At 42.6% G+C, this 115,343-nt stretch carries 99 protein-coding genes, 1 pseudogene and 1 riboswitch (1 of these 101 running past the window's edge); of the genes and pseudogenes, 75 read left to right on the top strand and 25 right to left on the bottom strand.

All coding sequences use genetic code 11. From position 1 onward, the window contains the following. Positions 1-484 carry the beginning of a multidrug effflux MFS transporter gene (locus ASG46_RS03235; RefSeq protein WP_056703097.1) on the bottom strand. Its footprint begins 734 nt before the window's first position, so 484 of the gene's 1,218 nt are visible here — the first part of the coding sequence; its start codon is at positions 482-484; its stop codon lies off the left edge, out of view. Positions 485-695: 211 nt separating this feature from the next. On the opposite strand from ASG46_RS03235, the gene ASG46_RS03230 reads away from it, so the two are divergent. Further along, entirely contained in the window at positions 696-1,232 is a 537-nt protein-coding gene (locus tag ASG46_RS03230; RefSeq protein ID WP_041508179.1) for a GNAT family N-acetyltransferase, read from the top strand. 57 nt (positions 1,233-1,289) lie between these two features. On the opposite strand, the gene ASG46_RS03225 is transcribed toward ASG46_RS03230, so the two are convergent. Further along, complete coding sequence (locus ASG46_RS03225) at positions 1,290-1,496, bottom strand: hypothetical protein (protein WP_008342164.1); 207 nt, start codon at positions 1,494-1,496, stop codon at positions 1,290-1,292. A 114-nt stretch (positions 1,497-1,610) separates the two neighbouring features. Between ASG46_RS03225 and ASG46_RS03220 the strand changes: the two genes are divergently transcribed. Further along, positions 1,611-2,147, top strand: coding sequence for a DUF402 domain-containing protein (locus ASG46_RS03220; protein WP_041508180.1), 537 nt, complete (start codon positions 1,611-1,613; stop codon positions 2,145-2,147). A 37-nt stretch (positions 2,148-2,184) separates the two neighbouring features. On the opposite strand, the gene ASG46_RS03215 is transcribed toward ASG46_RS03220, so the two are convergent. Beyond that, positions 2,185-3,816: a S8 family peptidase gene (locus ASG46_RS03215; RefSeq protein WP_056703094.1), complete on the bottom strand. Its 1,632-nt coding sequence runs from the start codon at positions 3,814-3,816 to the stop codon at positions 2,185-2,187. Positions 3,817-3,986: 170 nt separating this feature from the next. Between ASG46_RS03215 and ASG46_RS03210 the strand changes: the two genes are divergently transcribed. The 4 genes from ASG46_RS03210 to ASG46_RS03195 all read left to right on the top strand — a co-directional run bounded on the left by ASG46_RS03210 (position 3,987) and on the right by ASG46_RS03195 (position 8,476). Then, positions 3,987-5,471: an amidase gene (locus tag ASG46_RS03210; protein ID WP_045034636.1), complete on the top strand. Its 1,485-nt coding sequence runs from the start codon at positions 3,987-3,989 to the stop codon at positions 5,469-5,471. Between the two features lie 43 nt (positions 5,472-5,514). Continuing rightward, positions 5,515-6,078: a TetR/AcrR family transcriptional regulator gene (locus ASG46_RS03205; RefSeq protein WP_056703092.1), complete on the top strand. Its 564-nt coding sequence runs from the start codon at positions 5,515-5,517 to the stop codon at positions 6,076-6,078. Between the two features lie 80 nt (positions 6,079-6,158). Beyond that, complete coding sequence (locus tag ASG46_RS03200; protein WP_056703089.1) at positions 6,159-7,181, top strand: quercetin 2,3-dioxygenase; 1,023 nt, start codon at positions 6,159-6,161, stop codon at positions 7,179-7,181. A 161-nt stretch (positions 7,182-7,342) separates the two neighbouring features. Continuing rightward, complete coding sequence (locus ASG46_RS03195; RefSeq protein ID WP_056703086.1) at positions 7,343-8,476, top strand: zinc-dependent alcohol dehydrogenase; 1,134 nt, start codon at positions 7,343-7,345, stop codon at positions 8,474-8,476. Between the two features lie 21 nt (positions 8,477-8,497). Here the strand turns inward: ASG46_RS03195 and ASG46_RS03190 are convergent, their stop codons facing one another. After that, positions 8,498-8,935, bottom strand: a complete 438-nt coding sequence (locus ASG46_RS03190; protein WP_007498406.1) for a MarR family winged helix-turn-helix transcriptional regulator — start codon at positions 8,933-8,935, stop codon at positions 8,498-8,500. Positions 8,936-9,197: 262 nt separating this feature from the next. On the opposite strand from ASG46_RS03190, the gene ASG46_RS03185 reads away from it, so the two are divergent. The 4 genes from ASG46_RS03185 (at position 9,198) to ASG46_RS03170 (ending at position 13,595) form a co-directional block, all read left to right on the top strand. Continuing rightward, positions 9,198-10,706, top strand: a complete 1,509-nt coding sequence (locus ASG46_RS03185) for a class I adenylate-forming enzyme family protein (protein ID WP_056703083.1) — start codon at positions 9,198-9,200, stop codon at positions 10,704-10,706. Positions 10,707-10,772: 66 nt separating this feature from the next. Then, the gene (locus ASG46_RS03180; RefSeq protein ID WP_019743569.1) at positions 10,773-12,155 is read left to right on the top strand and encodes an amino acid permease; all 1,383 of its coding nucleotides are present in this window, start codon (positions 10,773-10,775) and stop codon (positions 12,153-12,155) included. A gap of 100 nt (positions 12,156-12,255) precedes the next feature. Beyond that, positions 12,256-12,621 (top strand): VOC family protein, encoded by a 366-nt coding sequence (locus tag ASG46_RS03175; protein WP_041508186.1) that lies wholly within the window; start codon positions 12,256-12,258, stop codon positions 12,619-12,621. Positions 12,622-12,734: 113 nt separating this feature from the next. Continuing rightward, on the top strand, positions 12,735-13,595 hold the full coding sequence (locus ASG46_RS03170; protein ID WP_041508187.1) for an alpha/beta fold hydrolase: 861 nt from the start codon (positions 12,735-12,737) through the stop codon (positions 13,593-13,595). 39 nt (positions 13,596-13,634) lie between these two features. Here the strand turns inward: ASG46_RS03170 and ASG46_RS03165 are convergent, their stop codons facing one another. Continuing rightward, positions 13,635-15,062: an alanine/glycine:cation symporter family protein gene (locus ASG46_RS03165; protein WP_017358609.1), complete on the bottom strand. Its 1,428-nt coding sequence runs from the start codon at positions 15,060-15,062 to the stop codon at positions 13,635-13,637. Between the two features lie 33 nt (positions 15,063-15,095). Continuing rightward, a complete protein-coding gene (locus ASG46_RS03160; protein ID WP_008342152.1) occupies positions 15,096-16,076 on the bottom strand; it encodes a glutaminase in 981 nt (326 codons plus the stop codon). Positions 16,077-16,593: 517 nt separating this feature from the next. Here ASG46_RS03160 and ASG46_RS03155 point away from each other — a divergent pair. From ASG46_RS03155 to ASG46_RS03145, 3 genes are all read left to right on the top strand, one after another. Next, positions 16,594-17,880 carry an ATP-binding protein gene (locus ASG46_RS03155; protein ID WP_017358607.1) on the top strand — a complete coding sequence of 429 codons (1,287 nt, stop codon included), beginning with the start codon at positions 16,594-16,596 and terminating at the stop codon, positions 17,878-17,880. Positions 17,881-17,884: 4 nt separating this feature from the next. Continuing rightward, positions 17,885-18,823 (top strand): response regulator, encoded by a 939-nt coding sequence (locus ASG46_RS03150; RefSeq protein WP_024719015.1) that lies wholly within the window; start codon positions 17,885-17,887, stop codon positions 18,821-18,823. A gap of 193 nt (positions 18,824-19,016) precedes the next feature. Then, complete coding sequence (locus ASG46_RS03145) at positions 19,017-20,108, top strand: SEC-C metal-binding domain-containing protein (protein WP_056703080.1); 1,092 nt, start codon at positions 19,017-19,019, stop codon at positions 20,106-20,108. Positions 20,109-20,156: 48 nt separating this feature from the next. On the opposite strand, the gene ASG46_RS03140 is transcribed toward ASG46_RS03145, so the two are convergent. Beyond that, positions 20,157-21,197 (bottom strand): DUF4352 domain-containing protein, encoded by a 1,041-nt coding sequence (locus tag ASG46_RS03140; RefSeq protein WP_056703077.1) that lies wholly within the window; start codon positions 21,195-21,197, stop codon positions 20,157-20,159. Between the two features lie 498 nt (positions 21,198-21,695). Here ASG46_RS03140 and ASG46_RS03135 point away from each other — a divergent pair, with 498 nt between their 5' ends. Beyond that, on the top strand, positions 21,696-22,625 hold the full coding sequence (locus ASG46_RS03135) for an aldo/keto reductase (protein WP_056703074.1): 930 nt from the start codon (positions 21,696-21,698) through the stop codon (positions 22,623-22,625). Positions 22,626-22,660: 35 nt separating this feature from the next. On the opposite strand, the gene ASG46_RS03130 is transcribed toward ASG46_RS03135, so the two are convergent. Further along, positions 22,661-23,626, bottom strand: a complete 966-nt coding sequence (locus ASG46_RS03130; RefSeq protein ID WP_056703071.1) for a sensor histidine kinase — start codon at positions 23,624-23,626, stop codon at positions 22,661-22,663. 11 nt (positions 23,627-23,637) lie between these two features. Beyond that, positions 23,638-24,339 (bottom strand): LytR/AlgR family response regulator transcription factor, encoded by a 702-nt coding sequence (locus ASG46_RS03125; protein ID WP_024719011.1) that lies wholly within the window; start codon positions 24,337-24,339, stop codon positions 23,638-23,640. A 160-nt stretch (positions 24,340-24,499) separates the two neighbouring features. Here ASG46_RS03125 and ASG46_RS03120 point away from each other — a divergent pair, with 160 nt between their 5' ends. From ASG46_RS03120 to ASG46_RS03110, 3 genes are all read left to right on the top strand, one after another. Next, positions 24,500-25,240 (top strand): ATP-binding cassette domain-containing protein, encoded by a 741-nt coding sequence (locus ASG46_RS03120; protein WP_041508193.1) that lies wholly within the window; start codon positions 24,500-24,502, stop codon positions 25,238-25,240. Continuing rightward, the gene (locus ASG46_RS03115; RefSeq protein WP_017358600.1) at positions 25,240-26,421 is read left to right on the top strand and encodes an ABC transporter permease; all 1,182 of its coding nucleotides are present in this window, start codon (positions 25,240-25,242) and stop codon (positions 26,419-26,421) included. Before ASG46_RS03120 ends, ASG46_RS03115 begins: the two co-directional genes overlap by 1 nt. A gap of 99 nt (positions 26,422-26,520) precedes the next feature. Beyond that, positions 26,521-26,739, top strand: coding sequence for a hypothetical protein (locus ASG46_RS03110; protein ID WP_235562203.1), 219 nt, complete (start codon positions 26,521-26,523; stop codon positions 26,737-26,739). Positions 26,740-27,044: 305 nt separating this feature from the next. On the opposite strand, the gene ASG46_RS03100 is transcribed toward ASG46_RS03110, so the two are convergent. Next, a complete protein-coding gene (locus ASG46_RS03100) occupies positions 27,045-28,106 on the bottom strand; it encodes a DUF4352 domain-containing protein (RefSeq protein ID WP_007498351.1) in 1,062 nt (353 codons plus the stop codon). Between the two features lie 539 nt (positions 28,107-28,645). Between ASG46_RS03100 and ASG46_RS03095 the strand changes: the two genes are divergently transcribed. Both ASG46_RS03095 and ASG46_RS03090 read left to right on the top strand, forming a co-directional pair. Further along, the gene (locus ASG46_RS03095) at positions 28,646-29,074 is read left to right on the top strand and encodes a cell wall hydrolase (protein ID WP_008342138.1); all 429 of its coding nucleotides are present in this window, start codon (positions 28,646-28,648) and stop codon (positions 29,072-29,074) included. A 112-nt stretch (positions 29,075-29,186) separates the two neighbouring features. Further along, the gene (locus ASG46_RS03090; protein ID WP_008342137.1) at positions 29,187-29,966 is read left to right on the top strand and encodes a glucose 1-dehydrogenase; all 780 of its coding nucleotides are present in this window, start codon (positions 29,187-29,189) and stop codon (positions 29,964-29,966) included. 19 nt (positions 29,967-29,985) lie between these two features. Here the strand turns inward: ASG46_RS03090 and ASG46_RS03085 are convergent, their stop codons facing one another. Beyond that, complete coding sequence (locus tag ASG46_RS03085; RefSeq protein ID WP_056703065.1) at positions 29,986-31,026, bottom strand: acyltransferase family protein; 1,041 nt, start codon at positions 31,024-31,026, stop codon at positions 29,986-29,988. Positions 31,027-31,239: 213 nt separating this feature from the next. Beyond that, a complete protein-coding gene (locus ASG46_RS03080) occupies positions 31,240-32,232 on the bottom strand; it encodes an LLM class flavin-dependent oxidoreductase (protein ID WP_039963220.1) in 993 nt (330 codons plus the stop codon). A gap of 417 nt (positions 32,233-32,649) precedes the next feature. Here ASG46_RS03080 and ASG46_RS03075 point away from each other — a divergent pair, with 417 nt between their 5' ends. The 15 genes from ASG46_RS03075 (at position 32,650) to ASG46_RS03005 (ending at position 47,822) form a co-directional block, all read left to right on the top strand. Next, positions 32,650-33,252, top strand: coding sequence for a TerD family protein (locus ASG46_RS03075; RefSeq protein WP_017358594.1), 603 nt, complete (start codon positions 32,650-32,652; stop codon positions 33,250-33,252). A 21-nt stretch (positions 33,253-33,273) separates the two neighbouring features. After that, on the top strand, positions 33,274-33,855 hold the full coding sequence (locus ASG46_RS03070) for a TerD family protein (protein WP_008342133.1): 582 nt from the start codon (positions 33,274-33,276) through the stop codon (positions 33,853-33,855). 41 nt (positions 33,856-33,896) lie between these two features. Then, positions 33,897-34,475, top strand: a complete 579-nt coding sequence (locus ASG46_RS03065) for a TerD family protein (protein WP_007498343.1) — start codon at positions 33,897-33,899, stop codon at positions 34,473-34,475. Between the two features lie 140 nt (positions 34,476-34,615). Then, entirely contained in the window at positions 34,616-35,395 is a 780-nt protein-coding gene (locus ASG46_RS03060) for a TerC family protein (protein WP_008342130.1), read from the top strand. Between the two features lie 82 nt (positions 35,396-35,477). Further along, a complete protein-coding gene (locus ASG46_RS03055; RefSeq protein WP_056703062.1) occupies positions 35,478-36,671 on the top strand; it encodes an HpcH/HpaI aldolase/citrate lyase family protein in 1,194 nt (397 codons plus the stop codon). Further along, positions 36,655-37,986, top strand: a complete 1,332-nt coding sequence (locus tag ASG46_RS03050; RefSeq protein ID WP_056703059.1) for a phosphoribosyltransferase family protein — start codon at positions 36,655-36,657, stop codon at positions 37,984-37,986. Before ASG46_RS03055 ends, ASG46_RS03050 begins: the two co-directional genes overlap by 17 nt. Beyond that, positions 37,979-39,088 (top strand): cysteine protease StiP family protein, encoded by a 1,110-nt coding sequence (locus tag ASG46_RS03045; RefSeq protein ID WP_056703056.1) that lies wholly within the window; start codon positions 37,979-37,981, stop codon positions 39,086-39,088. The genes ASG46_RS03050 and ASG46_RS03045 overlap by 8 nt, the downstream gene beginning before the upstream one ends. Then, positions 39,085-39,900, top strand: coding sequence for an HAD family hydrolase (locus ASG46_RS03040; protein WP_019743831.1), 816 nt, complete (start codon positions 39,085-39,087; stop codon positions 39,898-39,900). Before ASG46_RS03045 ends, ASG46_RS03040 begins: the two co-directional genes overlap by 4 nt. Before the next feature lie 70 nt (positions 39,901-39,970). Next, positions 39,971-41,587, top strand: coding sequence for a YceG family protein (locus ASG46_RS03035; protein ID WP_035703101.1), 1,617 nt, complete (start codon positions 39,971-39,973; stop codon positions 41,585-41,587). Positions 41,588-41,601: 14 nt separating this feature from the next. After that, entirely contained in the window at positions 41,602-42,696 is a 1,095-nt protein-coding gene (locus ASG46_RS03030; RefSeq protein ID WP_056703053.1) for a toxic anion resistance protein, read from the top strand. A 400-nt stretch (positions 42,697-43,096) separates the two neighbouring features. Beyond that, a complete protein-coding gene (gene opuAA, locus ASG46_RS03025) occupies positions 43,097-44,362 on the top strand; it encodes a glycine/proline betaine ABC transporter ATP-binding protein OpuAA (RefSeq protein ID WP_041091219.1) in 1,266 nt (421 codons plus the stop codon). A gap of 10 nt (positions 44,363-44,372) precedes the next feature. Then, positions 44,373-45,218 carry a glycine/proline betaine ABC transporter permease subunit OpuAB gene (opuAB, locus tag ASG46_RS03020; RefSeq protein ID WP_024718999.1) on the top strand — a complete coding sequence of 282 codons (846 nt, stop codon included), beginning with the start codon at positions 44,373-44,375 and terminating at the stop codon, positions 45,216-45,218. After that, positions 45,218-46,099, top strand: coding sequence for a glycine betaine ABC transporter substrate-binding protein (locus ASG46_RS03015; RefSeq protein ID WP_008342122.1), 882 nt, complete (start codon positions 45,218-45,220; stop codon positions 46,097-46,099). Before opuAB ends, ASG46_RS03015 begins: the two co-directional genes overlap by 1 nt. Positions 46,100-46,138: 39 nt before the next feature. Then, positions 46,139-47,014, top strand: coding sequence for an alpha/beta fold hydrolase (locus ASG46_RS03010; RefSeq protein ID WP_056703051.1), 876 nt, complete (start codon positions 46,139-46,141; stop codon positions 47,012-47,014). 85 nt (positions 47,015-47,099) lie between these two features. Continuing rightward, positions 47,100-47,822: an SDR family NAD(P)-dependent oxidoreductase gene (locus tag ASG46_RS03005; RefSeq protein WP_007498314.1), complete on the top strand. Its 723-nt coding sequence runs from the start codon at positions 47,100-47,102 to the stop codon at positions 47,820-47,822. 47 nt (positions 47,823-47,869) lie between these two features. Here the strand turns inward: ASG46_RS03005 and ASG46_RS03000 are convergent, their stop codons facing one another. Beyond that, entirely contained in the window at positions 47,870-48,997 is a 1,128-nt protein-coding gene (locus ASG46_RS03000; protein WP_008342120.1) for a M20 peptidase aminoacylase family protein, read from the bottom strand. 153 nt (positions 48,998-49,150) lie between these two features. Between ASG46_RS03000 and ASG46_RS02995 the strand changes: the two genes are divergently transcribed. From ASG46_RS02995 to ASG46_RS02985, 3 genes are all read left to right on the top strand, one after another. Next, positions 49,151-50,581 (top strand): YfcC family protein, encoded by a 1,431-nt coding sequence (locus tag ASG46_RS02995; protein WP_007498311.1) that lies wholly within the window; start codon positions 49,151-49,153, stop codon positions 50,579-50,581. Positions 50,582-50,798: 217 nt separating this feature from the next. Then, complete coding sequence (locus tag ASG46_RS02990) at positions 50,799-51,746, top strand: L-lactate dehydrogenase (protein ID WP_007498309.1); 948 nt, start codon at positions 50,799-50,801, stop codon at positions 51,744-51,746. Positions 51,747-51,789: 43 nt separating this feature from the next. After that, a complete protein-coding gene (locus ASG46_RS02985; RefSeq protein ID WP_056703048.1) occupies positions 51,790-53,412 on the top strand; it encodes an L-lactate permease in 1,623 nt (540 codons plus the stop codon). 41 nt (positions 53,413-53,453) lie between these two features. Here the strand turns inward: ASG46_RS02985 and ASG46_RS02980 are convergent, their stop codons facing one another. After that, positions 53,454-54,443, bottom strand: coding sequence for a LacI family DNA-binding transcriptional regulator (locus ASG46_RS02980; RefSeq protein WP_017366563.1), 990 nt, complete (start codon positions 54,441-54,443; stop codon positions 53,454-53,456). Between the two features lie 109 nt (positions 54,444-54,552). Here ASG46_RS02980 and ASG46_RS02975 point away from each other — a divergent pair, with 109 nt between their 5' ends. The 7 genes from ASG46_RS02975 to ASG46_RS02940 all read left to right on the top strand — a co-directional run bounded on the left by ASG46_RS02975 (position 54,553) and on the right by ASG46_RS02940 (position 61,529). Then, positions 54,553-55,878: a DegT/DnrJ/EryC1/StrS family aminotransferase gene (locus tag ASG46_RS02975; RefSeq protein WP_056703045.1), complete on the top strand. Its 1,326-nt coding sequence runs from the start codon at positions 54,553-54,555 to the stop codon at positions 55,876-55,878. Further along, positions 55,853-56,719: an HAD-IIB family hydrolase gene (locus ASG46_RS02970; RefSeq protein WP_024718989.1), complete on the top strand. Its 867-nt coding sequence runs from the start codon at positions 55,853-55,855 to the stop codon at positions 56,717-56,719. Before ASG46_RS02975 ends, ASG46_RS02970 begins: the two co-directional genes overlap by 26 nt. Beyond that, positions 56,716-57,762, top strand: coding sequence for a Gfo/Idh/MocA family protein (locus ASG46_RS02965; RefSeq protein WP_056703041.1), 1,047 nt, complete (start codon positions 56,716-56,718; stop codon positions 57,760-57,762). Before ASG46_RS02970 ends, ASG46_RS02965 begins: the two co-directional genes overlap by 4 nt. A 57-nt stretch (positions 57,763-57,819) precedes the next feature. Further along, on the top strand, positions 57,820-59,007 hold the full coding sequence (locus ASG46_RS02960) for an MFS transporter (RefSeq protein WP_056703037.1): 1,188 nt from the start codon (positions 57,820-57,822) through the stop codon (positions 59,005-59,007). Positions 59,008-59,132: 125 nt separating this feature from the next. After that, on the top strand, positions 59,133-59,762 hold the full coding sequence (locus ASG46_RS02955; protein WP_039166356.1) for a LysE family translocator: 630 nt from the start codon (positions 59,133-59,135) through the stop codon (positions 59,760-59,762). A 119-nt stretch (positions 59,763-59,881) separates the two neighbouring features. Beyond that, positions 59,882-60,265 carry a UPF0715 family protein gene (locus tag ASG46_RS02950; protein WP_045034612.1) on the top strand — a complete coding sequence of 128 codons (384 nt, stop codon included), beginning with the start codon at positions 59,882-59,884 and terminating at the stop codon, positions 60,263-60,265. A gap of 505 nt (positions 60,266-60,770) precedes the next feature. Then, on the top strand, positions 60,771-61,529 hold the full coding sequence (locus ASG46_RS02940; protein ID WP_039166353.1) for a YqcI/YcgG family protein: 759 nt from the start codon (positions 60,771-60,773) through the stop codon (positions 61,527-61,529). Here ASG46_RS02940 and ASG46_RS02935 read toward each other — a convergent pair. Further along, positions 61,524-62,873 carry an amino acid permease gene (locus ASG46_RS02935; RefSeq protein ID WP_007498290.1) on the bottom strand — a complete coding sequence of 450 codons (1,350 nt, stop codon included), beginning with the start codon at positions 62,871-62,873 and terminating at the stop codon, positions 61,524-61,526. The genes ASG46_RS02940 and ASG46_RS02935 overlap by 6 nt on opposite strands. 82 nt (positions 62,874-62,955) lie before the next feature. On the opposite strand from ASG46_RS02935, the gene ASG46_RS02930 reads away from it, so the two are divergent. The 9 genes from ASG46_RS02930 (at position 62,956) to ASG46_RS02890 (ending at position 72,813) form a co-directional block, all read left to right on the top strand. After that, positions 62,956-63,552: a DUF1989 domain-containing protein gene (locus ASG46_RS02930; RefSeq protein ID WP_008342104.1), complete on the top strand. Its 597-nt coding sequence runs from the start codon at positions 62,956-62,958 to the stop codon at positions 63,550-63,552. 195 nt (positions 63,553-63,747) lie between these two features. Next, entirely contained in the window at positions 63,748-64,569 is an 822-nt protein-coding gene (nadE, locus tag ASG46_RS02925; protein WP_056703034.1) for an ammonia-dependent NAD(+) synthetase, read from the top strand. A gap of 324 nt (positions 64,570-64,893) precedes the next feature. After that, entirely contained in the window at positions 64,894-65,751 is an 858-nt protein-coding gene (locus ASG46_RS02920; protein ID WP_082515452.1) for a citryl-CoA lyase, read from the top strand. Beyond that, on the top strand, positions 65,748-67,181 hold the full coding sequence (locus ASG46_RS02915; protein ID WP_056703032.1) for an aldehyde dehydrogenase family protein: 1,434 nt from the start codon (positions 65,748-65,750) through the stop codon (positions 67,179-67,181). Before ASG46_RS02920 ends, ASG46_RS02915 begins: the two co-directional genes overlap by 4 nt. A 9-nt stretch (positions 67,182-67,190) precedes the next feature. Next, positions 67,191-67,964 (top strand): type I 3-dehydroquinate dehydratase, encoded by a 774-nt coding sequence (gene aroD / locus ASG46_RS02910; RefSeq protein WP_056703031.1) that lies wholly within the window; start codon positions 67,191-67,193, stop codon positions 67,962-67,964. A 38-nt stretch (positions 67,965-68,002) separates the two neighbouring features. Beyond that, positions 68,003-69,763 (top strand): thiamine pyrophosphate-binding protein, encoded by a 1,761-nt coding sequence (locus ASG46_RS02905; RefSeq protein WP_056703027.1) that lies wholly within the window; start codon positions 68,003-68,005, stop codon positions 69,761-69,763. Positions 69,764-69,786: 23 nt separating this feature from the next. Then, a complete protein-coding gene (locus ASG46_RS02900; protein ID WP_024718975.1) occupies positions 69,787-70,167 on the top strand; it encodes a cupin domain-containing protein in 381 nt (126 codons plus the stop codon). 87 nt (positions 70,168-70,254) lie between these two features. After that, positions 70,255-71,457 (top strand): CaiB/BaiF CoA transferase family protein, encoded by a 1,203-nt coding sequence (locus tag ASG46_RS02895; protein ID WP_017366576.1) that lies wholly within the window; start codon positions 70,255-70,257, stop codon positions 71,455-71,457. Positions 71,458-71,502: 45 nt separating this feature from the next. Then, on the top strand, positions 71,503-72,813 hold the full coding sequence (locus ASG46_RS02890; RefSeq protein ID WP_025206713.1) for an MFS transporter: 1,311 nt from the start codon (positions 71,503-71,505) through the stop codon (positions 72,811-72,813). A 238-nt stretch (positions 72,814-73,051) separates the two neighbouring features. On the opposite strand, the gene ASG46_RS02885 is transcribed toward ASG46_RS02890, so the two are convergent. Beyond that, positions 73,052-74,413 carry a hypothetical protein gene (locus tag ASG46_RS02885; protein WP_056703025.1) on the bottom strand — a complete coding sequence of 454 codons (1,362 nt, stop codon included), beginning with the start codon at positions 74,411-74,413 and terminating at the stop codon, positions 73,052-73,054. A 143-nt stretch (positions 74,414-74,556) separates the two neighbouring features. Between ASG46_RS02885 and ASG46_RS02880 the strand changes: the two genes are divergently transcribed. From ASG46_RS02880 to ASG46_RS02860, 5 genes are all read left to right on the top strand, one after another. Continuing rightward, entirely contained in the window at positions 74,557-75,330 is a 774-nt protein-coding gene (locus tag ASG46_RS02880) for an IclR family transcriptional regulator (RefSeq protein WP_017366579.1), read from the top strand. An 85-nt stretch (positions 75,331-75,415) separates the two neighbouring features. Then, the gene (locus ASG46_RS02875) at positions 75,416-75,973 is read left to right on the top strand and encodes a shikimate kinase (protein ID WP_025206715.1); all 558 of its coding nucleotides are present in this window, start codon (positions 75,416-75,418) and stop codon (positions 75,971-75,973) included. 411 nt (positions 75,974-76,384) lie between these two features. Beyond that, entirely contained in the window at positions 76,385-77,332 is a 948-nt protein-coding gene (locus ASG46_RS02870) for a dihydrodipicolinate synthase family protein (protein WP_056703022.1), read from the top strand. Between the two features lie 77 nt (positions 77,333-77,409). After that, on the top strand, positions 77,410-78,417 hold the full coding sequence (locus ASG46_RS02865; RefSeq protein ID WP_039166332.1) for a LacI family DNA-binding transcriptional regulator: 1,008 nt from the start codon (positions 77,410-77,412) through the stop codon (positions 78,415-78,417). 120 nt (positions 78,418-78,537) lie between these two features. Further along, a complete protein-coding gene (locus tag ASG46_RS02860; RefSeq protein WP_056703019.1) occupies positions 78,538-79,914 on the top strand; it encodes an MFS transporter in 1,377 nt (458 codons plus the stop codon). Positions 79,915-80,144: 230 nt separating this feature from the next. Here ASG46_RS02860 and ASG46_RS02855 read toward each other — a convergent pair whose 3' ends face one another. Then, positions 80,145-80,822, bottom strand: coding sequence for a class I SAM-dependent methyltransferase (locus ASG46_RS02855; RefSeq protein WP_156376645.1), 678 nt, complete (start codon positions 80,820-80,822; stop codon positions 80,145-80,147). Positions 80,823-81,036: 214 nt separating this feature from the next. On the opposite strand from ASG46_RS02855, the gene ASG46_RS02850 reads away from it, so the two are divergent. Beyond that, complete coding sequence (locus ASG46_RS02850; RefSeq protein ID WP_056703014.1) at positions 81,037-81,942, top strand: LysR family transcriptional regulator; 906 nt, start codon at positions 81,037-81,039, stop codon at positions 81,940-81,942. 45 nt (positions 81,943-81,987) lie between these two features. Here ASG46_RS02850 and ASG46_RS02845 read toward each other — a convergent pair whose 3' ends face one another. Beyond that, positions 81,988-82,773, bottom strand: coding sequence for a carbon-nitrogen family hydrolase (locus ASG46_RS02845; protein WP_017366582.1), 786 nt, complete (start codon positions 82,771-82,773; stop codon positions 81,988-81,990). A gap of 210 nt (positions 82,774-82,983) precedes the next feature. On the opposite strand from ASG46_RS02845, the gene ASG46_RS02840 reads away from it, so the two are divergent. Beyond that, positions 82,984-83,946, top strand: coding sequence for an acetylxylan esterase (locus ASG46_RS02840; protein ID WP_050826924.1), 963 nt, complete (start codon positions 82,984-82,986; stop codon positions 83,944-83,946). A gap of 70 nt (positions 83,947-84,016) precedes the next feature. Here ASG46_RS02840 and ASG46_RS02835 read toward each other — a convergent pair whose 3' ends face one another. Next, positions 84,017-84,331 (bottom strand): hypothetical protein, encoded by a 315-nt coding sequence (locus ASG46_RS02835; protein WP_008342068.1) that lies wholly within the window; start codon positions 84,329-84,331, stop codon positions 84,017-84,019. Between the two features lie 60 nt (positions 84,332-84,391). Here ASG46_RS02835 and ASG46_RS02830 point away from each other — a divergent pair, with 60 nt between their 5' ends. From ASG46_RS02830 to ASG46_RS02810, 5 genes are all read left to right on the top strand, one after another. Continuing rightward, positions 84,392-85,195: a nucleotidyltransferase domain-containing protein gene (locus ASG46_RS02830; RefSeq protein ID WP_056703011.1), complete on the top strand. Its 804-nt coding sequence runs from the start codon at positions 84,392-84,394 to the stop codon at positions 85,193-85,195. A 161-nt stretch (positions 85,196-85,356) separates the two neighbouring features. Beyond that, a complete protein-coding gene (locus tag ASG46_RS02825; RefSeq protein WP_056703008.1) occupies positions 85,357-86,274 on the top strand; it encodes a proline dehydrogenase family protein in 918 nt (305 codons plus the stop codon). A gap of 23 nt (positions 86,275-86,297) precedes the next feature. Next, complete coding sequence (pruA, locus tag ASG46_RS02820) at positions 86,298-87,845, top strand: L-glutamate gamma-semialdehyde dehydrogenase (RefSeq protein WP_007498254.1); 1,548 nt, start codon at positions 86,298-86,300, stop codon at positions 87,843-87,845. 125 nt (positions 87,846-87,970) lie between these two features. Continuing rightward, a complete protein-coding gene (locus tag ASG46_RS02815) occupies positions 87,971-89,203 on the top strand; it encodes a PucR family transcriptional regulator (protein ID WP_017358555.1) in 1,233 nt (410 codons plus the stop codon). A gap of 129 nt (positions 89,204-89,332) precedes the next feature. Further along, on the top strand, positions 89,333-90,631 hold the full coding sequence (locus tag ASG46_RS02810) for an arsenic transporter (RefSeq protein WP_008342056.1): 1,299 nt from the start codon (positions 89,333-89,335) through the stop codon (positions 90,629-90,631). Positions 90,632-90,662: 31 nt separating this feature from the next. Here ASG46_RS02810 and ASG46_RS02805 read toward each other — a convergent pair whose 3' ends face one another. Both ASG46_RS02805 and ASG46_RS02800 read right to left on the bottom strand, forming a co-directional pair. Further along, positions 90,663-91,340: an amino acid ABC transporter permease gene (locus ASG46_RS02805; protein WP_008347854.1), complete on the bottom strand. Its 678-nt coding sequence runs from the start codon at positions 91,338-91,340 to the stop codon at positions 90,663-90,665. A 12-nt stretch (positions 91,341-91,352) separates the two neighbouring features. Beyond that, a complete protein-coding gene (locus tag ASG46_RS02800; protein WP_370529221.1) occupies positions 91,353-92,168 on the bottom strand; it encodes a transporter substrate-binding domain-containing protein in 816 nt (271 codons plus the stop codon). Positions 92,169-92,406: 238 nt separating this feature from the next. Here ASG46_RS02800 and ASG46_RS02795 point away from each other — a divergent pair, with 238 nt between their 5' ends. Continuing rightward, a complete protein-coding gene (locus tag ASG46_RS02795; RefSeq protein ID WP_024718960.1) occupies positions 92,407-92,736 on the top strand; it encodes a YckD family protein in 330 nt (109 codons plus the stop codon). 46 nt (positions 92,737-92,782) lie between these two features. Here the strand turns inward: ASG46_RS02795 and ASG46_RS02790 are convergent, their stop codons facing one another. Beyond that, positions 92,783-93,547 carry an MBL fold metallo-hydrolase gene (locus ASG46_RS02790; protein ID WP_056703006.1) on the bottom strand — a complete coding sequence of 255 codons (765 nt, stop codon included), beginning with the start codon at positions 93,545-93,547 and terminating at the stop codon, positions 92,783-92,785. Positions 93,548-93,662: 115 nt separating this feature from the next. Between ASG46_RS02790 and ASG46_RS02785 the strand changes: the two genes are divergently transcribed. Together ASG46_RS02785 and ASG46_RS02780 are read left to right on the top strand one after the other, a co-directional pair. Beyond that, the gene (locus tag ASG46_RS02785) at positions 93,663-94,082 is read left to right on the top strand and encodes an Lrp/AsnC family transcriptional regulator (RefSeq protein ID WP_024718958.1); all 420 of its coding nucleotides are present in this window, start codon (positions 93,663-93,665) and stop codon (positions 94,080-94,082) included. Between the two features lie 24 nt (positions 94,083-94,106). After that, a complete protein-coding gene (locus tag ASG46_RS02780; protein WP_056703004.1) occupies positions 94,107-94,913 on the top strand; it encodes an aminoglycoside N(3)-acetyltransferase in 807 nt (268 codons plus the stop codon). Position 94,914: 1 nt separating this feature from the next. Here ASG46_RS02780 and comJ read toward each other — a convergent pair whose 3' ends face one another. The 3 genes from comJ to ASG46_RS02765 all read right to left on the bottom strand — a co-directional run bounded on the left by comJ (position 94,915) and on the right by ASG46_RS02765 (position 97,691). Beyond that, positions 94,915-95,301, bottom strand: coding sequence for a competence protein ComJ (gene comJ, locus ASG46_RS02775; protein WP_039166300.1), 387 nt, complete (start codon positions 95,299-95,301; stop codon positions 94,915-94,917). 137 nt (positions 95,302-95,438) lie between these two features. Then, positions 95,439-97,136: a methyl-accepting chemotaxis protein gene (locus tag ASG46_RS02770; protein WP_056703001.1), complete on the bottom strand. Its 1,698-nt coding sequence runs from the start codon at positions 97,134-97,136 to the stop codon at positions 95,439-95,441. A gap of 126 nt (positions 97,137-97,262) precedes the next feature. Beyond that, on the bottom strand, positions 97,263-97,691 hold the full coding sequence (locus tag ASG46_RS02765; RefSeq protein WP_056702998.1) for a NucA/NucB deoxyribonuclease domain-containing protein: 429 nt from the start codon (positions 97,689-97,691) through the stop codon (positions 97,263-97,265). Between the two features lie 368 nt (positions 97,692-98,059). Between ASG46_RS02765 and ASG46_RS02760 the strand changes: the two genes are divergently transcribed. From ASG46_RS02760 to ASG46_RS02730, 7 genes and pseudogenes are all read left to right on the top strand, one after another. After that, positions 98,060-100,129: a hydantoinase/oxoprolinase family protein gene (locus ASG46_RS02760; protein WP_056702995.1), complete on the top strand. Its 2,070-nt coding sequence runs from the start codon at positions 98,060-98,062 to the stop codon at positions 100,127-100,129. Next, positions 100,119-102,104, top strand: coding sequence for a hydantoinase B/oxoprolinase family protein (locus tag ASG46_RS02755; RefSeq protein WP_056702990.1), 1,986 nt, complete (start codon positions 100,119-100,121; stop codon positions 102,102-102,104). The genes ASG46_RS02760 and ASG46_RS02755 overlap by 11 nt, the downstream gene beginning before the upstream one ends. Next, positions 102,101-103,186 (top strand): ABC transporter substrate-binding protein, encoded by a 1,086-nt coding sequence (locus ASG46_RS02750; RefSeq protein WP_017358546.1) that lies wholly within the window; start codon positions 102,101-102,103, stop codon positions 103,184-103,186. The genes ASG46_RS02755 and ASG46_RS02750 overlap by 4 nt, the downstream gene beginning before the upstream one ends. An 8-nt stretch (positions 103,187-103,194) precedes the next feature. After that, positions 103,195-104,286, top strand: coding sequence for an ABC transporter ATP-binding protein (locus tag ASG46_RS02745; RefSeq protein WP_056702987.1), 1,092 nt, complete (start codon positions 103,195-103,197; stop codon positions 104,284-104,286). After that, positions 104,286-105,155 carry an ABC transporter permease gene (locus ASG46_RS02740; RefSeq protein WP_008347830.1) on the top strand — a complete coding sequence of 290 codons (870 nt, stop codon included), beginning with the start codon at positions 104,286-104,288 and terminating at the stop codon, positions 105,153-105,155. The genes ASG46_RS02745 and ASG46_RS02740 overlap by 1 nt, the downstream gene beginning before the upstream one ends. Then, positions 105,148-105,951 (top strand): ABC transporter permease, encoded by an 804-nt coding sequence (locus ASG46_RS02735; RefSeq protein WP_008347828.1) that lies wholly within the window; start codon positions 105,148-105,150, stop codon positions 105,949-105,951. The genes ASG46_RS02740 and ASG46_RS02735 overlap by 8 nt, the downstream gene beginning before the upstream one ends. A 368-nt stretch (positions 105,952-106,319) precedes the next feature. After that, positions 106,320-106,413, top strand: a riboswitch (cyclic di-GMP riboswitch). Between the two features lie 147 nt (positions 106,414-106,560). Next, positions 106,561-115,343 (top strand): annotated as a pseudogene (locus ASG46_RS02730) (amino acid adenylation domain-containing protein); the annotation flags it as partial.

The raw sequence follows: 115,343 nt of genomic DNA, 5'->3' as shown, positions 1-115,343 counted from the left end.
GTCCGCCCACGATCGGTGCCGCTGCTGGAGCCACTCCGTTGACTAACATGAGCAAAGCAAAGAATTTCGTCATTTCTGAGCCTTCATAATGATCTCGTACGATGGCTCGTGCAATGACAATGCCTGCTGATCCAGCAAGTCCTTGAATCAGCCTTAAAAGAATGAATGTCCAAATTGATGTGACCACTGTGCATAAAAGAGAGGCCGCAATAAAAATGATTAATCCAATCATGAGCGGCTTTCTTCTGCCGACTGTATCACTGATTGGACCTGCAATCAGCTGTCCAAGCGCAAGTCCAATCAAACAAGCCATGAGACTTAACTGAGACAGCGCCGTGCTTGCTCCAAAGTCACGGGCGATATTAGGTAAAGCAGGTAAATACATATCCATTGCCAGCGGTGCAAGGGCTGTTAAAGAGCCAAGAAGCGCGGCAAGGAGGAATCGATTTTTTTTCGATTCTTGGGGATAAGATAAAGAATTCATATGATGACACTCCTCGTATACGTCCTCAAATCAGCATAATGAATCAAGCTTTCCATTTCAATCAAAATTTTCAAAGAAAATTTCGTGCAAAATAATTGATCTTTAAAAGAAGACTCTTTACATTGAATGAGTAGAGAAAAGAATCAGATCATCGGCATGCAGTGATTGCATGATACGTATATCCATTCATAGACAAACAGGAGGTGCTGGCATGGAGCAGCAAGAGTTGATCATTCGTCAAGCGGTGAGTGAAGATCATGAGGCGATCACACATGTGCTGATCAAATCATACGCACAGTATGAGCCTCAATTTACAGAGGAAGGCTGGCAAAACTATTCTGCAGCCCTGCGAGCGGCTGTAGATAACCCAAACATGGAGTTGATGCTTGTGGCCGAGCTTGAGGGCAAGGTCGTGGGGACCCTTCAAATGTTCCGATCATCAGAACAGGCATATGACAAGCCGGAGATGGGCATTACTTCAGCGATTGTCCGGTTTTTAGGGGTAGATCCTGATGTGAGAGGAAAAGGTATTGCAGAGTCCTTGTTGCGTAAAAGTATAGAACTGACGCAATCGTGGGGCGAGAACGTCCTGTACCTTCATACGTCGGATAAAATGCAGGCCGCCATTCGTTTATATGAAAAAATGGGCTTTGAACGGGCACTTGATAAAGAATTTGTGAATCAAAATGGGACGCATGTGAAGAGCTATCAGTATGTGATCAAAAAAGAACAGCCGGCTGGCTCATAACACGCTGTATAAGAAGAGGAAGAGCATGTCCTGCATGGACGGGGCTCTTCCTCTTTCTCATGATACCCATACGTTCAGTGCCATATATGAAAAGCACCATGAGATTAATCCGAACATGACAAAGAATTTCAACACATGTTCATAAGGGGTCAGCTTTCGATCTCTTTTCGTTTTCACAAGCCGCCAGTAAAGGGCATAGCCACAAAAAACCAAGATGATTTGTCCGAGTTCTGCTACGGTTTCGATGATTGTGATTCCGTTCATTTGTTTTCACCTCACCATATGTCTTCCATAGGCAGCAGCAGTGAACCTTTATTTCTTCAAAAGAAAGCAGTGTATACTAGAATAAGAAGTAGATGCAGAAGGGGTTGTGACCGATTGTTTCCGCTATATGCAAATTCTTGGGATGACGTCATTGAGAGAAAAATCAAATACGATGATCAGGTTGTGGAACATACGTGTCAGCTGTTAGACGCACAGGAGCAGCAAGTCGTGTTGTTTCATAAAATTCAAGAACCATTTACAATGGTTGCTGGTAATGGCACTGTCACGATTCCAAAAGGGAGTTATACGACCGCCTATTATTGGACGGATCGGCCTTACAATGTATATTTTTGGCGGGATGATCAAGGCAATGAACTTGGCTCTTATTTGAATATCGTCAGACATACATGGTTTGAAGAACGGACGGTTGTTTTTGAAGATTTATTGATTGATCTACTCGTTCTTCCGAATGGTGATTTCTTTGTTTTGGATGAAGATGAACTGCCGGAGAGTTTAGCTTCCTTTGAACACGGCTCGGTTCATCGAGCACTCCGTGATGTCATCCATTCGTTAGCGCACATCCTCGATCAAGTGAGGATGGATGCGAAAGGGAAATATCATCACACTCTGTTTCAGAAGATGTTGAAATAGAAAAAACGATTCCTTGCTGAAAGGAATCGTTTTTTTATCAAACCTTGATCCGGTTTAGTCGTTTTTGTAAATCAGTTTTTGTTTTAGATGCTTTTAGTTGTTTGACCGCACTTTGAGCGGTTGCTTTTGTTTTCTTTGTTCGTTTGGCTTCGGCTTTTTTGACTTTTTGTTTGGCATCTGTCACTTTCTTTTGATAGGCGACTTGTTTTTTGACTTTGTCGAGCCGGTTTTGCAGGCTTGTTTTTTCTTTGCCTTTGGATAGCTTTTTAATGGCCGTTTGGGCACTTTTAATCGAGCCTTGGGTTTTAATTTTTTCAGCTGATTCGACCTTCGCTCGTGCGTCACGAATATCAATGGCTGTTTGGACTTTTTTGACTCGGTCAGTGAGTGCGGTTTTTTGCTTGCTGGCAGAGAGTCTGCCAATTTTCGTTTTGGCTTGATCAACATCTGTCTGTTTTTTAGATGTTTCGGCTGTCTTGACTGCGCTTGTCGCAGCCTTTAAAAAGGTTGACTGCGGCACATATTGCACGCGGCCATAGCCGAATTGTGGATCTTTTCCTTTTGCGCCAAGATCCACTGTATAGCTGCGCAATAAAGTGCGGAGCTGAACATTTGTTTTCTTAGGATGTAGCTGTTTTAACAGCGCCAGCATCCCTGTGACATGTGGTGCCGCTTGTGATGTACCCGTGGCATACCAATATTCATTTTTCAAATAGGTACTGATGACGTTCTCGCCGGGAGCGGAAAATTCAATTCCTTTCCCCGTATTAGAGATGGAGGCGAGTTTGTCTTTGTCAGTCGTTGCGGAAACAGCAATGACGCTATTGTATGCGGCAGGATAACTAATCCCATTCTTCTTTCCATCATTTCCACTTGCAGCAACGACCAGCAGTCCTTTTTTGTATGCTTCATCAACTGCTGAACGTAAAATCGGAATGTTATCTTCAAAAGCTAGACTTAGGTTGATAATGTCCATCTTATTGCTAATCGCCCAATCAATGCCTCGGAGCAGACTGTATAAGTCGCCTTCTCCCTTTTTATCTAAAACTTTTACAGCATACAGCTTTACACCAGAAGCGACGCCGACCGTACCGTAATCATTATTGAGCGCCCCAATTGTACCGGCGACATGTGTTCCATGTCCTTCATCATCTTTGTAAGAAGACGTGTAATCGACGAATGATTTACCACCGGCTACCTTTAAATCTTCATGTGGGAAAATACCAGTATCGAGAACGGCTACTTTCACATTTTTCCCTGTCACGCCTTCTTTGATTGCTTGCTTTACATTGAGCTTCTGCAAGTTATAAGATTTTTGTACCAAAGCATCCTGACCAGTAGTAGCAGCCGTTTTTTTTACGGTAGCAGCAGCGAGTTTGACCTTAACGTTTTTTGAAACATAAGCGATGTTTGGGTCTTTTTTAAGTGAGGTGACAGCTTGCTCATCTGCTGTCACTGCTACAGCTGGAAGATGTATGTATTGAGCGTTCACTTTTTCACTTTCTTGAATAGCCGTTTGTTTTCCTTTTTGATTTTTATAGACGATGATGACATCTGTTTCTTTTGGTGGTGCAGCTGCCTGCGAATGGAAGGGCAAAGCAGTTGTCAAAGCAAGAAGAAACGCGATGACCACGACGATTTTCTTTTTCAAGGCAATGGCTCCTTGCATATGAGGTGACCTCCGTCTTTTTTTCTTTATTATATCGGAGAAATAAGATAGATGGTTAGAAGAATCATAGTCTAGAAAGAAAGTTTTTTTCACACGTATCCCGAAATTGAATTTCATAGAATTCTAGTAGACAATAGAGAGATCATAATATGAGAAAGAAGGACATGCCGATGAATGTAAAAGAGTATATGACGTATGATGCGACGGGACTGGCGTCACTTGTGCAGAAAAAGCAGGTCACGCCCGAAGAGCTTGTACAAGCTGCATTTACTAGATTGGAAGAAGTGAATCCAGTACTAAATGCGGTGATTCATACTAGACGAGATCAAGTGTTCAAAGACATGAAGTCACTGGATGCGGATCAGCCGTTTGCTGGTGTTCCGTTTGTGTTGAAAAATATATCGCAGGGGCTGGAGCATGAACCTTTGACGGCGGGTGCTTTGCTGTTAAAGGATGTAAAGGCGCAAACAGATTCCCACTTTGTCCGTCGATTGAAGCAGGCTGGGCTCCTCATGATCGGTCATACGAACACACCTGAATTCGGATTGAGAAATGTGACAGAACCCTTTTTATATGGTCCGACGAGAAACCCTTGGAATGCTGACTATTCTCCGGGCGGTTCAAGCGGCGGGACGGCAGCAGCTGTGGCAAGCGGCATCGTACCTGCGGGTGGAGCGAGTGATGGCGGAGGGTCTATTCGGATTCCGGCATCCTTTACTGGTTTATTTGGACTCAAGCCAACAAGGGGGAGAACACCGGTCGGCCCGGGTGCAGGAAGGCAGTGGCAAGGAGCTTCCATTGACTTTACACTCACAAAAACAGTTCGAGACAGTGCAGCCCTGCTTGATTTGCTTCAAGTCATTCAGCCAGAGGCTGCGTTCCAAACGCCATTATATGACGGCAGCTATCAGGAGGATTTGGTGAAACGAACCTCTTCTATGCGAATTGCTTACAGTGTAGACTCTCCAGTAGGCACGAAGGTGAGTGAGGAAGCAAAGCAGGCAGTCTTAAACACTGTGAAATGGCTGAGTGAACAAGGGCATCAAATAGAAGAAGTGAAGCCGGACATTGATGGTGTCCATCTGATGCAGCAATATTACGTCATGAACAGCGGTGAAATGTCTGCCTTATTTACCTCTCTGGCTCGTTCATTCGGGCGTCCGGTGAAGCCTGAGGAGACAGATATTGTGGCATGGGTACTGGCGGAAGCAGGAAAAAATGTGACAGCTGCTGCTTATACAGAAAGTCTTGATGCATGGGATATGGCCGCTGCAAAAATGGCCGCATTTCATCAAACCTACGATCTATATGTGACCCCAGCTACTGCCTATTCGGCTCCAAAGGTTGGCGAGCTGATGCATAACGATCAAGAAATGGCTGCATTGTTACGTGTGTCATCCCTTTCAATGCAAGCACAGCAGGATCTGATTTATGAAATGTTCCTCAAGAGTTTGACCTACACACCATTTACACAGCTGGCTAACCTAACCGGCCAGCCATCTATGAGTGTGCCAGTTCATCTCACAGAAGCAGGCATGCCTTTAGGCGTACAGGTGACAGCACCAAAAGGAAAAGAGGACTGGCTGCTCAGACTGGCGTCAGAAATAGAATCATCCTCATTATGGAAAGGAACGCATCCATTACTGAATCAATAACAATGGCATCGACGTTGGTCTATGGAGGGAAGGAGTGTCACACGTGAGTACGAAGGACAAAATCATTCAAACGGCCGCACTTCTTTTACGTAAACAGGGGTATCATGCGACAGGGTTGAATCAAATCATTAGAGAGAGCGGCACGCCGAAAGGATCTCTTTATTATTACTTTCCAAATGGAAAAGAAGAGCTAGCCATAGCAGCCGTTGAATATATGAGTCAAAGGGTCATCGATCAAATTGAAGAAAGTTTTGCCTATTCTGATGACCCATATGTCGCCGTCGATCATTTTATGACAAATATCATTCGGGGTTTTATGGAGCAAGAAAGTGAAAGAGGGATACCGATTGTCTTACTGGCGGCTGAGTCAAAACCTGAACATACAAAACTTCATGCTGCATGCAAACAAGAAATGATCCGCTGGCAAGAGCTTGTCAAAGAAAAGCTGATGAATAGCGGATATGGTGAAACAAAAGCGGATGAGCGGGCATCTCTCCTTCATTCAATGGTCATCGGCGGATTATCAATGACTACTGCATTAAAGCAAACGACACCTTTAGAGCACGTAAAATGTTACCTTAGACACTTATTTATGCGAGAAGAGTAAAATCTCTCGCATATTGCCTATCTATTATATCAATTGGTCTATATAATAAAGATAGTCAATTAGTCATGAGGAGTGATGGGATGTCGGAGCAACCACAATCGATCAAGCAATCCGAAGATACCTCTTTTTATACCGTGTCTGGTTCGGGGGAGCTGTATGGTTTGGAAAATCAGCTTGTACATGTGCTGGCAGAAGCAAATCAAACAAATCAACTGTTTGAGCTTGTCTTAATCACAGGTGGGAAAGGTGCTTACTTTCCGCTGCATTGTCATGAGACGCTATTTGAAACCATCTTTGTGCTGGAAGGGAAGCTGGAAGTGATACTGGACGGTAAAAAGTATATGGTGACGGCCTGCGATTATATTCATATTCCGCCCAAAACAATTCATGGCTATAGAATGCATAGTCACAAAACACGGTTTATTTCTTATACACTGGGCGGGCAAATGACAGATGTCTATCAGCAAATCGGAAAGAGGCTGTTGCAGAATGAATGGCCGATGACTGATCACCCATTTGATGCAGACAGCTTTCATCAGGCTGAAAAAGAAAGCGATATCATGTTGATGCACGGCATTAGGGAGCTATCCAATACAACCAAGCCAGCTGTTTTGTTTCATAGTCAGCTCCCGCGCGCAGTGCAGCCATATGTGCTGGAGGCTGGTGAAGGAAAGCAATACATGGTCGAAGGTCAGCTTCATGAGCTGATTGCGACAACAGAAACAACAGGAGGCGGATTCAGTTATTTTGTGATTGAAGGGACAAAGGGAAAAGGCTTACGTCCGCATTATCATGAAGTGCATACAGAAGCACTTTATTGTGTTGAAGGCAGAATGAATCTTCAGTTAAACGGAGAAAATATTTGCTTGATGCCGGGGGATTTTGCTTATATTCCTCCGAATACCGTTCACTCGTATGAATTAGTGTCTCATTCAAATAAATTTTTGGTTTTGCTGCTGCCTGGCTATATTGAGCAAGTGTTTGAACAATTTGAAGAAGCACAAAGTCCAGGTATGTGCCCTTATTTTATACAGGAAGGGAACAGGATGGAGGATGGGGAGACCTCTGCTCAGTATGATTTGGTGTTTGTCGAAGAAAAATAGCTGTGTAACGCGTTACACATATTGAAGTAAACAACCTGCTGAATCAATCGGCGGGTTATTTTGTTTTCCCTTATGGAACAGCATCCCTATTCATATGCATGAACCATCCATTCAAGGTGAAGCTATAGAAATGCTGACTTGAACTAAAGGAGGAAATGCAAATGAGAGCTGTCACCTATCAAGGGAAAAGCCGCATTGCGGTAAAGGAAGTAGATGCACCATCTATACAAGATCGTGAAGATGTCATCGTTCGGATAACATCTACAGCAATTTGTGGGTCAGATTTACATTTATATCAAGGGAATTTCCCGCTTCCTATTGGCTATGTGATTGGGCATGAACCGATGGGGGTGGTAGAGGAAGTCGGGCCGGATGTCACTGCGGTGAAAAAGGGAGATCGTGTCGTCATTCCATTTACCGTGGCGTGTGGTCAATGTCATTATTGCCATCACCATTTAGAAAGTCAATGCGATCACTCAAATCCCCATTATGATTCAGGCGGACTATTTGGATACAGTGAGAAATATGGGAATTACCCCGGAGGACAGGCTGAATATTTACGTGTGCCCTTTGGAAACTATACACCATTTAAGGTGCCGGATGATTGTGAGTTAGAGGATGAACAATTGCTGTTTTTATCAGATGTTCTGCCAACTGCTTATTGGAGTGTAGAACACGCAGGTGTAAAAAAAGGGGATACGGTCATTGTGCTAGGATGTGGACCTGTTGGGTTAATGGCACAGCAATTTGCTTGGCAAAAGGGCGCAGAGCGGGTCATTGCTGTTGATTACATAGACTATCGCCTTCACCATGCAAAACGAATGAGCGGCGTAGAAGTATTTGATTTTACAGAAGACCCTGACATGGGAGAAACCCTAAAAGAGCTCACAAAAGGTGGGGCGGATGTTGTCATTGATTGTGTGGGGATGGATGGGAAAAAGTCACCGCTTGAAAAGATTGAACAGAAGCTCAAGCTGCAAGGCGGAACGATAGGGCCCATTCAAATTGCCACAAAAGCCGTGAGGAAATGCGGGACTGTTCAGCTGACGGGTGTGTATGGAGGTCTTTACAATATGTTCCCATTGGGTGCTTTTTTCGCAAGAAACGTCACGCTGAAAATGGGACAGGCGCCAGCGAGAGGGTACATGTCAAAGCTTTATCAAAAAGTGACAACCGGGGAAATTGATCCTAGAGCGATCATCACACATCAATTGCCGCTAGATGACGCAGCTCATGCGTATCACATATTCAATGAAAAACAAGATGATTGTATAAAAGTCATCTTAAAGCCATAAAAAGAAGGCTTAGGATATTTCCTAAGCCTTTAATGTGCGCTCGTCCATCATTTTTTCGATTAATTCAAAAAATGTTTTTTTATCTTCTTCTGATAGGTGATTGAACAGTTGATTGACAAGCAGCTGACGATTGTCGATCATTTGTCTGGCGATTTGTTCACCTGATTCAGATAGTGTAATCCATACCGTACGGCGGTCATTGTTATTTCTAGAGCGGATAATCAGCCCTTCATCTTCTAAGTGATTGAGAGCGGTTGTTGTTGCGGAGGGAGATAATGAAACTTCCTGCAGAATATTTTTCACAGTACATGATTGATGGCGGTAGATGATGCGTAAAATAAACCCTTTTACATTCGTGACGTTTTTCGGGATATTCTCTTCATCTATTCGTTTCGTCGCCTTTAAATACTTTGTCAGTGCATGGTCTAACAAACTTGCCTCTAGCTCGAAATGTTGCATTCTCCATACCTCTTTTCCTATTGCATTCGCATTTTCCGATCAATTACTAGGTCTATCTTATCATAATAAGCATCATCATTTAAACCAAAATGGAAGACGGCTATAAAATTACCTATATTATCAATTAATAAAAGGAACAATTCCAAAATGAAATGATTTTACTTTCACCTTTTTTTATTTTAGAATGTGAATGAGATAAAATCTGCCAATCCAATTCTCTGGAAATTGGCTATTGGACATCAAACGTTTGGAGATGAAGATATTGAATACTTTACAGGCATTACTAAACGACAGAATGGAACGCTCTTCACAAATTGAAGCGGTAACTGGCGGAGGTGTGTCTTATACATTTGAAGAATATGCAAAACGCATTGATCAGCTAGCGCATTACTTACATCGTAAAGGAATTCGAAAAGGTGACCGGGTGTGCTTTATTTGTCAAAACCATCATCACTTTTCTACGATTATGCTGGCAGCCATTAAAGCAGGTGCAGTCGCCGTACCGCTTAGCTGGCAGCTTACCTCTTTTGAGCTAGAAGGTATCTTGAAAAAAGCAGAGCCAAAGGCTTTATTTTTTGACCGTGAATTCCGTGACATCATTGCGGCAGTGAATGTGTCTTTAGAAGATTGTCTCATGGTGGAATCTGGTGTCAATGCGAAAACAACACAGCTGTTTGAAGACATATTGGCGTCTAATGATGGAAGTGATCTTGCTGAAGAGGTATCAGAAGAAGATTTGGCCATGATTTTATTCACCTCAGGTACAACAGGCAATCCAAAAGGCTGTATGGTCGGACATGGACGAATCTATCAATTTTTAACAAGACGTGGGAATCGAGGATTTGATCTGAAAGGAAAACGGTACTTGGCAAGTCATCCGCTGTATCATATGAGTTCTATTAATCACTTGATTGCAGCTGCAATTGAAGGGTATACGTTAGTCTTCTTACATGATGCAACACCGAAACGCATTTTAGAAACGATTGAGAAAGAAAGAATTACGTTTATGATGGCTTTCCCATCAGCTTATACGTACATGCTAGAAGAAATGAAGCGCGGCTCGTACGATCTCTCATCTTTTGAAATTGCAATTTCTGGTGGTACGAAGGTACCGGTACGCTTAATTAAAGATTACAAAGAAGTAGGCATTCAGATGATGCATGGCTATGGAAGTACAGAAGCGTGGGTTGTGAGTGCGTGGCATCCAGCGATGGGCGAGGATAAGATGGGCTCTGCTGGTAAAGTGGATCCGGATGTAGAAGTCAAAATCGTGCATCCTGAGACAGAGGAGGCGCTGCCAGCTGGAGAAATTGGTGAGGTCGTCATGAGAAGCCCATTTTATTTCTTAGGCTACTATCATCAACCTGAAGCGACAGAGAAAGTGCTCAAAGATGGCTGGTTCCATATGGGGGATGCAGGCTATCTGGATGAAGACGGTTTTCTTTATATCACAGGGAGATACAAAGATGTGATTCTATACGGTGGGGATAATATTTATCCTGACCAAGTGGAAGAGGTCATTGATCAAATTCCAGGTGTAATTGAATCTGCTGTCATTGGGGTACCAGATGACTTATATGGTGAAGTACCAAGTGCGTATATCGTAAAAGACGAATCTGTCGATTTCTGCGAAGAAGATGTGTTGAATTACTGTAAGGAACGTTTAGCAGATTACAAAGTGCCATCCATTCATTTCACGCAGGATCTGCCAAAAAATAAACTTGGTAAAATCATGAAGAAAGATTTACGTGAATTGGTTGTGAATGCGTAGGACCTATTCTGCTATAATGAAATTTGAATGATTTTTTGTTTTTCTAACGTTTTGGAGGGAAAGGGTTTGCGACATATACTTCGTAAGAAACACATTCACGATTTGTTAGAACAGAGCAGACAGCAAAAGGTAAAGAAAACACTGGGCGGGCTCGATCTCACGCTCCTTGGCATAGGGGCTGTGATTGGGACGGGGGTCATGGTGTTAACCGGAATTACAGCAGCTAAGGATGCAGGACCGGCTGTTATTTTCTCCTTTGCGATCGCAGCGATTGTGTGCAGTTTAGCAGCACTTTGTTATGCAGAAATGGCTTCCGCGCTGCCTGTGTTCGGCAGTGCGTACATTTATTCATATACCACAATGGGTGAACTCGTAGGTCATCTCATGGGATGGACGTTATTATCTGTTTATATGCTGACTGCTTCAGCTGTAGCGAGTGGCTGGTCGAGTTATTTTAACAGCCTGCTGGAGGGGTTTGGAATCTCAATTCCACATCAATTTTTAGCTGGTCCAGAACAAGGCGGATATATGAATTTGCCAGCAATTATCATTGCTTTACTCATTGCGTGGATCCTATCTAGAGGAACGAAAGAAAGTAAAAAATTCAATAATATCATGGTGTTTGTGAAACTTGGCATTATTGTTCTTTTCATTGTAGTAGGTGGTTTTTATGTAGAGCCAGCCAATTGGCAGCCGTTCATGCCGTTTGGTACGGAAGGGATTATTGCTGGAGCCGCTGCTGTGTTTTTTGCCTTTTTAGGATTCGATGCCATTTCGGCTTCTGCAGAAGAGGTGAAAAATCCACAGCGGAACCTGCCAATTGGCATTATTGGTTCATTGCTCATTTGTACGATCATTTATATTGTCGTTTGTTTGGTCATGACAGGCATGGTGCACTATACGAAGTTGAATGTGACAGAGGCGATGTCTTATGTATTGCAAAGTGTCCATCAACATAGCGTGGCTGGTATTATTTCTGTCGGTGCTGTGATTGGATTGATGGCTGTGATTTTCGCCAATAATTATGCGGCAACTCGAATTGCTTTTGCGATGGGGCGGGACGGGCTCTTGCCTAAAGTGTTTTCTAAAACAAACAAAAGTGATACACCGGTTGCCAGTATATGGGTGATTGGCGGGATGACAGCTGTTATTTCAGGGTTTATTGATTTGAAGGATCTGTCCAACCTAGCCAATATCGGTGCATTATTAACGTTTGCGATGGTGAGCTTATCCGTACTCATTTTGAGAAAGACACATAAACAGCTGGAAAGGGGATTCCGGGTTCCGTTTGTACCAGTTTTGCCAATTATCTCGATGGGGTGTTGTGTGTTTCTGATGCTCAATTTACCAGGCCGGACATGGCTGTACTTCGGGGTTTGGCTGATTATCGGTGTCGTCATGTACGCAGCGTATTCTAACAAACACAGTGAATTAGCGAAATCTGCTTGAGAAAAAGGTGCAAATCCGTTGACGATTTGTGCCTTTTTTCATACGATTTGGGATAAGCTATATAAGAGATAATGAACGGAACAAGAGGAGGATGAGGGAAATGATCAGCGTTAGTCCTTATATTGTCGTAGAAGACGTCAAAGAATCTCTTCAATATTATCAAGGAATTTTTGGCGGAGATATTCGTATCTTAAATGAACATGAAGATCGTGTATTGCATGCTGAGCTACACCTTGGAGAATCACTGCTCCACTTTTCAGATACATTTGGCCGCACACCAAAACCGGAGAATCTTCGATTGATCATGCAGTTTGACAATGAGGAAGAGTTAAAGGCTGTATACGAGGCGCTTGAAGCTGACGGAGATGTCCTTGTGGAATTACAGGATACGTTTTTTGGCGCACTTCATGGACAAGTACAAGATCGGAAGAATGGTCTGATATGGGTGTTGAATTATATGAAATAAATAAAGACCTTCACCCTTGTGAAGGTTTTTTTGTGAGTGTTTTTATTTTCTGAAAAATGGAAAATATGCTATGTTGGAAGAATGATAAGACATGGGGAAAGGGTGGAAAAGGAATGGATCAAGTTGAGTTTCAATATATTCAAACAAACGGCATAAAGCTCCATACGGCAATGGCTGGTCCTGAAGATGGCCCACTGCTGGTTCTGCTGCATGGATTTCCTGAGTTTTGGTATGGTTGGAAAAATCAAATCCTCCCCCTGGCTGAGGCGGGGTATCGTGTCGTTGTTCCTGATCAAAGGGGATACCATCTGAGTGACAAACCAGAAGGAGTCGAATCATACGTCTTAGACAAATTAAGAGATGATATCGTGGGATTAATTAAGGCGCTGAGCCCAAATCAAAAGGCTATTGTCGGCGGACATGATTGGGGCGGAGCGGTTGCTTGGCACCTTGCTTCAACCCGTTCTCAATATGTAGAGAAATTAATCATCGTCAACATGCCGCATCCCCGTGTGATGATGAAGGTCCTTCCGTTTTATCCGCCGCAGTGGAAGAAGAGCTCTTATATCGCGTTCTTTCAGCTTCCAAATGTACCAGAGGCAGCCCTTCAAGAAAATCACTTTCAAAGACTGGATGAAGCCATTGGACTGTCTGCTAGACCTCATTTGTTCACGAAGGAAGATGTCTCAAGCTATAAGCTGGCATGGACGCAGCCGGGAGCCATTACGTCCATGTTGAATTGGTATCGAGCGATTAAAAAAGGCGGCTTTGAAAAACCGATTTCCAAACGAATTCTCGTGCCTGTCCGCATGATCTGGGGAATGGAGGACAAGTTTCTAAGCAGAAAGCTCGCAAAAGAAACGATTAAGATTTGCCCAAATGGACAACTGATTTTTGTCGATGATGCGACTCATTGGATCAATCATGAAAAACCAGATGTCGTGAATAAGCTCATACTCGAATTTTTAACATAAAGAAATAAGCTCTGATCATATGACCAGAGCTTATTTGTTTTATCCGATTTGATTCTTTTTCAAGGAAACCGGTTCGTCGTCCCAGCATTCAATCTCTTCATTGTTTGGAACGGCATTTTTATAGAAAACAGGATCTTTGCCTTCTTTTTTCTGTCTCATGTAATCCTTCAGTGCTGCAAAGGCGACTTTGGACAACATGGTAATGGCAATGAGGTTGACGATGACCATGAGACCCATGAATAAGTCAGCTAGACCCCAAACGAGAGGAACAGTGGCAACAGCTCCGAATAGAACCATGCCAATGACAGCAACACGATAGATGTTGAGCCAAATTTTATTCGCTCCCAAGAACTCAATGTTCGTTTCACCATAGTAATAGTTACCGATTAACGTACTAAAAGCGAATAAGAAAATCATGATCGCCAGGAATCCAGAAGCCCAAGGCCCAATGTGCTGGCTTAATGAAGCCTGAGTTAGCTCAATTCCTTCCAGATTGGTTGTTTTATACGCATCAGAGAACAGAACAAGAAAGGCTGTACTTGTACAAATAATTAACGTATCTGTTAACACACCAAATGCTTGGATTAACCCTTGTTTGACAGGATGGCTCGTGACAGCAGTTGCTGCTGCGTTAGGGGCACTACCCATACCGGCTTCGTTTGAAAAGAGACCGCGTTTAATCCCTTGTAACAATGCTCCACCTAATGTACCGCCGGCAAACTGTTCAAATCCGAAAGCATGCTTCACAATCGTACTGATGACACCTGGTAGTTCAGTGATATTTGTGATAATGACAAAGAAAGCAATCCCGATGTAAGCAACGGCAAGAAAAACGACAATATATTCAGATGCTTTTGCAATCGCTTTGATTCCTTTGAAAATAATGAACGCAAAAATAACAGCCATAACGATTCCGACAGTTAAACGATCTAGGCCAAAAGAGTTTTTAAAAGCGACGGTGATTGTATTTGATTGCACTGCGTTAAAGACAATCCCAAAAGAGATCGTGATCAGGATGGCAAATAAAATCCCCATCCAGCGCTTATTTAACCCTTTTTCCATGTAATAAGCAGGTCCACCGCGGAATCCTGTTTTATCTTTGACTTTATACACCTGAGCTAGTGTACTTTCAACAAAGCTTGAAGCAGAACCGATAATTGCTACGATCCACATCCAGAAGATTGCGCCAGGTCCACCGATCGCAATAGCGATGGCAATCCCTGTGATATTCCCTGTTCCTACACGTGCTGCCATACTGATGGCAAAAGCTTGGAACGGTGAGATTCCCTCTTTTTCTTTTCTTCCTTCTTTTAGAACACGCAGCATTTCTTTGAGCATTCTGACTTGCAGGAAGCGTGATCTATATGTGAAGTAGACCCCTACTCCAAGTAACAGAGCAATGATTAGATAAGTCCAAATAAAATCATTTGTAGTTGTTAAATAAGATAGCAAAGCTTTTTCGTTCATAACATCACCTCTTCGAATTCATCACTGTTCTTTTTAAAAAATACTGAGATCCCACTCTTTGGCGAGTTTCTTCAGCATCATGACACCGGTAATACTATTTCCACAATCGTCAATGGCAGGACCATAAATGCCGATACCGCAGCCTGTCTGAAATGGGAATTCTCTTCTTGCGCTTGGCGGAACGCAAGCCATGATTCCTCCAGACACACCACTTTTGGCTGGAACGCCTACGAAAGCGGCAAAATTACCAGACGCATTGTACATGCCGCATGTCAGCATCAATGCCTTTGTTAGTCTTGCGATATCTTTTGGGATGACTTGGACTTGTTTAAAGGGATGGTAGCCATCACTTGAAATAATCAGTCCAATCAAGGCGATGTCCTCTGTTGTGACCTCAATGGAACATTGCTTTAAATACACTTCTAACGTGTCCTCGACATCTGATTCTAAGTAATTGGTTTCTTTTAAATAATAAGCAAGTGCCCGGTTGCGGTGTGCAGTTGCCCATTCTGATTGATAAACCTCTTCATTAACAGAAGGACGCTTCCCTATTAAGTTTTCGATTAAATCGAAAATATATGCTAGCTTTTCTGTAGAAGTCTTTCCAGGAAGGATGGAGGATACGGTAATAGCTCCAGCATTAATCATTGGATTAAAGGGCTTCCCTGGTTTATGCATCTCAAGGCGGTAGATGGAATTAAATGCATCACCAGTTGGCTCTACATCTACCCGATCCAAGACGTACGGAACGCCTCTTCCTAAACAGGCAGCTATAAAGCTGATGACTTTTGAGATACTTTGCAGGGTAAAGGGAACGTCCCAATCACCATAACGTACAGATGATCCATCTGGGCCTATCACGCTGATACCAAGTTGAGAGGAATTTACTTTTCCGAGTGCTGGAATGTAGCCAGCGTTCTGCCCGTTTTTGTAATACGGACGTATTTCTTCTGCCCATTGATCAACAGAAGACTGGCATGCGTGTTGTGTATTATTAGAAATTGCTGTTTTCATACGATTCCTCCAATCAAAAATCAAAAAGTACCCTATTGAATTGGCGGATGACAAAAAATGCGATCAAATAGGCACGAAAACATGTTACACATCTTCAAAGAACTTGTCATGCGCTGCTTGTACCACTCCTTTACACCTAAATATATGTTCAAATGAAGGCTTTGGCGGCGAAACAACAAAAAGGGTTTTTAGTGAAAATTCAGAAAACGCTTACATATAGTTTCACTAAAATTGTTCATTCAATTTATCTTGGAAACTACACAATCTGACGAAAATCTACAGAAAAACTTACAAATAAAAATCAGTCTGCATGGAATTGTCTAAACAATTCCCATTATTGTAGACAATCTCCAAATCGTAGAATAGCTGAAAGGTCACCATGCCTTCTCGGAGAATAGTCATAAAAAATGATTTTGAAGAGAGAAGTAGCCGTGAAAATAATTTTTTTGCTCATTGTGAAGCAAAGAGTCTCCTTGTATACTGTGGCTATGTAAACAGGGGAAGGGATGTCAGTCATTTGAGTTTAAACCAGCTTGTCAAAAAAGACGCATTTATTTTGATTTTTATGATCGTCATTGTGCCGCTTGCGGGAGAGCTGAAGTTTTATCCTGTGAATGAAACATTTCGTATTAGTTTTGGGGCACCTGCGTTTTTCTTTTGCTTATTACTTTTAAGAAAATCAAGACCATTGCTGCCAGGGTTTTTAACAGGCGCAGCCATTGTCCTATTTCGGGTAGGTTTAGATCTTATTCAGCAAAAAGCTGATCTGGCTCTGTCATTTTATCAGCAGTTTCCGAGCTTCTTTTTTTACTTTACTTATGCTTTTCTTTTCTTTGTTGTCCGTACAGGCCGTTTCAAGCAGCGTTCCATTTTTATTGGGCTGATCGGACTGATGATTGAACTGCTGGCTGATTTTGTTGAGCTGTTTGTACAATTTTTAGTGTTTGATACAACCATGACTTTCTCAAAGCTGAGTGATATGATCCTCATTGCATTTGCTCACAGCTTCGTGGTCATCAGCTTTTTTAATATGATGAGGCTGTATGAGGCACAATCAAGAGAGAAACAAATCATGAAGCAAAATGAGCATATGATGATGGTCATTTCAAATTTATATGAGGAAACAGTTCATTTAAAGAAAACGTTAAATCATACAGAGCACATAACGCAAGAATCCTATCGGCTCTATCGTCTGCTGAATGAACATGAGGCAGGAAAGAAAGTGAGTCAGGAGCTGCTGAAGCTTGCAGGGGAAATACATGAAGTCAAAAAGGACAATCAGCGTATTTACGCTGGGCTTTCAAAGCTGATTTCAAAGGAAAATATGCAAGATTATATGAGGGCAGAGGATCTTGTTCAAATCGTGATTCGCATTCAAGAGAAATATGCGCTATCTCTCGGGAAGAACATTTCCTTTACATCTGATATAAAAGGCATTCACTTGCATGAGTATCATGTGTTCATTTTCTTATCGCTGATTAATAATTTAATGGCAAATGCAGTTGAAGCAATCAAGGATGATGGAGCCATCTCACTCGTATTAAAAGGCAGTCATGATAAAATAGAGATTCGGGTCGAGGATGATGGACCGGGTATCCCTGAGAAATTGAGAGAGATTGTATTTGATCCTGGATATACCTCAAAATTTGATGCATATGGAACACCGTCAACTGGGATTGGCTTATCCTATGTGAGAGAGCTGGTTCAAGAGCTGGACGGTCAAATCCAGATTGAGCAGAAAGAAACGAAAGGAACAGCTTTTCAGCTTGTTCTTCCGATAAAAAATTTAATACAGAGAGGGTGAGTGTATGCGATTTTTCATTGCAGATGATGATCGTGCAATACGCTCGATTTTAGGTCAGATCATTGAGGATGAGGATCTAGGAGAGGTCGTGGATGAAGCTGATGACGGCATTGGATTAGAAGCGCATTCATTGAACCTGAAAAAAGTAGACATCCTTCTGATTGATCTTTTAATGCCAGCTAGAGATGGCATTCAAACCATACGTCATATTCACCCTGAATTCAAAGGAAAGGTCATCATGATATCTCAAGTAGAAGCAAAAGAGATGATGGCAGAAGCCTATGAACTTGGAATTGAATATTATATTCATAAACCCGTCAATCGAATTGAGATTGTCAGTGTCATTCGAAAGGTCATGGAGCGGATCAAGCTCGAAAAATCAATTTACGATATTCAAGCTTCTCTTCGGCATGTGCTGCCATTAGAGCCAGTGATTTCTCATGAGACAGGTACTGGATCAAAGCGAAGAACGATGAAAGAGGCAGGGGAATTCCTCCTATCTGAATTAGGAATTGTCGGAGAGAGTGGCTCTAAGGATTTACTAGAGATATTGATCTACTTACATGAAACGCAGACAGCCAATTCTCATGAGGTGAATTTTCCGCCATTAAAGCAGCTATTTATCAAAACGGCGGAACGAAAGCTTGGTCGTGGTGCGGCGGATGTGGAAGTGATGCGGGAAGTGAAAGCAGCAGAGCAGCGAATTAGACGAGCCATCCATCATTCCTTAAATCATTTCGCATCACTTGGGCTCACAGATTTTTCAAATCCTAAATTTGAGCACTATGCGTCGAAGTTTTTTGATTTCACTGATGTCAGCCAAAGGATGAAAGAAATGCAGAAGACTTCTTCATCTGCAGGGTCAACAGGCAGAGTCAATACGAAAAAGTTTGTGCAAATCTTTTATTTTGAAGCAAAGCAGCTATTCGAAGGGATGAGCTGAGGGAAATCTATTGGAATGATTGGAGAAAATAAACAGAGACAGAGTGCTTTTGACTATGAGCCGCCTTGCTCTTTTAGACGTCTTTGTTATTTATCTGATCATTCTGATTTTTCTTTTTTCTTGAAAATAAAACTCTCCTGTGCAATCGTTTGTTAAAATAGTGAGGTTAGACTAGAATGTCGGAGGTTTTATTTTGGGAAAAATTAAACGAAATGCGCTCTGCCCATGCGGAAGCGGAAAAAAATATAAACATTGCTGTGGTCAAAAGTCAGGCGGAGAACAAACGTCTGAGCTTGTGTTTAAGGAAGCTGTACAAGTTCAAAAGGATTTAATGAATTATGCGTTCTCTAAGCATCAGAGAGCGATCAATCAATTCATTAATGAGTTTTCTTTCCTAGCAGATATGGATAAAGAAACGCAACAAATCTCAGTCTTTCATTTGAGTGTATGGGGCATTTTCTTCCGCCCATTAACAGATAAGAAAGAGACCATCTTCCAAGAATTCCTGACAAAAAAAGCAGAAGATATTACCCGTCCTAAAACAAGACAAGTGGTTGAATCTTGGACAGACATGGAGCCATCTTTGCTTTTATTAAATGAAAAAACGGACGAGTCTCTTTACTTTGAGAATATGGTGACAGCTGACAAGGTTGAAGTTGATGTGAAGCCGGATCAAACCGTGCTCCCTGAGAAAGGTAGTCTTGTTCTAGGTTTCCCTGTTCAGTTTGAAGAAAAAGCAGAGTTTTTCATTCAATATACGATGTTCGCGAAAGAGTTTACTGATACGCTTCTTCTTCAGGTTCGCCAGCTCGTTGAAGCACATGAGGCAAACGGAGGAGCACGTAGTACATTTATGAGAGAAGCCTTCCCTGAAGTGCTGAAGTGTATGTTTGCGAAGCAAGAAGCTGAAGAAATAGAAGCGCCTGCTCAAACAGAAGGAAGTACAGTAGGACTATCAGCAGATCGGATGGACTGGGCTAGTGACGTTCAGTTGGAAACAGCCAAGCTGATTGAAGACGGGATGAAAGAGCACGGTGACCAAAGCCTGACAGATGGCGCTTTAACAGTTTGGAAAGCTTACTGTGATCAGAAAGCACCTGTGATCCGTAAAGCGGCGTCATTTGCTGCGGGAATCGAATATTATATTCATTCACTTGCAAGCGATGCCCCGCTTTCTCAAGCACAAGTTGCTAAAAAGTATGGCATTAGTGCGTCTACTGTATCGAGCCGATTTAAAGATATTGAAAAAGCGGTGAAAGAAGAGCAAGAGACGACTGTATCATAGCATGAAAAAAGACGCGGCACCTTTCAAGGAGCCAGCGTCTTTTTTTCATCATCTTGTTTTAATAAAACCACTCATGTATTGCTCTGTATTATAATCATTGAGGTCAATTTTCCACTGACCATCTCCGTTACGTTTCATTTTCACTTCATACTCAGCAGGGCTTGAGACTGGAGGAAGCTTTTCAAACTCAGATGCGTACATATTCAAGCTTTTCTTATACAATTCTTCTTTCGAACGGATTTTGCCGTTGTAAAACTCATCTCTTTGTTTGTCTAGTTTGTCTTTTAAGTTAGAAGCATCAATACCGGTTACTTGAGCGACAACCTTCGCTTCGTCATCTGAGATGCTTTTCACACTTGTTTCCACTTTCGCTTTATCCTTCATTGTATTTTGCATGCGTTTGTACATGGATAAAATATCGCGGTCACTGACTTCGTTTCCATATATGCCTGCACTTCTTTTAAAGTCTTTCACAAACATTTCGTGATATTTATTAACGACATCTGATTGATTGTCACCTGTTAATTCTGAGAATTGATCATTCTTTTTGTCAAAAACAATGAGATCTGTATAAGCAGATAGTGCTTTTGCTGGGTTATCTAGCTTTTTCGCTGTATCCAGTATCTTTTCGCCATCTAGTTCCATTTCGATCGAATCGCTGTTTTTCTTGATGCTATCTTGGTACACGAACTGATATTTTTTGCCTTTATCTACTAGGAAATAAAGCGCTCCTGATAGTGATTTCCCTTTGTTCAATGACCCAAGATCAAGGCGGTCTTTACTGCCGTAGAATTTTAAATCAGAGACTTTGGCATCGTCCTGATAAAGGGTGAAATCAGAGTTATATAGTGAAAGGGCTTTGTCACCTTTGTTGGTGATCGTCAGGTTGACTTTTAACACCAATTCATTGTCTCGCAAGGTAGTTGTTGAGTCTACTGGTAACGTATATTCGTAGCTATTCACTTTTACCTCTGCTGTTTTTGTTGACTTTTGGTCAGCCTTTGTTGATTTTGCTGAGCTCTGGCAGGCTGCAGAGATGATCATCACGAATGAAATCATGAGGAGTGCACTTATTTTTTTAAGATTCACAGTTGATGCTCCTTTGCTTTTCTTTCGTCATTTTCTTCCCGCTATCTGAATGAGAAAAAAGAAACAGATAGAATGGTATATTCGGGTGTTAAAGGGGAAAATCTCCTAATGACGATTTGCACTATTCATTCTATCGAATTTCATTCGTGATGAGGAATAGGTTTTAGTCCCTATCTTTGATAGATTTTTACACAAATACCTATAAAAAACGGAATTTAATAAGTAGAATATACTAGTTAATAAGAATTAATTTATCTATTTATCATGAGTTTTAAATGTTTTGTGTGTAAAAATCTTGAAACGGAGGTAGTTTTCATTTCAAAAGATGTGTTAGGATTCACATCGCAAAACTTTTCGTTTAAGTATATCTTCATCATACGAATCTGTTTCTTTCAAAGCGTCCACCTTCAGATTGATTTTCAGAGAGCAGAATACTTGAATGTTGAAAATGATTCATGGGAAAATAAGGATGATTAAGCAGATAAGGGAGATGAGCTTTTGAAAAAAGTAACGCTTGGACGAACTGATTTACAGGTGAATCCGATAGGGCTTGGAACAAATGCAGTAGGTGGCCATAATTTATTCCCGAATCTGAGTGAAGATGCAGGGCGGGAGCTAGTAGAAACTGCTCTTGATCATGGTGTCAATTTCTTAGATTCTGCTTTTATTTATGGGCTGGGCCGTTCAGAAGAATTGATTGGCGAGATCATTGCCAAAAGAGGCGGCAGAGACGAACTGGTTCTTGCGACAAAAGGGGCTCATAAAGAAGTAAACGGACAAATCGAACTGGACAATAGCCGTGATTTCTTAAGACAGCAGGTCGAAGACAGCCTGAAGAGGTTGCAAACCGATTATATTGATTTGTACTATATGCATTTCCCAGATGGCCGCACGCCGCTGGATGAAGTGGCAGGTACTTTAAAGGAATTGAAGGATGAGGGGAAAATCCGGGCAATTGGGGCATCAAACCTTGATTTTGAACAGCTTCAAACCTTTAATCGAGATGGATACCTAGACGTGCTTCAATCAGAGTATTCTCTGCTGAAACGTCAGGCCGAGCAAGACCTTCTCCCGTACTGCGTGGAGCATGGGATTTCCTTTATCCCTTATTTTCCATTGGCGTCAGGCCTGTTGACTGGGAAGTTTACAAAGGATGCGACATTTGATGATATTCGAGCAAAGGACCCGCTTTTCCAAGGTGATGCTTTCCTTCAAAACCTCGAAAAAGTAGACAAACTGAAGACCATTGCGCAATCAAAACATGCCGAAACAGCCCATGTAGCGCTGGCGTGGCTGTTGGCGCAGGATGGCATTGATGCCATTATTCCTGGTGCAAAACGAGCCGAGCAAGTCTTACAAAACTTGAAAACAAACGATGTTCAATTAACAAAAGAAGAAATTAGCGAAATCGATCAGATCTTTTCATAATATAAAAAATAAGGTGCCAAGTAGCACCTTATTTTTTATGCCATTGTGAGAGGAATCTTGATCACGAGCCTCAGGTTTGGAGAACGATACGTAAAATCAAGCGTGCCGTCTGCCTTTTCAACAAGCTGATGAATGATATAAGTACCCATACCTTGATGATCACCGCCTTTTGTCGAGCGGCCAAACGTCTTGAACAGATGATCTAATACGTGTTTTTCCATTCCCTTCGTACTGTTTTCACAATGAATCAAAAAGAGCCCGCTCCGGATGGAAGTCGTGATCGAGATGCTTCCCTCGTTCCCAGCTTGCTTCGCTTCAATAGCGGCATCTAATGCGTTATCAAGCAGGTTGCCAGTAAAACTCACCTGATCCGCCTTAGAAAAAGGAAGAGAAGAAAAGGGTGCTTGAAGATCTAGTGAAAGGGCAATGTCCCCTTTTTCAGCCCGCTGGAAAAAGGAATGAAGGGTGGAGGCCAAATAAGCATTTTCCCCTTTGATCCAAGGGAAATGTTTCACGTATTGCTGAATCAAATCTTTGATCTCATGCTCGTCATTCGATGCGGAAAAGGCATTTAAATGTCTAGCTGTTTCATGGTGTTTACTTCGCAGCTCAAGCAGCAAGTCATTGGTCCTCGACTCAGCATGAATCAGCTCTTGAAGCCGTCCATTTAATCGTTGCTCCGTTTGCATCACCTTGAAGGAAAGAAGATCGGCTGTCAAAATGATGATGACAGTTAAAAGATGGCTTAGTCCATTTCCGTGCGTGAGAAAAAGTGAAATGCCTGAACAGGTGATGAGCACAAAAGCGCCTAATATCACGTAACCACTCATACCTAGCCAAAACCTTTTGTAAATGAAAAATGTGTAAAGGCACATGATGCAAAAGGTCAGAAGCCACACCATGCTTGATGACAAAGGCAGAACAGCTTTAGCAGCAGCTTGAACTGCAAGACCGAGCCAGATGAGCGTATATATGCGAAATCCAAGATAGAAAGCGTTCACGTTCGTTCTCCTTAAAAGTAGTATTTCTTAAAGTATTCTAATTGCTGCTTCGTCATCATGGCTTTTTTATCAGTCCCTTCAAAAGACACGATAAATGAATTTTTGGCATACGCCGAAAAGTTCTTAATGTAATGAATATTGATGATAAACGAGCGGTGGGAGCGGATAAAGTCTTTCTCAGCTAAATCCCCTTTTAACTCGTTGAGAGTTTGGTATGTTTGAATATCTCCTGTTGTTGTGACAATGGTCGTCGACCTGCCAGTACGTTCAACAAAGATGACATCCTTTTTTTGCAGTACATGGATATTTGATTGCTGCTTGATGAGAAGCCGTCCGTGAATGCTTTTCTCCTGCTTGGTGGACATGTAGCGCTCTAAGGATTTGGCGATTCGATCAGCTTGATAAGGCTTCATAATATAATCATGGACATTCAAATCAAAGGCATGGACAGCATACCCACTGTTTCCCGTCACAAATACAACATCCACATTCAGTGCATGGGAGTGAATAAGGTCTGCTAATTCATAGCCAGACATGCCAGGCATCTCAATGTCTGCAAACAATAGATCAATGTCGCCCTGTTTGACCTTCTCATATGCATCCTCCGCTGACTGCGTCACAAAAACGATGTCAACGGCATCCATTCTGCCGACAATGGCATGCAGCTTTTCTAAATCCACTCGGTAATCATCGACAAGACCTACTTTTATCATAAAAATCACCTATGACTCTTCTTATTATTTGTCTATTTTACCATTTGTTTTTTAAAATGGATCATTTCAAGACAGAAAAAGGACGTTTCGCGACATTTTTATGTCAGACAGGCGGTATTTTTTCTATCATAGACGTAGATAGTCGAAAGGGGCGAACCAAATGATTACTCTCAGCGATTGTAGTTGCTGGTTTACAGATAAGAAAAAAGTCGTAAAGGCGATGAAACATATGACATTCTCCGTGAAGGAAGGAGAAGTCGTCGGCATCTTAGGAGAAAATGGAGCGGGGAAAACCACATTACTACGCGCCGTTGCCACATTATTAGAACCTACGCACGGATCAGTCACTGTCGCAGGCTTTGATACAGTCAAAGAAGCAACTGAAGTGAAGAAGCGAATTGGGGTCTTGTTTGGCGGTGAGACGGGACTTTATGACCGTTTGACGGCTCGTGAAAACCTTGAATACTTTGGGAAATTATATGGCTTGGATCAGCATGAGATCAAAGCAAGAATTGAGGATTTAGCAAAGCGATTCGGGATGAGGCAGTACATGGATCGCAAGGTAAAAGGATTTTCAAGAGGGATGAAGCAAAAGGTGGCGATTGCCAGAACATTGATTCATGACCCTGACATTATTTTGTTTGACGAACCGACAACAGGTTTAGATATCACATCGAGTAATATTTTCAGAGAGTTTATTCATCAGTTGAAACAGCAAAATAAAACGATTCTATTTTCAAGCCACATCATGGAAGAAGTCAGCCTGCTTTGTGACAGTGTCATGATGATTCATCAAGGGGAGCTCGTGTACAAAGGAACGCTTCCAGAATTATATGCACAGGAACAAAGTGAAGACTTGAATTACATCTTTATGTCGAAGCTCGCAAGGGGGAATGCATAATGTGGAAAACCGTCTTTTTAAAAGAAATGACAGATTCGCTCAGAGATAGGAAAACGTTGCTCTTAACAGTGTTGATCCCTCTTTTGACGATGCTCGGACTCGTGTTTTTCTACGAAAGCATGATCGCTGATCCAGGCGATAAAACGTACACAGTCGCAATCAATGAAAAGCTTCCGTCCGATATGAATGACATGATCAAAGAAGTGAAAAACCTGAAACTTGAAACATTTGATGACCCGCAGCAAGCCGTTAAAGACGGTGAGGCAAATGCTTATCTAGAAATGCCAAAAGATGCAGGCGATATGCTTCAGCATCAAACATCGTTTGCCATTAAAGTCCATGGGTATCCAACAGATGATGATTCAGTGATTGCGGTTCAAATGCTGCAATCATTGCTTGAACAATATCAAAATCAAGTCGTAGAAAAGCGTTTGGCACAGGATCAGATCAAATCGTCAGTGATTCATCCGTTTGAGGTGCAATCGGTTGATGTGCAAGAAGGAGAGGACGGGGATGGAGAAAACGGGGTGACCACCATGCTGCTGTCGATTCTCCTTCCAATGATTTTAGTGACGTCTGTGATCTCAGGTGCTTTGCCAGCTGCGCTTGATATCGTAGCAGGTGAAAAGGATAGAAAGTCAATTGAAGCTTTATTCCTGACACCGGCCAGCAGACTTCAGCTTTTAATTGGAAAATGGCTAGCTGTTTCTATGTTTGGTATATTAAGTGGCATTGTGGCGATTGGCATGCTGCTGCTCTCTACATTGCTCTTTACAGAAAAACTGAAACAAGCGCTGAACTTCGGAGATCAAGTGTGGAGCATCATCGGCGTTATGTTTGCGGCATTAATTATTTTCTCATTCATGGTATCCATGATTGAACTGCTGCTCAGTGTCGTTTCAAGCTCAGTGAAAGAAGCACAATCGTACATGTCCATGATCATTACACTAGGTGTGATTCCGATGTTTTTCACCATGAGAGCAGGCGCTACGCAGCTAGATACGTATTACTTTGCGATCCCATTCCTTAATATTCACGCACTATGCAAGCAATTGATGTTTGGCATCGTTGACCCGATGTCGATTGCCCTGACGCTTGGCTCCTCGGCGCTGACAGTGATGATTTTGTTTGTCATCGTGAGAAGTTTGTTTATGAAAGAGAAATGGATGCTTGCGAAATAGAAAGAACATTTCATTGATAGAAATGAAGAACTTGTAGATTTTTTCTATAAGTTTTTTGTTTTGTATGTTTAAGTGAGTGATAAAAAAGGGCTGATAGAATTGAGAAATGCAATTGATAGAGCTTTAGGTTCTGTTGCACATTTATTCCCATCTGACTATGAAGGCGATGAAACTTATATTGCTTTAGTAGACGATGAGCAAAGGTTCGAGAAATTAATCACTCCTTATGTAGAGGAATACATACAAGAAGATGATGCAGTTGATTCGATTGACATCATAAAAGGATATGATGCTGAAAAGGGGAATTCATCTTCATAGTATGTTGTATCCTTTTGTCAGTATATGCCATGTAATAAGGAGGTGCGAAAATTGCCCGCAGCTTTCAGTTATGGAATCACCTGTTTCATCGCTTTTCTACTAATCATTTTCGTTCTCACCCATAAAAAACTAGAAAAAAAACTAGATCTCACAATTTTGATCGTAGTAGCCACCACATTATTGATGGTGAATGTCTTGTGGATGTGGATCACCATTTTCTTCCTTACTTGTTTGTATGTCGGAATCAAATATAGACATCAATCAAAAAAAGACTAAAGAAAACCCCCGGGAACCGGGGGTTTTCTTTAGTTCTTGATGAACTTTTCAACCAATGAGCTTGTTTTGTAGTCGTTCAAATCAAGTTTCCATTGGTCGATATCGTTTTTCTTCATGTTCACTTCTACTGTTTCTTCAGAAGATGATGGTCCTAATTTTTTAAATTCATCTGGATAGATAGAAAGTAGATATTTCTGAGCATCATCATAAGATGCTGTACGGTTTTTGCTGTAGAATTCAGTTGCTTTTTCTTTTAAACGATCGACAAGCGGGCTTGCATCAATTGGTGTAAGTGTCACAGTCACGACAGCTTTATCACCGCTGATTGATTTTGTTTTCGTTGATACTTTTGATTTTTCAGCTAATGTTTCTTTCACAGCTTTTAGAAGCTTATCAAGGTTTTCGTCTTTTGCTGAGCTAGATGAAATACCAGAAGAAGAAATATAGCCTTGTTTGAATGATTTATCAAATTCGTTTACGACAGTTGATTTGTTATCACCTGTTAGTTTTTCGAAATCGTCATTTTTCTTACCAAAAATCATGACATCAATATAAGAAGAAAGGGCTTTTGCAGACGCTTGAAGTGTATCTGCCTTTTTCATCAAGTCTTTTCCTTTAATATCGAATTCTAGTGTTTTGTCATCTTTTTTCGATCCAGAACCAGGCTCTGTGTAAACCAATTGATAGTCTTTTTCTTTATCAACCACAAAGAAAAGACCACCTTTTGATACTTTACCTGCATTTAGAGAGCTTGAAGATAATACTTCGTTGTAGTCATCAGGAGAGATGGTAGACACCTGAGCGTCATCTTGGTAAAGCGTAAAGTTGCTTTTATCCACATTCAATGGTTCTTTGCTGATGTTTTTTACAGATACATTCACTTTTAGGACATACTGATCATCCTGAACAGATGTATCGTATTGAGGTGGTAAAGTGTACTCAGCACTTTCTACTTTTACTTCAGCTGCATCAAGAGATTTTTTTGTATCGCTTTCTTTCGCAGCAGTTTTGTCTTTTCCACCACTACAAGCAGCAGCGACAACAGTTACACACAAAATCAGAAGAAACAGGGATAATTTCTTTTTAAACATGAGATGTTTTCCTCCTCGGGTTTTATGGTGAATTTCATTGGAAAGCTTTAGTTCATATCGTTCTTTTTGCACAAAAAGAAAAATACTGTATGTTTTTTACTGTAGAATGAAGCGAAAGTACTGTCAATACCTCAGTGCGTTCGAAAGGTTCATCCACTTCAAGTAGTAAAAATGACACTATGTTGAGAGGAGAAATGTGTATTTTATTGTTTGAAATCTCCTGTAAAAACTCAACATTTTATATTTTAAGGTTTTGAGTCGGATTATTGAATAGGTTCAAATGACTGTTTTTGAAGAAGATGTAGCAAATAGAAGGATTTTTATGACTTGTAAATGAGTCGTTAGTAATGAATATTTTTTCCTGTGATGTGTATGATCACTAGGTTTGTGTGTTGTTGACAGAGAGACACTTGTCCAGCGAAATGTTGAGGTATTTAGACAGGCTCTCGACACGGAATGTGTCTTTTCCCTTCAAAATGGCAGTCATCTACACAGAAACCCTACATAAAATAAAAGAGAAATGAATGGGAGGTGGATGTATGGCAGTGGTAAGAGCGACAAGCTCTGATATTGATTTAATGGCCAGACTGCTGAGAGCCGAAGCGGAAGGTGAAGGGAAACAAGGGATGCTGCTTGTAGGAAATGTAGGCATCAATCGTTTGCGTGCCAACTGTTCTGACTTTAAAGGGCTGCGTACGATTCCACAAATGATTTATCAGGAGCATGCGTTTGAGGCAGTCACGCATGGCTATTTTTATCAGCGAGCACGAGAAAGTGAAAAGACACTTGCACGGAGGAACATTAATGGTGAACGATTTTGGCCTGCGAAATTCAGCCTTTGGTATTTCAAACCGCCTGGAAATTGTCCATCCACTTGGTACAATCAGCCGTTTGTGGCAAGGTATAAGTCACATTGCTTTTACCAGCCCACAGCTGAAACATGTGAGAATGTTTATAACACCTTTTAGCTTAATGAACAGCACAATCCTTTGTATTCAAGAGGATTGTGTTTTTCTTTTTTTCAAAATGGGTAACCATTGTGTATCAACAAGATGAAGCACGTGATTGGAGGAAATGAAGATGTATCAAGATTTAAAAGGGAAAACAGCCATTGTGACAGGTTCTTCTAAAGGCATAGGACAAGCCATCGCCTTGAGATTTGGACAAGAACAAATGAACGTGGTTGTGAATTATAAAGGTGATGAAGAGGGTGCTGAAGAAACAGTACAAGCCATCCAGCAGCATGGAGGTAGGGCGGTGAAAGTACACGCAGATGTCTCCAAAGAGGAAGGAATTCAGGCGTTAATGGATGCCGCGCTGGAGAATTTTAACGCACTAGACGTGTTCGTCAATAATTCGGGATTTAATGGTGAAGAAGCAATGCCGCATGAAATGACGTTGGAACAATGGCAAAAGGTCATTGATGTGAATATCACAGGCTCATTTTTAGGAGCAAAGGCAGCGATTGCCTATATGATGGAACATGATGTGAAAGGATCAATCTTGAATATATCCAGTGTCCATCAAGAGATCCCGCGTCCGTTTAATGTTCATTACTCTACTTCTAAAGGAGGAATGAATATGATGACGAAGACGCTGGCTCTTGATTATGCCGAAGCGGGTATTCGGGTCAATGCGATTGCACCAGGTACAATGGCAACGGAATCAAATGACGATCTTCAAGATGAACAGAAAAAACAAAAGCAGCTTGAGAAAATTCCAATGAGAACGTTTGGCGATCCGAAAGAGATTGGGTCTGCCGCTGCATTTCTCGTATCGAAAGAAGCTGCCTATATTACAGGTACTACATTATTTGTTGATGGAGGAATGACACTTTATCCATCTCAATTAAATGAATAATAGAAAAACATCCGCCCCGTTAGCCGGCGGATGTTTTTTCTTTGTAGCGGTGTGCTGACTTTGCTGGTTTGCCGAGCAGCATAGGATACTTGCTCAAGAAAGAGATACATGGCACCATGAGCAGCAATGTACCGATCGTATAAAAGAGCGTCCAAGAAAGCTGCGCTGTATCAGAGATATTGATGCCTAGCCCATAATAAACAAATGCCTTCATGATATCGATACCGGCAAATTGCAGGACGAGAATCACAATGGAATGACGTCCGAGATACGTCAATATCGTGGACGTTTTCAATTTGAAGCTTAAATAAATGACAGCAGATGAACCGAGCAGTGCACAAGCATAAAAAATGAATAGATCCCCATAGTCATTGACCCGCATATCAATTCGTGAATTAAAGCTTTGCATATATGCAGTCAGTACAAGCAGACCTGTACATAACAGAAGGGTAGGATCTGTTTTTAATTCCACAAACCATTGTTTTGCTAAAAATCCGATTGAATAAAACACAACAGCCGTTAACGCAACGTTGGCATTCCAAGGGAGACTCTGGTTTAACAATAGCGTGGAAGCATATCCGGCTCCACCGCAAAGGACGGTCAGTAAAATCAATACAGCTGGTTTTCCTTTTGTCAGACGATGCATCAAGAAAAACAACATTTCCACTAAAAAGAGCGTCGTTAAAAACCAGATGGCTGGGTTATGCGTCAGTCTTGCTTCATCGGCATTTGAAATGAAAATTCCCGTAAATGGAACGAAGGGATCAATATCTGTTTGCCCCTTAAAGGCGAAAAATCGGGTCACCGTGAACCAGAAAACGTACGTAATAATGGAGAAATAGAGATAAGGTAAGAGCAAGCTTTTCGCTTTTTTCTGTATAAATGATATAGCAGGTTGTGAGGATGATCGAAACATCATACCTGATAGTAAAAAGAAGAGTGGCATATGAAAAGAGTATATAAATTGCTTGAATGAATCAGGAATGGGTACATGTGCCATTACGACGAGCAGAATGCCGATTCCTTTAGCCGCATCCACCCAGTCGAGTCGTTTATTCATGGCCAGTCATCTCCTTCCTTTCTCAGCATTGTAAACCGTTACTTCATATGTACCTCTACTATATAAAAGGTACACCTACCATGCGTTTACAGTTCGCTAACGATTAGAAGACACATTTGCGATCAGATGACAGAAGGAAGCTTTTTGACATCTCGATGTTACATTTCCCATTTTTTATGACAATGTAAAAAAGAAGCCAACGAAAGATTGGCTTCAAAATAGTTCTGCGATTCGTTCAAAGGAACGCTGCTTTTCCATTGGATCAAATGAATTGTTTAATATCATGATCTCGCCTGTTTGATAGCGGTCCATTAAGATTTGCAGCTGTTCTTTCACTGTTTGCTTTGAGCCAACAATCATTCGCTGGCGGTTTTGTAACACTTTTTTCTTTTCTTGCTCAGTGTAATGATAGTTCTCAGCTTCTTCTATAGAAGGAACGCGACTGTCCAGTCCTTTTTCAACCCGAAGTAGCCATAAATCTGTACTGGTGGCAATGCGGCTTGCTTCCTCGTCTGTGTCTGCACAGATCACAAAGACAGCAAACATAGACTGAGGCTGACGTGAGAAAACGGATGGAGAAAAGTGTGACCGATACGCTTCAAAAGCTTGCCTGCCTCGTGCAGGATGAATAAAATGTCCGAAAATATAGTTGATTCCAAGTGATGCCGCCTGGATGGCACTGTTTTCCCCGAGTCCAAGCAGCCAGACTGGCGGATAAGAATCAACGAGCGGAGCCGCTTTCACTCCTGCATGCCGATGACCAGAAGGCAGGCTGTCAGATAAGTAAAAAAGAAGGTCCTCCAGCTGGCGGTCAAATTGAGACAGTTCTTTCTTCACGCCGTCTGTCAAAGCGAGTCTCGTCCGTTCAATTCCGCCTGGGGATTTACCAACCCCGATCTCAATCCGCCCAGGGTAAAGGGCTTCAAGCTGGCGGGTGACTTCTGCTACTTTAAAAGGGCTGTACTGCGGGAGTAAAATCCCCCCAGAGCCTGTGCGCAATGTCGATGTGTGTGAAGCAATATGTGCCATTAATATTTCAGGCGCTGTACTTGCGAGTCCTCTCGTGCTGTGGTGTTCAGCAAACCAATACCGCTCATACCCCAGTGTTTCCGCAAGCTTGGCCAGCTCTGTCGTATGAACCAATGTTTCTTGTGCGGACTGGCCTTTAGGGATGGCGACTTGATCTAATATATGAAGTGATGGCATCATCAACACCCTTTCATCAATACGTTGAATTCTATCCATAAGTATAAAGAAAGTCATGAACGGAAGGAAATGAAAGGGTTTATCACAGCTATGTACATGAATTTTCTATATCAACATATGAAGTGGATGCGCGCCCTGTTTTTAAGTGAGAGGCTGTGTAACGGGAACTTTCGACAATGTTTCACATGAAACACTTCTTTTACGACATGAATCATTTTTGTCATGGATCTTTCTTTAAAAAAATATCATCATATTGAAACCTCTTTTATACATAGATCGTATATACTAGTAAATAGAAAAAAGAGTAAGAGGCTCCAATGTCATTTCATGAATTTTGTCGAATTTTCATGTATGATGATTTTAATAGGGTCCATCGCTTAATAAATAGATTTTTATTATGCTGGAGGAGTGATTGATTTGGCGATTACATTAGAAAAAGGTCAACGTATTGATTTAACAAAAGGAAAAGCAGGACTAACCAATATTCTAGTTGGACTTGGCTGGGACCCTGTGTCACAAGGCGGCGGTTTTTTAGGTAAGCTGTTTGGCGGAGGCGGCGGTGCTGATATTGATTGTGACGCTTCAGTGCTGATGCTGAAAAATGATAAGTTTGTTGAAAATAAAGATTTGATTTACTTTGGTAACTTGAAAAGCAAATGCGGCAGTGTTGAGCATACAGGTGACAACCTGACAGGTGAAGGAGACGGAGATGATGAACAAGTCCTCGTCAACTTAAGCAAGGTACCAGGCAATGTGAATAAATTGGTGTTCGTTGTGAACATTTATGATGCACTTAGAAGAAACCAACACTTTGGTATGATTCAAAATGCTTACATCCGAATTGTTGACCGTTCAAACAATCAAGAATTAGTGAAATATAATTTGAAAGATGAATATGCAGGTAAAACATCATTAATCGTTGGAGAGCTTTATCGCCACGAGAATGAGTGGAAGTTTGCAGCTGTAGGAAATGGTACAAACGATGCGAAGCTTGCCGATATTACGAGAAACTACATTTAATTTAGAAGGGAGAGGTTCCTAGTGGGAATTTCTTTAGCGAAAGGTCAAAAAATTGATTTAACAAAAACGAATCCAGGTTTAACAAAAGTAGTCGTAGGTCTTGGCTGGGATGTAAACAAGTATGATGGCGGACATGACTTTGATCTAGACGCAAGCGTATTCCTTTTAGATGCAGCAGGGAAAGCAAACTCTCCATCTGACTTTGTCTTCTACAATCAAACAACTGGCGGTGGCGGAAGTATCGTACATACAGGCGATAACCGTACAGGTGAAGGAGACGGAGATGACGAGCAGGTCAATGTTGATCTTTCAACTGTACCAGCAAGTATTGAGAAAATCTCCTTCGTCATTACAATCCATGATGCAGAAGCACGCAGCCAAAACTTTGGACAGGTGTCTAACGCTTACGTCCGTATTTTAAATGCGGCATCAAATGAAGAGCTCATTCGCTATGATTTGGCGGAAGACTTTTCAATTGAAACAGCGATTATTGTAGGTGAATTATACCGTCATGGCGGAGAGTGGAAATTCTCAGCTGTTGGATCAGGTTATCAAGGCGGACTTGCCCGCATTGCAACAGACTTCGGCTTAGATATCGGGTAACGCCCGTTTTCATATTTTCAGAAGATAGGAGAGATACGAATATGGCGATTCAACTTTCAAAAGGACAACGTGTCGATTTAACGAAAACCAATCCAGGGCTGACAAAAGTGATGATCGGACTTGGCTGGGATACGAATAAATATTCAGGCGGAGCCGAATTTGATTTGGACGCTTCGGCTTTCTTAGTAGATGCAAACAATCGTTGTCAACAAGATACAGACTTTGTGTTCTATAATAATCTGCAGCATCCAAGCGGCAGTGTCACTCATACCGGTGATAACCGTACGGGTGAAGGAGATGGAGATGACGAGCAAATTCTCGTTGATTTCTCGAAAATTCCTGCTAACATTGATCGTATCGGAATTACAGTGACGATTCATGATGCAGAGGCACGCAGCCAGAATTTTGGACAAGTCTCTAATGCATTTGTTCGTGTTGTAAATGAAGAGGGCGGGGAAGAATTGATTCGTTTTGATTTAGGGGAGGACTTCTCAATTGAAACAGCTGTCGTCGTATGCGAACTATACAGACACGGCAGCGATTGGAAGTTTAACGCAATCGGAAGCGGATTCTCTGGCGGACTTGCAGCTCTTTGTCAAAATTATGGGTTAGAAGTGTAAAGAGAAGAAACAACTTCATTCAAGAGGCGCTGCCAATGACTCATATGAGGGTATTTTCCAAAGTGAGAAAGAAACAGCGATCAAGAATAACAGCAGGCGAAAGCCTGCTGATGCTTCTACACTTATAGGAGGAAAACCAGTTGGACATTTTGAAACATATGTTGGACACGTATGCCTCGTTTTTTGATTGGCATATGTGGGCAGAGGTATTAACAGACCCTGTCTCTTGGGGGCTTATTGGGACCCTTGTCGTGCTTGAAGGTTTGTTGTCAGCGGATAACGCACTTGTATTAGCTGTTATGGTGAAACATTTACCTGAAAAGCAGCGTAAAAAGGCATTAACCTACGGATTAATTGGCGCTTATTTCTTCCGTTTTCTATTCATTGGCGTAGGGATGCTGCTTATTAAGTTTTGGTGGATTAAGGTTCTAGGCGCTGCATACTTAGCTTGGCTGGTCATTAAGCACTTCTGGTTAGGTGACGGAGATGACGAAGCGAAGGAATTGAAAAAAGAAGGCTGGATGATTCGTGTATTTGGCGTCTTCTGGGCAACTGTTATTTCTGTAGAAATTATGGACCTTGCCTTCTCGGTAGATAGTATTCTTGCTGCATTCGCTGTATCTGAGGAAGTATGGATTCTTCTTTTAGGTGGAATGCTTGGAATTCTCATGATGCGTACAGTGGCACAATTATTCCTTGTACTCATCGACCGTATACCTGAGCTTGAGAATACGGCATTTATTCTCATTGGAATTATTGCCATCAAAATGGGCTTAAGTGCTGCTCATATTGAAATCCCGCATCTCGCATTCTTTGCGATTATTATCCTAGCGTTTATCGGAACGTTTATTGTTCATAAAATCAATAAGAAGAAGCATCAAGGTGTAACAAACGAAGCTGCGGCTTCAAAAGAAGAATAGGACGATCAAAAAGGAATGGAGTTGACTAGCGGCTCCATCCTTTTTTGAATCATCAAGTCATTACAACAGGAGGTGGCACTGCATGCGATATTTTCGTTTTTTATCAGAGACGAGGCAGCACGATATTTTTTTTAAGCGGCCGGCGGCAGTTCATTCATTGACGCCAAGGCATGTACTTGCGCATGCATTAGGTGCTACTTTGTATATGCCTGCGACAAGACAGGATGTAGCAGACATGCTGCTTTCGCAGAAATATGAAGCGCTTTGCTCTGTTGTGTTTTGCTTGGAGGACGCCATTGGTGATCAGGAAGTGGACATGGCTGAACAGAATATAGTGGCACAATTGACCTGCCTTTCTGAGACAATTCATCACTCTCCAGAAATAGCTGAGCATTTGCCGCTTTTATTTATTCGGGTTCGTTCGCCCAAACAGCTGCTCAAAATGGCAGATTTGCTCGGCCCCTCTCTTCATTTACTGACTGGTTTTGTGTTTCCAAAGTGCTCCGTTCACAATGCAAAGGAATATGTGGACAGTTTGAAACAGGCTTCAGCACAAACTCAGAAAACACTATACGGAATGCCCATTTTAGAAACACCAGATTTATTAGAAAAAGAAACGAGATATCAGGTGTTGTCTGAGTTAAAGCAGATCATGCTGAATGATGAGGAATATATTTTGAATATTCGCATTGGGGCAACGGATCTGTGTGGATTATACGGCATTCGCCGTGATCGCGAGACCACCATTTATGAGATCAGAGTCATTTCTGAGTTGATCACAGATATCATCAATTATTTTGGTCGTTCATTTGTGATATCAGGTGCTGTATGGGAGCATTTTGGACCGGCACGAAAAGAACAAAATCCATTCATCCGTGCAATTTCTAAGAGCGGTGAATCTTCCTCATCTGAACTCGATCATATGCAAGGTCTGCTCAAAGAGACAAAGCTGGATGTGGTAAACGGTATTCATGGCAAGACAGTCATCCATCCAACACATCTCAAGCCAGTTCAAAGCATGTACGTTGTCACAAAGGAAGAGTACATGGATGCATTAAGTATTTTAGAGCATGCAGATGGTACAGTCGGCGTGATGAAGAGTACCTTTTCTAATAAAATGAACGAAACGAAGCCGCACTATCGCTGGGCGGAAAACATTTTAATGAAGTCAGACATTTACGGGGTGTTTCATGAAAATAGAAGCTATATCGACATACTCACAGAATCAGAAGCCGCATACGCTGAACATCTTGGAACATATGGAGGTGGAGCTTAACCTCAAAGAGGGTACGCTTCAGCTTGAAAAAGAACATCTTTTTGACATGGCGGCACGGGTGAACAAAAAGAGAGCCTTTTTATTTGTTAGCAAGGTGCTCGGGAAACATATGCCTGTTCACCCGTTGAAACCACTCCTCGTCTCAGGTCTTTTGGCAATGGCTTATGCAAAAGAACAAACAGGCAAGACGCCCCCGCATCAAGACGATGTAGTAGAAGCACTAAAAACGAATGATCATGTTAAGTTAACTGAAGCCTATGCTGCGCTCAAAAAAGAGAAGCTTTCGGTGGTAAACGAGCCGATTGTGATTGGCTTTGCTGAAACGGCAACAGCGCTTGGTCATGGTGTGTATGACGTCATAGAAGGAGCATCTTACATTCATACGACACGTGAACAGCTGTTGGATCTTGATCCTTCACTCGTATTTGAAGAGGAACATTCTCATGCGACAGATCAGCTTTGCTACGCAGACGACGCCTTACTTCGGACGGATCGCCCGATTGTGCTAGTAGATGATGAGGTCACGACAGGCCGGACAAATATGAATATCATTCGGGATCTGCACGCAAAGCACCCTAGATCCTCTTATACGATTCTATCCATTTTAGATTGGAGAACAGAGGAGCACGAGGAAGCGATGCTTCAGCTGCAAGAGGAGCTAGGGGTAAATATCACATCATTATCTTTATTAAAAGGGCAGATGATGTTTCGGGGGACAACGCTGGATGAACCTGCTTATTCGTATGAAATTGCTGCGCAAGAGAAAAGACCTGAACTCTCTTTTCATTCTCTTCAATCCTTCTTTAAGCAAGTGCCATATTCACTTTCCCATGCAGTCAATCCGGCGGGGCATTCGCCGTATATCCATGAAACAGGTCGTTTCGGTTTAAGCGCAGCGGAAACGGACACCATTGATCAAGCAGTTGCTGAGGCTGGGCTGAAGCTCCAGCAAGAACGAAAAGGAAAACAGACACTCTGCTTAGGAACAGGAGAATTGATGTATGTGCCGATGAGACTTGCAGCTCATATGGGCGAAGGTGTCCTTTTTCATTCGACGACAAGAAGTCCGATTCATCCGGTTGAAAAGGAAGGGTACGCTGTTCAAAACGGATTCGCATTTTTGAGTCCAGAGGATGCCCGCATTCAGCACTACGTGTACAATATCCCTAAAGATCAGTACGATGATGTCTTTTTGTTTTTTGAGAAAAAGGTGTCTCAAGAAGCTTTGATGCCGCTGATCCACTTATTTGCCGAGCGGCATGTGAAGCATGTGCATATTGTGACTTTATCAGATGAGGTGAAGGTGAATGGCTAACGTGTATACAAAGATGGGAAGCTATCCAGAGCAGGACGTAACCTTCTTACTCAAGGATTTATCATCGATTGAGATGGAGAAAAGTACAGAAGAGCGGGAGCGCTCTATTCAAAGCGGTGCCCATTACTCAGAAATGCTACCAATTGAATACAAGCCGACGGCATCTTATATGGACTTATTCTATCAATCTCTTGAAGAAAGTAAGCAAAAGGTTGCGGAAGCCGTAGCGGTTGTCGCAGAACAAATTGTGAAAAAGCGAGGATTTCAAACCGTTCTGTGCAGCTTGGCACGGGCCGGGACACCAATCGGGGTGCTCATTAAACGGTATATCAGAAAGACGTATGGTCTCGATTTGCCGCATTATAGCATCTCTATTATTCGTGACCGTGGAATAGATGAGAATGCGCTGCATTATATCCTCAAAGAACATCCAGGTTTTGAGATTGCCTTTATTGACGGTTGGACTGGAAAGGGTGCTATTTCCAAAGAGCTTCAAAAAGCGGTGCTTGATTTTGAACAGAAATATGGAATTCGTCTTTCGAGTGAGCTGGCTGTGCTTGCTGATCCTGGTTATTGTACGAGTGTTTATGGAACGAGAGAGGATTTCCTCATTCCAAGTGCCTGCTTGAATTCAACGGTCTCTGGCCTAGTTAGTCGAACGGTGCTAAACAACCGCTGGATCCATGCCGATGATTTCCATGGGGCCAAGTATTATGAAGAGCTCATTGATGAGGATGTCTCTAATTTGTATGTCAATACAATTGAAGAAGCGTTTTCTGAACTTGATGCAAATGTAAAAGAGAAAGCAGAGACCCTTCTCGCACAAGGAACGCCTCCTGACTGGCGTGGGATGACATCCATTGAAGCAATTGGTCAGGAGTTTAAAATAGACAATACACATCTGATTAAGCCGGGCGTCGGTGAGACGACCCGTGTGCTGCTCAGAAGAGTTCCTTGGAAAATACTCATTCAGCCAGGATCTCGGGAAAAGCTCAAGCACATTTTACTACTCGCAGAGGACAGAGGCGTGCCCGTGATTGAATATGCCAACATGTCCTACACATGCTGTGGGCTCATCCGCCCGTTGGAGCAATCGTCATGAAGAACATGGCATTTGCCAGTGACTTAGACCGGACACTGATATACTCACATCGAATGCTGGAGCAGTATGCATACAAGGGAGCATACGAATTAATTGAGGTGCTGGACGACCGGCCGCTTTCCTATGTGTCGATTGAAACGAAAGCATCCTTACAGGCAATTCATCAAGCAGGCTGGTTTATCCCAGTGACGACAAGAACGACAGCACAATTTGAACGAATCACTCTCTTTCAGCAAGAGATCAAACCAGAGTATGCCGTCACGACAAACGGCGGCTGTATCCTTCATCATGGCAAGCCGCTTGAGGAGTGGCAGGCGATTGTAGATGAGAGACTGCAAGAGTGTATGCCGGTGAGAGATATGCTGCGGGCGATCTCTGAACTTCCGGTTGCCGCTTGGGTGAAACGTACTCGAACAGCTGAGGGAAGATTTCTTTATTTGATTATGAAAGACGAGTTTCTTTCTCATATTCCGCTTGCTGAATTAAGGCTGTGGGGTGAGGAGAGAGGCTGGCAAGTTTCCCTTCAAGGCCGAAAGCTGTATTTTATTCCAAAGCCGCTCAATAAGTGGGCTGCTGTTGCTTTTCTAAAAGAAAGGCTACACCTTGAATATGTATATGGTGCGGGCGACTCCTTGTTAGATGTTGATCTCATACGTCAAGCGGATAAAGGCTTCGCTCCGAGTCATGGGGAAGTCTTAGATTTTGATCTATCGCTTGAACCGACGACAGCCTCTGGCATGGCGGCGGCAGACGAAATCGCCGCTTCTGTCGCAAAGAAGATGAACACGGCAAAAAAGCCTTCGATTCGATAGCAGAAGTAGAAGGCTGAATGATATGATAGTAGTAGCTTTCGAGAAAATATAGGAGAAAGGAAGGAGCGGCGTGAGCTATAAAGAAATCAACGTAACCCAGACACGGGCGAAACAGGAAGCCTGGAAAAACCTGCTGAAAAAGCCGCTCCCTGAACGAGACGGCTACGTCAAGGACGAGCACACCTTATCCTTGCCGCGTCTCGCTGCCCGCGTCCTTGGAACTCCGCATGATGCAACCGATTATTTTATTTATTTACATGAATTATACGAAACTGACGGCATGCATATTTTAAGTGAAACCCTCAACCGGCATATTGAGCCGGAACACTTTCAAGCGCTCCAGCGGATTCATATGATCAATCAGGAAGAAAAGGGATTGTCCGTGAATCGATTTGTGGCTTTCTTAGATGGTGAACAGCTCATTGTCCGTCATCCAAACCCAGTGATGAACCGGCATATTCGCCTTTCGTTAATCCAGGTGTTTGAACATTTCAAGCAGCTGCATGAAGGGGGATTCCAGCATCCTGATTTCCGCCGTGTGCTGCTAGATGTAGTGAAGTTTTCAAATAATCATCTAGGACCATGGCTGAAGGAAGGAAATTTGGAAGAAAAAATGCCAGCTGTCATTTGGTATGGAGAGGCGAATAAAAGTCAGCTTTATTTTCTTTACTATGTCATGCTGATTGGCTGTGATGTGGTGCTGTTTCATCCAGAAGGCAAGGATCAATTTCGTGAATTAGATCCAGAAGAAAAGCTGACTTTTATTGATCAGTATCCAGGGACGTCAAAGCTTGAACCGTTCCCTACTGAAAAGCCTGAGAGGAAATCAACGGTGGCGTACCGTTCGACAAGAGAGCTTGAAGAGGTACTTCACACAGAAGATTCCATGCTGTATAAGCCATGGCAATTCAGAGATCATACCCCTCATTCTATTACGCTAAAGACAACGTATGATGAGCTGTTTTTAATTGCGAAGGAACGGTCGTTTATCCGCCCGAATTTCAAAGCAGACCGTGACACCATACAGATTCCGAATCTTTTTGCGAAGATGATGGGGGTGACGAGAGACAAGCGAGAATATTGGGACCGTATCCATACGCTAATGGAGGGGAAAGAAACGAAAACGATCCGTCATTTCCCTTTCACACAAGAAGTGTCTTCGAATTATCAATTTCATTATCAGCATGCACTCTCTAAAGCAGGAGAGGTTGACCCTGATTTGTTAATGAAAAGCAATGTGTGGCAGTTCTCGCATTTGTATGAGGGCACGCAGCGTGCGATCGCAGAGGCCATTTCTCGCATTTGTCAGCATCCGAAGCTGTTAAAAGAAGGCCATGAGACCGAATTAGATGTGCGTATTTATTTATTCAAGCAGCTTTTGCATATGAACCAAGATGTAATTGAACTCATTCAAACCTTTGATTATGCCCAGACTGTACCGAAAGTGATTTTATACCATACGGAATATAATGGTGAGCTGACTCGTTCTGATGCGGCTGCCCTGATTTTCCTAAATGAAATGGGTGTGGATCTCTTCGTCTATCATCCCGCCGGCTATCAGTGTATAGAGCGGTATATAGACGATCAATTATTTGATACACATTGGCTTGATGAAATGGTCATGAACCAAGAGTTTAAAGAGCCGTCCATTGTGAGAAAGTTATTTCAATCCATTAAAAACCGATAAGGAGATCAAAGCTTATGACAAATACAAACGGAAATGACATCATTTCAATTGATAAAGAGGAAATCACGATTGAAAAGGCAGACGATATTCGTGTTCAGCTACGCAATGAACCAGAAGTCCAAAACATTGCGAGACAGATTGATGCCAAAAATCAGCTTGAACTGCTTGAATACGGAAAACAGCCGGCTGTCGAAATCTCTAAGTTTTCTGACCGTATTCTCTCTATGATGCGTTCAACAAGTGTCACAGACTCAGGAACGATGCTTACACAGCTTGGAAAAATTATGGATCGTTTTGATAAAGATGATTTTGACGAGCCAAAGGGTGGTTTGTTATCAAAAATCTTTAAACGCGGCGGCAGCATGATCGAGAAGATTTTCAGTAAATATCAAACGCTCGGTGCAGAAATTGAAAAAATCAATGTGGAAATCAGTAAATACAAAGATGAAATGACCAAATCGACGGTTACGCTTGAAGAAATGTATGAGCATAACATTCAATACTATATGGAGCTTGAAAAGTATGTCGTCGCAGGGCAAATGAAGATCGAAGAATTAAAACAATTGGTTCCTTCTTATGAAGAAAAAGCGGCGGGGGGAAACCAGCTGGCACAAATGGAGCTAGATACGCTTCGTAATGGGATTCAAGCGCTTGAAGAGCGTGTATATGATCTTGATATGGCACGGATGGTGGCACTTCAAACAGCACCGCAAATCCGTTTGCTGCAGCGTGGTAATACGAAATTAATCGGGAAAATTAACTCTGCCTTCATCATTACGATTCCAATTTTCAAAAATGGAATCATTCAAGCGGTAACAGCGAAGAGACAAAAGCTTGTGGCTGATTCCATGAGTGAGCTGGACAGAAGAACGAATGAAATGCTGAAACGAAATGCTGAAAATATCTCAAGTCAAAGTGTTGAGATTGCTAAATTATCAGGTCGTCCAAGCATCGACATTGAAACGATCGAATCATCCTTTAATACGATTGTACAAGGGATGAAAGAGACGAAGCAGATTGAAGAAGAAAACAAACGATTACGTGAGGACGGAACAAAACGTATGCTTGAACTTCAAGATAATATTAAGAGAGCTGCCCTAGAGTCCTAAAAAAACAGGCTGTCTGTAACGAAAGTTGCAGGCAGTTTTTTCATGAATTTGATTAAAATTTGAGAAAAAAGGTTTTTATGTGACCTTTTTCGGGTAAATCCTGTTCAGGGGCATGGTTCACCTATGAAAGAAAAAGCCCGCTATCACAAGGATTCGACTTATTTTTTAGCACAATAAGGAATTTCCAGTAAAATATTGTCTGGTGAGAGAAAATACCCCGTAAAATATGTAGTTTATGAAGCATTCTATAGGATTTACGAGTAATACGGCGTATAAACTGTAATCACCAGACCTCTATATGGAATTCATACATATTGTACGGAAATAAGCGAATTCTAAAGATTGTTCGCATCATAACGCTTATGTTACGGTTATAAAGATGCTAATTTGGAGGGAAAAAATGAATTCTGAAGAGAGAAAGATCAAAATCAAGATAAATAATGTATCTAAAATTTTCGGTAAAAATGCTAAAAAAGCATCTCAAATGCTTGAAAAAGGGAAGACAAAAAGAGAAATCCTAAAAGAGACCGGCGCAACAGTTGGTGTCAATCGAGCAAATTTTGATGTGTATGACGGCGAGATATTTGTCATCATGGGGCTATCAGGGAGCGGAAAGTCCACACTTGTGCGGCTGTTAAATAGGTTAATCGAACCAACCTCCGGCGAAATTTATATTGATGGGGATATGATAACAAATATGTCAAAGGATCAATTGCGTGAAGTTAGACGGAAAAAGATCAGCATGGTCTTCCAAAACTTCGCATTGTTCCCGCATCGTACCATTCTGGAGAATACAGAATACGGACTTGAATTGCAAGGTGTAGAGAAAGAACAGCGCCGCTCTAAAGCGCTTGAATCTTTAAAGCTTGTTGGACTTGAGGGCTTTGAAGAGCAGTACCCAAATCAATTAAGTGGCGGAATGCAGCAGCGTGTTGGATTGGCACGTGCACTAGCTAATGACCCTGATATTTTGTTAATGGATGAAGCATTCAGCGCACTAGATCCATTAATTCGTAAAGACATGCAGGATGAATTGCTTGAGCTTCATACGTCTGTAGGAAAAACAATTATTTTCATCACGCATGATTTAGATGAAGCGCTTCGTATTGGCGACCGCATTGTCCTCATGAAAGACGGGAATATCGTTCAAATCGGAACACCAGAAGAAATTCTGATGAACCCATCCAATGAGTATGTTGAACGTTTCGTTGAAGATGTAGACCTTTCTAAAGTATTAACCGCTGGTCATATTATGAAACGTGCAGAAACAGTTCAGATTGATAAAGGGGCACGTGTTGCGCTCACGCTCATGAAGAACCTTGGTATTTCGTCTATCTATGCAGTAGATAAGAAAAAGCATTTATTAGGTGTTATTTCTGCACAAGCAGCGAAAAAAGCGGCAGAAACGGGTGCGTCGCTAGAAACTGTTCTTGATAAAGAATTTACGACAGTATTGGAATCAACGTATTTAACAGAGATCTTTGACGCGGTGTCTGATGCGAACATTCCAATTGCCGTTGTAGATGAGAAAAACAGAATGAAGGGTATTGTGGTCAGAGGTGCATTGATTGGTGCATTATCAGGTAATGATGAATATATCAACATGTCTTCTAACGAGCTAGAGGAAATTAAAGCACAAGAGCCTTCTGCACAGGAGGTAGAATAAGATGTTTAGTATGAGTGATTTACCTAGAATTCCGTTCGCGGATTATATCGATCAATTTGTTGACTGGTTAACATTAACCTTTGGTGGTTTCTTTGATGGCATCACAAATGGATTAGCTGGAACAGTAAATGGTATTGTAGCTGCACTTGGCGTCATTCCATCCATTATTTTAACGCTTATCTTTGCCGGCATTGCTTGGTGGATCAGTACAAGAGGAGTTGCTCTTTTCACACTTATTGGATTCTTACTGATCGACTATTTAGGCTACTGGCAGCCAATGCTGCAAACACTTGCGCTCGTTCTGACAGCTGTGGTCATTTCTATCGTGATCGGGGTTCCGATCGGTATTTGGGCATCACAGAAGGAAACGGTGCGTAAAATTGTCACACCTATTTTAGACTTAATGCAGACAATGCCTGCATTCGTATACCTTTTACCAGCGATCTTCTTCTTTAATATTGGAGTTGTTCCTGGGGTTGTGGCATCGGTTATTTTCTCTATGCCGCCAACGATTCGTATGACCATTCTTGGGATTAAACAAGTACCATCTGATTTAATTGAAGCAACAGAAGCTTTTGGTTCAACGACATTCCAGCGTTTGTTCAAAGTTCAGCTTCCACTTGCTACAAAAACCATCTTAGCTGGGATTAACCAAAGTATCATGCTTGCTCTATCCATGGTCGTCATTGCGGCAATGGTTGGTGCACCAGGACTTGGTTCGGAAGTATATAGTGCAGTAACGCAGCTGAAAACAGGGATTGGTTTTGAAGCTGGTATTGCCATTGTTATCGTAGCGATTACACTGGATCGTATTACACAAAACATTAAAACGAAAAAAACCAGGGGGAATGCTTAATGTGGAAAAAGTCTCTCTACATTGGGATGACCGCCCTGCTCGTCTTTTTACTAGCGGCTTGTGGTGCACAATCAGATTCAAATGCAAGTGCAGCACAGCAGGTCAATAAAACGATTATCGGGATTGATCCGGGTTCAGGTATTATGGCCTTAACCGATCAAGCGAAAAAGGATTACGGTTTAGAGGATTGGACGGTTGTATCTGCCTCAAGTGCAGCGATGACAGCGACATTGAAGAAATCGTATGACCGTAAAAAACCGATTATCATCACTGGCTGGAATCCTCACTGGATGTTTTCCCGCTACGATTTGAAATATTTAGATGATCCGAAAAAATCATATGGTGACGAAGAAGAAATTCACACCATTTCTCGTAAAGGATTTGCGAAGGATCAGCCGGAAGCAGCCAAAATGCTCAGTCAGTTTAAATGGTCTCAAGATGACATGGGTGAAGTGATGCTTGATATTCAGGATGGCGTCAAACCAAAGGATGCTGCTGTTAAATATGTGAAAAAGCATAAAGATCAAGTAGCGAAATGGACAAAAGGCGTGAAAAAGTCAAACGGTGACAAAATCAATCTTGCCTACGTTGCGTGGGATAGTGAGATTGCAAGTACCAATGTGGCCGCAGAGGTATTGCGTGAACTTGGCTTTAAAGTGACCTTGACTCAGGTTGAAGCGGGTCCAATGTGGACAGCAATTGCAACCGGAAGTGCTGATGCATCATTATCTGCATGGCTTCCAAATACGCATAAAACGTATGCAGCGAAGTTTAAAGGAAAATATGATGACCTCGGTACAAGTATGAAGGGTCTTCGCATGGGTCTCGTTGTTCCGACTTATATGAAAAACGTCAACTCGATCGAAGATTTGAAAAAATAGCCAATTGTATAACAGTTCCCTTATAATAGAAGGGAGCATATGGAAAAAGCAGCCTGCTCAAAAAGCGACTGCTTTTTCTTATATATAAGGATGGTGGATGAGTTGTCGATGGTGGAAAAACCAATGATGATTTTCCTGCACGGTGGAGGCGTAAGCAGCTGGATGTGGCAGGAGCATATGGAAATATTCAAGGAAACGTATGAATGCTATACCCCTGATTTTATTGGTCACGGGACAAGAGCAAATGAAACGTCGTTTTCCATGCGAGAAAGTGCTTATGAAATCATTTCATGGATAAAGGAGCATGCACATGGCCGTACAGTCATTCTAATTGGCTTCTCTCTAGGTGCACAGGTAGCCGTTGATGTGTTATCGAGAGAGCCAGACATCGCAGACATCGCCATCATCAATAGCGCCCTTGTGTTGCCATTACCATGGCTCTATTTGATGGTAAGGCCCATTTTACCTCTTACATATCCGTTATTAAAGAAAGATTGGTTCATCCAGCTGCAAGCAGAAAAGATGGGACTTCCAAACGATGTACTGGATCATTATGCAGCGGATTCCAAACAATTGCAGAAGAAGACGCTGCTTACGATGTTTCAAGAAAATCTTCATTACAAGCTCCCTGACACGTTTCAACAAGCAAAGGCACGGATTCTTGTGACAGTGGGAGAAAAGGAAAAGGGCATTATGACTAGGTCAGCAGAAAAAATCACGAATGCACACCCGAATGCAGCCGGGTTCATCGTTCCTGACATTGGACATACGTTTACTTTTGAAAAGAAAGAACTTTTTGTCGACATGATCAAAAGCTTTATAGAAGAGCGTGCGTTACCAGCGGAATTAAAGGAAATAAGGAAGCTAGGCCATTTAGAAAGTGAAGATGAGCATAAAAGGGGCAGGCATGTATAAGACACTGTATGATATAGGTATAAAACGCTTACAGATGAATTGGTGTATGGATGGAAGCTCGTAAGTGAGCCATGAAGGAGGAAGCATGAGTAAAAACTATATCATATTTGGTGCGAGTCAAGGATTAGGGGATGCCTTTGTAAAAGGTCTTCCTTCAAGTGGAGATACAGTATGGATTGTGTCACGAAGTGAACCAAGCAGTTTGAATATAGATGACGGAGTGCGTAGAATCTGGCTGAAGATCGATTTATCAAGCCAAACCCATATCCCTTTTATGCTCGAAGCATTGAAGGATCAGACAATTGATGTACTTATTTATAACGTAGGTTTATGGGAGAAACGCGGCTTTGAAGATGATTATTCTTTCGATCATGATCAACCGGAGGATATCGCTCATTTAATCAATGTGAACGTTACCTCAACGATTACCTACATTCAAGCTCTGCTTCCGCACGTAAGGACATCTGAGAATGGAAAGATCATCGTCATTGGTTCTACTGCGGGACTTGACCATACGAATTTGCCTCAGGTTTCTTTTGTTGCTTCTAAATTTGGGCTTCGTGGTATTGTGAACGCACTAAGAGAGCACGTAAGGAAAGATAAAATATCCGTTACCTGTATCAATCCAGGAGAGTTGGCGGCAGAAGTTCCGTACGAAGATGGCGCTGAAAAAGCCATTGCTCTTTATGATGAAACGAGAATACCTGTACAAGATATTGTCGAGCTGGCAAGATGTGTCATCCATCTATCAAGGGTGTCCTGTGTCAAAGAAATCAATGTCCCGGCAATGACAGATGTGAATGCGTAAAATAAAGGAGACCACCCGCTTCAGGAAAGACGGGTGGTTTTTTTATTTTACGATGAATGCTGCTGAAGTGTTTCGTATACAGCTTCCGTCAAAATCTCAATGCCGGTAAAAATCGCAGAGCGATCGAATGTCATATAAGGGTGATGAAGCCCAGGTTTTAAATCACAGCCTAAACCGAGCATCGTCGATTTAATATGAGGAACCTTTGCTGCATAAAAATGAAAGTCCTCTCCGCCTGTCGTCACGATCGGTGGATCGAGCTGTTCTTTGCCTAGCACTTGCTCTATGGCATGTGACATGATCTCCACAGCTTCTTCATTTAATGTCGCAGCTGGAAGACGATGATCAGTTGAAAGTGTGATAGAGGCGCCAAAAGCATCTGCTACAGAATGGCATGCTCTTTCAATTTCCTTTTCTAATTCATCCATCACTTCGTTTGTCTGTGCCCGAACGTCGAGTGTAAAAGAGGCCTTGCCAGGTATGATGTTTGAGCTGCCGCCGCCTGCATTTAAATTGGTCATTTTCACAGAATGGGCGACTCGTGGATCGACATGGATATGCGCCAGTCTCTGCACAAGCGTAGATGCAACTTCGATGACGTTGACCCCAAGGTGCGGGCGTGCACCGTGAGCTTCCTCCCCTAGAATGGTCCCGACGTAATGATTACTTGATCCGTGCAAAATGGCAGGAGCGCAGCGTCCGTTTAAGGTTTCTTGAATTGGGCGCACATGCACCCCGTATAAATAATCGACGTCAGCTAACACACCTTTTTCGATCATCTTTAAAGCGCCGCCGCCTCTTTCTTCGGCAGGCTGAAAAATGAATCGGATCGTGCCACTCGGAAGTTCTTTTTCTTTCAATGCCATGAATGTCCCAAGTGCCATCGTCATATGAGCATCGTGTCCGCATGAATGGTTGGCTTGAAATACGCCATCTACTTCCTGCCACAATGCGTCAATATCGGCTCTCACAGCAACCACTGGTGCGCCTTCCCCAATTTCACCGATTACCCCTGTACAGTCTTCAAATGTTCTCGTTTTACAGCCTGCTTTCTTTAATAGATCTTCAATATAAGCCGTCGTATTTGTCTCTTCCCAGCTGATTTCTGGATGGGCGTGCAGATGTTCAAAGATGTCTGTCACGGTTTGTTTCATCTCGTTTGTCAAAGTTGTCATGAGAAGCCTCCTTGCTGACAGATAATCTGCCAAAACATTCTTTTAGTGAAATAATATTGATCTTAAATATCATCAGTGTTTATAATATAACACATCATTTGATTATTCAGAAAATTAAGTGAAATTCCGATCGGGACAAAGGGGTTTTGACAGATGAAAACAGCGACAGTATCAGCACCTGAGAAACAAAAAAGAAAACTTCAGATGCCGGATGCATATGTACTCTTATTTATGATTGCTTTAATTTGTACGATCGCAACGTATTTTGTACCAGCCGGTGAATTTGATCGGAAAACGTCAGGAGAGATCACAACAGCTGTTCCTGGCAGTTATCACCGTATTGATCAATCACCAGTTAGTCCGGTTGGTTTTTTTACAGCGATTCAAGAAGGGATGGTTGGTTCATCCTCTATTATTTTTCTGATTCTTTTTACTGGCGGAACCATTGCAATTTTGGAAAAGACAGGTGCCATTAATGGGATGATTCACAATGTCATCAGCCGGTTCCAAACGAAACAGCTATTGTTTATTTGTATTGTTGGCGGATTGTTTTCTGTACTTGGGACGACCGGAATTGTGGTGAACTCAGTCATTGGCTTTATTCCTATTGGGATTATTGTGGCACGTTCTTTAAAGTGGGATGCAGTGGCGGGAGCGGCGGTTATTTACATCGGCTGTTATGCAGGTTTTAACGCAACCATTTTGTCTCCATCTCCTTTAGGTTTATCACAAACGATTGCAGAATTGCCGATTTTTTCTGGTATTGGGCTGCGTGTCATCATTTATCTTTGTTTTCTCCTATCTAGTATTGTGTACATCTATTTATATACAAAACGCTTGAAAAATAAAGAAAAGGGAAGCCTGCTTGGTGACGAGTGGTTTCCAGCTAAAGGGCTAGGAGGAGCTGATGCGGAATCTGTGGACAAGCCTGAATTCACCGGCAGACATAAGCTGATTTTAGCGGTGTGTGGTTTGTCGCTTGGGGGTTTTTTGTATGGTGCGCTTCAGCTTGGCTGGACCGATAAGGAAATGGCTGGTGTGTTTATTTTCATGGCCATTGCTGCTGGACTGCTTGGGGGATTAGCTGCCAATGATATTGCAAAAACGTTTATTGTCGGCTGTCAAAGCCTTGTATACGGCGCACTCATTGTTGGCATGGCACGCTGCATTTCAGTCATTTTGGAAAACGGCAAGCTGCTTGATACTGTGGTGAATGGGCTTGCGAGTATGCTGACAGGGTTTAGTCCAATCGCTGGTGCGATCGGCATGTATATCGCCAGTGCGCTCCTTCACTTTTTGATTTCATCAGGATCAGGAGAAGCGGTTGTCTTTATACCGATTCTTGCGCCGCTTGCTGATTTAATGGGTATCACGAGACAAGTAGCGGTAGAAGCAGTGATGCTCGGTGAAGGGGTGGTCAACTGCGTGAATCCGACTTCAGGTGTGTTGATGGCTGTCTTGGCTGCAAGTGGGATTCCATACGTGAAATGGCTGCGTTTTATGGTGCCGCTTGCGCTCATTTGGTTCGTCATCGGCCTTGTCTTTATTTGTATCGGTGTCATGATCAATTGGGGACCTTATTAAATAAGAGAGAAGCCACCAAAGAGTGTTTGGTGGCTTTTTTCTTATGAGAACATGTATGGGGACAGCGGTTTAAAACCACAATATGAGTGTTCACAAAATGGCTACATTATTTTTTTGAGCAATCCCCTTGCAAAAGTTTGTGAAGTGTTGCACAATAAGAATGTGAAATACTTCACATAAGAAAAACAACCTAGTTTTACTCAGGAGGATGAGATAAATGACAAACGAAAAAGTAAACAAAGTAGCACTTATTGGAGCAGGTTTTGTCGGCAGCAGTTATGCCTTTACATTAATAAATCAAGCAATCACAGATGAATTGGTAGTCATCGATTTGAATCAAGATAAAGCAATGGGTGACGTCATGGATTTAAACCACGGGAAAGCATTCGCCCCGCATCCTGTGAATACTTGGTATGGAGATTATGAGGATTGTCAGGATGCTGACATTGTATGTATCTGCGCTGGTGCAAACCAAAAGCCAGGTGAAACGAGACTTGATCTTGTTGAGAAAAATTTAAATATATTTAAAGGCATTGTAGACAATGTGATGAAAAGCGGATTCGATGGTATTTTCTTAGTTGCTACGAACCCAGTTGATATTTTGACATATGCGACTTGGAAATTCAGCGGACTGCCAAAAGAACGAGTGATTGGTAGTGGAACAACGCTTGATACGGCAAGATTCAGATACATGCTTAGTGAGTACTTTGAAGCAGCGGCGCACAATGTGCATGCGTACATCATTGGAGAGCATGGAGATACAGAGCTTGCTGTTTGGAGCCATGCGAATATCGGAAGTGTACCGATCACAGAATTAATGAAGAGAAATGACCAATACAAACAAGAAGATTTAGACGACATCATGGAGAATGTCCGTCATGCTGCTTACCAAATCATTGAGAAAAAAGGAGCGACTTATTACGGCGTAGCGATGAGTTTAGCCCGTATTACTAGAGCCATTTTACACAATGAAAACAGTATTTTGACTGTCAGCACTTATTTAGATGGGGAATACGGAGCAGAAGATGTCTACATTGGTGTACCTGCCCTCGTGAACCGAAATGGTGCAACAGAAGTGATGGAGCTCGCACTGAACGACACAGAAAAAGAAAAATTCGCACATAGTGTGAATGTGTTAAAAGAAATTTTAGCTCCTCATTTTTAATCAATCAAAGGCAACCTATCTGAGCAGAAAAGGATGAATCACTATGTGGCAGCAAATATATGATCCGTTTGGTAATGAGTTCGTCAGTGCATTGGTGGCCATGCTTCCAATCTTGTTTTTCCTACTTGCATTGACTGTATTTAAGTTAAAAGGGGTATTAGCCGCTTGTTTTACCTTGATCGTCAGTTTTGTAACAGCTGTTTTCTTCTTTCATATGCCAATTGAAAAAGCATTATCTGCTGTGGTGCTCGGTGTATCTAATGGGCTGTGGCCGATTGGATATATCGTCATCATGGCCGTGTGGCTCTATAAAATTGCTGTGAAGTCTGGAAAGTTTGATGTCATTCGTTCTAGTATTGCAGGAATTTCTCAAGATCAACGGTTACAGCTCTTATTAATTGGTTTTAGTTTTAACGCATTTTTAGAGGGAGCCGCTGGATTCGGTGTACCGATTGCGATTAGTGCCGCTCTTTTAACAGAGCTTGGGTTTAAACCACTAAAAGCCGCCATGCTCTGCTTGATTGCAAATGCTGCGTCTGGCGCTTTTGGTGCAGTAGGTATCCCAGTTATTACTGGAGCACAAATGGGGAATATGACGCCGCTTGAGCTGTCTCAAACCCTTGTGTACACCATTCCGTTTATTTCTTTCTGTATCCCATTTCTGCTGATTCTCATTGTAGACGGCTTTAAGGGAATCAAAGAAACACTACCAGCCTTGCTTGTTGTGAGTGGAAGCTATGCGATTCTGCAGGCTGTTACAATGGTCACGATGGGTCCTGAGCTTGCCAATATTATTTCAGCTTTAGCGAGTATGGGAATTTTGGCTTTATTTCTTCGAAAATGGCAGCCGAAACATATTTATCGTGAAGAAGGGGCACCAGCCATTGAGAAAAAACAAACGTATAGCGGGGTTGAGGTGCTGAAGGCTTGGTCTCCGTTTTATATTTTAACTGCCGTCATTACTGTATGGAGCCTACCAGCTTTTAAAGCATTATTTGCTGAGGGAGGCCCGCTTAATTGGACAACCATTTTAGTGAAAATGCCGTTTCTGCATCAGCAAATTGTGAAATTACCGCCAATTGCTCAAACAGAAACACCGATTGATGCGATTTTTAAAATTGATGTTATTAGTGCAACAGGTACCGCCATTCTAATTGCAGTGATGCTGACAGGATTGTTCAGCAGACATATTACATTAAAAGAAGGGTCTGCCTGCTTGAATGCAGCGGTCAAAGAGCTTTGGGTTCCTGTTCTTACGATTTGTTTTGTCATGGGCTTTGCCAACTTGGCGAACTTTGCAGGCCTAAGTTCTGCTATCGGACTAGCGCTTGCTAAAACAGGCGATTTATTCCCGCTTGTCAGCCCAGTGCTTGGCTGGATCGGCGTGTTTATTACGGGATCTGTTGTGAGTAACAATGCCTTATTCGGTAACCTTCAAGCAGTCACCGCTTCTCAAATCGGCTCTCAGGCAGGTTTGTTAATCGGGGCAAATACGACCGGTGGTGTGATGGCGAAATTAATTTCTCCACAATCCATTGCCATTGCAACAGCAGCTGTTGGAGAAACAGGTAAAGAATCTGAGCTCTTCCAAAAAACAGTGAAGTACAGCTTCATTTTGCTCGGCATCGTATGTATATGGACATTCATTCTTGCTCAATTTATATAGTGATTGAAAAATGGAAGACTGAGAGATTTCTCAGTCTTTTTTTATGTAGATTCTCGTGTGACAAGCCGAGTAGGTAGCTGAATATGTTCACGTTGTAATGGTTTTTGATCTTGCAACAGCTGAATCATTTGTTTGACAGACTGCTGGCCAAGCTCGACGATGGGGATGTCGATGGTCGTGATCGTTGGAGCTGTCACTTCGCAAATGTCTTGATTGTCATAACCGATCACCGCTACATCTTTAGGAATGTGATATCCATATGAAATGGCTTGTTTAATGAGGCCTGCTGCCACTTGATCATTGCCGGTGAAAATCGCATCCGGCGCATCCGGCATCCGGTGGATTAAGTCCATTAAACGAAATCCGTCTTCAATGGTAAAAGCCTCGCCGAACAGCCAATCTTCTTTAAGCGGCAAACCGTGATCAGAAAGCGCATCAAGATAGCCTTGCTTTCTTTGTTTTTGCGCTTCACTGCTTTCTGTATCAAAGCAAAATCCAATGGATGTACGCCCTGATTGAATCAAGTAGTCAACCGCTTTATAGGCAGCTTCCCGCTCATCATATCCGATAATCGGAATGTCTGCTGTTTGATGAAATTCATTTGCCATGACGATCGGGCCGTTTGCTAAAAATGGCTCGATTGTTTCCCACTTATTTTCTAACGCCCCCAATATGACACCATCTACTTCTTTTCTTTTTAATAATTGAAGCCCTTCAAGTTCTACTGATTCTTGATAAAACGTCTGAAGCACGATGGCTTTATACCCTTGATCCAGTGCTTCCTTTGAAATGCCTTTAATCAATTGTGCAAAAAAAGGATGGTCCACAGCTGGAACAGACACAGCAATGGTTTTTGTCTGATGTGACCGAAGGGTGCGGGCTGCTGAGCTTGGTGTATACTCCATTTCCTTCATCACCTGTAAAATGTGCTGGCGCTTTTCTTCGGATACATATGGATGGTTGTTCAGCACCCGAGAAACAGTGGTCGTTGAAACCCCGCAGCGTTTGGCAATTTCATAAATTGTACACATATTAACAAATCCTTTACACAAAGTTATTGTTCTGAAATCGATAACATCATTTACAATGTGAAACAAGTTAAATATTAACAAATGGAATTGATTAATTGGAGGGAATGGAATGCAAATATTGACGAAGATATCAGGTAAAAGCAAGGATTATCTACCGTTGCTGGATATGATCAATCAAGGTGTTCAAGTAAAGGCTGATTCAGTTGAAAAGAATCTAGCGAATGATAAGCTTGCTGCGTTCTTTGAGCAAGATATTGCGCGTACGGGTTTGGAAAAAATTCTCTTCCATTATAAACAAAATAAGGAAAAAAAGATACCGTTCCTGCCGGTCGATAAACTGATTTCAGAGGATGAGATCGATGATATTATGCAGGTGCTGAAAAAAGTATTAAGTTCAGGCCGTTTTACATCAGGCCCTTATATTCCAAAGTTTGAAAAGACGCTCGCAGCGTACTTAGGGAAAAAATATGTCATTGCCACATCAAGTGGAACAGATGCCTTGATGATCAGTTTAATATCAGCAGGCGTCCATCCTGGAGATGAGGTCATCCTACCTGCCAACAGCTTTGCTGCAACAGAAAATGCAGTGCTTGCGATTGGTGCGGTTCCAGTCTATGCCGATATTGATCCAGACACCTACTGCCTAGCGCCGAATGAAATAGAAAAGCATATCACAGATAAGACAGTATGTATTCTCCCGGTTCATTTGTATGGAAAGCAAGCGGATATGAAGGCCATTTCGACGATTGCGAAACGGCATGGTCTATCGATCATTGAGGATGGCTGTCAGGCGATTGGCAGCAGCGGGCTTGGGGCATTTGGGGATGGGCTTGTTCTCAGCTTTAATCCTTACAAAAACCTTGGAGTTTGCGGAAAGGCAGGAGCCATCGCGACAAATGATGAAGCCTTAGCCGAAAAATGCATGGAAATCAGCTATCACGGTTTTGAACCAGGAAAGAAAAACGTGAAGCGCAGTGACTATGGCTTTAATTCCAAGATTGATAACTTACAGGCCGCAATCGGGCTAGAACGAATGAAATATTTAGGTTTACAAAACTTTAAACGCTTTTACTTGGCAAAGAGATACATAGATCAGCTGCAAACGCTGGAAGACGAAGGCTACATAAAGCTTCCGAAGCTGACAGACGATCATGTATGGCATCTATTCCCGATCAGAGTGGTGAAGGGAAGCCGAGATGAGCTGGCAGAGAAATTACTGGAAATGGGCATAGAAACAGACGTCTATTACCCAATCTTATCGCATCAGCATCAAACGAATCTTGTTTCTCAAAAGTATAAACAAACGGCACTACCACATACGGAAAAAGCCGTACAGCAATTACTCCATTTGCCGCTTTACCCAGGTATGCCGCTGCAAGATCAGGAGAAAGTCATCGAGGGGGTCCATCATGTTATCAAATCTTCCATTCAATAAAAAGCTTGTGCATCAACCGCAACATCCGCAGTGGATCGTCTTCTGTGATTTCGATGAGACCTATTATTCTCACGGAATGACCGAGGAGCAGAGAGAGGATGTAAAACGGCTGGAAGCTTTTGTGGCAGAAAAGAGCGAAGCCGGACAGCTCATGCTGGGCTGGGTGACGGGAAGCAGCCTCGATTCTGTTACGAGCAAAATGGAGAAAGGCGGTTTCTATCAATTCCCGCATTTCATTGCGTCGAATTTAGGAACTGAAATTGTGTATACATCAGATGGGAAATTTGGACAGCCGGATGCAGAATGGATGAAACGGCTTGATGCACAGGGCTTTTCGGACGAAAAAATTGAAGATATTCTGCAAGCCGTACGTGAAAAGGGGATCACCCTTAGGCCGCAAACGCAGCTAGGCAGCTCTGGGTATAAAAAGAATTTCTATTATCAGGAGCAGGATGAACGAACAGACCTTCATCATCTATCGTTCATCCAAACACTTGCGAAGGAGCGGGGTGTGGCGGTGAACATCAACAAATGCAACCCGCTTGCGGGAGACCCGGCGGATTGCTATGACGTTGATTTTTTACCAGTTGGAACAGGAAAGGATGAAATCGTTCGGTTTATGCTGAATCAATATAACCTGTCAAAAGATAAGGGTTTTGCTTTTGGTGATAGTGGGAATGATCTGCGGATGCTTCAATCCGTCACGCACGGCTTTCTTGTCCAAAATGCAACAGCCGAAGCCAAACGGCACCATCATCAAATTTGTCATCATGGGTATGCAAAAGGAATCTATGAAACATTGAAAACAGTGATGTATAAACATGAGGAGGCACATTCATGAAGAAAATTGGAATTGTTGGAGCAGGGAATATTGCAAAAGCACATGCTAGAGCATTATCAACGATCAAAGGTGCAGAATTATCTGGGGTCTATGATTTGCACGAATCCGTCGCACAAGGATTTATTAAACAGTACGGCGGACGGGTGTATGCCAGTATCGAAACACTAGCGGATGCATCAGATGGATTGATCATTACTTCCCCTAACTTCTGTCACAAGGACCATGCCCTTCAGGCACTTAGAGCGGGACAGCCGATTTTATGCGAAAAACCGATGGCTGTATCGTTAAAAGAAGCGAAGGAAATGGTGGAGACAGCCAAACAGTTCCAGGTTCAAGCCAGTATGGGTTTTAACTATCGCTATTTATCCTTTGTGAATATTTTGAAGAACTTGATCGCCAATGGTGAATTAGGACGCGTTTTGACAGTACGGACACATTTTAAGAAAAATAGTGCCCTTAGAAGAAAGACATTTTCGTGGAGAGACAGCGGTGAAAGTCTGCGTACAAGCGGTGCATTAGGAGATTTAGGGATTCATTTGATTGATATGCTGTGGTACTTATTTGGCAGTGAAATGAAAAAAGACTCCCTTAATACGAAGATGCTGACACATGTAAAGGAAAAAGAAGAGAAAAAGGTACAGGTTGATGACCATACCGAAATTTTTGGGCAAATGGAGAATCAAGTGTTCTTTCATTTGGTGACGTCCAAAAGTACGCAGCCGGAGGAATGTGGATTTAGTGTAGAAGTGGTGGGGCATGACAAGGTTTTTAAATACCATACAAACATGAAAAATGAATATGAGATCAGTGATGGCTTGTGTGTAGAGCGTCATCAAATGCCGCAAACATTGCTGACAGATCCACCAAATGAATTTTATGGATGGTCTGATACATTTCGTGATCAGCTGATGCATTGGGTAAATACAAACTCATATCCATCTCATATGAAGGTAGCTGATTTTGAAGATGGTTATCGCGCGCAGGCTGCGCTGAATACGTGCTTCGAGAGGGAAGAGGCTGCCGTCTCTGCCCGCGCATATTAATGAAGAGGTGGAGCGGAGGATATCATGACTCCGCTCCTTTTTAGAGGAAGTGAAAAGATGAAAAAGGTGTTTTATTTTGGCTGTATCTTTTATTTTTTTATTGGGACCATTCATGTGTTTTTTGGCAGTTTAACGCCTTATTTGCTGTCTAGTTATGATAAGGGTCCTGGGGAATTATCTTCTTTAATCTTCTTTCAGTTTATTGGCTTTTTGACAGGCGTTCTTTTGTCGCCCATTCTTGTGAGGAAAAAAGGCTACGGCGCTGTCCTGACGATGGGATTGCTGCTGATGATCGGAGCGCTTCTTCTTGGCCTTTTAGTGCCGGGCTGGACGATTCTTGTGGTGGCAGGTTTTTTCCTTGGGAGCGGTGCAGGCAGTCTTGAGACGACGGCCGGGGCGTATGTCATTTCAATGGCAAACAGTGCAAAGCGAATCAGCATCATGGAGGTCTTTTTTGGATTAGGTGCGCTATTATTTCCTCTATTGATTCTGCTGACTGTGACAGAGGAAACGTGGCATTATGTGTTTTTATTTCAAGTCGGTGCACTGACTTTTTTTCTCATGCTCTGGCTTACCTTTATGAATAAACTCCCTCGTGGGCAGATGGCGGCTCCAATTCAAGACATGAAGAAACCGTCCTTGCTGTTTGATCGAGGGAATCGAATGATTGTGGTGCTGATGATCTGTTTTGCGTTTTTCTACGCAGGAATTGAAACGAACTTTGCGAACTTTTTACCATCGATCATGCTGGAAAAAGGGGGAGACAACTGGGGTCTTTTTGCGGTCTCTACTTTTTGGACAGCGATCGTCATTGGCAGAACTGTCATTGCGAGAAAAGCCGATCAGCTGCATCCGCTGCGTTTTTTAAAACTAAGTGCAGCGCTGATGATTGTGCTGCTCGCCATATTTGCTCTAGCCACCCACATCGCCGCGCAGCTAATTCTTATCTTTTTCATCGGTCTGTGCGCAGCTGGCATGTTCCCCATTGCCTTGACGGCATCTGCATTAATGATTGAAAATGCCATCGACGAGGCCACGAGTTATTTTATTGCCGCCGCTAGTTTAGGTGGAGCTTGTTTGTCCTTTTTGATTGGGTTTAGCCTTGAGTGGGCAGGTGCGGCAAGCGCCGTCTTTGTTTTCGCCTTTTTAGCTGTTCTCCTTTTTGCGGCTGCCATTCAAATGAATCGATCTCGGAAAAAAGAAACCATACCCACACAGCCGCCGGCGATGAAAGCCGATCGATAAACAGCTGATCTGGTGGCTCCTCCTTTTGTATAGCATATCTTCAGAAAAGGTGACGAAGGACTTGTACTAAAACAACGAAAGCGTGAATAACATGTACAAGTCAGCATCAAAAGGAGGACGTCTATGTGGCGGTGTTTTTTGGTTATATCTTTTTAGGGTTGTCACTTTCAGCGCCTGTTGGGCCAGTCAATGCAGCCCAAATCGACAGAGGGATTAAAAGTGGATTTTGGCACGCTTGGATTTTTGGTGTGGGGGCTATGGCTGCGGATATTGTCTATATGCTCCTCATCTATTTTGGTGTCGCCCAACTTTTAACTGCACCTCTTGTGAAAACCTTTTTGTGGCTGTTCGGCTTTTTCGTTCTGACCTATACCGGTATTGAAAGCCTTCGTAAAATCAATTTGCAGGAAAGTCCAAAGAAGGATGGAGGCAACACGTCGATCGGGCATTCGTTCATGACGGGATTTTTTATTTCTCTTTCCAATCCGCTTAGTATTTTATTTTGGCTTGGAATTTATGGAAGTATTTTGGCCAATACGATTGAAAAGTATGGAGCATCTCAAATGCTGATGTACAGCATCGCTATTTTCATCGGCATGCTCTTATGGGATTTCTGTATGGCGCTGCTCGCCAGTACGTTTAGACGGTATTTAAATGAACGAATGTTGCACGGCTTATCCGTTCTGGCAGGTCTCTCTTTACTTGGCTTCGGTGCCTATTTTGGATATCAAGGGATCATGGCGCTCATTGGATAGAATGGTTGATAAGAAAAAGGGCTAAAATCTAAATCATTTTAGCCCTTTTTCATATTTGACAGAAATAGGACACTCTTCAATAATGATGGAAGATACATAAAATTGAAGGAGTTTTTGCCATGCGTATGTTCCTGCCAGCATTCAACTATGTGTGTATGCTGATTTTGTCTGTGATCACAGCGACATTTGTTTATACCATGTTGTTTGCCCCACCTGAATCCAGATTCAGTTATGTGGAGGTCACCAGTCTTTTCATTTTGATCGCTTATGTCCTATTTGCTGCACCTATCCAAATGGTTTTACACCGTCATCCTGAGAAGTTTCGACGCCGTGATTTATTGGTTTATTTTATCGGGGCGTGGGTGGTTTGTACGGCGCTCGCATTATGGATTGATTATGGTGTTGTCGTCTTTATTAGCTACAAAGTTTATCTATTTAGCTTTTGCGCGGCCTTTATTTATTGGCTGCTTGATTCCGTCTTTTTAAAGAAGAAACAATCATAAAGGCTTTTCCCGTTTTTTCTCTTGAACATGAACGTGTATGACCTTCGAGAGTCCGCTTGATACAAAAGCAAGAGCCGTCATCAGAAGGACCCAATATAGATTGCTAAGGTCAAATCCAGTATAAGCGAAGATGAAAATCATCGAAATCACGGACGTTAATATGAGGACAGGCCATATCCGTTTAAATAGCAGATAACCAACAAATCCCCAAAGGAAAGCCATCACTGGTAGTGTAAATAAGATCAGATACATCGGATGGAGAAAAAGAAGACGCATGTCATTCACCCATTTCTTTTATAATGACCAACTCTATTAGATAGAGGCGGCTAAATGATGATATGCAGAAGCATACTCATACATGATTAGATAAATGGAAGTGAATTCCTGCTTCATCCGGCAAATCAATCACCTTGTGAATGTCCAGTGAAAGTCGTTGAAGGACAGTCACCACAGCTTTTTCCTCCTCATAGGCTATGGAGAAGACGCTAAAACGAGGTGGAAGAAAATGGCCCAGCTGTATGCAAAAAGTTGCCTTGATCAAAATCTACGATCACTCGAAGAATGGAAGCAGGATGCTTTCACACAGTTTGGAGAGATGGTCGGTGATGAGGCAGATACATTTCCGTGTGTACCAGGCAGACAAGGATTTTTTCTCGATCATTTACGCTATGGATTTGTCGGTGATCTGCGGGGAGACGGGGCAGTGAATGAGTTAGCAGAGCTGCTAAAAGAATATCAAGGCTGCGCTAAACAAACTGGTCAATACGCTTCATTTATCTGCTTTTTTGAAACTCCGCAGGATTTAAAGGAAAGCCCGATTGAAGAATTTGAGCAGCAGTTCTGGTCATTGCTTCAACGGTTACATCAAAAAGATGCAGTGCCATGGCCTGAAGAGGTTCCACTGGACCCTCATCACCATGAATGGGAGTACTGTTTTCATGGCGAGGCTTATTTTATTCTGTGTTCAACACCAGCTCATAAGCTCAGAAAGAGCCGCCACTTTCCATATGTCATGATGGCATTTCAGCCCAGATGGGTGTTCGAAAAATTGAATGGATCGACCAAGTTTGGACAAAAAATGAGCCAGCTCGTTCGCAAGCGGCTCAAAGCATATGATCAAGTTGACGTCCATCCATCGTTAAAATGGTACGGTGATCCAACAAATCATGAATGGAAACAATATTTTCTCTCAGATGATGAGGCGGAGAAACCAGCCTCCGCCAAATGTCCATTTACTGCTTTAAAAAACATGATGAAATTATGATGCGGCCTGATCCTGTTTCCACTTTTTTCTCATAAAGAGTACCATGATGCCAATCACGGCGATGATCCCAAGGCTTATAAAAAAGCCGGGTCGTCCGCTTGCCTCTGTCAGAGTGCCTGAAACAGCTGCACCAATTAAGATCAGGGCAAGAACCATTTCGCACGTTTGGCGAGTGGATGGCTTTGACAGCTTTTTGCTCGAAAGCAGAATAAACACCCATGTGTACAAAAGGGTTAAGCCGGCTGCTGTTGTGAGATGCTCGTAAATGTGTTTGGACAAAAAGAGTGCCAGCAAAATGGAGACAATCAACCCTGCAGCAGTTAAAAGAATTGAAGACCATCTGACATGAGATGGTTCTTTTTGTTTAAAACAAGCAGGTGCATCCTGATGCTCCGACATCGTGCCGAGCAGTGTTGTGACCGCATAGAGGGAGGCAACCAATGTGGAAAACCCGGCAATAATGAAAATGCCATTAAAGATATGAAGAAAAATGGATAAATGAAATGGCTCCAGTGATGTAATAAATGGACTGCTATTCTCGTTAAAGGCTGTCACTGGCACCAGCAAAAGCGCAAGTCCGATGGAGACGATATAAATGACAGCAAGAATGATCAGCATCACACGTCCAGATTTTGCGGCGTCCTTCGGGTCTTTTAAATGAACCGCCATCAGCCCCATGACTTCAATCCCCCCGAAAGCATAAAACGCATAAATCAGTCCATTCCATAGACCGAGTGGGCCGAGCGGCATCCATTCATGGTCTTTATTTGGCAGGTGGAGGGTGGGCCTATGCTCTGTGAGAATGCCGCATAAAACAAGAACGGCAAGGACGACAAACAATAGGATCGCCCCGGTCTTCAGCACGGCAAGGACATTTTCCGTCTTTTGAAAAGAAGAAAGCCCAATGATAATCACAAGCAGGGCAAGAGCGGAATAAATCGCTGAAAATACCCAAAGTGGAATGGATGGAAACCAGTGACGAGTAAAAAGAGAAATCGCCGTCAGCTGACTCCCTGTGATGAGCATTTCTGAAAACCAATACACCCAGCCATTACTAAATCCCGCCCAGCGCCCATAGGCTTTTCGGGCATAGGAACAAAATGATCCTTTATCTGGGTTTTCGGCTGTCATCGCAGCCAGGTGTTTAAAGACGAGATATGTGCCGACTGCCGCAAGCAAAAATGAAATGCAGACGGAGTAACCGGACTTTGTAATGGCGATGCTGGAACCAAGGAAGAAACCAGTGCCGATTGTACAGCCGACTCCGATAAGAGAAAGCTGCCACCAAGATAAAGATTGTTCTTCTTTCAATGCATGTGCAACACCTTTCTGATTCAATAGCATTAGCTTGTGACCCCCTCTTTTTTTTATACATGATCAAGAGGACGTTTTGGGCATACTGTCAACATGGAAAGGAGTGCATGTGATGAACGGAGAATACGTGATTTTACCAAAGGATGGGCTTGGTTTTCGGTTAGGAAAAGGACAATGTATGCGAGTGGTTGATGTCGAAGGGCAGCAAGTAGCAGATGTGATGGCCTATCATGAAAAGGATTTTTATGAAAAATTTGATCAAGGCGCTACAATGGACAGCCTGTTCTCTTCCAAGGTGAAAAAGGGAGATCAGCTTTATTCTAATTTATATAAACCAATGTTTACGGTCATTGAAGATACAGTCGAATGTCATGATTTATATATGCCTGCGTGCCGGCAAGAAATGTATCAACTCTTATATGGGCGTACGCACCTAGAGGTCATGCATACATGCTACGATAATCTCAGGACGGCCTTTGAGCCATTCGGGATTCCAAAAGAGGATATGTATTATCCTTTTAATGTCTTTATGAATACAGTCATTGATGACAAAGGAAAGTTGTCTGTCGAGCTGCCAAAATCGCTCTCCGGTGATTACATCCGCCTGCGTGCAGAAATGGACCTCATTGTCGCGGTGTCTGCATGTCCTGCCGACATTGGAAAATGCAATGGCTCAAGCTGTACATCCATCCGGGTGGAGATTGATTGAAAAGGAAAGACCAGTCAAAGAGATTTGGTCTATTTCGTTTGTGAATGTTTGATCATTTATGAAAAAGGGGAACGTCTAAAAAATATCTTTTTTCAAAACATGATATAATAAAGTGGCTAAAATCGTAGGTAAATCAATTGAAATGGAAGTAAAACCTGTTCTCTTCATGTAGAGGATGCTTAGGAGGAAAAGTGTATGAGTTTGCAGAAAAAAATCAGCCAAGAGTTGCATGTGCAGCCCTCAATTGACCCAAAGCAGGAGATCGAAAAACGGGTTGGATTTCTAAAGGCTTACTTGAAAAAGACCGGTGCAAAAGGATTCGTTCTCGGTATTAGCGGCGGACAGGATTCAACGCTTGCCGGCCGTCTCGCTCAGCTCGCTGTAAGTGAGCTTCGTCAAGAAGGAAAAGAGGATGCTGTCTTTTTTGCAGTCCGTCTTCCGCATGGCACGCAGCAAGATGAAGACGATGCGCAGCTGGCGCTATCATTTATTCAGCCGGACAAGTCTTGGAAATATGATATCGCGCCTGCCGTGACGGCATTCAGTGAACAATATCAAAAGGAAACAGGCGGTGCGCTGTCTGATTTTAATAAAGGGAACGTCAAAGCACGCATGAGAATGATCGCACAGTATGCCGTCGGTGGACAGGAAGGCTTACTTGTCATTGGAACGGATCATGCAGCTGAAGCTGTGACGGGCTTTTTCACGAAGTATGGCGATGGCGGCGCAGATGTCCTTCCGCTCACAGGTTTAACGAAACGCCAAGGACGGTTGTTGCTAGAGACTCTTCAGGCTCCGGAGCGATTATACTTAAAGAAACCGACAGCCGATCTGCTGGATGACAAGCCTCAGCAAACGGATGAAACAGAACTTGGTATTACGTACAATGAAATTGATGATTACTTAGAAGGTAAGCCCGTGTCAGAACAAGCAGTAGAAGCGATTGAAAAGCGCTATGTTCAATCAGAGCATAAACGCCAAGTACCCGCTTCCATGTTCGATGACTGGTGGAAATAAAATAAGTGACCTCTCCAGAAGATGGAGAGGTTTTTTTATATCAAATTTCAGCTGAATTTGACAGAATGAATCGAAAATGGTTCATTAATTAGTAGAACGATCTACATAAGTATGTTTGACTAAATAAAGGGTAAATAGAAGAATAAGTGGTGAAATAATTAGTTCGATTCACTTAATTTCTCATCAAAAGACAGTATTTTCAGAAAAAATGATTGACGATAAAAACGAATGCGCTTACAATGAAAACACATTCCAAAAAGTGAAATTGAATTCCACTAGACGGAATAAAAGGAGTCGTTCATCTCCAAATAAGAGGCTAAAGGAATGATTCACACGATGAAAAATCGAAGTGCACTGGAAATATACAAAGAAGGAGGCGCTTGGTGGGAGACTGAGATTAGTCATATTCAAAAAAATTCAATTGAACTTCGGGGCTATCCAATTGAAGAGCTTATTGGTCAATTATCGTATCCACAAATGCTTTATTTACTGCTTGTTGGTGAATTACTAGATGATTCGAAGGCAGCTCTTTTTGAAAGTGTTCTGGTCGCAGGTGCGGATCATGGGCCAAGAGCACCGTCTATTGCAGCGGCAAGAATGGCGGTTACGTGCGGCATTTCGTTTAATTCTTCTGTTGCAACAGGGGTGAATCTATTAGGTGATATTCATGGCGGAGCTGGTGAAAAGGCGATGCGTATGTTATACGAAGCCAAAGCAGGCTACGATGAACACAAGGATATCAAGTCTGCTGCAAAGCAAGTATGTCAGACATGGTTAGCTCGCAAGGAAAAAATTCCGGGAATCGGACATCAGCTGCATGATGATGATCCGAGAGTGAGACGGCTGTATGAGCTGAGTCAAACATATGTGCAGCAAGGTGATATCAGCGGAACGTACTTACGGTTAGCTGAGGCGATTAGACATGAACTTGAACAATTAAAAGGGAAAAAAATCACGATGAACATAGATGGTGTATCTGCTGCGATCCAATGTGAATTAAACATTCCAGCTGAAGCGGCAAAAGGCATCTTTTCCTTATCGAGAGGAATGGGCATCGTGGCGCATGCATATGAAGAGCTGACAAAAGGTGCCCTAGTGAAAGGTCCTTGTCCGAATGAAGAAAGACTTGTTCGTTATGCGGGAGTCGGGACGCGTCACTTGAAGGAGGGTGAGAGAATTTGAGTGAATTGAAAGCGTTGTCATATATAAACGGCGAATGGCTGGATGCAAACCATGTCAAAGAAGACATTATCAATCCATACTCTGGGGAAATGATCGGTACATCCTATCTTGCCTCCTCAGAAGATATAGAACAGGCGCTTTCTATTGCGCAGCAAGCTAAAAAACAAATAGCGGCAATATCAGCATTAGAACGCTCAACGCTTCTAACAAAGGCAGCCGTCTTATTGGAAGAACAAAAAGAGCATTTTGCAAAACTCATTTCTTTAGAATTAGGCAAACCGCTTAAAAATACAAGAGATGAAGTCTCACGATCAATTGAAACGCTGGCGCAGTCAGCCGAAGAAGCCAATCGACTAATCGGTGAGACCATTCCTGGCAATGTATCTTCCCGTGGACAGAGAGCAATGGCGATGACATTTAAAGTGCCGGTTGGGGTTGTGCTGGCGATTACGCCTTTTAATGCGCCTCTCAACTTAATTTGTCACAAAATCGGTCCAGCTTTTGCGGCAGGGAATGCCATTATTTTAAAACCAGCACCGCAAACATCAGCTGTTGCCACAGCGTTTGTTAAGCTCCTGCTTGAAGCAGGGTTTCCTGAAAAGAGCCTGCAGCTTGTGATTGGAGGAGTAGACGCCGGCAGACAGTTAGTCACTGATGAAAGAACCAATCTTGTTTCTTTTACTGGCGGTGCGGTGGGAGGAGAACATATTTCAAACTCTGCTGGATTAAAAAAGGTACTGCTGGAACTCGGAGGAAATGGAGCGACGATTGTTCATCATGATGCAGATATCGAGCAAGCCGCATCTCTTTGTGCCAAAACGGGCTTTAGCAACTCTGGTCAAAGCTGTATTTCTGTTCAAAGAATTTATGTTCACAAGCAAATTATGTCGACATTTACTGAGACACTTAAACAAAAAGTAGAACAGCTCGTCGTTGGAGATCCGCTGTCTAGTGAAAGTGATATCGGCTGTATGGTTGATGTACAGGCAGCAAAACGTGTGGAGGCTTGGATACAAGAGGCAGAGAAAATGGGTGCCGAGCTTCTATCTGGAGGACAACGAAATGGCGCAAGCATCACACCGGCTATTTTGCTAAACCCGCCAAAACAAGCCAAGGTCGTCTGTGAAGAAGTGTTCGGTCCAGTTGTCAGCATTCTCCCATATGAGGAGCTGGATGAGGCAATCAAAGAAGCAAACGATAGTCGATATGGTTTGCAGGCAGGTGTCTTTACGAATCAGCTAGATGTTGCGTTACACGCAGCAAAAGAGCTTGAAACTGGCGGCGTAGTCATCAATGGGACATCGAATTTCAGACTAGATCACTGGCCATATGGCGGGATTAAACGAAGCGGTATTGGAAGGGAAGGCCCACGTTTCGCCATCGAGGAGATGACCGAAACCAAAATGGTTGTGCTGCCAAATGGGCTATAAAGGGGGCAGATGGACGTGAATGACTTTCAGCAAAAGGTAAAGAGTGCGCAGACAGGCGGTCAGCCGATGATTTGTACGCCGCTCATTGGACAAACAAAGGAAGAATTGTTTCTTGAAGTTGAGGTGTTAGCTGAGAAGAAGCCTGATGTGATAGAGTGGCGAGCGGATTTTTTCAATCACCTCAATGACAAGGAACAAGTCATCGCCACCCTGAAAGGGATGATCGAAAAGGCAGATAACATCCCATTTTTATTCACCATTCGTTCTGAAAAAGAGGGCGGCGAACGCATCTCACTCTCAGAGGATGAAAAGGTTTCCCTGCTTGTCGAGCTTTGTGCCACTCAGCTTGTGGCTGCCGTTGATTTTGAATTAATGCATGATGTCTCGCATATCCAGCAAGTCAGTCAGGCGGCTAAGAGAAACGGGGTCATCTTGATTGTGTCGTACCACGATTTCCAGCGTACCCCGGAGGCGGATCGGCTTGTGGAGCTATTCACCAATGCAGAATCGGTCGGTGCCGACATTGCAAAGATCGCCGTCATGCCGCATTCCTATGAGGATGCACTGACACTGCTCTCTGCGACAGGCAAGGCGAAAAAGCATCTGTCCATCCCTGTTATTTCGATGGCGATGGGGGAATATGGTGCCTTCACAAGAATGGTAGGTGGACTCTTTGGGTCTGTCATGACCTTTGCTGTAGGGAAAGAAAGCTCGGCACCTGGACAAGTTGCGATACAGGATTTGAATGCCGTTCTATCGATTGTGTTTTCAAAGAATCAGTGAGTAGCAGATTCATAGCTGCACCGTGAGAGGAGAGAAACATGAAGAAGAATATATCTACACAGGTCATTCAGTATTTAGAAAATCGAGGAGTTGAGCATATCTTCGGTCTGTGCGGTCATACGAATATTGCTTTTTTATCAGCGCTAGAAAAAAGCCGTATTCAATTTGTGAATGTTAGACATGAACAGATAGCGGCACATGCAGCAGACGGTTATGCACGAGCGAAAAAACAGACGGCTGTTGTGCTCAGTCACTTAGGTCCTGGACTCACCAATGCGGCAACAGGCGTAGCGAATGCCGCACTCGATTCCATTCCAATGGTTGTCATTGCAGGAGATGTTCCAAGTCATTACTACGGAAAGCACCCACACCAAGAAATCAATCTTCATTCCGATGCTTCTCAATACGAAATTTATCGCCCATTTGTAAAAAGAGCATGGCGAGTCGACATTCCAGAATTATTTCCAGAAATTTTATCAAAAGCGTTTCAGTTAGCTGAAAGCGGCCGCCCTGGGCCAGTCCTGATTTCAGTTCCGATGGATGTGTTCTCAAAAGACTTAGATGTGTCGTTATTTGAACAAATCGCTCATCATACACACACCGTTGAAAAACCATCTATTGATGATCAAACAGCGAATCGGATATTAGATCGATTGCTGCAGGCAGACAAACCGCTCTTATATGTAGGGGGAGGCATTTTACTAGCCGATGCAGCAGAAGAGTTAAAGGCATTTTCTGACCATTTGAGCATCCCTGTTGCCCATTCTCTGATGGGGAAAGGGGCGATGCCGGATGATCATCCAATGACCCTTGGCATGACAGGATTTTGGGGAACGAAATTTATCAATGATCAGTGTAAAGAAGCGGATTATATATTGGCATTAGGCACCCGTTTTGCTGAAGCAGATGCGAGTTCGTGGGAATCGGAGTATACGTTCAATTTCCAATCAACCAAGCTCATTCATATTGACATTGATCCGAATGAAATTGGCCGGAACTATCCTGTTGAAATTGGAGCGGTAGCAGATCTCAAGCAGGCGTTGACTGTACTCAATCGTGTGGCGAAAGAAAGGCTGCCAGAAGGTCTGGATCGCCCTCAATTGAAAAAGGACATTGCGGCATATCGTGAGGAATTTCAGAAGAGCAATTTGACGAATATTCAAGACGAGTCTTTCCCAATGAAACCACAACGTATTTTGCAGGAAGTGCGCGAAGTATTGCCGCCAGATGCCTTCATTACAACCGATGTTGGCTGGAATAAAAATGGGGTCGGACAGCAATTTCCTGTATACACGCCAGGCACTATTTTAACCCCAGGTGGTTTTGCGACGATGGGATTTGGCGCTCCTGCTGCACTTGGAGCAAAGATTGCCCAACCTGACCGTGTCGTTGTATCACTTGTTGGGGACGGCGGTTTCGGTCAAAATCCATCTGTTCTCGCAACAGCCATGGAAGAAAACATTCCTGTCGTGTGGATTGTGATGAACAATAGTGCGTTTGGGACGATCGCCGGCTTGCAAATGGCACACTATGAAACGACTTACGGCACTGTTTTTAGAAAAGATGGAGAAAGCTATTCGCCTGATTTTGCAGCCATTGCAAGAGGTTATGGGATGAAGGGGATCAAAATTACGGCTGCTTCTGAATTCAAAGAAGCTTTGGCTGAAGCAATCGCTTCTCAGGAGCCATGTGTCATTGATGTAGCGATGAAAAATGATCCTGTGCCTACTGATGGACATTGGAACATTAATGATATTTATTCACCAAATACAAAACGTTCACATGTCAGTGTGAACTAAACATGACTAGGGAGGAATCAACAATGAAAATTAAAGTATTAAATCCATTTCAAGACGGTCATCCATTATGGTTAGGTTTAGATCATCCAGAAGAGAACATGATTAGGAAGGTGTTTCAAACGATCACACCAGATACCGTTGGATCAGAGCATATGATGGCAGGTCTCACTATTTTTGAGCCGGGAGAAGCAAGCTCAGTACACAATCACCCGGGTTCAGAGGAATTTGATTATGTGATTAAAGGGTCTGGCGAAGTCATTTGCGATGGAGAAAGACAATCATTTAAACAAAATGACTTTATGTTTATTCCAGACGGTGTCTCGCATCAGCATGTGAACACAGGGGACGAACCTTTATGGCTGATTTGGCTCTATACACCGCAAGGGCAGCTGCCGAAGGACTAAAGAAACCTTGCACGAGAGAAAGAAGAAAAGGGGCTAAAATAGAAAGCATTTTAGCCCTTTATCAATTGAACGAAAGGGAGTCAAGCAATGAATAAGAATACACCACTTGAAGGAATCAAAATATTAGATGTTTCAACGATGATTGCTGCACCATACGGCGCGGTGCTTCTAGGAGATTTCGGTGCAGAGGTCATTAAAGTCGAGATTCCTGGAAAAGGGGATACACTGCGGCATGTTGGCCCTTTTGCAGATGGTGAACCTTTGAGATGGTCAGGGCTTTCAAGGAATAAGAAATCTCTTACACTCGATTTACACAAAGAAGAAGCAAAAGACATTTTTAAAAAGCTTGCAGCGCAGGTTGATGTGATCATTGAAAATTTTCGTCCGGGCACACTTGAAAAATGGGACGTTGGGTACGATGTATTAAAAGAAATCAACCCTCGTTTAATTATGATTCGAGTTTCGGGTTATGGGCAAACCGGTCCATTTAAGGACAAGGCGGGGTTTGGTACACCTGCGACGGCATTTAGCGGCTTTACATATATTCAAGGGTTTCCAGATCGGCATCCAGTCAGCCCGTCCTTTTCCCTTACGGATTATATCGCAGGAATCTATGTGGCGTTTGCCACTGTGACAGCGATGTATTACCGTGACACACATCCAGAAGGAACAGGGCAAATGGTGGATTTGGCTCTCTATGAATCTGTGTTCCGCATGTTAGAATTTTTGGTTGCAGAATATGACAAGCTAGGGAAGGTGCGTGAGCGTTCACCAGGGTTAAGCGGTCATTCAAGCCCTGCCGGTACCTATGAGACAAAGGATGGGCATTATTTGGTTCTTGTGACGAGTACAGATTCGACCTTTAATCGATTGGCAGAGGCGATGAATCGCTTAGATTTACTAGAGAACGAGAAATTCTCTGTGAATGCAGCCAGGCTAAAGCATAACGATGAAATGGATGCGATCGTCTCGCAGTGGATTGCGTCCAAAACAAGAGATGACGTCCTAGACATTCTAGATACACATGGTGTGCCTGTGAGTCCAATTCTAAGCATTCGGGATATCTTTGAGCATCCGCAATTTAAAGCACGAGAAAATATTGTCGAGGTGCATCATCCGCGTCTTGGAAAAGTGAAGGTGCCTGGAATCATTCCGAAGTTTGAAAAAACCCCCGGTCGTATTCGCCATATTGCGCCTGATTTAGGTGAACATAATTATGACATTTTAACGAAAATGCTTGGCTTTACAGAAGAAGAGTGTAAACAGTTAGAAGAAAAAGGGGTCATTTAAGACACTCAACCGATCCGCACGTTGCGGAAACAAAGGAGGATGGTTATGAAAGTGCATTCAGAACTGAAGGGGAACGACTTGCGGCCTGCTTATGCGAAACCAACAAAAGCTCGTTTCGGCATCTTGATTCTGTTGTTTTTTATTACCGCTATTAACTATATTGATCGAGCCAGTGTATCCATTGTTGCACCTGCGATTCAGTCTTCATTGCAATTAAACCCTGCCTTATTAGGCCTCATCTTTTCAGCATTTAGCTGGACCTATACAGCCATGCAGATCCCAGGCGGCTTTATTCTTGATAAGTTTGGATCAAAGGTAACGTATGGAATATCACTTGTGACTTGGTCTATTTTCACCGGTTTACAGGCGTTTGCGAACAGCTTTGCCTTCTTATTTGGCTGCCGATTGTTTATCGGAATTACAGAATCTCCTGCATTTCCTGCGAATAATCGCATTGTGACCACATGGTTTCCAAGGCGGGAACGCGCATTTGCAACAGGGGTTTATACCGCTGGAGAGTATGTGGGGCTTGCATTTGCGACACCTCTTCTTTTTTGGATCATGACAACTTTCGATTGGAGAACCGTCTTTATCACTGCAGGTGCGCTCGGTATTATATTTGCTTTCTTTTGGTACAAGTATTATCACGAACCGAAAGAGCATCCAAAGATCAATGAAGATGAGTTAGAATTGATCCGTCAAGGCGAAGGACTGACTGTGGCATCACAGGAGAAACTGAAATGGGCAGACTTTGCCGCACTTTTGAAATATCGTAAATTGATTGGACTCTATATTGGTCAATTTTCTGTTGCGTCTACCCTCTTTTTCTTTTTAACATGGTTTCCGACCTATTTAGCAGAGGCGAAAAATATGGCCTTTCTCAAAGTGGGTTTTGCGGCATCCCTGCCATACATCGCTGCATTCTTTGGAGTGCTGTTTGGAGGCTATGTGTCTGACTGGTTACTTAAAAAGGGTGTATCGGTCAATGTAGCGAGAAAGCTGCCGGTTGTGGTCGGTCTGCTTCTGACAAGTACCATTGTTTTAGCGAATTTTACAACGAATATCCCGCTTGTGCTGACTATTTTATCCATCGCATCCTTTGCGCAAGGACTTTCTAATATCTCCTGGACCATGCTGTCTGAGGTGGCACCAAGAGAAATGGTAGGGCTGGCTGGCGGCGTATTCAACTTTTTTGCTAACTTATCCGGCATCATCACCCCGCTGATCATCGGATTCATTGTATCGGCGACAGGCTCTTACAACGGCGGTATTTTATTCGTCAGCCTAGTGGCATTAGGCGGAGCGTTGTCGTATATCTTTATTGTAGGTAAGATTGAACGGATTCAATTAAAATAATAGAGAGTAAGAAAAAGAGAACTCATTGGGTTCTCTTTCAGCGTGTAGACAAACCCTCGCATTCGGTGTCAGTCCTGTGTGCCGGTGCTCACGAATGTCAAATTCGCTCCGCACCGGTACTCGTCCTTCCACTGCAAAGGTTTTCTATCGCGCTGAAAAAAAGACAAAGGGCTAAAATAAAGTTCATTTTAGCCCTTTGTCAACTATCTTAAAAGAGAACTCATTGGGTTCTCTTTTTCTATGAATAAAAGATGACGGTGATGATCGTTGCACATGCGATCCCCATGCTGATATAAAAACCAGCAAACCAGATATTCCATCGAGTGATTCGGTAAGGGTTGACCTTCATCAAATCGGCTAATAGGGAGACAGATACATTATATGGGCTAAACATGACCGTTGAGGTTCCAGCGATAATGAGCATGATTGCGATGGGAAGGGTAGGCAGTTCATGAATGACAGGTGCCATCAAGCTCACTAAGAGAGCAAGCGAAACGAGCGGGTGAAAACCGCAAAGAGCGGTGATGAGAAAATACAGCCCGATGACCCCATAAACCCAAATGGCATGATCTGATATACTGACGATAAATGCTTGAATCGGCTGCAGGCTGTTTGTGACAAGCAGCATATCGACAAAGAAGCCCGCGCTTAAAAATAGACACATATAATTGGAGAGCTGGCGGGTCCGTTCTTTCCAATGGGGAATAGAGACGGCTACATATTGTTTTCGTTTTTTGATGATAGACGAGAATAATAGAGCGAAAGGAATAATCGTCAGCACAACAGCGAACAGATAACCTTTCCCAATCCAGGCGTCAACAAGCGAAACGACTGTCATAAAACTGAGCAGCATGAAAGCAAGCTGAATGGTTTTTCTCTTGATGCGATGAGGGTTGGAGTGAGCTTCCGCCGGCTGGATAATATGCGGCAATCGTTTGCTTTGACGAGAAAAAAGCAACCAATCCGTCAACAGCACAAGCACCATTAAACAAAAGGTAACGGGTGCAATCTGATAATATTTCAATTTGGTTGCATCAATGGTGACACTCACCAGTACTTCGACAGGACTCCAGCTAAGACATAGCGCATATGACCTTAAAAGATTGCGCGTATAAAGGTGCTGTTTGACTTGTTCCTGAAGGGCGTTCAGCGACGGTTTCAAGGATGTATATAATAAGGGAATCGTTGCGATATTTAAAAACATGCCAAGAACATGAGTGACAAATGAACTCTTGCGATAAAGCTGATTTGTACTCGTTGTATGTAAGGTAAGCAGTTTATTTAATTGAGTATCGAAATGTCCAACATGTATGAGAGAATGAATAAATGGCAACATGAAAAATAAAGAAAGCAAGCCTAGCATGGAATGAAAATGAAGAAAAAGCGTATGCAAAGGCTGTTCTGACCAGAAAAATAACACCAATCCAATCAAGAGAAACATAGCACCCGTTTTCAAATAAAGCCCATTGGCCTTCTTAAAGGAAATGGTGAGCGAAGCAGCCGCCAGCAGACCAACCAAATAGGAGAGAATGGGAGCAGGGAATAGTTGATGAACGATGTATAAGCTAATAAGAAGTGTGAAAATGAACAGGTAGATCATGATATCTCCTCCATCAAAACATCTATCGGTTTTATTCCGTACAGTGGAATTTGTTTTCTTTTAATGGAACATTTAAAATGGATTATAGCAAAATTGGTTAATCATGTCGATAAGAAATCAAAGGGGAAAAGGAGAAAGTGAACATGGCTGATAAGAAGTCAAAAGAAGAATCAGGATTGCGTACCGTTCAGCGCGCTTTGGATATTCTTTCTTGCTTTAGCGAAGAACGTCAAGAGCTGACGCTAACGGACATTTCAAAAGAGATGAACTTAGCAATGTCTACCACAACGAGACTGCTCAAGGCACTTGAAATGAATCATTTTGTGGAAAAGAACCAAGAGACAATGAAGTACCGGCTCGGTCAAAGACTTTATCTTCTCGGTTATATTGCTGGGAAGTCCATCAAATTGAGGGAACTGGCAAAACCGCTCATGTACACACTTCGTGATGAAACAAAGGAAACCGTCAACCTGTATGTGCTGGATCACAAAAGCAGGGTATGTATTGAACAAGCCGAAGGGCTGCAATCGATTCGGCATCTTGTGAAAATCGGTGAGAAGCTGCCGTTATACGCGGGTGCTGGTGGAAAGGTGCTGCTTGCTTTCCAAAGCGAAGAGTTTCAACAGCAAGTTTTCGCATCTGAGGCTGATCACATGACGATGGAGGAATGGCAAAAAGAATGTCGTCATATTCTTGAAACGCATACCGCTTGCAGTATTGATGAACGGGAAGTCGGATCGGCGGCAGTGGCGGCACCGATCTTTAACATTCATGGGGAAGTGCAGGCATGTTTATCCATCTCTGGACCGACCCAACGATTTACTGAAGATGTCATCCCTCAATTGCAGCAAAAAGTGAAAGAGCATGCCGAGAAGCTCTCCGAACAGCTCGGTTACGTCGTCAAACACAATTTTTAAGAATGCCTATCTTTTCTCAGTCCATTTATCATATAATAGAAACATTATGTAGCATTCCTTGTCGTAAGGAGGACGTGTCACGAACATGAAAAACAATAGAGAGATTCCTGTGAGACAGCGAAATATTGTCCTCATTGGCTTTATGGGCGTTGGGAAAACAACCATTGGGCAGCTGGTTGCCAAAAAGTTATATAGAGATTTTATTGATGTTGATCAGGAGATTGAGAAAAAGTACAACATGACGATTCCAGAAATGTTTCAGCAAAAAGGAGAAGATTTCTTCAGACAGGCTGAAAAGGACTATATCGTCGATTTATGTGAACATACTCAGCTAAAGATCGTGTCTCTTGGAGGCGGTGCGTTTAAACAGGAAGAAATCAAACGATCTTGCTTAAAGCATTGTACGGTTCTTTTCCTTGACCTATCTTGGGAGAATTGGAAACAGCGGCTGGATATTTTAATTGAAAACCGTCCTGTTCTTCATAACCGCACGCTTGACGAGATGAAAGAACTGTTTGAAGAGCGCCGGGAAATTTATTCCCTTCATAACTCAAGAGTGGAAACAGATCATCTAGAAGCTGAAGAAGTCGCCAATTATATTGTCGACACACTCAAGCTTGGCTGGGATCTATATTCGAAATAAAAAAGTCTATCCTAATGGGGTAGACTTTTTCTATTAGATCAGGAGTAGTCAAAGAAATGACAGTCTAAGTTGGATGATTGATGAAAAAAAGAAGAAAAGATGTTTTTTCCTTCGTCATTATATCAAAATGTATGCATCCTCTATGTGGTGTGACTAGCCGTTTGAAAAAAGTGGTGATTAAACTACAACGAGTTCAAGATGATGAGGTTTTTTGATTGATGTGGGAAACGAAATATATCTCTCATTTTCTTTTTTGAAAAAATAAAATAGTATCTAAATTCTAATAATCGTTTTTTGAATTATTATAATTTTTAAAAATATTGTTGACACCTTCGGTTAGATCATTCTATGATTATTAACGTAAACGCTTACCGTAAACGTTTACTATAACGGATGGGGAGGAATTTGTTGATGAAAAATAAAGAAAAATGGAGCGGTGTATTCCCGGCAGTCTTAATTCCTTTTAAAGATGACTATTCAATTGATGAACCTGCTTTTCGTAAGCTTGTTCGCTGGGTGGCGGGGCACGAAGGGATTAATGGGATCGTTGTCAATGGACATACTGGCGAGATTATGACTTTGCTGCCACATGAACGAGCTGAAGCTGTGCGTATTGCAGCCGACGAATTAAAGGGAGAAATTCCTGTCATTTCTGGGGTTTCTGCTGAAGGGACAATTGAAGCGATCCAGCATGCAAAAGCAGTGGAGGAAGCTGGCGGAGAAGGTATTCTTCTTATGCCGCCACATTCATGGCTGAGATTCGGTATGCAGCCTGAGTCACCTGTCCAATTCTTTCAAGATGTTGCAGAAGCAATTGATATTTCAATCATCGTCCATCAATATCCAACATGGACAAAAACCTCTTATACAACCAGTCAATTATTAGAAATGTCGGAGATTCCAAACGTTGTCTCATTTAAAATCGGTCAAAGAGACATGGCGCAATATGAAGTCGATGTGCGCGCACTGAAAAAGCATGCACCAGATGTATCGTTGCTCACATGTCACGATGAATATTTATTGCCAACATTAGTTCAAGGAATTGATGGGGCGCTTGTAGGTTTCGGCTGTTTTGTCCCAGATTTGATTGCTGAGCTTGTGAAATGTGTGAAAGAACAAGACCTTGTAGCGGCTAATAAAGTGTACGATAGAATCTTTGAATTAAAGCATGCTGTGTATAAAATGGATGAACCTTCCTCTACCTCTCATCTGCGAATGAAGGAAGCGATGTTCCAGCGAGGTTTGATCAGCAGTTCGCTTGCGAGGAAGCCAGTATTACCTTTAACTCAAAAGGAAAAAGAAGAGATTTGTCAGGGCCTTCAAAGTGTTGGTTTACTTAAGGAAAACGTTAGTAAATAACAGACCATTGATTTCATGATGAAGGTGAGTCAGGTTATAATAGAGTATAAAACAACAGACTCCCGGAGGTATGAAATGTGTCAGTAAGTATTAAAGATGTCGCATTGAAAGCTGGAGTATCTATCGCCTCTGTTTCCCGAGTATTAAGTGGCAAACCAGGAGTAGGTGCTCAAACGGCTGAAAGAATCAAACAAGTGATTGATGAATTAGGCTATCGTCCTAATTTAGGAGCTAGAGGGCTCGTTAAAAGAAAGACTGGCAATATTGCTGTCGTGGTTCCTCGTGGTTCATATATTTTGAATAATCCATTTTTTTCGACGATTTTAGATGGGATAGCGAAGGAATTAGATGAGACTGAATTCAATATGTTGATGTCATTTACATCTGTACAGCAGCAGCGATTACTTGAAACGCAGGCTGTAGATGGTGCCATTTTATTTTCTCCAAGAAATGAAGAATTGAGCATGGATTGGTTAAAAAGTTTAGCTATTCCCATTATCGTTGTCGGAAGTTACTTAGAGGATTCTCCATTTCCATGTGTCAGGCCAGATGATGAGGAAGGTGTGTGTCAATCTGTCACGGCCTTATTTGATAAAGGTCATCGAACCATTGGACTGGTCAATGGTCCAATGAGTTCGATGCATAGTGTGAGGTATTACAAGGGGTATGAGCGTACACTGAAAAGTTTAGGATTAACAATGAACAAAGAGCTTGTGTTTGAGTTAGATGAATTTGATGGGGGAAAAGTAGTAGAAGTGGTTTCTCAATTTCTCCAAGGAAACCAGCACATGACTGGAGTTGTATGCTCTTCAGATTTTTTGGCGATAGGGGTCATGAAAGCGGCAGATATCGCAAATGTGTCAATACCTCATGATTTGTCTGTCATTGGTGCTGATGATGTGCCCATTGCAAGTTTTCTAACCCCTTCTTTATCTTCTGTTCATGTTGATTTAGTTGGAATGGGAAGAAAAGCGGTTTCTTTACTAACGCAGTTAGTAGAAGGAGAACAGTTAGAGAAGATGGAACACATCTTCCCGATGTACTATGTAGATCGTGGCACCACGGGAACGCCAAAAAAGAAATGATAGATGCTGAAAACTCATATGATCGCTTTAGAATGTCTCTTCATTTAAAATGTAAGCGATTTCTTTTGTGCTCATCAGCATGTACTTTTGCATCATTTCCTCTATTAAGGAGGAGATATCATGACGTTAGAACTCAGCGGAAATTCAAATTCTCATGATGAGCAAGTTGTTGATAGAGCTTCACAACTATTGACTAGGATGGAAAGTGTACCTTTTTCGAGATGGCATTTAAAACCTCGTATTATTATGGGATCTGCTACCTTTTTTGATGCTTTTGATGCACTATCTTTAGCGTTTGTTCTCCCAGTTCTCATCGGCATGTGGAATTTATCACCTGCTCAAATTGGTCTTCTTATTGGGTCTGGTTATATCGGACAAGCGATTGGTGCCATTTTCTTTGGGTGGTTAGCAGAAAGACGTGGCCGAGCATTTAGTGCAAAGTGGACTGTGTTTCTCATGTCTATTATGAGTATCGCATGTGTATTTTCAGGTAACTTTATGGCCCTTTTTATTTTTCGGTTTATACAGGGGATTGGAGTAGGAGGAGAAGTGCCAGTAGCGGCCTCATATATCAATGAGTTGTCCCGGGCCCAAGGCAGAGGGAGATTTTTTATGCTCTATGAGATGATTTTTCCATTAGGATTAATGATCTCAGCTCAAATTGGTGCATTTGTTGTCCCTAGCTTTGGCTGGAAATGGATGTTCTTGATTGGTGGAATTGGGGGGTTAATCGTCTTTGTCTTCTTTTTCATGTTGCGTGAATCTCCAAGATGGCTTATTTCAAAAGGCAGGTTAGATGAAGCCGAAAGAATCATTGAAGAGATTGAAGCTAGTACGGATAAACGAATGCCTGTTGCAAAGCAAGTGTCCAGCAGCACTGAAAAAGGCGACTGGAAAGAGCTCTTTTCTACTTTTTATCGTAAAAGAACATTGATCGTATGGGGACTATGGTTTTCTGCCTACTTTGTATCGAATGGATTAAATAATTGGTTACCGAGTCTTTATAATACGGTTTACAATTTGCCAGTTGGAGATTCATTAAGGGCAGCCTCTCTAACAAATATTTTACAGACCATAGGGGTATTCGCTTGTGCATTTTTAATCGATAAAGTAGGACGGAAGCGCTGGGCAACCATTGCATTTATCGTAACAGGTGCTTTATTAACGGCTTTATGGATCAGCGGAGCAAATTCTCCAGAAAGCGTTATTTATTTAGGGTCCGCTGCCTACGGAATGATGGGAACAATTACAGTTCTTCTCTATTTATATACACCTGAAATCTATCCAACCCGTATGAGGGTAATTGGTACGGCATTTGCTACAGCGTGGCTTAGGCTGGCCTCAGCGATTGCTCCTATTATGATAGGTTTTATTTTAGAGGTGAGCGGTGTTTCAACTATTTTTATTCTTTTTGCAAGTGTGACTGTAGTGGGAGCAATTCTTGCTTTTAAAATGATCGAAACGAGAGAGAAAGTATTAGAGGATATTGCACCGTAAGTGATGCATGCAGTGAAGAACTTATTCTAAAGAGGGTAGGTTCTTTTTTTATTTAGAGGATTTACGTACACTTTTGAAAAAGCCTAACCTACCTCAGTTCAATTATCTTATAATAGAAACATCATGCAGCACTCCTTGTCACGAACATGAAAAGTAATATCTATCAGATAGTGGAAATGTAGAATCAAAATATAAAAGTCTACCGGCTAGGGTAGACTTTTTCGATCAGTTTAATGTTTGATCCCTTGAAGCAGTGCAGCTTTTAGGCAAAAGGATGTTGGCTGACGATGTTCGTCGAATTGCAGTTGAAACAGCTGTTTCGTTTCATCGTCTGCAGCATGAAGGTGGGCAACGATTTCCTTTTGAACATTTTCTGGTGTACGTCCTCGTATGATCCAGTCCTGATAATCAATATGCAGATCCCAGTAACGGATATCTTCTTTCGTCAGATGGTTGTCAGCGAAAAGCTCTTTCCATTCTGATAACGAGCTTTCTCGCACATGGGAGGGATCTCTCAGTCTATTTAAATGATTAATAAAGTCATCCTGTGCTTGGTTTTCAGGTGCATAATGATCGACAAGTAGAAATTTGCCGCCTTTCTTTAAGACTCGGCTGATTTCAGACATGGCTGCCGGGAGATGTGGGAAGTGATGAGCAGCAAATCGGCATGTGACGAGATCAAATGATGCATCAGAAAAGGGCAATGCGTCTGCGGATGCCTGCTCAAACGTAATGTGGTTCAGCTGTCGCTCTTCCGCAAGTGCTGTAGCAACCTCGATCATTTTGTGTGTGACATCAATCCCGATTCCTTTAGAGATGACGTCTGAAAAGGAAAAAACGGTATGACCTGCCGCGCAGCCGATATCAAGTAGATGCTCATTGCCCTTTGCCTTCGCTGCCGTTTTCATCCATTCAAGTTCTTTTCCAGCTGCAAAGATGGGTGAATCTCGGTAGTTCTCTGCATTTTGTGAAATTTTTTCTCGGCTTTTGAATATGGATTCATTCCTTTACCCCCCTTTTTGTTGTTTCTTTATCGTAGGGTTCTTCTCGTGATTTGTCTAAGACATAAAAGATATGATATGAATAGTTAAAACCTATGAGGTGAGAGAAGTGGATATACGAATGATGGAATATGTCATGGAAGTGTACCGGCAGCAAAGCTTTACAAAAGCAGCGGAAAAACTTCACATTGCACAGCCCTCGTTAAGTCAGCAAATTAAAAAACTTGAGGAGGAATTAGATACTCCTCTGTTTATTCGGAAGTATGGACAAGTCACTCCTACACCTCAAGGAAACCGATTGATCAAAAGAGCAGAGACCATTTTGAAGGAACGAGATGATTTATTGCGTGAGATGGGGGAAGCTGCTTATGAGGTAGGGAAAGAACTGATGATCGGTGCGCCAGCTGTCACAGGGGGATATGTCCTGCCAAGTTTATTAAAAACCTATTGTCAAACGTATCCGCACGTTCACGTTCATTTGATAGAAGAATCGCCTCGTGAGCTAGAAAGACGTTTACTCGCTGGGAAACTGGATCTGGCGATTCTTTCTCTGCCTGTCGAGCATGAATCATTGAAAACAAAACAAATGCTGACAGAGCCGCTTCTCCTCGCCATTCCGCAAACGGCTCAGCCGTGGTTGACGGATGAACTGAATGAAATCATCAATCAAGCGGAACAAGAAGGGTCTGTCCCGTTTCATCTTCTGGAAGATGCCCCATTTATTATGCTGAAAGAGGGATATGGCTTTCGGCAAGTGGTCACGGAACTGTGCCGTCATCATGGCTTTCGGCCGAGGATTGCATTTGAAACAAGTCATATTCAAACAGCTCAGGCATTGGTTGAAAATGAGCTAGGTGTGACGGTGGTGCCGAAAATGGTGGCACAAGAGGAAAGGAAAGAAGTCACTTATTTACACATTGATTCATGCCCAACCCGCACACTTGTGTTTGCATATGTGGAAGAAAGATATTTAACGAAAGCCGCTCAAGCCTTCATGGACCTTCAACAGAATCAAGGAAAAGCTTAAACAAACGTTTAATTAAACGTAAAAAGCAGGGGAGTCCCCTGCTTTCTAATATAAATCCAGCCGCTGATCTGTCATGACGGGGATTTGTTGTCTCACTTCATCTACGAGCTGAAGATCAATGTCTGCATAATAAATGTCTTCTTCATCATTTGTCTCAAGCAGAATGCGTCCGAGCGGGTCAATCACCATGGAGTGACCAGGGAATTCAGTGTCTCTGCTTGTGCCCGTCCGGTTCACCGCAATCACAAATGACTGATTCTCAATGGCTCTTGCGATGAGCAGACTGCGCCAATGGTCCACTCTTGCTGACGGCCATTGAGCGGTATTAACAAGCACCTTCGCCCCTTTGTTCACGAGCGTCCTAGAAAGCTGAGGGAAGCGGAGGTCATAGCAGATCATGGTGCCAATCTTGACATCTTCATCATAGTTAAATAAACCAAGCTGATGACCGGCGGTTAAATAGTTGTGTTCATCCATTAAGCGGAATAAATGAATTTTATCATAATCTAACAAAAGCTCACCTTGACGGTCAAACACATACATTGTGTTGGTGATATCTTCATTTGTTGTCCGTTTATTCAAGACACTTCCAGCGATGAGATACACTTGGTGCTGACGAGCAAAGGAAGAGAAGAGTTGTTTTGTCCGCTCACCATCTGCATCGGCAAGCTCATCCGCTTGTTCCAGTGCATAGCCGGTATTCCACATTTCAGGTAGAATAATCAAATCAGGCTGTTGACGGATGGCTTCTTCTAAAAACGCTTCTGCTTTCTGAAAGTTTACATCAGGTTCTCCTATTTGTACGTCCATTTGAATCAGGGCGATGTTCATGTCTGTCTTCCTCCTTTATTCGTTTCATGCAATGGATGGTTCGGGTGATATTGCCTGAAGTATCTAGTCTTCAAGCCAGTTTCTTTATCATAAAGCTTTCCGTCATCTTTGCCAATAGAAATGTCAGAAGGTTTTGTTAAATGACTTTCTCAATCAAGAAATGAGTGGTATGATACTCATAACTAATAAAACAAAGGGGAATAGTATGATATGCAATTGTTCGATTTATCACTAGAAGAGCTAAAAAAATATAAACCAAAGAAAACAGCACGTCCTGATTTCTCAGACTTTTGGAAGAAATCGCTCGAAGAACTGCACCAAGTGGAGGCAGAGCCAACACTTGAATCTTATGACTATCCAGTGAAAGGCGTCAAGGTGTACCGCCTGACGTATCAAAGCTTTGGACATTCTAAAATTGAAGGCTTTTATGCTGTGCCTGATCAAACTGGTCCGCATCCAGCGCTCGTTCGTTTTCATGGCTATAATGCCAGCTATGACGGCGGCATTCACGACATCGTCAACTGGGCGCTGCATGGCTATGCGACGTTTGGAATGCTTGTCCGTGGTCAAGGTGGCAGTGAAGACACATCAGTGACGCCAGGCGGGCATGCATTAGGGTGGATGACAAAAGGCATTTTATCGAAGGATACGTACTATTATCGAGGTGTTTATCTAGATGCTGTTCGTGCACTCGAAGTCATTCAGTCTTTCCCCGAAGTAGATGAACACCGTATCGGCGTGATCGGTGGAAGTCAGGGGGGTGCATTAGCGATTGCGGCCGCAGCCCTTTCAGACATTCCAAAAGTCGTTGTGGCAGACTATCCATACTTATCAAATTTTGAGCGTGCAGTTGATGTTGCCTTGGAGCAGCCTTATTTAGAAATCAATTCATACTTTCGCAGAAACAGTGATCCGAAAGTGGAGGAAAAGGCATTTGAGACATTAAGTTACTTTGATTTAATCAATTTAGCCGGCTGGGTGAAACAGCCAACATTGATGGCGATCGGTCTGATTGATCAAGTGACACCGCCATCCACCGTGTTTGCGGCATACAATCATTTAGAAACAGATAAAGAGCTGAAAGTGTACCGATATTATGGGCACGAGTTTATTCCTGCTTTTCAAACAGAGAAGCTGTCCTTTTTACAAAAGCATTTGCTTCTATCAACATAAGAGCATGACAAAGAGCTAAAATCACATTCATTTTAGCTCTTTGTCTTTTTCAGCTATTGGAGCTTTCAGCTTAATAACTGGTGTTCTGTCTTGTTTTTTCATCAGGTACTAATGCTGTAACGATCAGGGCAAGGGCTGTGATGATGTGAAGGATGAATCCGAGAATCGGAATCCATGCAAGGCAGGATGTGACAATTCCAATGATACTTCCGATCATTGGTCCCTGGTCTCGCTTCGATAAGACGAGTGTGATAATATGCAGAATAAGCATGACCATGAGCGGTGAATAGCCATTGCTGATAACGAATAGACCTCCGATCACAGGGATAGCAAGGCAAGCTTCAAAAATCCCAGTGATCCATTTCATAATGCGAGATATAGACATCAGATCCAACTCCTTTTTCATATATGTCTTATTCGTATTTTCCCAAAAGGTGAAGAAGTCATGCAGAATTCTATAGAAAGAGTTGATGGACACTTGAGAGAAAGAATTAAGGAAGAGCTGAAAATCATCGAAGAAACGTATGACGTCAAGATTTGTCTCGCCGTTGAATCGGGCAGCAGGGCATTGGGATTTCCTTCAACTGACAGTGATTATGATGTTCGCTTTTTATACGTTCCCCGGAAAGAATGGTACTGGGCGATGGAAGAGCATCGTGATGTCATTGAACGGCCGATTGATGACATGCTTGATATCAGCGGCTGGGAGCTGCGAAAGGCGCTGCGTTTATTCAATAAATCGAATCCATCCATTATGGAATGGCTGTCTTCTGACATCATTTATGCTGAATCTTTCTTTTTGGCAAAGCAGCTGAGAGAATTAAAGGATCGAGCGTTTTATCCCGCAGCATTGATGTATCATTACCTCAATATGGCGAAGCGGAATGAAAGCCGGCATTTACGAGGAGAGCAGGTGCGAATCAAGAAGTATTTCTATGTGCTCCGTCCACTGCTTGCCTGCCAGTGGATCGAACGCTACCGGACGGTTCCACCCATGGACTTTCATGAATTACTCAAGGAGCTAGTGGAGGAAGGCCCGCTGTTAGCAGAAATTCACGAACTGCTCAAACGTAAAATGGACGGAGAAGAAATGGATTTAGAGGACCGCCTTGTACATGTCCATCCATTTATCGACAAAGAGCTGGCTCGTTTTGATGAATTGGTGAAAAGCTACAATCAGCCGAAGGACAATCTCACTGAAAAATTAAATAAGCTTTTGCAGTCTACCCTTGATGAGGTGTGGGCGTAAGCGTGAAAGAGCCAGCCGGTTAGCGGCAGGCTCTTTTTTATCTCCTATTGTGATAAAACCACAAAAAAAGTCAGAATTTTTGTCATCTTCAAATATTGTAGCGGACAGCTCATGAGCCTTACAATATAGACATAGCTTACAAAGAGTGGGAGGTGCCCTTTATGGAGTCGGTCACAAGAAATTTCTTCTTGTTTTTGTCAAAGAGCAGTCTCTTGAACCATATTGCTCGTAATTGGGGAAGTGCTGTTGCATCAAAGAAAATCATCGGTGGGAAGGATTTTGAGAGCGCTATCCCTGTCATCAAACGATTAAACGATCAAGGTATGGCCGTAACGGTTGATCACCTCGGTGAGTTTGTCACAAAGGCAGAGATTGCAAATGAGCGGACGAATGAGTGTATTCAAACCATTCAGCGAATTGCAGAGGCGGGACTCAATTCCCACGTGTCACTTAAAATGACATCGCTTGGCTTAGATATTGACGATGATCTTGTGTATCGCAATATGAAAAGCATTTTAGATACGGCAGAGAAACACCGTGTTATGGTGACAATTGATATGGAGGATGAACAGCGCTGTCAAAAAACGCTGGACATTTTTAAAGAAATGAAATCTCAATATGAGTATGTCAGTACGGTTTTGCAGGCGTATTTGTACAGAACAGAACAAGATCTTGATGACCTAAATGAGTTGCAGCCATTTTTAAGACTTGTAAAGGGTGCCTATAAGGAATCCGCCGAAGTGGCGTATCCAAACAAAAAAGACGTCGATCAGAATTACAAGAAGCTGATCGAAAAGCAATTACTCTCAGGGAACTATACAGCCATTGCGACACATGACGATCAAATGATCGAATTTACGAAACATATTGTGAAAAAACACAATATACAGACAGATCAGTTCGAATTTCAAATGCTGTATGGCATGAGATCAGAAACGCAGCAAGCACTCGTGAAGGAAGGCTATCAAATGAGGGTCTACACCCCGTATGGACGAGAGTGGTATGGCTACTACATGAGACGTCTTGCAGAACGACCGGCAAACATTGCATTTGCTTTAAAAGGGATGACGAGAAAATAATTTGAAACGGGAGCGTGACAAAGATGACAACACCTTACAAGCATGAACCATTCACGGATTTTAGCCAGGAAGAAAATCGCCAAGCGTTTGAACAAGCATTAGCCAAAGTAACAGAATCACTTGGGCAAACCTATCCGCTTGTGATTAATGGAGAAAGAATCGAAACAACAGACAAGATTGTCTCGATCAATCCAGCGAAGAAGGAAGAAGTCGTGGGTACCGTATCAAAAGCTGGGAAAGAAGAGGCAGAGCAAGCGATTCAAGCTGCGGCAAAAGCGTTTGAAACATGGCGCTACACGTCTCCAGAAGAAAGAGCCGGCGTCTTATTCCGCGCTGCGGCAAGCATTCGCCGTAAAAAGCATGAGTATTCAGCCCTTCTCGTAAAAGAAGCAGGGAAGCCTTGGAATGAAGCGGATGCAGATACAGCAGAAGCCATTGACTTCCTAGAGTATTATGCCCGTCAAATGCTAGAGCTTGCGAAAGGCAAACCGGTGAACAGCCGCGAAGGGGAACGCAATCAATATGTGTACACACCAACTGGCGTGACGCTTGTCATTCCACCATGGAACTTCTTGTTTGCGATCATGGCAGGAACAACCGTTGCACCAATCGTCACAGGGAATACAGTTGTTTTAAAACCAGCAAGTGCGACGCCTGTCATTGCAGCCCGCTTTGTAGAAGAACTGGAGCAAGCAGGTCTTCCGAAAGGTGTTGTCAACTTCGTGCCAGGTAGCGGAGCAGAAGTAGGAGATTACTTAGTAGATCATCCGAAAACAAGCCTTATTACATTCACTGGATCAAGAGAAGTGGGCACACGTATTTTTGAACGTGCGGCAAAAGTACAGCCAGGACAACAGCATTTAAAGCGTGTCATTGCTGAAATGGGCGGTAAAGATACAGTCGTTGTAGATGAGGATGCAGATGTTGAATTAGCGGCTAACGCCATTTTCACATCAGCCTTCGGATTCTCAGGTCAAAAATGTTCAGCTGGATCTCGTGCTGTCGTCCACGAGAAGCTGTATGACCAAGTCGTTGAGCGAGTGAAGGAAATCACAGAAACGAAAACAACAGCGAATCCGTTATCAGCTGATGTGTACATGGGACCTGTCATTGATCAAGCTTCCTTTGACAAGATCACAGAATATATCGAGATTGGCAAGCAAGAAGGCCGTCTAGTCACTGGCGGAACAAGTGATGATTCAGAAGGGTACTTCATTCATCCAACCGTGTTTGCAGATCTAGAGCCAACATCTCGTTTAATGCAAGAAGAAATCTTTGGACCTGTCCTAGCTTTCTCAAAAGTCTCAAGCTTTGATGAGGCGCTTGAAGTAGCCAACAACACAGAATACGGGTTAACCGGTGCGGTCATTACAAATAATCGTGATCACATCAACCGTGCGAAGCAGGAGTTCCATGTCGGGAACCTTTACTTTAACCGTAACTGTACGGGAGCGATTGTGGGTTACCACCCATTTGGCGGCTTTAAAATGTCAGGAACTGATTCAAAAGCAGGCGGTCCAGATTACCTTGCTCTGCACATGCAGGCCAAAACGATCAGCGAAATGTTTTAATATGGAAAAGCATGAACTCGTGCAGGCGAGTTCATGCTTTTTTTACCTGTCTACGACTTGTTTCTATACAAATCTGACTGGAAAGAAGTATGATAAATGTATCACTTAATCAGGGAGCAATCGGGATGGAAGAGATATTAGAAAAGCTTCATACATTTTTTGATGTCGATAAATTAATTGCATTTATTAGTGGTTATTTAAAAAAACCAGTCATTTTAGAAAGTACTGAATGTCAGCTGCTTGCTTATAATTCTTACAGCATCCAGCAGTTCGACCCAGTCAATCAGCAAACCATTTTCTCAAAGGAATGTCCGGGAGCTGTGGTGGATTGGTTAAAAAAAACAGGGGTCATTGAGCAGCTATATACAGATTCAAATCCTTTTTATGTGAATGGTCATGAGGAGCTCGGGTTTAATCGTCGGGTGGCTGTGAGCGCCAAGCACAAACAAGAGGTTGTCGGCTTTATTTGGGTGCAGGACATTGAAGATTCTCTCTCTCAAGAGGAGCTGCAATTTTTACATGAGGCATCGTTTCAGGTTGGAAAAGTTATTTATAAAAATAAGAAACAGTTGGAGAAAAAGGAAGGCAAGATTGAAGAGTTCTTCAAAAAGGTCATGGATGATCATTTTTATACAGAAGAAGAGCTGAAATGGGAAGCTGAGAATTTAAGCATTCCATTGCCAGCTGTCTTTACTGTGATGGTTGTTCATGCCGCCGATAATAAAAGTGAGACGGCAGAAGATGTGAAGGATGTGATTAGAACCTATTTACAGCTAGAAGACAAGGTCAATCACGTCTACTCTGTGCAAGCAGACATCGTCGTGATATTAGGCAGTTTGTCAGATCGCCACTCACCAAAAGCGACCGCTGCGGATGTCGTCGCCCATCTTCAATCGAAAACGCATACACACCCATCTCCTTTATATATTGGGATGGGAAGAGAATATCGAGATGTCATGAAAATGAGCACAAGTCGATTTGAAGCGATAGAAGTCGTGAAAGCAGTGAAGATTGTTGGCGGACAGGAATTGATTCCATACGATTACGAGCATTTGGGGGTCTTCCGGTTTTTAGATTCTATTTACAGTCACCAAAAAAAGAAAAACGACTTTAATCCAGATTTGTTGCGCCTAAAGGAAAAAGACCGTGACAGTCAAACATCATTTTTAAAAACCTTAGAGGTCTACTTATTGAATAATTGCAAGCTAAAACCAGCTGCAGAGCAGTTGTTTATTCATCAAAATACACTAAACTATCGAATGAAACAAATTTTTGAAATGACGTCTATCGATTTAAGTCATTTTAGCCAGCGATGTGAGTTATTTATTGAATTGATGCTGATGAAAAAAGATCAATAGGCGTGGACTCCGCAGGTGCAAAGGCTGACCTGCGGATTTTTATGCGAGATGATAAAATGGCATACAATTGCCTTATTTCGTTGTATGATAGATAAAGATTTTATAAGGAAAGTGAAAGGAGGGCCACCTTTGGGATCAGTCACCTTGGCCATTTTGATTTTCATCATGACCCTCGTCCTTGTCATTTGGCAGCCAGGACGTTTAACCATTGGATGGTCAGCATGCGGGGGAGCGATTCTTGCGCTTGCTTTTGGGGTCGTTCATTTGGGCGATGTATGGGAAGTTACCCAAATTGTCTGGAACGCCACCTTTGCATTTATTGGAATTATCATCATTTCATTGATTTTAGATGAGATTGGTTTTTTTGAATGGGCGGCACTTCATATGGCAAAAGCCGCAAGAGGGAACGGGGTCCGCATGTTTATTTATTTAACATTGCTCGGCGCTGTGGTAGCAGCTTTTTTTGCCAACGATGGAGCGGCACTTATCTTAACCCCGATCGTTTTATCTGTGGTCAGAGCGCTGAAGCTGGATGAGCGTATGATCCTGCCATTTGTCATGGCAAGCGGCTTTATTGCAGATACGACGTCTTTGCCATTTGTCATTAGTAACTTGGTCAATATCGTATCAGCCGATTATTTTCATATTGGCTTTCTTGAATATACAGCAAACATGTTCGTCCCAAACCTTGTATCGCTTGGCGCTAGTATGCTTGTGCTGTATGTGTTTTATCGGAAACTCATCCCGAAAACGTACGATGTTTCGCAGGCGAAGGAACCAGCTTCGGCCATTCGTGATCTGCGCATGTTCCGGTTATCTTGGTATGTGTTAGGGTGCTTGCTTGTTGGATATTTTGCTGGCGAATTGGCAGGCATTCCGGTGTCAATCATTGTAGGAGGCATTGCCATTGCTTTCTTATGGCTGGCAAAACGGAGTCCACAAGTAGCGACAAAACGAGTCGTCAAAGAAGCACCGTGGTCGATTGTGTTTTTCTCTATCGGCATGTATGTCGTGGTGTATGGGCTGAAAAATGTCGGCCTGACAGAAATTTTAGCGGCGTGGATTGAACAGGGGGCGTCACACGGTTTACTTGCGGGAACGATGTTTATGGGGGTCCTGGCAGCAGTGCTATCTTCTGTCATGAACAATCTCCCAACCGTTTTAATTGATGCGATTGCCATCGGTCACACAGATACAGCAGGTGTGATGAGAGATGCACTGATTTATGCCAACGTCATCGGCTCAAACCTTGGTCCGAAAATGACCCCAATCGGTTCATTGGCGACATTGCTGTGGCTTCATGTCTTGAAGAAAAAAGGTGTGCATATTTCTTGGGGGGCATACATGAAAGCTGGAATCATTCTAACCATACCGACGCTGATCATCACGTTATTGGGGTTGTATGTGTGGTTATGGTTGATACATTAAAAAGCAGATCCAATGGATCTGCTTTTTGTTGTTATAGATATTTTGCATAGCGTTTTTCCAAAAAGTCTTGGAGCAATGAGACCACACTGCATATGCCCCAGTAAATCAAGGCAACCAATATATACATGGTCATATAATCAAATTCTCGTCCACCCACAATTTTTGCTTGCTGGAAGAGTTCTGGCACAGTAATCATTGCCGCTAGTGAGGAAGCTTTGATTAAATCAAGCATGACGTTGGTCAGGGGCGGCAGTGCAATGCGAACGGATTGAGGCAAAATGACTCCGCGCATCGTTTGCCAATAGCTGAGACCAAGTGATTTGGCGGCTTCCACTTGACCACTTGGAACAGAGGAGAGAGCCGCCCGGTTAATTTCGGCAATGTATGCAGCACTATTGAAGCTGAATCCAATAATAGCAGCAGTGACAGCTGTAAATTCAATGCCGATGTAAGGGAATCCGAAATAAAGGATAAACAAAATGACCAGAATGGGAACCCCTCGCATGAATGAAATATACAGCCGTGCAGGCAGCCGAAGGAACCACGTATTTGCCATTCGAGCAAGGGCAATAAAAAAGCCAAGAATCGTACCAAAAAACATGCTCACAAAAGAAATGAGCAGCGTCAGCCAGATGCCTTTCATCACAAACGGAAATGACGCTTTTGCCAGTGCAGGATTAAAGATATATTCTAAATGAATATCTCCCACGTCTGCAGCTCCTTATTTAGAAATGTCGACATCTTCGACATCAACATCAATTTTCTTTGAGACGTCAGCATGATTAAAGAATTTCTCTGAAATCTTTTTCATGGTTCCATCTTTTTTCATCTCTTTTAATACACGATTTAATTCTTTTTGAAGCTCTGTATTGTCTTTTTTCATCACAAACCCTTGTTCATTCGGCATGTATTTTAAGTCTGGATGGATCGTAATATTTAGCTTAGGGAATGCAGCAAGCGCCAGTGTTTGCAAGTAGTAGTCATTTAAAATGACATCTGTACGGCCGTTTGCGACATCCTTTAAATATTGCTCGTTTGTGGCATTATCATAGATGACTTCTTTTGCACCATACTTACGGGCAACATCCATATAAATGGTCGTTGCAGCACCTGCTGCTTTCTTTCCTTTTAAATCCTTTAGCGTTTTAATACCTGACAGATCATCTTTTCTAACGATAGCTGTTCCATAGGAGTATTTATAAGGTGTTGAAAAGGCAAACTTATCTTTCCTGTCATCTGTGATGTCGATATCGTTTGCAGCGGCATCCACCTGACCTGAATTAATGGCACTGAGCATACCGTCATAACCCATTTCTTTAAATTCTACTTTTACGTCAAGGCGCTTAAATGCTTCTTTGACGACTTCCACTTCATAGCCAGTCAATTGATCCTTGCCGTTCGATGTATCATGGTAAGACGTAGGATACAAGGTGCCTGAAGTAGCGACCACGATTTTCCCTTTCTTTTGAATCTGATCCCACTTTGATTCTCCAGACTGAGATGAGCCTGATTGATTGCAAGCAGACATGACAAGCATGAGAGCAGACACAACAAGCAGCACCCATATAGGTTTTCTATGATAAAAACGACTCATTTAAGAATCCTCCTCTATTTTTTATACAAAACAAAACATAGCACGCTTTTTCAGTTAGGACAACGTTTTCAGATGAAAAGCGAAAAAGTAAGAATATTATGTGCAATTTGATGCTGTGAATAATGTATAAAAAAGGAAAGAGTGTGCAAATTAAAATCGAATAAAGGAGGGAACGACAGAGATGAAAAAAACAAGTGGTTTGATCTTACTAACGATGGTGCTATTATTTGGTTTTCAGGTGAATACGGCTCATGGAGAAACACCCCAAATGGAAAAGCGCCCCGTCACGCATCAAGTAAAATTAACGACAGAGCAACAAAAACAAATTGAAGTTCTTGAACAGCAAATTTTGTCTAAACGAAAAGAAGTGATTGAAAAATACGTTCAGTATGGTGTGTTAACGAAGGAACAAGGCACGCACATCACAAAACGAATGGATGAACATTACAATCATTTAAAAAATAACGGGTTTGTTCCATTACTAAAAAAACCACAGCACCATCGACCATAAGTTCAAGAAAACCGGCAGCAAGGTGCCGGTTTTTATTGTTTATATGTTAAAAGGTCAGCGTCTCACCATCTTGAGGGACAAAAATGGCCTGATCTGCATGATTCTCTTGAATGTAAGATGTTAATGCCGCTCTTGTTAATAAACAATGATTCACGGCTTCAAGGTGACAGGCGATGATTTGAGCTTGTGGTTGAGTATGGTGAATGTCTACAATCTCTTCCTTTGTCATCGTAATTGGGTCTCCCTCTAAAAATTGGGCAGCCCCACTATTGACCACAATAATATCTGGCTGGCATGTATTCACAACCTCTTTCGGCTCATCACACCAAATGGTATCTCCTGCAATATAAAGAGTAGGCTCATCAGGATGAGAGAAAACAAAACCGCTCACTTGTCCCATCCGTTTAGCAGTTTCTCCTGTCCCGTGCTGCCCGCCAGTTCGTTTCATATGAACACCGCAAACATCCATTTCATCTTCAATGCATGTAACATGCTGAAATCCAGCTTCTTTCACTATCGTGCGATCTTTCTCTGATTGAGTATAGATCGGCAAAGTTTGCGCTAACCTCTTTTTTGCCTCGTCGTCAAAGTGATCTACATGTAAATGAGTGAGCAGGACAGCATCCGGCTGTAATATCTTGTCCAAATCAATGTTTGCAGGCAGATCCACAATTGGATTGTTTACATGTTGATTGGCAGTATGCGGGAACGGTGGATAGGTTCCTTTTGCTGCTAAAAAGGGATCGATTAAAAATGTTGACGGACCATATTGAAGGTATAAAGTAGCATTACGAATGAGTGTTATTTTCATTAGAAGGCCTCCTTTTTTTCTCATTAAGTTTACAGTATATTAAAAGAGCTTCATGTGACAGAGGATCATGAAAGTCTTTCAGCGGAACGACTTGATTTTTGAAAGAGGTGAGCCAATGCTAGACAAAACAGATATGGATATATTAAAAGAACTCTCAAAGAATAGCCGATTGACGATGAAAGCACTTGGTGAAAAAGTCCATTTAACTGGTCAAGCTGCTAAAAATAGAGTTTTAAAGCTTGAAGAAGAGGGGGTTATTGAAGCCTATACCATTTCAATTAACTGGCGGACACAGCAGAACATCCAAACATTTTTACAGCTCTTTACCCGAAGTCATGATCATGAACCGCTTTTATCGTTTCTCCATCAAAAGGAAGAAATCAAAAACCTGTTTAAAATAAGTGGAGAGGGCTGTTATATGGCTGAAGGACATTTCTCCAGTCATGATGAGCTTGATCAATTTTTAACGGAGCTAACAAAGCATGCAAATTATAAATTGTCTATCGCTGTGAAACGTCTCACTCATCAAGAATAGATGAGACGCAGGAGGAAATAACCGATGAAAAGATTAATTGAACATCAGGCTGAACCCATCACAAAGGAAAGAATCAAAGCGGATTTGGTTCAACTTGGTGTAAGGAAGGGCATGATCTTATGTGTCCACTCATCCTTGTCATCTATTGGCTGGGTGAATGGAGGAGCTATAGCCGTTATACAAGCTATGATGGATATTTTAACAGATGAAGGAACACTGATTATGCCGGCACAAACATTAGAGCTGTCGGATCCTGCTGATTGGATCAATCCGCCTGTTCCTTATTCTTGGTGGAAACCGATCAAAGACACGATGCCTGCATTTGATCCGGCTTACACAGCTCCAACAGCAATGGGAAAGGTAGCGGAGACCTTTTGGAAATACCCAGGCGTAGAAAGAAGCAATCATCCTCATTTCTCATTCACCGCCTGGGGGAAAAGGAAAGATGAAGTGTTGAAACACCATGCGCTTCCTTATGGTTTAGGAGAAAATTCACCTCTTGGACGTATGTACGATCTTGATGCAAAAGTGCTGCTAATTGGCACGTCATTCGAGAGTGTGACAGCTTTTCACTTAGCTGAATATCGAATCTCACAGCAAGACCTCATGACACGAGGGGCCCCCATTTTAGAGAATGGTTGGAGGGTGTGGAAAGAGTATCAAGATATCATCACAAGAGAAGAACTATTTGAACAGATTGGTCGTGATTTCTTACAATCAGGATGTAGTTATAACCACAGTCAAATCGGGATAGCCAATTCGTATTTATTGCCGATGAGAGAATCGGTCGATTTTGCGGAAAAATGGCTTGAACAGTACGACCAGGCGTGATCTAAGCAGTCTGAAAATCAAAATAATAGAGATCTTGATCAGGGTGCTCAGATATATAGCAGGTGAGCTGATAGTCTCCTTTTGGAATGGAGAAAGACAGTACCTGTGCCATGACGCTTGTCAGATAAACATGATCACTTGAATGAGTAAATGGCACTGTGATGACTCTATCAACGGATGATGGAGGCTCATGGCTGTTTAATGTCACGATAATAGAAGCCTTTCCGTTATTGATGCCTTCAAAAGAAATACCTCGATCCCCGGTTGCGAATCCTTGAAGAATATCGTCATCTGTCCAATCAATCACAGGTGGTGTCGTGCTTCCAGTGTATACGGTGATTTGGTGATAGGAGATAGATAGGGGATACGTTTGATTTAAATCATTCATAATAGATAACTCCTTTATTCATAAAATTTGTCCAGCTGGCGATCATGTTGAAAAGTGAATGTTTGAAAGTATGATAATTGAAGAGAATGTTAGGCAGCAAGACGATTGTCGCCGTCTTGCGCTACTGTTTGAGGGATCTAGATGTGAAATTGCGAAACCATTTCTTTTAGGTCTCCTGCTAAATGGGCGAGAGCCTCTGATGAAGCTGTTACTTCTTCCATTGCTGCGAATTGTTCTTCTGTTAAACCTGCTACTTGTTGTGAATGTTCACTCGTCAGTTTAACGCCTTCTGTGATAGAGGCAAAGGTTTGCTTCGCATCATTTGTATAAGCTGCGATTTTTTGGGATGCATCTGATAAATGTTTAATGCCATCTGCCATTTCCTTCATTGACTGCTGAATGTCAATAAATGAATCCTCTGTATGAGAAATAAGAACAGCCCCTTGAGCCGCTTCCTCTCGTACTCGTTTAATGGCACTCGTCGAATGATTCATCTCTTTTTGTATTTCGGAAATGAGATGTGAAATCATGTTGGATGATGTTTGCGATTCTTCTGCGAGCTTCCTCACTTCGTCTGCCACAACGGCAAAACCTTTTCCATGTTCACCTGCGCGTGCTGCCTCAATGGCCGCATTAAGAGCAAGTAGATTTGTTTGGTTAGCGATATCTGTAATCACTTTGGAAATTTGATCAATCTCGGCTGAACGTGTTTCTAGCGCTTGAATTGCTGTGCCGTTCTCTTCAATTGATTTTGCAATAGATGTCATTTGTGAATTGACTTCACCGATATTTTGTACACCTTTTTGGGCCATTTCTTGTGCGGACTGGCTTCTTGTTGCCATTTGTCCCGCATTTTCAGTGATGTTTACCAGCTCGTTAGATACTTGTCTCATCGTGTGCTCACTAGCTGTCATTTGGGACGATTGCTGTTCAGACGATTGAGCGACTTCTTGAATGGTATGGGTAATTTTTTCTGATGCTGCACTCGTTTCTTCTGCGCTAGCTGACAGCTCCTCAGAAGAGGTGGCTACTAATTCAGATGTTTTGATCACATTTAAAATGGTTTGATTTAATTTCTCACGCATCTTATTAAAGTGACCTGCCAGCTCAGAAAGTTCATCGCCTGTGTGATCTGTCACGTTGATGGTTAAATTTCCTTCGCCCGCACTCTTAATAGCAGATGCCATATGTTTGAGACGTGTCTGAATCCGCTTTGTGAAAATAGAAATAATGATAACAGAAACAATTAAACTTAACAGTAGAACCGTGACAAATTGAATAAAGAAAGACTGAAGCATTTGTGAAATCATGCTTTGATTTGCACCGGTATAGAAAATACCAATCGTTTCCCCTGTATCATTTTTGATGGGCATATAAGCCGTTTGGTAGTCTTTCCCGGCAACATTGGCTGTTCCGTAATAATTCTCGCCTTTATCCAAAACAGCGGCCTTTACTTCAGGTGAGACTTCGGTTCCTACAGCTCGTTTCCCGTTTAACATGACATTTGTGGCAACACGGGTATTTCCTTGGAAGATCGTGATTGTATCACCAGTATATTCGGCTAATTGATCAACCAATGTGTCATGGTTATTGATTTGAGTATTTCCTTTGTAAAGCTTGCCATCTTTTATCTGCCACGAGCCAGCAACCTTTTCAGTTAGGTAAGCGTATCCTAGCTTTAGATCGCCTTTTGCTTTTTCGGTGGCCATTTGCTTAATGTTCTCTGTCATTTCGCGGTTCACTACATAACCAACCACTGCTGAAAATACGATGAGGACACTTAAAAAGATCAGCATTATTTTGGCGCCAAGCCTCAGTTTTCCTTTTTTCTTCATGCTTTTTACTCCTTTAGGTATAAGGTAGGGTATCCCTCCTTAAGGATTATCGGCATGAAAAAAATGTTTGATATACGTGAGTGCACTTACACAGAAATTTTTGTTGTGAAAAAAGGAAAGATCGTGCTACTCGATAATAAATTGGATTCTTGTGCCATCAGGATCATCTGATAATTGATGACTTACCCAAGAGCCTGCCCCCCTATTATCCGAAGGACGTACATATTTGACAGAAGCCCCTGCTCCACCTTCTTTACACATCGCCATTGGCCATTCATCACGATCATAACCACGCTTTGTTGGAATGCCATGAAGTGATTTGTCTCTTTGCTCATCACTATTTTTTCGATCAATGGTGCAAATGGAAGAATGTCCTTCGTCAATAGCTTCTTCTATGTGTTTTGCGGTTTCTGGATATCGATCTGATGGAAAGTGAATGGTTTTGTCATAAGAAGAGTTTGTCGTCTCTTGTTTATTTTGCTCTAGTTGGACATAGCCTGTTGCTACACCAATGACAATCAATAAAAGCAAGAGAATGGTTTTAAGAAGTTTCATAGATGCTAGCTCTCTTTCTCTTTAGCGTATTTTGTAAACAGAAGTATAGCAGAATTACTTACCAATTTCTCCTCGTTTTGAAAAAACGTCTTTTAAAGTTCGAAAAACGTTTTTTACCTGATTATGCTCTTTTCCTATTTGAACAAAAATCACAAAAATTTTAATTTTGCTGCTCATATTACAATTCTGCTTATGTAAAATGGCTTTATCACAGGTTTTTAGGCTAATTTCAAGATTTTAACACACAGAAATTTCAAAAAAATAAAATTGACTAGACCGATATGCTTTAATAATATGGAGTCAAATATCAAAAAATGTCGTAATTTATCAAAATATGATTCCATTTACATGACAGGAGGGAAGTACAAATGGCGGATGTCTCTTATCGGCTCGGAATAGACATAGGTGGAACATTTACTGATTTATCGCTGATGAATGAAGCAACAGGGGAGCTGACTGAACTCAAGACACCTACAGTGACAGATGACCCAGCTCAAGGAATTATCAATGGGCTAAAACTTCTAAAAGAAAGAGGTGTCGATTTATCCAAAATCCAATATCTCGTACACGGCATGACAATCGGTCTTAATACATTATTGCAGAGAAAGGGAGCAGATTTAGCCCTTTTTGTAACGGAAGGTTTTCAAGACATTTTGTCATTACAGCGTTTACGTCTACCCATCCCTTATGACTTCAATTCTCAATTGCCAGAACCATTGATACCACGAAAACATGTATATCCAATCTCTGAAAGGCTCATACACGATGGTTCGATCAAAAAACCTCTCCAACTGCAGCAATTAGATGATGCTGTCCAGCGGGTCATGTCTAAAAAACTAGCAGGCATTGTCATTTCTTTTTTACATAGTTATCAGAATCCAGTTCATGAATTACAAGCTAAAGCCTATATTCATCACCATTACCCACAGTTAGAAGTCCTGACATCATCAGAATTATGGCCACAAATGAGGGAATATGAGCGGACAGTGATGTCTGTTGTCAATTTGTACATTCAACCAAAGGTGAAACAATATTTACAAACGTTGAAAAACCGCTTGAAAGAAGAAGGTGTACCAATTTCTCCATACATTACCCAATCAAATGGTGGTTTAATGGATGCAGAAAGTGCAGCCACTTCACCCGTTAAAACACTTTTTTCTGGCCCGGCAGCTGGTGTAATTGGTGCGGCAAGAATTGCAACATCTGCAAATGAACCCAATTTAATTACGTTTGATGTTGGTGGCACAAGTGCAGATATCTCGATCATTCAAAATGGGCAGCCTACAATGGCTCAGTCGAATCAGCTTTCAGGATTTCCGATCATTCTTCCATCTGTTGCAATGTATTCGATAGGGGCTGGCGGAGGTTCTGTTGCATGGCTTGATCAAGGCGGGCTTCTTAAAGCAGGACCGGAATCAGTTGGCTCGCAGCCTGGGCCTGCTTCGTATGGAAAGGGAAAAAAAGCTGCTTTAACCGATGCATTTCTCATATGCGGTTACCTCAATCAAGATCGGTTTGCCGGAGGACATTTACAATTGCAGCGGTCTGCAGCGGAAATAGCCTTTCAGCCAATTGCTGATCAGCTTCATAAAACGGTCGAACAGGCTGCTGACCAGTTGATTCAAGTGGCTGTTGCCAATATGTACACAGAACTAAGCAATGTCATGGAGCAGCAAGGGTTTGATCCTAGAGATTTTAGTTTGCTAGCATTTGGCGGGGCAGGGCCTGTTGTCGCGAATTTCCTTGCGAGAGAAATTCATGCGAAAAATGTGGTCGTCCCTCCAAGTCCAGGGACATTATGTGCGCTAGGTGCACTTACAGCCGATTTTATCCATGATGCTGTGTTGTCTAAGAAAATATGCTTACAAGACTATACGATGGACGAATTAAAACAAGATTATGAAATGCTTTCTCGCAAAGCAACGGATTGGTTCAGCCAGCAAAACATTCAACATATCAAACAAACGTCCATTTTGTTATTAGCAGATGCCCGCTATCAAGGACAGGCATTTGAGATTGAATTGCCATTATCGGTGGATTGGCTAAAGCAGGAACAAGACGTCTATCATCTGATTGAAGCTTTCCACAGCCTGCATGAGCGTCAATATGGCCATAGAGATGATCAGGCGAACATTGAATTTACTCATTTGCGAGTTCGGGTTATAGGTGAAACGCCTCCACTGCCTTTCTCTTCTGTTGATGAAAGCAGCGGACAGCCTTTAATACCACAATCATACAGACGAATCTTTATAGAAGAAAAAGAGTACGAAGCATCTGTTTACAATCGAAGTACTTTGTCATTAGGTGCTGTTGTGAATGGACCTGCCATCATTGAGCAAGATGATACGACAACATTGATTCTGCCAAACTGGGCAGGCAGCATAGACCATTCAGGAAACTTGGTGATTTCAAGGGAGGCGGCTTTACATGGGAACTGATCCAGCAAAGCTTGAGATGATGAGGAGTTATTTTAATGCGATTGCATCAGGCATGGGACATGTCATTGAGCGGACATCCTTTACAACATTCGTAAAAGAATCGGCGGATTTTGCCACAGCATTAGCCACGCCTTCTGGAGATTTCTTTGTTTACCCAAAAACAGTCGGTGTCACGATCTTTTTAGGGCTGAGTCTCAGAAAAGCGATTGAAGAAAGCGGACCGATGCAGCCGGGTGACATTATCATCACAAATGATCCTTATACGACAGACGGTTTAGCGACTCATTTGCCAGATGTCCATATCATCAAACCCATTTTTATAGAAGATGAAATTGTCAGCTATGCCTGGTCTTTTGTTCATGTAAGTGATGTGGGAGGTCTTGTCCCTTCAAGCATTTCTCCAACTGCCACGGATGTTCATCAAGAAGGATTAAGAATTCCGCCAGTGAAAATCTATGAAGGTGGAAAAGAGAATCAGGTTGTTCGTACCTTTTTAAGAGCTAATAGCCGGGCGAGTCATTTAAATGATGGCGATATTAATGCGATGATTGCCGCTGTTAATACAGCAGAAATCAGACTAAAAGAAATGATCGAGAAATTTGGAAAAAACGAAGTGAAGCAAGGAATGATTGATCTGCTGAAGCAAGCAGAGGATCGCGCCGGAAAAGTAATTGAAGCCATCCCTGATGGAACGAGTGAATTCGCTGATTACTTGGATGATGATATGATTTCGGACGTGCCGATCCGATTAAAGATCAAGCTGACGGTCAAAGGGAAACAGCTGACACTGGACTTCTCTGAGTGTGACCCGCAAGTTAAGACAGCTTTTAATCTTGTCACCAATGGTCAAAAGCACTCCTTCTTATATCAAGGGTTGATTAATTACATCATTAGTAAAGATCCTTTTATTCCGATTAATGGTGGGATTACGTATCCGATAGACGTGATTTCACCTAAAGGAACGCTTGTCCATCCAGAATATCCGGCTTCTGTCGGTATTCGGCATTCCATTACAATGAGACTGTATAATGTCGTGCTAGGTGCTATTGGTAAGCTGTTGCCTGAAGCAGTGCCGGCGGCAGGTGCAGGTCAATCCGCTATCGTCGTTCTCTCTGTTCCTGATGATCAAACAGGAGGCAGAAAAATGTCTGTGGTCGAACCGTTAGGCGGAGGCGGCGGTGCTCAAAAAGGGACTGATGGAGTCGATGGAATTGATCATTCGTCAGGCTTTTTAAAAAATACACCCATTGAGAGCTTGGAACAGCATATTGATATTCATGTACACCGATATGAACTGCTGCCGAACACAGGTGGAGCAGGGGAACATAGAGGGGGACATGCGATTGGCTTGGAATTTGAAATGATCAAGCCAGAATCGATGGTGACGGCACGAGGAATGGAACGAATGAAGTTTCAACCTTGGGGGTTAATGGGCGGCCGAGCAGGAGCAATTGGTGAGGTGAAATTGACCAAACCAAATGGGGAGACACAAAACCAGCCGAAAATTGATGTTATGCGTCTTGAAAAAGGCGATATTGTTCAATTGATTTCACCAAGTGGAGGAGGATGGGGGAATCCATTTGCTAGAACGAAAGAAAAAGTCCTTCATGAAGTGGAAGCAGGGCTATTAAGTGAAGAAAGAGCACTTCAGCAATATGGCGTCAAAGTCTATCGAGACCATAATGAATGGAAAATTGATGACGAACAGACGAGCAGGCTTCGTGAAAAGATGAATGATGCTGATGCTGTCGCTTGGGATTTTGGAGAGCAAAGAGCAGCTTATGAGAAAGTGTGGACGGACGAAGCCAGCAGTGAGCTTGCTGTGCAGCTTCGTTCATACCCAGCAAATGAGCGTACGCACTATAAACATGCGGTTCATTCTCATTTTGGTCATAGACAGGAACCGTTAACAAAGATGGATATTATTCAAGCACTTCATCACTTGAATCAACAAAAAGGGGGAAATGAATCATGAAAAGAAGAGTAATCGCCATATTTGCAGGTGTCCTATCCGTCATGTTACTGCTGTCTGCATGCGGTGGAAATGGGCAGGACCAAAGTAAACAGCAGCAGACTGTGATCGTTGGTGTCTACGGAGGGGATTGGGAAAAGAATATTAAGCCAATCCTCGAAAAGTTTGAAAAGGATACAGGCATTAAAGTACAAACGGTCTCTGGGGCAGATTCTGAATGGTTTACAAAATTAAAAGCATCTAATGGTAAAAATCCACCGTATGATTTGCTTATTTTACAGCCTGATACGATTCAAAGAGGTATTGCGGCAAACGTTCTTGCGCCTATTGATGAAGATCAAGCGCCAAATGTGAAAAAGCTTTATCGTTCTGTTCAAAAGAAACTCACTGTTGATGGGAAACAATATGCAGCAGGCTTTAGTATGGGACAGCTTGGAATTGCTTATAGAAAAGATCTTGTCAAACAGGAGCCAAACAGCTGGACAGATTTATGGAGCGATCAGCTGAAAGGGAAAGTGGCGATTTCTTCCCCAACTTATTCAGCGGGCTTACAATTTTTCTCTGCACTTGTCCATGCTCAAGGAGGGACAGAATCAAATCCTAAGGATATTGATAAAGCATTTAAAAGCCTCGCACAATTAAAAGGGCGTGTAGCTGCTTTTCCTGATAACCCAGGGTCTATTCAAACGCTGTTAGAACGTGGTGACGTGACGGCAGTTCCATATTGGGATGGCCGAGCATTTGCACTTGAAGAAGAAGGGATGGATATTGGATTCTCATATCCGAAAGAAGGCGCTGTGGCAGCAGTTGCGAGCTGGGCGTTAACAAAGGGAAGTCAGCATGAGGAAGCGGCTTATAAGCTATTAAACTACCTTAGCGGGAAAGAAGCTCAAGAAGCCTTCTCAGAAAAATCTTACTATGGCATGTCGAATTCTGATGTGAAATACGGAGACAAAATTAAAGGGAAAGTGAAAGTTGGCGAAAATTATTATAGCAAGCTGACTTGGGTAGATTACGAAACAGCGACTTCAGAGCTTGGTCAATGGACAAATCGATGGAATGAAGTATTAGGCGGAGGAAAATAGGTGATCGCATGAGTGGAATCAATTTAGAACATATCAGCCAGCATTTCGGCGAACAAATTGCTCTTGATGATGTCAGTCTTACGGTAAAAGAGGGAGAGTTCTTCTCCCTTCTTGGCCCTAGTGGCTGCGGAAAATCAACTTTACTCAATATCATTGGCGGCTTTTTAGAACCGACAAAAGGAGTCGTCTATATTGGTGATCAGGATGTGACGACTTTACCTCCTTATCAAAGGAAAACGGGGATGGTCTTTCAAAGTTATGCACTTTTCCCACATCTCACCGTATTTGATAATGTTGCATATGGGCTGAAGGTTCAAAAGAAAAAGAAGGCGGAAATCAAGCAAAAGGTGATGGAAAGCTTGTCTCTTGTTCAATTAGAGTCATTTGCCAAACGTATGCCGCACCAATTAAGTGGTGGTCAGCAGCAACGGGTCGCAATTGCACGGGCACTTGCTATCCAGCCGGCTGTTCTCCTTCTGGATGAACCACTCAGTAACCTAGATGCAAAGCTAAGAAAAAATATGCAGACGGAGCTGCGAAATATTCAACGGAATGTCGGAATTACGACTATTCTTGTGACGCATGATCAGGAGGAAGCCTTAAGCCTTTCCGACCGAATTGGGATATTAGGTGAGGGGAAAATTCAGCAGATTGGGACACCTTTAGAAGTATATCGTCAGCCAAATAATCGTTTTGTTGCTGAATTTATCGGACAGGTCAATCTATTTGAAGCGGAGTATGATGAAGTTACTTCCACATACACTGTTCCACATTTCACTCAATCAAATGGGAAGCAAGTTCAGCTAAAAGCTGCCGCATTTAAAGAGAAGAGCGAGAAGCATTTACTCATGCTGCGTCCTGAGAGAATCAAGTTATCTTCTGGCGGGGAGGAAGTTCAGCCAAATCATGTCACAGGAATGTTGGTAGATGTCAGTTATATTGGGCACTCTTTACGTTTGGTCGTTGGGCTTGATCAAGGTGAAATCATTGTCCATGCATCAGACGCAGCATTTCCCGAGCTGCCTCAAGTTGGAGAAACTGTGCATATTCATTGGCAGCCTGAAGATATTGTTTTCTTAGATTCGAAGGTGCATGCGTGATGCGAATCAAAAAAAAGAATCAGCGCTTTCATTGGTTTATGCTGCTGCCAGCTTGTTTGTTTCTAGTTGTATTCCTTCTTGCTCCGCTTGTGATGATGTTTGTCCTCAGTTTTCGTGATGTGGATTCGATGATGAATACGTTACAATCCTATAGTTTGTCTCAATATTTACATGTATTTACGACAGATGCATATGTGAAAGCAATTGGAAGTACTGTGTGGGTGGCCTTACAGACAACGGTGATTTGTTTATTGATGGCATATCCTGCAGCTTATGTGCTAGTGAAAGCACCTCATCCAAGATTGCGGGCTTTTTTCTATATCTTACTTGTATCGCCGCTTTTGACGAGTGTCGTCATTCGGACATTTGCATGGATCGTTCTTCTTTCGCAAAATGGCTTGATCAATGGCATGCTGATCGATTTACATCTGATTGAGAAACCGCTATCGATGCTGTGGAATATGAATGCGGTCATTATTGCTTATGTTCAAGTGATGCTGCCTTTTGCAGTGCTGCCTATTGCAACGAGCTTAACTGATATGGACCGTCACTTAAGACCGGCTTCTATGAGTCTTGGTGCTGGGCGTATACGGACATTTTTTCATGTGACCTTGCCGCTTACGATTCCAGGCATGATCACCGGAGCAATTATTGTCTTCTCACTTGCAGCAGGAAGTTATATTACTCCTCTGCTAGTCGGCGGACGGATGCAGCCGCTCTTGCCACTGTCCATTTATCAGCAGGTCATGCAGGTGTATAATTTGCCTCTTGCCGCTGCGATGTCTTTTACTTTATTGATTTGTGTGCTAGCGGTCGTCAGTCTATTAAGCTATCTATTGAAGCGATGGGAGGCGAGGATGCATGCGTAAAAAATCAATAAGTGACCGTTTGCTTTCGGTTCTGATATGGACCGCAGGCTCACTCGTTTATCTCTTTTTAACCGTACCTGTTCTTGTCATTGTTCTTTCTGCTTTTAGCCCGAATGCCTTTCCTGAATTCCCGCCGACTTCATTTTCCGTTCGTTGGTTTCATGAGGTCGTGTCGAATCCAGAATGGATGGAATCTTTGCGTATCAGCGTGATTCTGTTATTGATTGTGACGCCGCTTACTGTTCTTTTAGGAACGATGGCTTCTTATGCTTTAGCAAGGCTTTCCTTTAAGGGAAAGGAAGCTGTTCAAGCCTTTATTTTGTCACCTCTTATGATTCCTCAGGTGGTATTAGGGATTGCGATGCTGTATTTGTTTACGGCTATGGGTTTTACAGGGTCTTTGTGGGCATTAGTCATTGGGCATGTCATCATTGGTTTTCCTTATGTGGTACGAACCGTGGGTGTCAGTGTTTCAAATCTTGATCCGCGTCTTGAGCTAGCTTCCATGAATCTTGGTGCAGGGCCCATACGTACTTTCTTTCGTGTGACACTGCCCTTGATCAAGCCGGGCATTATCGCAGGTGGCGTGTTTTCTGCAGTGACATCATTTGGTGAAATCTCGATTAGTTTGTTCGTTTCTTCACCTCAAACCATTACGATTCCCGTGAGGACGTTTAATTACATTGAGCAAACTTTTGATCCGAGTGTCAATGCGATATCTGTCATATTTATTATCATTTCTATCATTGCGTTGCTCATTATTGAGAAAACGATTGGTCTGTCTAAGGTGATGTAAATATAATGAAGAAACAAGGAGCTGTCATTTGAAATGACAGCTCTTTTTGTATTGTTTTTTATGGTAAAAATATTCAAAGTTTTAGGGAATATAGTTCTTAAGATTTAAGAAAATGCGAGGCGTGATAGGAGACCTCTCTCCTACATTTTCGGTCATATTTGCAAAATTTAAGGAAAAACATGAAATTTTTGCGGTAATTGGTCATTTATTTTCGGTGGAACGCAACTATTATTAGTTATTTTCGGTAAATATCGTAAATTATGATGTGATCCCTTCGGCATAACGCATGAATCTTTACACCCATTTTTCGGTGAAAAAAACAATAATTTCATATAAAGTGGACGTAAATAGAAAATATCTAAAAGAAAAGAAGAAAAAGGCAAATCTATGGAAACATAGAGACGCAAAGCCATGTCCTAAGGTAAAAGTTTCTTTTTTTACTATGGTCGGCAGGTTACCGAATCAAAATGGGAGTCCCTCCGTTTTATTCGGGGTGGGCTCCTTTTCTGTTATTCCGTCTATTTTAATGAAATAGACTTGGTTCTTTTGATATAGAGGGTGCAGGGTATCACATTTGGTGGAGAAAACATAGAAGAGCGGAGGATAAGAATGAGTACAGTTTATTACCCCTTAACACATGCGCAAAAGCGAGTATTCTACACGGAAAGATTTTATCCAGGCACAAGTATTTCTAATTTGGGTGGGTTTGCCAAGTTAAGATCGGTATCAGGTCTAAATCCTTCTTTGATCGTTGATGTGCTTCAAGCGTACATTCGTGAAACTGATTCTCTTCGTTTAAGGCTGGTGTATCAACATGAGCAGGAGGAGCCCGTTCAATATATCAAGCCATATGAAAAACAGCCGATTCGTTTGGTGAAAGGATGGAGTGAAAAGGAAGTCAGGGCGTGGGCGAACGAGGAGATTCGTGAGCCGATGGAACTGATTGACCGTTCCTTAATCGAATTTACGGTCTTTCAAATCAGTGATCAAGAGTGCTGGCTGTTCTGTAAAGCACATCATATTGTGGCTGATGGTATTTCAATTATCTTGATGGGAAACCGAATCATTGATCTATACCATGACATGCTGCAGGGGACAGACATCTCCACAATTGAAGACATTTCCTTCGTTGATCACATCATGAGTGAGCAAACGTATGAATCTTCTAAACGTTTTCAGAAAGACCAAGCTTTTTGGAACGAGCAATTTGCCAATATTCCAGATTTCGCTTCTTTAACACCGCATAAAGGTTACGAGATGAGTTTACATGCGGAGAGATTTTCAGGGGATATTCCAGATGCTTTAAAGGAGAAGCTTCGAGTTTTTTGTGAAGAAGAGAAAGTCAGTATGCTTTCTATGTTTATGTCCGCTGTCTATATTTACTTGCACCGATTTAGCGGCATGGAGGATGTGGTCCTTGGCACTTTTATGGGCAATCGGACAAATGCAAAGGAAAAAAAGATGATTGGGATGTTTGTGTCGACCATTCCGATGCGCGCATCTGTGCAAGGATCCCTCACGTTTCTTGATTTCGTGAAGAAGGTCATGGCGGATCAGATGAAGATCTTGCGTCATCAAAAATATCCTTACAATGTGCTCATGAATGATTTAAGGGAAAGAGATGGATTAACAGGACGCCTGTTTGATATTTCTTTAGAGTATCAGGTCATGCAGTGGCAGAAAAAAGAGAATCTTTCGTTCATTACGGAGCCGATTTTTAGTGGAAGCGGAATGAATGATATATCGATTCATGTGAAAGACCGCTGGGATACAGATACATTGACCATTGATTTGGATTACCGTACAGATCTATTTAGTGAAGACGATATGAGTAAGCTGTTTGATCGATTGATGATTTTGCTGGAGGCGGCAGTCTCTCAGCCAGATCAGCTGATTGGGGCTCTCTCTTTACTGCCAGCAGATGAACAAAAGCAGCTGCTTCAATTATCTAAGGGAGAAGCATTTGATTTACCAGGAGCGAAACCAGTTCACCACTTATTTGATGAGGCAGCTAAAAAGTATTCAGAACGGGCAGCTGTGGTAGCGGAAAATGGAACGTTCACTTATGGAGAGCTGTATCAAAAAGCGGACAAACTGGCACGGTTTTTACAGATGAAAGGTGTCTCGCGTGATGTACCAGTTGCCGTTTTAATGGAACGGACGGCAGATGCGATGGTTGCCATTTTTGGGATATTAAAAGCTGGCGGTGCATATGTACCGATCGATCCGGCATTACCTGAAGAACGCATTCAATTTATTGTAGAAGATTCTGGTGCTTCTATCGTTTTAACAGAAGAATCGTTTGTTCAGCGATATTCATCCATTGCGGAAAAAATGATTGTCCAGCAGCATATGGAATTAGAAGATCGTCCGCTGCCTGAGCTGATCGATCAGACGACATCACAGGATTTGGCTTATCTCATTTATACATCGGGTACGACTGGAAAGCCGAAGGGAGTGATGATCGAGCATCTTCAGCTGCATCATTTGGTTCATGCTCTGCATCACGAAGTGTATGAGGGGGCAAATCAGCTTCAAGTGGCGCTTCTTGCACCATTCCATTTCGATGCATCTGTTAAACAAATCTTTGCTGCTCTTTTATTTGGACATACGCTTCATATTGTGCCAAGAGAAACGACACGAAACGGTGTACAGCTAGCGACTTATTACAAAGAACATCAAATCAAAGCAACAGATGGAACGCCAGCACATGTGCAGCTTTTACTTGCAGCGGATTTGGATGGGCTTGCACTGACTCACATGCTAATTGGGGGAGAAGCACTCCCTGCGAAAGCAGCGCAGGCGCTGATTGAAGCTGTCCGTGTCAGCCAGCCCGATTTTGCCTTGTGGAATGTGTATGGTCCGACAGAAACGTGTGTGGATGCGGCGGTTCACCGTCTAGATCTCAGTGAGCTGCAGAAGTCACCAGAACAGCGCTATGTGTCAATTGGAAAGCCACTGGGTCATCATCGGATTTATATTTTAAATGAACATGAACAACTACAGGTGCAGGGAGCTGTGGGAGAACTATGCATTGCGGGAATAGGAGTTGGGCGGGGCTATGTGAATCAGCCTGAATTGACGGAGAAGGCATTCAGGCCAGATCCATTTTTTCCTGAAGACCGGATGTATCGCACAGGTGATGTAGTGAGATGGCTTCCAGACGGCACAATTGATTATCTTGGAAGAATAGATGACCAAGTAAAAATAAGAGGTTACCGCATCGAAATAGGTGAAATTGAGGCAGTCATGGAGCAGGTAGACGGAGTCGATCAGGCTGTCGTCCTTGTCGTGGATGAACCGGACGGTGGAAAGGCTTTAAGTGCTTACTATCAAGCACGACAAGAATTTCTTTCCGTGGACACCCTGCAAGCCGCTATCAAACATCAGCTGCCAGCTTATATGATGCCGCTTTATTTCAAGCAGCTTGATGCATTTCCACTGACAGTTAGCGGGAAAGTCGACCGGCGTGCGCTTGCTGCATTAAAAGGAGATAAGGCTGTCAGTGCTGTTTATGTAGCGCCTAGAAACGATGTAGAAACGAAGCTTGTTCGTTTGTGGGAAGACGTTCTTCATCAAGAGAGCATAGGTGTGTACGACTCATTCTTTGACCTAGGCGGGCATTCACTCAAAGCGATGAAAGTTCTTACACTCGTTCAGCGGGCTTTTCAAGTGGAGGTCCCTTTATCTGTTTTATTTGAACAGCAAACGATTGCAGCACTTGCTGTTTATATTGAACAAGCGGAAAAGTCTTCACAAGTGGTCATACCGAAAGCACCGACTGCCGCCGATTATCCACTGTCACCAGCGCAGCAGCGTGTTTATATGGTGACTCAGCTGGAGCAGAGCATCGCCTATCATATGCCTGCCGTTGTGAAATTAAGAGGAACGCTGCAACGAGAGAAGTTGGAGGGAGCTTTTGAAAAACTGATCGCACGTCATGATATGCTGCGCACTTCTTTTCATACAGTCAAAGGAGTCCCTCGTCAGCGGGTAGCTTCATCCGTTCCATTTCAAATAGAACAGGTGACAGGCAGCACGATGGAAGAGAACATGCGTCAATTTGTCCGACCTTTTTATCTTGAGCAGGCTCCGCTTTTGCGTGTTGGGCTACAGTCTTTACATGATCAGGAGCATCTTCTCTATTTCGATATGCATCATCTGATTTCAGATGGTCTTTCAATTGATTTAATGCTGCGTGAGCTGTCTGACGCATATGAGGGATTAGTGAAAGCGCCATTGAAGCTTCAATATCAAGATTATGCTGTTTGGCAAGAACAACAGGCAGAGCAAGGCGGTCAAATAGATGAAGCATTCTGGCTGAAAGAATTTTCAGGAGATATCCCTGCTTTGCAGCTGCTAACTGATTATCAGCGTCCGGCTGTCCAGTCTTTCGCTGGAGATCGCGTTCTCAGGAACATCGATGAGACGTTAACAGGCCGTTTGCAGGAGCTTGCAGCGAATCATCATACGACGCTGTATACCGTGTTGCTTTCTGCTTACTATACATTGCTTGCGAAATACACAGGTCAAAAGGAGTTTGTGGTGGGGACGCCAACAGCAGGCCGGGTGCATGCAGATTTGAATGACATGATCGGCATGTTTGTCCAAACACTTGCTTTACGTTCAGAGGTAGATCCGAACGGTTCAATGACACAGTTGATTGAGCAAGTAAAGGAAAAGACGATGAGGGCGTTTGAGCATCAGCAATATCCATTCGAGCGGCTGCTTGAAAAGCTAAATGTGCAAAGAGATTTTAGCCGCCATCCATTATTTGATACGGTCTTTACTCTGACGCCAGATCATTCAACAGCCCAGCATATTGGAGAGATGAAAGTCGAAGTCGAGGAAACCAATTTCCATATTGCGAAGTTTGATCTCACACTTCAAGCGACGGAGTCAAGTCATGGTCTTTCTTTTGTTCTCGATTACAGTACGGCGTTATTTAAACGAAGTACTGCCGAGCAGATGCTCAAGCATTATGTTTATCTTCTGGAGCAGATGGTCGAAGTGCCGGAGCAAGCGATTCAATCATACCGCTTACTGTCTGAACAAGAGGCAGCGGCTCAATTGAAGATGTGGAACCCGTTACCTACGCCTTATCCTGCGGAAGAAACCATTGTGACGCAATTTGAATCACAAGTACAGCAGCATGGTCATCAGCCTGCTTTGCAATGTAAAGATGAGGTTCTTTCTTATCAAGAGCTGAATCGCAGAGTGAACCAGCTGGCTCATTATTTACACGAACATGGTTTTGAAAAAGGGATGAAAGCGGCTTTATTCTTTGAACGTTCTAATGAGATGGTGCTGTCCGTTTTAGCTGTGCTAAAGGCTGGCGGTGTCTATGTGCCAATCGATCCTGACTTCCCTGATGAGCGCATCAAGCACTTTTTGACAGATAGTGGTGCACAGTTTGTCCTGACCCATCAGGTGCTACGTCATCGTTCTGTGCTTACTGCGTTTGAAGGGAAAATCATAGAAACAGAAGATCAAGCCGTTGATCAGCAGTCAGAGAGCAATCCAGTTGTATGTGTTTCGCCTTTGGACTTGGCGAATTTGACCTACACATCTGGTACGACAGGCAAACCTAAAGGGAACATGGTGACGCACCGGAACATTTTGAGAACAGTGAAGCAGTCGAATTATCTCACCATTCATCAAGAAGACACGGTGATGAGCCTTTCAAACTATGTATTTGATGCATTTATGTTTGATGTGTTTGGTGCTTTATTGAACGGAGCGAAACTCATTGTTTTACCAAAGGATCACATTTTAAATATGAATGAGCTTTCTGGCGCGATTGAGAAGGAAAAAGTCAGTATTTTAATGATCACGACCGCTCTATTTCACTTATTGATTGATATGAAAAAAGGCAGCCTGAAAAACGTCAGAAAAGTGCTGTTTGGCGGGGAACGTGCTTCTGTGCCGCATGTTGTGGCAGCCCTTGAAACGGTTGGAGAAGACAAACTCATTCATATGTATGGACCTTCTGAAAGCACGATTTTCACAACATATTATCCGGTGAATCACATTGAAGAACAAGCACTGTCGATTCCGATCGGAAAGCCGGTGAGTCAAACGGCTGTTTATATTGTCGATGAGTTTGGACATGTGCAGCCGCCGGGAGTTGCTGGAGAGCTTTGTGTTGCAGGTGATGGACTGGTCAAGGGGTATTATCACCAACCAGAGTTAACGAGCGAAAAGTTTGTTGGAAATCCTTTCCGACCTGGTGAAGTCATGTACAAAACGGGCGATCTCGCACGATGGCTGTCAAATGGAGATGTTGAATTCATTGGGCGAATAGATCATCAAGTCAAGATTCGAGGTCAGCGTATCGAGCTTGGCGAAATTGAACACCAGCTATTGCAGCATCCGCAAGTGAAGGAAGCCGTTGTCATTGCGATATCAAATGATACATTGTGTGCATATTTCACAGCAGAAGGTGCTGTTCCGCTGTCGGATTTACGTGAGCAAGCAGGACGAGAACTCCCCGTTTATATGATGCCAGCTTTCTTCATGCAATTAGACGAGCTGCCACTAACGGGGAATGGCAAGGTAGATAGACGAGCATTACCGGTACCTGATGTAAGTGAGCAGGCGGCAAATGAATACGTCCCTCCTCAATCAGATACAGAGCGTATATTGGCACACATTTGGGAGGAAGTTCTTGAAGTGCCGAAAATCGGCAGACATGATCATTTCTTTGAATGCGGTGGTCATTCACTGCGCGGCATGAAAATGCTGAACAGGCTCTATGAAGAGATGCATGTGGAATGTACTTTGAAAACATTATTTGAATCACCCACTTTAGAGGCGTTTGCCCTTGCGGTGGATCAAACAGATCGAACTGAAATCAGGCGAGTGGAAAAAGCGGAAGAAGCGGCTTTTTATCCTGTGACATCTGCTCAGAAAAGATTGTTTGTTCTGCAAAAAATGACAGATGCCGAGCAGAGCTATCATATGCCAGCTGCTTTAAAGCTTGAAGGTGTATTTGATGAAAAACGATTTAAAAAAGCCATTGACCAGCTTGTTCATCGTCATGAAGCATTCCGTACGAGCTTTGACTTCGTTCAGGGTGAACCTGTTCAGCGAATTGAAACGAATGTCTCTGTGAACATTGAAAACATCGAGGGGAACGGCCGAGACATTCAGCAATTAATGAATGATTTTATCCGTCCATTTGATGTAGAAAAAGCGCCGCTGCTTAGAGTGGGGCTTGTGTCTGAATCGGAGAGTGTTCATTATTTGTTGATTGATATGCATCACATCATCTCAGATGGTGCGTCTGTCGGTATTTTAATTGATGAGCTATCGATCTTGTATCGAGGAGACGAACTTGATGAATTGCCTATTCAATATAAGGATTATGCGGTTTGGTCAACAAGTGAAAAATTTCTTGCACAAAAAGAGGCTGAAGCGGCGTTTTGGTTGGAACAATTAAAAGGAGAACTGCCTGTTTTGGCGCTGCCTGAGGATCTCCCGAGACCAAAGGTTCAGACGTTTGAAGGGGGCCGCGTCGAATTCTCTATAGACGGTGCGCTTAAAGCGCAATTGGATGAGCTGGTTAGATCACTCAACGGTACAACGTATACAGTGCTGCTTGCTTGCTACAGTACGCTTTTAAGCAAGCTTTCGAGACAAGAAGACATCATGATCGGTTCTCCAGTGGTGGGCAGAACTCATCCTGATATTCAATCAGTCATCGGCATGTTTGTGAATACGCTGGCACTCAGAACAAAACCAGAAGGACATCAGACATTTTCTCAATTTGCGTCAACAGTTCATGAGCTTGTGTTAGCGGCAAATGAACATCAACTTTACCCATTTGAAGAATTGGTGGACCAAGTACAAACGGTTCGCGACACAAGCCGTCATCCAATCTTTGATGTGGTGTTCTCGATGGAAAATGCAGATATTCGTAACCTGTCGATGGATGGACTTGATATTATTCCACAGCCGTTCAATGAGAACATAGCAAAATTTGACTTGACCTTAACTGGAAACGAATCTGACGATCAAATCGAGCTTGTGTTTGATTATAATTCTTCTATCTTTGAACGGTCGTCGATTGAGAAGTGGAAGGAGTATTTCCTTTACTTGATCGAACAAATGGTGTCAGCACCAGATCAATTATTAGATCAGATGCAATTATTATCACCAGCGCAGCAGCAAAAACTGCTTGATGAATGGTCCGGACCTTATCTAAATGTCCCGACAGATCAAACGGTTCATGCATTGATTGAGGCAAAGTCACAAGAAGTACCTCATCAAAAAGCCGCATCCTTCTGCGGCACAAGCTGGACGTATGAAGAACTGAACAACCGGGCGAATACAGTCGCCGCAAGACTTATTTCCAGCGGCACAAAACCGGGAGACCGCATCGGCATTCTCACACGTCCATCGCTCGAGATGACAGCCGTTGTTCTCGGAGTTCTCAAGGCAGGTGCGGCATTTGTGCCGATTGATGCCGATTATCCAGCGCAGCGCATTGCCTACATGCTGGAAGATGGCGGGGCAAAGGTCCTTCTGATTCAGAATGGGCTCACTGCACCACCTTCATTCACAGGTCATACCCTCTTCATAGAAGAGGCAGTAGAAGGAGAAGCACACGAGATTCAGGTTCCTATCAAACCAACGGATCTCGCTTATATGATTTACACATCTGGAACGACTGGACAGCCGAAGGGTGTCATGGTCGAGCACCAGTCTCTTGTCAATCTTGCTTTTTGGCACAATGATGCTTTCAAAGTGTCATGGTCGAGCACCAGTCTCGGATCTCGCCTATATGATTTACACATCTGGAACGACTGGACAGCCGAAGGGTGTCATGGTCGAGCACCAGTCTCTTGTCAATCTTGCTTTTTGGCACAATGATGCTTTCCAGGTGACGAAACAAGACCGAACCGCCAAATATGCCGGCTTTGGCTTTGATGCTTCCATTTGGGAGATGTTCCCGACGTGGATGGCCGGCGCAGAGCTCCATATCATCGACGAAGCGATTCGCCTCGATATGATCAAGCTCAATTCGTATTTTAATGACGAAGGCATCACCATTGCGTTCCTGCCAACACAGCTATGTGAGCAGTTTATGTCGATGGACAATCATTCTCTCCGTTACTTACTGACAGGCGGGGACAAGCTGAAACAGGTGAAGCMCGTTCCATACAAACTCGTCAATAACTACGGCCCAACAGAAAATACGGTCGTGGCGACAAGCGGGATCATTGATCCAGATCAAGGCACGCTTCCTATCGGAACAGCGATTGCCAATACTCGTTTTTACATTATGGGTTCGTTATATGACCTCTCGCCGCAAGGCGTACCGGGTGAAATACTCGTTTTTACATTATGGGTTCGTTATATGACCTCTCGCCGCAAGGCGTACCGGGTGA

This window comes from Bacillus sp. Leaf49, from assembly GCF_001426125.1.
GTDB lineage: Bacteria > Bacillota > Bacilli > Bacillales > Bacillaceae > Bacillus > Bacillus altitudinis.
This window is presented reverse-complemented; position numbering and strand designations above follow the sequence as displayed.

Bases quoted from the DNA above. Each gene is read 5' to 3' on its own strand.
- ASG46_RS03050 (WP_056703059.1), top strand. From the start codon at position 36,655: ATGGAGGTGGAGCTTAACCTCAAAGAGGGTACGCTTCAGCTTGAAAAA.
- ASG46_RS02855 (WP_156376645.1), bottom strand. From the start codon at position 80,822: ATGAAAACGGCAGCGAAGGCAAAGGGCAATGAGCATCTACTTGATATC.
- ASG46_RS02995 (WP_007498311.1), top strand. From the start codon at position 49,151: ATGAAAACAGCGACAGTATCAGCACCTGAGAAACAAAAAAGAAAACTT.
- ASG46_RS02780 (WP_056703004.1), top strand. From the start codon at position 94,107: ATGAAAAGATTAATTGAACATCAGGCTGAACCCATCACAAAGGAAAGA.
- ASG46_RS02815 (WP_017358555.1), top strand. From the start codon at position 87,971: ATGGAAGAGATATTAGAAAAGCTTCATACATTTTTTGATGTCGATAAA.
- nadE (WP_056703034.1), top strand. From the start codon at position 63,748: ATGAGTTTGCAGAAAAAAATCAGCCAAGAGTTGCATGTGCAGCCCTCA.
- ASG46_RS02750 (WP_017358546.1), top strand. From the start codon at position 102,101: ATGAAAAGAAGAGTAATCGCCATATTTGCAGGTGTCCTATCCGTCATG.
- ASG46_RS03055 (WP_056703062.1), top strand. From the start codon at position 35,478: ATGCGATATTTTCGTTTTTTATCAGAGACGAGGCAGCACGATATTTTT.
- ASG46_RS03160 (WP_008342152.1), bottom strand. From the start codon at position 16,076: ATGAAAACAGCAATTTCTAATAATACACAACACGCATGCCAGTCTTCT.
- ASG46_RS03090 (WP_008342137.1), top strand. From the start codon at position 29,187: ATGTATCAAGATTTAAAAGGGAAAACAGCCATTGTGACAGGTTCTTCT.
- aroD (WP_056703031.1), top strand. From the start codon at position 67,191: ATGGACGTGAATGACTTTCAGCAAAAGGTAAAGAGTGCGCAGACAGGC.
- ASG46_RS02760 (WP_056702995.1), top strand. From the start codon at position 98,060: ATGGCGGATGTCTCTTATCGGCTCGGAATAGACATAGGTGGAACATTT.
- ASG46_RS02835 (WP_008342068.1), bottom strand. From the start codon at position 84,331: ATGTCTATATCTCGCATTATGAAATGGATCACTGGGATTTTTGAAGCT.
- ASG46_RS02845 (WP_017366582.1), bottom strand. From the start codon at position 82,773: ATGAACATCGCCCTGATTCAAATGGACGTACAAATAGGAGAACCTGAT.
- ASG46_RS03040 (WP_019743831.1), top strand. From the start codon at position 39,085: ATGAAGAACATGGCATTTGCCAGTGACTTAGACCGGACACTGATATAC.
- ASG46_RS02745 (WP_056702987.1), top strand. From the start codon at position 103,195: ATGAGTGGAATCAATTTAGAACATATCAGCCAGCATTTCGGCGAACAA.
- ASG46_RS02990 (WP_007498309.1), top strand. From the start codon at position 50,799: ATGACAAACGAAAAAGTAAACAAAGTAGCACTTATTGGAGCAGGTTTT.
- ASG46_RS02735 (WP_008347828.1), top strand. From the start codon at position 105,148: ATGCGTAAAAAATCAATAAGTGACCGTTTGCTTTCGGTTCTGATATGG.
- ASG46_RS02920 (WP_082515452.1), top strand. From the start codon at position 64,894: ATGATTCACACGATGAAAAATCGAAGTGCACTGGAAATATACAAAGAA.
- ASG46_RS02870 (WP_056703022.1), top strand. From the start codon at position 76,385: ATGAAAAATAAAGAAAAATGGAGCGGTGTATTCCCGGCAGTCTTAATT.
- ASG46_RS02790 (WP_056703006.1), bottom strand. From the start codon at position 93,547: ATGAAAATAACACTCATTCGTAATGCTACTTTATACCTTCAATATGGT.
- ASG46_RS02840 (WP_050826924.1), top strand. From the start codon at position 82,984: ATGCAATTGTTCGATTTATCACTAGAAGAGCTAAAAAAATATAAACCA.
- ASG46_RS03080 (WP_039963220.1), bottom strand. From the start codon at position 32,232: ATGCCATCACTTCATATATTAGATCAAGTCGCCATCCCTAAAGGCCAG.
- ASG46_RS02960 (WP_056703037.1), top strand. From the start codon at position 57,820: ATGAAAAAGGTGTTTTATTTTGGCTGTATCTTTTATTTTTTTATTGGG.
- opuAB (WP_024718999.1), top strand. From the start codon at position 44,373: ATGAGTGATTTACCTAGAATTCCGTTCGCGGATTATATCGATCAATTT.
- ASG46_RS03015 (WP_008342122.1), top strand. From the start codon at position 45,218: ATGTGGAAAAAGTCTCTCTACATTGGGATGACCGCCCTGCTCGTCTTT.
- ASG46_RS03230 (WP_041508179.1), top strand. From the start codon at position 696: ATGGAGCAGCAAGAGTTGATCATTCGTCAAGCGGTGAGTGAAGATCAT.
- ASG46_RS02755 (WP_056702990.1), top strand. From the start codon at position 100,119: ATGGGAACTGATCCAGCAAAGCTTGAGATGATGAGGAGTTATTTTAAT.
- ASG46_RS02800 (WP_370529221.1), bottom strand. From the start codon at position 92,168: ATGCTTGTCATGTCTGCTTGCAATCAATCAGGCTCATCTCAGTCTGGA.
- ASG46_RS03045 (WP_056703056.1), top strand. From the start codon at position 37,979: ATGGCTAACGTGTATACAAAGATGGGAAGCTATCCAGAGCAGGACGTA.
- ASG46_RS03030 (WP_056703053.1), top strand. From the start codon at position 41,602: ATGACAAATACAAACGGAAATGACATCATTTCAATTGATAAAGAGGAA.
- ASG46_RS03195 (WP_056703086.1), top strand. From the start codon at position 7,343: ATGAGAGCTGTCACCTATCAAGGGAAAAGCCGCATTGCGGTAAAGGAA.
- ASG46_RS02985 (WP_056703048.1), top strand. From the start codon at position 51,790: ATGTGGCAGCAAATATATGATCCGTTTGGTAATGAGTTCGTCAGTGCA.
- comJ (WP_039166300.1), bottom strand. From the start codon at position 95,301: ATGAATGATTTAAATCAAACGTATCCCCTATCTATCTCCTATCACCAA.
- ASG46_RS02875 (WP_025206715.1), top strand. From the start codon at position 75,416: ATGAAAAACAATAGAGAGATTCCTGTGAGACAGCGAAATATTGTCCTC.
- ASG46_RS02935 (WP_007498290.1), bottom strand. From the start codon at position 62,873: ATGCTATTGAATCAGAAAGGTGTTGCACATGCATTGAAAGAAGAACAA.
- ASG46_RS03210 (WP_045034636.1), top strand. From the start codon at position 3,987: ATGAATGTAAAAGAGTATATGACGTATGATGCGACGGGACTGGCGTCA.
- ASG46_RS02860 (WP_056703019.1), top strand. From the start codon at position 78,538: ATGACGTTAGAACTCAGCGGAAATTCAAATTCTCATGATGAGCAAGTT.
- ASG46_RS03175 (WP_041508186.1), top strand. From the start codon at position 12,256: ATGATCAGCGTTAGTCCTTATATTGTCGTAGAAGACGTCAAAGAATCT.
- ASG46_RS03115 (WP_017358600.1), top strand. From the start codon at position 25,240: ATGTGGAAAACCGTCTTTTTAAAAGAAATGACAGATTCGCTCAGAGAT.
- ASG46_RS03010 (WP_056703051.1), top strand. From the start codon at position 46,139: ATGGAAAAAGCAGCCTGCTCAAAAAGCGACTGCTTTTTCTTATATATA.
- ASG46_RS03190 (WP_007498406.1), bottom strand. From the start codon at position 8,935: ATGCAACATTTCGAGCTAGAGGCAAGTTTGTTAGACCATGCACTGACA.
- ASG46_RS02770 (WP_056703001.1), bottom strand. From the start codon at position 97,136: ATGAAGAAAAAAGGAAAACTGAGGCTTGGCGCCAAAATAATGCTGATC.
- ASG46_RS02825 (WP_056703008.1), top strand. From the start codon at position 85,357: ATGGAGTCGGTCACAAGAAATTTCTTCTTGTTTTTGTCAAAGAGCAGT.
- ASG46_RS02900 (WP_024718975.1), top strand. From the start codon at position 69,787: ATGAAAATTAAAGTATTAAATCCATTTCAAGACGGTCATCCATTATGG.
- ASG46_RS02830 (WP_056703011.1), top strand. From the start codon at position 84,392: ATGCAGAATTCTATAGAAAGAGTTGATGGACACTTGAGAGAAAGAATT.
- ASG46_RS03165 (WP_017358609.1), bottom strand. From the start codon at position 15,062: ATGAACGAAAAAGCTTTGCTATCTTATTTAACAACTACAAATGATTTT.
- ASG46_RS03005 (WP_007498314.1), top strand. From the start codon at position 47,100: ATGAGTAAAAACTATATCATATTTGGTGCGAGTCAAGGATTAGGGGAT.
- ASG46_RS02740 (WP_008347830.1), top strand. From the start codon at position 104,286: ATGCGAATCAAAAAAAAGAATCAGCGCTTTCATTGGTTTATGCTGCTG.
- ASG46_RS02880 (WP_017366579.1), top strand. From the start codon at position 74,557: ATGGCTGATAAGAAGTCAAAAGAAGAATCAGGATTGCGTACCGTTCAG.
- ASG46_RS03170 (WP_041508187.1), top strand. From the start codon at position 12,735: ATGGATCAAGTTGAGTTTCAATATATTCAAACAAACGGCATAAAGCTC.
- ASG46_RS02940 (WP_039166353.1), top strand. From the start codon at position 60,771: ATGGCCCAGCTGTATGCAAAAAGTTGCCTTGATCAAAATCTACGATCA.
- ASG46_RS02895 (WP_017366576.1), top strand. From the start codon at position 70,255: ATGAATAAGAATACACCACTTGAAGGAATCAAAATATTAGATGTTTCA.
- ASG46_RS03065 (WP_007498343.1), top strand. From the start codon at position 33,897: ATGGCGATTCAACTTTCAAAAGGACAACGTGTCGATTTAACGAAAACC.
- pruA (WP_007498254.1), top strand. From the start codon at position 86,298: ATGACAACACCTTACAAGCATGAACCATTCACGGATTTTAGCCAGGAA.
- ASG46_RS02965 (WP_056703041.1), top strand. From the start codon at position 56,716: ATGAAGAAAATTGGAATTGTTGGAGCAGGGAATATTGCAAAAGCACAT.
- ASG46_RS02765 (WP_056702998.1), bottom strand. From the start codon at position 97,691: ATGAAACTTCTTAAAACCATTCTCTTGCTTTTATTGATTGTCATTGGT.
- ASG46_RS03095 (WP_008342138.1), top strand. From the start codon at position 28,646: ATGGCAGTGGTAAGAGCGACAAGCTCTGATATTGATTTAATGGCCAGA.
- ASG46_RS03215 (WP_056703094.1), bottom strand. From the start codon at position 3,816: ATGCAAGGAGCCATTGCCTTGAAAAAGAAAATCGTCGTGGTCATCGCG.
- ASG46_RS02980 (WP_017366563.1), bottom strand. From the start codon at position 54,443: ATGTGTACAATTTATGAAATTGCCAAACGCTGCGGGGTTTCAACGACC.
- ASG46_RS03085 (WP_056703065.1), bottom strand. From the start codon at position 31,026: ATGAATAAACGACTCGACTGGGTGGATGCGGCTAAAGGAATCGGCATT.
- ASG46_RS02950 (WP_045034612.1), top strand. From the start codon at position 59,882: ATGCGTATGTTCCTGCCAGCATTCAACTATGTGTGTATGCTGATTTTG.
- ASG46_RS02905 (WP_056703027.1), top strand. From the start codon at position 68,003: ATGAAGAAGAATATATCTACACAGGTCATTCAGTATTTAGAAAATCGA.
- ASG46_RS03120 (WP_041508193.1), top strand. From the start codon at position 24,500: ATGATTACTCTCAGCGATTGTAGTTGCTGGTTTACAGATAAGAAAAAA.
- ASG46_RS02885 (WP_056703025.1), bottom strand. From the start codon at position 74,413: ATGATCTACCTGTTCATTTTCACACTTCTTATTAGCTTATACATCGTT.
- ASG46_RS03150 (WP_024719015.1), top strand. From the start codon at position 17,885: ATGCGATTTTTCATTGCAGATGATGATCGTGCAATACGCTCGATTTTA.
- ASG46_RS03100 (WP_007498351.1), bottom strand. From the start codon at position 28,106: ATGTTTAAAAAGAAATTATCCCTGTTTCTTCTGATTTTGTGTGTAACT.
- ASG46_RS03225 (WP_008342164.1), bottom strand. From the start codon at position 1,496: ATGAACGGAATCACAATCATCGAAACCGTAGCAGAACTCGGACAAATC.
- ASG46_RS02890 (WP_025206713.1), top strand. From the start codon at position 71,503: ATGAAAGTGCATTCAGAACTGAAGGGGAACGACTTGCGGCCTGCTTAT.
- ASG46_RS02785 (WP_024718958.1), top strand. From the start codon at position 93,663: ATGCTAGACAAAACAGATATGGATATATTAAAAGAACTCTCAAAGAAT.
- ASG46_RS02795 (WP_024718960.1), top strand. From the start codon at position 92,407: ATGAAAAAAACAAGTGGTTTGATCTTACTAACGATGGTGCTATTATTT.
- ASG46_RS03000 (WP_008342120.1), bottom strand. From the start codon at position 48,997: ATGACAACTTTGACAAACGAGATGAAACAAACCGTGACAGACATCTTT.
- ASG46_RS03200 (WP_056703089.1), top strand. From the start codon at position 6,159: ATGTCGGAGCAACCACAATCGATCAAGCAATCCGAAGATACCTCTTTT.
- ASG46_RS02930 (WP_008342104.1), top strand. From the start codon at position 62,956: ATGAACGGAGAATACGTGATTTTACCAAAGGATGGGCTTGGTTTTCGG.
- opuAA (WP_041091219.1), top strand. From the start codon at position 43,097: ATGAATTCTGAAGAGAGAAAGATCAAAATCAAGATAAATAATGTATCT.
- ASG46_RS02970 (WP_024718989.1), top strand. From the start codon at position 55,853: ATGTTATCAAATCTTCCATTCAATAAAAAGCTTGTGCATCAACCGCAA.
- ASG46_RS02850 (WP_056703014.1), top strand. From the start codon at position 81,037: ATGATGGAATATGTCATGGAAGTGTACCGGCAGCAAAGCTTTACAAAA.
- ASG46_RS02975 (WP_056703045.1), top strand. From the start codon at position 54,553: ATGCAAATATTGACGAAGATATCAGGTAAAAGCAAGGATTATCTACCG.
- ASG46_RS03125 (WP_024719011.1), bottom strand. From the start codon at position 24,339: ATGATAAAAGTAGGTCTTGTCGATGATTACCGAGTGGATTTAGAAAAG.